The sequence below is a fragment of the Penaeicola halotolerans genome (assembly GCF_016464625.1).
Classification (GTDB): Bacteria; Bacteroidota; Bacteroidia; order Cytophagales; family Cyclobacteriaceae; genus Penaeicola; species Penaeicola halotolerans.
Window position 1 is genome coordinate 748,666 of record NZ_JAEAGO010000001.1, and the last position, 115,343, is coordinate 864,008.

The 115,343-nt window shown below is 39.4% G+C and carries 108 protein-coding genes, 2 tRNA genes and 1 riboswitch (2 of these 111 only partly in view); of the genes, 57 read left to right on the forward strand and 53 right to left on the reverse strand.

Features of this window, described 5'->3' with window-relative positions:
* Positions 1 to 475 carry the 3' portion of a peptide-methionine (S)-S-oxide reductase MsrA gene (msrA, locus tag I5349_RS03375; RefSeq protein ID WP_226389317.1) on the forward strand. The gene continues 116 nt to the left of window position 1, outside the view, so the window shows 475 of its 591 coding nt (coding positions 117-591); the start codon falls outside the window, past its left edge; the stop codon is at positions 473 to 475.
* 227 nt (positions 476 to 702) lie between these two features.
* Here msrA and I5349_RS03380 read toward each other — a convergent pair whose 3' ends face one another.
* On the reverse strand, positions 703 to 1,548 hold the full coding sequence (locus I5349_RS03380) for a DUF2911 domain-containing protein (protein ID WP_226389318.1): 846 nt from the start codon (positions 1,546 to 1,548) through the stop codon (positions 703 to 705).
* Positions 1,549 to 1,656: 108 nt separating this feature from the next.
* Between I5349_RS03380 and I5349_RS03385 the strand changes: the two genes are divergently transcribed.
* From I5349_RS03385 to I5349_RS03425, 9 genes are all read left to right on the forward strand, one after another.
* Positions 1,657 to 2,262, forward strand: a complete 606-nt coding sequence (locus tag I5349_RS03385) for a DNA-3-methyladenine glycosylase (protein WP_226389319.1) — start codon at positions 1,657 to 1,659, stop codon at positions 2,260 to 2,262.
* 1 nt (position 2,263) lies between these two features.
* Positions 2,264 to 3,184, forward strand: coding sequence for a 2-hydroxyacid dehydrogenase (locus I5349_RS03390; RefSeq protein WP_226389320.1), 921 nt, complete (start codon positions 2,264 to 2,266; stop codon positions 3,182 to 3,184).
* Between the two features lie 375 nt (positions 3,185 to 3,559).
* Positions 3,560 to 3,769, forward strand: a complete 210-nt coding sequence (locus I5349_RS03395; protein WP_226389321.1) for a hypothetical protein — start codon at positions 3,560 to 3,562, stop codon at positions 3,767 to 3,769.
* Between the two features lie 65 nt (positions 3,770 to 3,834).
* Complete coding sequence (locus tag I5349_RS03400) at positions 3,835 to 5,064, forward strand: DEAD/DEAH box helicase (protein ID WP_226389322.1); 1,230 nt, start codon at positions 3,835 to 3,837, stop codon at positions 5,062 to 5,064.
* The gene (locus tag I5349_RS03405; protein ID WP_226389323.1) at positions 5,061 to 5,636 is read left to right on the forward strand and encodes a HEAT repeat domain-containing protein; all 576 of its coding nucleotides are present in this window, start codon (positions 5,061 to 5,063) and stop codon (positions 5,634 to 5,636) included. The genes I5349_RS03400 and I5349_RS03405 overlap by 4 nt, the downstream gene beginning before the upstream one ends.
* Positions 5,633 to 6,118, forward strand: a complete 486-nt coding sequence (locus I5349_RS03410; RefSeq protein ID WP_226389324.1) for a hypothetical protein — start codon at positions 5,633 to 5,635, stop codon at positions 6,116 to 6,118. The genes I5349_RS03405 and I5349_RS03410 overlap by 4 nt, the downstream gene beginning before the upstream one ends.
* Positions 6,115 to 6,336 carry a VF530 family protein gene (locus tag I5349_RS03415; RefSeq protein ID WP_226389325.1) on the forward strand — a complete coding sequence of 74 codons (222 nt, stop codon included), beginning with the start codon at positions 6,115 to 6,117 and terminating at the stop codon, positions 6,334 to 6,336. Before I5349_RS03410 ends, I5349_RS03415 begins: the two co-directional genes overlap by 4 nt.
* Before the next feature lie 196 nt (positions 6,337 to 6,532).
* The gene (locus I5349_RS03420) at positions 6,533 to 7,072 is read left to right on the forward strand and encodes a fasciclin domain-containing protein (protein WP_226389326.1); all 540 of its coding nucleotides are present in this window, start codon (positions 6,533 to 6,535) and stop codon (positions 7,070 to 7,072) included.
* A 190-nt stretch (positions 7,073 to 7,262) separates the two neighbouring features.
* Positions 7,263 to 8,501 carry a serine hydrolase domain-containing protein gene (locus tag I5349_RS03425; RefSeq protein WP_226389327.1) on the forward strand — a complete coding sequence of 413 codons (1,239 nt, stop codon included), beginning with the start codon at positions 7,263 to 7,265 and terminating at the stop codon, positions 8,499 to 8,501.
* Between the two features lie 11 nt (positions 8,502 to 8,512).
* Here the strand turns inward: I5349_RS03425 and I5349_RS03430 are convergent, their stop codons facing one another.
* The gene (locus I5349_RS03430) at positions 8,513 to 8,857 is read right to left on the reverse strand and encodes a DoxX family protein (protein ID WP_226389328.1); all 345 of its coding nucleotides are present in this window, start codon (positions 8,855 to 8,857) and stop codon (positions 8,513 to 8,515) included.
* A 1-nt stretch (position 8,858) separates the two neighbouring features.
* Positions 8,859 to 10,535 carry a DUF6909 family protein gene (locus I5349_RS03435; protein ID WP_226389329.1) on the reverse strand — a complete coding sequence of 559 codons (1,677 nt, stop codon included), beginning with the start codon at positions 10,533 to 10,535 and terminating at the stop codon, positions 8,859 to 8,861.
* Between the two features lie 172 nt (positions 10,536 to 10,707).
* Between I5349_RS03435 and I5349_RS03440 the strand changes: the two genes are divergently transcribed.
* From I5349_RS03440 to I5349_RS03450, 3 genes are all read left to right on the forward strand, one after another.
* Entirely contained in the window at positions 10,708 to 11,895 is a 1,188-nt protein-coding gene (locus I5349_RS03440) for a DUF4221 family protein (RefSeq protein WP_226389330.1), read from the forward strand.
* A gap of 83 nt (positions 11,896 to 11,978) precedes the next feature.
* A complete protein-coding gene (locus I5349_RS03445) occupies positions 11,979 to 13,463 on the forward strand; it encodes a DUF5687 family protein (RefSeq protein WP_226389331.1) in 1,485 nt (494 codons plus the stop codon).
* A gap of 11 nt (positions 13,464 to 13,474) precedes the next feature.
* Positions 13,475 to 14,167, forward strand: coding sequence for an ABC transporter ATP-binding protein (locus I5349_RS03450; protein WP_226389332.1), 693 nt, complete (start codon positions 13,475 to 13,477; stop codon positions 14,165 to 14,167).
* Between the two features lie 48 nt (positions 14,168 to 14,215).
* Here the strand turns inward: I5349_RS03450 and I5349_RS03455 are convergent, their stop codons facing one another.
* The 8 genes from I5349_RS03455 to I5349_RS03490 form a co-directional block, all read right to left on the reverse strand.
* Positions 14,216 to 15,934, reverse strand: coding sequence for a sodium:solute symporter family protein (locus I5349_RS03455; protein WP_226389333.1), 1,719 nt, complete (start codon positions 15,932 to 15,934; stop codon positions 14,216 to 14,218).
* 108 nt (positions 15,935 to 16,042) lie between these two features.
* The gene (locus tag I5349_RS03460) at positions 16,043 to 18,553 is read right to left on the reverse strand and encodes a PIG-L deacetylase family protein (protein ID WP_226389334.1); all 2,511 of its coding nucleotides are present in this window, start codon (positions 18,551 to 18,553) and stop codon (positions 16,043 to 16,045) included.
* 29 nt (positions 18,554 to 18,582) lie between these two features.
* On the reverse strand, positions 18,583 to 20,229 hold the full coding sequence (locus I5349_RS03465) for a DUF885 family protein (RefSeq protein WP_317194219.1): 1,647 nt from the start codon (positions 20,227 to 20,229) through the stop codon (positions 18,583 to 18,585).
* A 227-nt stretch (positions 20,230 to 20,456) separates the two neighbouring features.
* A complete protein-coding gene (locus I5349_RS03470) occupies positions 20,457 to 21,185 on the reverse strand; it encodes a toxin-antitoxin system YwqK family antitoxin (protein WP_226389336.1) in 729 nt (242 codons plus the stop codon).
* A gap of 391 nt (positions 21,186 to 21,576) precedes the next feature.
* Positions 21,577 to 21,652: transfer RNA gene (locus I5349_RS03475), tRNA-Thr, on the reverse strand.
* A gap of 24 nt (positions 21,653 to 21,676) precedes the next feature.
* A tRNA-Thr gene (locus I5349_RS03480) sits at positions 21,677 to 21,749 on the reverse strand.
* 130 nt (positions 21,750 to 21,879) lie between these two features.
* Positions 21,880 to 23,715, reverse strand: a complete 1,836-nt coding sequence (locus tag I5349_RS03485; protein WP_226389337.1) for a DUF349 domain-containing protein — start codon at positions 23,713 to 23,715, stop codon at positions 21,880 to 21,882.
* A 51-nt stretch (positions 23,716 to 23,766) separates the two neighbouring features.
* Entirely contained in the window at positions 23,767 to 24,324 is a 558-nt protein-coding gene (locus I5349_RS03490) for a YqgE/AlgH family protein (protein ID WP_226389338.1), read from the reverse strand.
* A gap of 98 nt (positions 24,325 to 24,422) precedes the next feature.
* On the opposite strand from I5349_RS03490, the gene pdxH reads away from it, so the two are divergent.
* Positions 24,423 to 25,064, forward strand: coding sequence for a pyridoxamine 5'-phosphate oxidase (pdxH, locus tag I5349_RS03495; protein ID WP_226389339.1), 642 nt, complete (start codon positions 24,423 to 24,425; stop codon positions 25,062 to 25,064).
* A gap of 48 nt (positions 25,065 to 25,112) precedes the next feature.
* On the opposite strand, the gene I5349_RS03500 is transcribed toward pdxH, so the two are convergent.
* The 9 genes from I5349_RS03500 to I5349_RS03540 all read right to left on the reverse strand — a co-directional run bounded on the left by I5349_RS03500 (position 25,113) and on the right by I5349_RS03540 (position 35,639).
* Positions 25,113 to 26,312, reverse strand: coding sequence for a tetratricopeptide repeat protein (locus I5349_RS03500; RefSeq protein WP_226389340.1), 1,200 nt, complete (start codon positions 26,310 to 26,312; stop codon positions 25,113 to 25,115).
* Between the two features lie 29 nt (positions 26,313 to 26,341).
* On the reverse strand, positions 26,342 to 28,867 hold the full coding sequence (gene gyrA, locus I5349_RS03505; protein WP_226389341.1) for a DNA gyrase subunit A: 2,526 nt from the start codon (positions 28,865 to 28,867) through the stop codon (positions 26,342 to 26,344).
* 97 nt (positions 28,868 to 28,964) lie between these two features.
* On the reverse strand, positions 28,965 to 30,020 hold the full coding sequence (locus tag I5349_RS03510; protein WP_226389342.1) for a hypothetical protein: 1,056 nt from the start codon (positions 30,018 to 30,020) through the stop codon (positions 28,965 to 28,967).
* A gap of 117 nt (positions 30,021 to 30,137) precedes the next feature.
* Entirely contained in the window at positions 30,138 to 30,659 is a 522-nt protein-coding gene (locus I5349_RS03515; protein WP_226389343.1) for a hypothetical protein, read from the reverse strand.
* Positions 30,660 to 30,791: 132 nt separating this feature from the next.
* A complete protein-coding gene (locus I5349_RS03520) occupies positions 30,792 to 32,210 on the reverse strand; it encodes a COG3014 family protein (protein WP_226389344.1) in 1,419 nt (472 codons plus the stop codon).
* 16 nt (positions 32,211 to 32,226) lie between these two features.
* Positions 32,227 to 32,814: a penicillin-binding protein activator LpoB gene (locus I5349_RS03525; protein WP_226389345.1), complete on the reverse strand. Its 588-nt coding sequence runs from the start codon at positions 32,812 to 32,814 to the stop codon at positions 32,227 to 32,229.
* 58 nt (positions 32,815 to 32,872) lie between these two features.
* Complete coding sequence (gene rpe, locus I5349_RS03530; RefSeq protein WP_226389346.1) at positions 32,873 to 33,529, reverse strand: ribulose-phosphate 3-epimerase; 657 nt, start codon at positions 33,527 to 33,529, stop codon at positions 32,873 to 32,875.
* 63 nt (positions 33,530 to 33,592) lie between these two features.
* The gene (locus I5349_RS03535) at positions 33,593 to 34,858 is read right to left on the reverse strand and encodes a S8 family serine peptidase (protein ID WP_226389347.1); all 1,266 of its coding nucleotides are present in this window, start codon (positions 34,856 to 34,858) and stop codon (positions 33,593 to 33,595) included.
* Positions 34,859 to 34,922: 64 nt separating this feature from the next.
* On the reverse strand, positions 34,923 to 35,639 hold the full coding sequence (locus tag I5349_RS03540; protein ID WP_226389348.1) for a hypothetical protein: 717 nt from the start codon (positions 35,637 to 35,639) through the stop codon (positions 34,923 to 34,925).
* Positions 35,640 to 35,832: 193 nt separating this feature from the next.
* Between I5349_RS03540 and trpF the strand changes: the two genes are divergently transcribed.
* Both trpF and I5349_RS03550 read left to right on the forward strand, forming a co-directional pair.
* Entirely contained in the window at positions 35,833 to 36,459 is a 627-nt protein-coding gene (gene trpF, locus I5349_RS03545) for a phosphoribosylanthranilate isomerase (protein ID WP_226389349.1), read from the forward strand.
* Positions 36,460 to 36,557: 98 nt separating this feature from the next.
* Positions 36,558 to 37,292 carry an energy transducer TonB gene (locus I5349_RS03550; RefSeq protein ID WP_226389350.1) on the forward strand — a complete coding sequence of 245 codons (735 nt, stop codon included), beginning with the start codon at positions 36,558 to 36,560 and terminating at the stop codon, positions 37,290 to 37,292.
* Between the two features lie 7 nt (positions 37,293 to 37,299).
* Here I5349_RS03550 and I5349_RS03555 read toward each other — a convergent pair whose 3' ends face one another.
* Together I5349_RS03555 and I5349_RS03560 are read right to left on the reverse strand one after the other, a co-directional pair.
* Positions 37,300 to 38,157, reverse strand: a complete 858-nt coding sequence (locus tag I5349_RS03555) for a lysylphosphatidylglycerol synthase transmembrane domain-containing protein (RefSeq protein WP_226389351.1) — start codon at positions 38,155 to 38,157, stop codon at positions 37,300 to 37,302.
* Entirely contained in the window at positions 38,150 to 39,082 is a 933-nt protein-coding gene (locus I5349_RS03560) for a glycosyltransferase family 2 protein (RefSeq protein WP_226389352.1), read from the reverse strand. The genes I5349_RS03555 and I5349_RS03560 overlap by 8 nt, the downstream gene beginning before the upstream one ends.
* Before the next feature lie 135 nt (positions 39,083 to 39,217).
* Between I5349_RS03560 and I5349_RS03565 the strand changes: the two genes are divergently transcribed.
* Positions 39,218 to 40,786, forward strand: a complete 1,569-nt coding sequence (locus tag I5349_RS03565) for an ArnT family glycosyltransferase (RefSeq protein ID WP_226389353.1) — start codon at positions 39,218 to 39,220, stop codon at positions 40,784 to 40,786.
* 11 nt (positions 40,787 to 40,797) lie between these two features.
* Here the strand turns inward: I5349_RS03565 and I5349_RS03570 are convergent, their stop codons facing one another.
* From I5349_RS03570 to gyrB, 5 genes are all read right to left on the reverse strand, one after another.
* The gene (locus I5349_RS03570) at positions 40,798 to 41,445 is read right to left on the reverse strand and encodes a phosphatase PAP2 family protein (protein WP_226389354.1); all 648 of its coding nucleotides are present in this window, start codon (positions 41,443 to 41,445) and stop codon (positions 40,798 to 40,800) included.
* Entirely contained in the window at positions 41,445 to 42,104 is a 660-nt protein-coding gene (gene trmB, locus I5349_RS03575; protein WP_226389355.1) for a tRNA (guanosine(46)-N7)-methyltransferase TrmB, read from the reverse strand. The genes I5349_RS03570 and trmB overlap by 1 nt, the downstream gene beginning before the upstream one ends.
* A gap of 2 nt (positions 42,105 to 42,106) precedes the next feature.
* A complete protein-coding gene (locus I5349_RS03580) occupies positions 42,107 to 43,402 on the reverse strand; it encodes a bifunctional folylpolyglutamate synthase/dihydrofolate synthase (RefSeq protein ID WP_226389356.1) in 1,296 nt (431 codons plus the stop codon).
* 34 nt (positions 43,403 to 43,436) lie between these two features.
* Positions 43,437 to 45,557, reverse strand: a complete 2,121-nt coding sequence (gene ppk1 / locus I5349_RS03585) for a polyphosphate kinase 1 (RefSeq protein ID WP_226389357.1) — start codon at positions 45,555 to 45,557, stop codon at positions 43,437 to 43,439.
* Between the two features lie 255 nt (positions 45,558 to 45,812).
* A complete protein-coding gene (gene gyrB, locus I5349_RS03590; protein ID WP_226389358.1) occupies positions 45,813 to 47,771 on the reverse strand; it encodes a DNA topoisomerase (ATP-hydrolyzing) subunit B in 1,959 nt (652 codons plus the stop codon).
* Between the two features lie 379 nt (positions 47,772 to 48,150).
* Here gyrB and I5349_RS03595 point away from each other — a divergent pair, with 379 nt between their 5' ends.
* From I5349_RS03595 to I5349_RS03605, 3 genes are all read left to right on the forward strand, one after another.
* On the forward strand, positions 48,151 to 48,891 hold the full coding sequence (locus I5349_RS03595; protein ID WP_226389359.1) for a bacteriorhodopsin: 741 nt from the start codon (positions 48,151 to 48,153) through the stop codon (positions 48,889 to 48,891).
* 79 nt (positions 48,892 to 48,970) lie between these two features.
* A complete protein-coding gene (locus tag I5349_RS03600) occupies positions 48,971 to 50,116 on the forward strand; it encodes a lycopene cyclase family protein (RefSeq protein ID WP_226389360.1) in 1,146 nt (381 codons plus the stop codon).
* Positions 50,103 to 50,969 carry a Brp/Blh family beta-carotene 15,15'-dioxygenase gene (locus I5349_RS03605; protein WP_226389361.1) on the forward strand — a complete coding sequence of 289 codons (867 nt, stop codon included), beginning with the start codon at positions 50,103 to 50,105 and terminating at the stop codon, positions 50,967 to 50,969. Before I5349_RS03600 ends, I5349_RS03605 begins: the two co-directional genes overlap by 14 nt.
* Here I5349_RS03605 and I5349_RS03610 read toward each other — a convergent pair.
* The 3 genes from I5349_RS03610 to I5349_RS03620 are packed head-to-tail and all read right to left on the reverse strand — an operon-like array spanning position 50,966 to position 53,933.
* Positions 50,966 to 51,328, reverse strand: a complete 363-nt coding sequence (locus I5349_RS03610) for a CoA-binding protein (RefSeq protein ID WP_226389362.1) — start codon at positions 51,326 to 51,328, stop codon at positions 50,966 to 50,968. The genes I5349_RS03605 and I5349_RS03610 overlap by 4 nt on opposite strands.
* Before the next feature lie 38 nt (positions 51,329 to 51,366).
* Positions 51,367 to 52,941: an NAD(P)/FAD-dependent oxidoreductase gene (locus I5349_RS03615; RefSeq protein WP_226389363.1), complete on the reverse strand. Its 1,575-nt coding sequence runs from the start codon at positions 52,939 to 52,941 to the stop codon at positions 51,367 to 51,369.
* 35 nt (positions 52,942 to 52,976) lie between these two features.
* Positions 52,977 to 53,933 (reverse strand): tryptophan 2,3-dioxygenase family protein, encoded by a 957-nt coding sequence (locus I5349_RS03620; RefSeq protein ID WP_226389507.1) that lies wholly within the window; start codon positions 53,931 to 53,933, stop codon positions 52,977 to 52,979.
* A 63-nt stretch (positions 53,934 to 53,996) separates the two neighbouring features.
* Between I5349_RS03620 and I5349_RS03625 the strand changes: the two genes are divergently transcribed.
* A complete protein-coding gene (locus tag I5349_RS03625) occupies positions 53,997 to 55,208 on the forward strand; it encodes an acyl-CoA dehydrogenase family protein (RefSeq protein ID WP_226389364.1) in 1,212 nt (403 codons plus the stop codon).
* A 55-nt stretch (positions 55,209 to 55,263) separates the two neighbouring features.
* Here the strand turns inward: I5349_RS03625 and I5349_RS03630 are convergent, their stop codons facing one another.
* From I5349_RS03630 to I5349_RS03660, 7 genes are all read right to left on the reverse strand, one after another.
* Entirely contained in the window at positions 55,264 to 56,430 is a 1,167-nt protein-coding gene (locus I5349_RS03630) for a DUF4221 family protein (RefSeq protein ID WP_226389365.1), read from the reverse strand.
* 218 nt (positions 56,431 to 56,648) lie between these two features.
* Entirely contained in the window at positions 56,649 to 57,821 is a 1,173-nt protein-coding gene (locus tag I5349_RS03635; protein ID WP_226389366.1) for a DUF4221 family protein, read from the reverse strand.
* A gap of 76 nt (positions 57,822 to 57,897) precedes the next feature.
* Positions 57,898 to 58,974, reverse strand: a complete 1,077-nt coding sequence (locus I5349_RS03640) for a DUF1573 domain-containing protein (RefSeq protein WP_226389367.1) — start codon at positions 58,972 to 58,974, stop codon at positions 57,898 to 57,900.
* 106 nt (positions 58,975 to 59,080) lie between these two features.
* Positions 59,081 to 60,250, reverse strand: coding sequence for a DUF4221 family protein (locus I5349_RS03645; protein ID WP_226389368.1), 1,170 nt, complete (start codon positions 60,248 to 60,250; stop codon positions 59,081 to 59,083).
* Between the two features lie 33 nt (positions 60,251 to 60,283).
* Complete coding sequence (locus I5349_RS03650; RefSeq protein WP_226389369.1) at positions 60,284 to 61,537, reverse strand: DUF819 family protein; 1,254 nt, start codon at positions 61,535 to 61,537, stop codon at positions 60,284 to 60,286.
* 56 nt (positions 61,538 to 61,593) lie between these two features.
* A complete protein-coding gene (locus I5349_RS03655; protein WP_226389370.1) occupies positions 61,594 to 62,223 on the reverse strand; it encodes an NUDIX hydrolase in 630 nt (209 codons plus the stop codon).
* A gap of 5 nt (positions 62,224 to 62,228) precedes the next feature.
* Complete coding sequence (locus tag I5349_RS03660; RefSeq protein ID WP_226389371.1) at positions 62,229 to 62,861, reverse strand: hypothetical protein; 633 nt, start codon at positions 62,859 to 62,861, stop codon at positions 62,229 to 62,231.
* Between the two features lie 245 nt (positions 62,862 to 63,106).
* Between I5349_RS03660 and aceK the strand changes: the two genes are divergently transcribed.
* The 3 genes from aceK (at position 63,107) to I5349_RS03675 (ending at position 66,851) form a co-directional block, all read left to right on the forward strand.
* On the forward strand, positions 63,107 to 64,822 hold the full coding sequence (aceK, locus tag I5349_RS03665) for a bifunctional isocitrate dehydrogenase kinase/phosphatase (RefSeq protein ID WP_226389372.1): 1,716 nt from the start codon (positions 63,107 to 63,109) through the stop codon (positions 64,820 to 64,822).
* Between the two features lie 107 nt (positions 64,823 to 64,929).
* Complete coding sequence (mnmA, locus tag I5349_RS03670) at positions 64,930 to 66,138, forward strand: tRNA 2-thiouridine(34) synthase MnmA (protein ID WP_226389373.1); 1,209 nt, start codon at positions 64,930 to 64,932, stop codon at positions 66,136 to 66,138.
* Entirely contained in the window at positions 66,138 to 66,851 is a 714-nt protein-coding gene (locus I5349_RS03675; RefSeq protein WP_226389374.1) for a pseudouridine synthase, read from the forward strand. The genes mnmA and I5349_RS03675 overlap by 1 nt, the downstream gene beginning before the upstream one ends.
* An 11-nt stretch (positions 66,852 to 66,862) precedes the next feature.
* Here the strand turns inward: I5349_RS03675 and I5349_RS03680 are convergent, their stop codons facing one another.
* Positions 66,863 to 67,945, reverse strand: a complete 1,083-nt coding sequence (locus tag I5349_RS03680; RefSeq protein WP_226389375.1) for an o-succinylbenzoate synthase — start codon at positions 67,943 to 67,945, stop codon at positions 66,863 to 66,865.
* Positions 67,946 to 68,094: 149 nt separating this feature from the next.
* On the opposite strand from I5349_RS03680, the gene I5349_RS03685 reads away from it, so the two are divergent.
* The 13 genes from I5349_RS03685 to I5349_RS03745 all read left to right on the forward strand — a co-directional run bounded on the left by I5349_RS03685 (position 68,095) and on the right by I5349_RS03745 (position 82,279).
* Positions 68,095 to 68,616 carry an inorganic diphosphatase gene (locus I5349_RS03685; RefSeq protein WP_226389376.1) on the forward strand — a complete coding sequence of 174 codons (522 nt, stop codon included), beginning with the start codon at positions 68,095 to 68,097 and terminating at the stop codon, positions 68,614 to 68,616.
* A 71-nt stretch (positions 68,617 to 68,687) separates the two neighbouring features.
* Positions 68,688 to 69,932, forward strand: coding sequence for an S-adenosylmethionine:tRNA ribosyltransferase-isomerase (locus I5349_RS03690; RefSeq protein WP_226389377.1), 1,245 nt, complete (start codon positions 68,688 to 68,690; stop codon positions 69,930 to 69,932).
* A gap of 35 nt (positions 69,933 to 69,967) precedes the next feature.
* Positions 69,968 to 71,308 (forward strand): Trk system potassium transporter TrkA, encoded by a 1,341-nt coding sequence (gene trkA / locus I5349_RS03695; protein WP_226389378.1) that lies wholly within the window; start codon positions 69,968 to 69,970, stop codon positions 71,306 to 71,308.
* A gap of 9 nt (positions 71,309 to 71,317) precedes the next feature.
* Positions 71,318 to 72,775, forward strand: a complete 1,458-nt coding sequence (locus tag I5349_RS03700; RefSeq protein WP_226389379.1) for a TrkH family potassium uptake protein — start codon at positions 71,318 to 71,320, stop codon at positions 72,773 to 72,775.
* Between the two features lie 387 nt (positions 72,776 to 73,162).
* Positions 73,163 to 73,321: a YqaE/Pmp3 family membrane protein gene (locus I5349_RS03705; protein ID WP_226389380.1), complete on the forward strand. Its 159-nt coding sequence runs from the start codon at positions 73,163 to 73,165 to the stop codon at positions 73,319 to 73,321.
* A gap of 4 nt (positions 73,322 to 73,325) precedes the next feature.
* A complete protein-coding gene (locus I5349_RS03710; RefSeq protein WP_226389381.1) occupies positions 73,326 to 74,390 on the forward strand; it encodes an endonuclease/exonuclease/phosphatase family protein in 1,065 nt (354 codons plus the stop codon).
* A gap of 170 nt (positions 74,391 to 74,560) precedes the next feature.
* A riboswitch (SAM riboswitch) is annotated at positions 74,561 to 74,674 on the forward strand.
* Positions 74,675 to 74,947: 273 nt separating this feature from the next.
* On the forward strand, positions 74,948 to 76,285 hold the full coding sequence (locus I5349_RS03715) for an O-acetylhomoserine aminocarboxypropyltransferase/cysteine synthase family protein (protein WP_226389382.1): 1,338 nt from the start codon (positions 74,948 to 74,950) through the stop codon (positions 76,283 to 76,285).
* On the forward strand, positions 76,282 to 77,295 hold the full coding sequence (locus tag I5349_RS03720; RefSeq protein ID WP_226389383.1) for a homoserine O-acetyltransferase family protein: 1,014 nt from the start codon (positions 76,282 to 76,284) through the stop codon (positions 77,293 to 77,295). Before I5349_RS03715 ends, I5349_RS03720 begins: the two co-directional genes overlap by 4 nt.
* A gap of 1 nt (position 77,296) precedes the next feature.
* Positions 77,297 to 78,520, forward strand: coding sequence for a homoserine dehydrogenase (locus tag I5349_RS03725; RefSeq protein ID WP_226389384.1), 1,224 nt, complete (start codon positions 77,297 to 77,299; stop codon positions 78,518 to 78,520).
* Between the two features lie 89 nt (positions 78,521 to 78,609).
* Positions 78,610 to 79,125 (forward strand): hypothetical protein, encoded by a 516-nt coding sequence (locus I5349_RS03730; RefSeq protein ID WP_226389385.1) that lies wholly within the window; start codon positions 78,610 to 78,612, stop codon positions 79,123 to 79,125.
* A gap of 37 nt (positions 79,126 to 79,162) precedes the next feature.
* Complete coding sequence (locus tag I5349_RS03735; RefSeq protein ID WP_226389386.1) at positions 79,163 to 80,209, forward strand: DUF6340 family protein; 1,047 nt, start codon at positions 79,163 to 79,165, stop codon at positions 80,207 to 80,209.
* Positions 80,210 to 80,382: 173 nt separating this feature from the next.
* A complete protein-coding gene (locus I5349_RS03740; RefSeq protein ID WP_226389387.1) occupies positions 80,383 to 81,150 on the forward strand; it encodes a hypothetical protein in 768 nt (255 codons plus the stop codon).
* A gap of 133 nt (positions 81,151 to 81,283) precedes the next feature.
* Positions 81,284 to 82,279 (forward strand): beta-ketoacyl-ACP synthase III, encoded by a 996-nt coding sequence (locus I5349_RS03745; RefSeq protein ID WP_226389388.1) that lies wholly within the window; start codon positions 81,284 to 81,286, stop codon positions 82,277 to 82,279.
* 54 nt (positions 82,280 to 82,333) lie between these two features.
* On the opposite strand, the gene I5349_RS03750 is transcribed toward I5349_RS03745, so the two are convergent.
* Positions 82,334 to 83,665: a M24 family metallopeptidase gene (locus tag I5349_RS03750; RefSeq protein WP_226389389.1), complete on the reverse strand. Its 1,332-nt coding sequence runs from the start codon at positions 83,663 to 83,665 to the stop codon at positions 82,334 to 82,336.
* 37 nt (positions 83,666 to 83,702) lie between these two features.
* Between I5349_RS03750 and I5349_RS03755 the strand changes: the two genes are divergently transcribed.
* Both I5349_RS03755 and I5349_RS03760 read left to right on the forward strand, forming a co-directional pair.
* Entirely contained in the window at positions 83,703 to 84,503 is an 801-nt protein-coding gene (locus I5349_RS03755) for a dienelactone hydrolase family protein (protein WP_226389390.1), read from the forward strand.
* 44 nt (positions 84,504 to 84,547) lie between these two features.
* Positions 84,548 to 85,300, forward strand: coding sequence for an NYN domain-containing protein (locus tag I5349_RS03760; RefSeq protein ID WP_226389391.1), 753 nt, complete (start codon positions 84,548 to 84,550; stop codon positions 85,298 to 85,300).
* On the opposite strand, the gene I5349_RS03765 is transcribed toward I5349_RS03760, so the two are convergent.
* Complete coding sequence (locus I5349_RS03765; protein ID WP_226389392.1) at positions 85,297 to 86,178, reverse strand: ATP-binding protein; 882 nt, start codon at positions 86,176 to 86,178, stop codon at positions 85,297 to 85,299. The genes I5349_RS03760 and I5349_RS03765 overlap by 4 nt on opposite strands.
* 352 nt (positions 86,179 to 86,530) lie before the next feature.
* On the opposite strand from I5349_RS03765, the gene I5349_RS03770 reads away from it, so the two are divergent.
* The 3 genes from I5349_RS03770 to I5349_RS03780 all read left to right on the forward strand — a co-directional run bounded on the left by I5349_RS03770 (position 86,531) and on the right by I5349_RS03780 (position 87,905).
* Positions 86,531 to 87,082, forward strand: coding sequence for an EamA family transporter (locus I5349_RS03770; RefSeq protein WP_226389393.1), 552 nt, complete (start codon positions 86,531 to 86,533; stop codon positions 87,080 to 87,082).
* A complete protein-coding gene (locus tag I5349_RS03775; protein ID WP_262895349.1) occupies positions 87,036 to 87,422 on the forward strand; it encodes an EamA family transporter in 387 nt (128 codons plus the stop codon). The genes I5349_RS03770 and I5349_RS03775 overlap by 47 nt, the downstream gene beginning before the upstream one ends.
* Positions 87,423 to 87,551: 129 nt before the next feature.
* Positions 87,552 to 87,905: a hypothetical protein gene (locus tag I5349_RS03780; protein ID WP_226389395.1), complete on the forward strand. Its 354-nt coding sequence runs from the start codon at positions 87,552 to 87,554 to the stop codon at positions 87,903 to 87,905.
* Between the two features lie 52 nt (positions 87,906 to 87,957).
* Here I5349_RS03780 and I5349_RS03785 read toward each other — a convergent pair whose 3' ends face one another.
* The 4 genes from I5349_RS03785 to I5349_RS03800 are packed head-to-tail and all read right to left on the reverse strand — an operon-like array spanning position 87,958 to position 90,746.
* Positions 87,958 to 88,518, reverse strand: a complete 561-nt coding sequence (locus I5349_RS03785; protein WP_226389508.1) for a lysophospholipid acyltransferase family protein — start codon at positions 88,516 to 88,518, stop codon at positions 87,958 to 87,960.
* 4 nt (positions 88,519 to 88,522) lie between these two features.
* A complete protein-coding gene (locus I5349_RS03790; protein WP_226389396.1) occupies positions 88,523 to 89,308 on the reverse strand; it encodes a patatin-like phospholipase family protein in 786 nt (261 codons plus the stop codon).
* Between the two features lies 1 nt (position 89,309).
* Positions 89,310 to 90,155: an MBL fold metallo-hydrolase gene (locus I5349_RS03795; RefSeq protein ID WP_226389397.1), complete on the reverse strand. Its 846-nt coding sequence runs from the start codon at positions 90,153 to 90,155 to the stop codon at positions 89,310 to 89,312.
* Between the two features lie 21 nt (positions 90,156 to 90,176).
* Positions 90,177 to 90,746 (reverse strand): LOG family protein, encoded by a 570-nt coding sequence (locus tag I5349_RS03800; protein ID WP_226389398.1) that lies wholly within the window; start codon positions 90,744 to 90,746, stop codon positions 90,177 to 90,179.
* A gap of 268 nt (positions 90,747 to 91,014) precedes the next feature.
* Here I5349_RS03800 and I5349_RS03805 point away from each other — a divergent pair, with 268 nt between their 5' ends.
* The 8 genes from I5349_RS03805 (at position 91,015) to I5349_RS03840 (ending at position 97,656) form a co-directional block, all read left to right on the forward strand.
* The gene (locus I5349_RS03805) at positions 91,015 to 91,593 is read left to right on the forward strand and encodes an AraC family transcriptional regulator (RefSeq protein WP_226389399.1); all 579 of its coding nucleotides are present in this window, start codon (positions 91,015 to 91,017) and stop codon (positions 91,591 to 91,593) included.
* An 83-nt stretch (positions 91,594 to 91,676) separates the two neighbouring features.
* Positions 91,677 to 93,884 (forward strand): heavy metal translocating P-type ATPase, encoded by a 2,208-nt coding sequence (locus I5349_RS03810; protein WP_226389400.1) that lies wholly within the window; start codon positions 91,677 to 91,679, stop codon positions 93,882 to 93,884.
* Between the two features lie 4 nt (positions 93,885 to 93,888).
* A complete protein-coding gene (locus tag I5349_RS03815; protein ID WP_226389401.1) occupies positions 93,889 to 94,095 on the forward strand; it encodes a heavy-metal-associated domain-containing protein in 207 nt (68 codons plus the stop codon).
* Between the two features lie 88 nt (positions 94,096 to 94,183).
* On the forward strand, positions 94,184 to 94,507 hold the full coding sequence (locus tag I5349_RS03820; protein WP_226389402.1) for an Mpo1-like protein: 324 nt from the start codon (positions 94,184 to 94,186) through the stop codon (positions 94,505 to 94,507).
* Positions 94,504 to 96,210: a mechanosensitive ion channel family protein gene (locus tag I5349_RS03825; RefSeq protein ID WP_226389403.1), complete on the forward strand. Its 1,707-nt coding sequence runs from the start codon at positions 94,504 to 94,506 to the stop codon at positions 96,208 to 96,210. Before I5349_RS03820 ends, I5349_RS03825 begins: the two co-directional genes overlap by 4 nt.
* A gap of 393 nt (positions 96,211 to 96,603) precedes the next feature.
* Complete coding sequence (locus I5349_RS03830) at positions 96,604 to 97,092, forward strand: hypothetical protein (protein ID WP_226389404.1); 489 nt, start codon at positions 96,604 to 96,606, stop codon at positions 97,090 to 97,092.
* A 93-nt stretch (positions 97,093 to 97,185) separates the two neighbouring features.
* A complete protein-coding gene (locus I5349_RS03835) occupies positions 97,186 to 97,377 on the forward strand; it encodes a hypothetical protein (RefSeq protein ID WP_226389405.1) in 192 nt (63 codons plus the stop codon).
* A 138-nt stretch (positions 97,378 to 97,515) separates the two neighbouring features.
* A complete protein-coding gene (locus tag I5349_RS03840; RefSeq protein ID WP_226389406.1) occupies positions 97,516 to 97,656 on the forward strand; it encodes a hypothetical protein in 141 nt (46 codons plus the stop codon).
* A gap of 121 nt (positions 97,657 to 97,777) precedes the next feature.
* Here I5349_RS03840 and I5349_RS03845 read toward each other — a convergent pair whose 3' ends face one another.
* Complete coding sequence (locus tag I5349_RS03845; protein WP_226389407.1) at positions 97,778 to 99,346, reverse strand: peptide MFS transporter; 1,569 nt, start codon at positions 99,344 to 99,346, stop codon at positions 97,778 to 97,780.
* A 237-nt stretch (positions 99,347 to 99,583) separates the two neighbouring features.
* On the opposite strand from I5349_RS03845, the gene pckA reads away from it, so the two are divergent.
* Positions 99,584 to 101,185 carry a phosphoenolpyruvate carboxykinase (ATP) gene (gene pckA / locus I5349_RS03850; protein ID WP_226389408.1) on the forward strand — a complete coding sequence of 534 codons (1,602 nt, stop codon included), beginning with the start codon at positions 99,584 to 99,586 and terminating at the stop codon, positions 101,183 to 101,185.
* Positions 101,186 to 101,250: 65 nt separating this feature from the next.
* Here pckA and I5349_RS03855 read toward each other — a convergent pair whose 3' ends face one another.
* From I5349_RS03855 to I5349_RS03870, 4 genes are all read right to left on the reverse strand, one after another.
* Complete coding sequence (locus tag I5349_RS03855; RefSeq protein WP_226389409.1) at positions 101,251 to 101,409, reverse strand: hypothetical protein; 159 nt, start codon at positions 101,407 to 101,409, stop codon at positions 101,251 to 101,253.
* A gap of 271 nt (positions 101,410 to 101,680) precedes the next feature.
* Complete coding sequence (locus I5349_RS03860; protein WP_226389410.1) at positions 101,681 to 102,928, reverse strand: sulfate adenylyltransferase subunit 1; 1,248 nt, start codon at positions 102,926 to 102,928, stop codon at positions 101,681 to 101,683.
* Between the two features lie 50 nt (positions 102,929 to 102,978).
* Entirely contained in the window at positions 102,979 to 103,920 is a 942-nt protein-coding gene (gene cysD, locus I5349_RS03865; protein ID WP_226389411.1) for a sulfate adenylyltransferase subunit CysD, read from the reverse strand.
* Between the two features lie 174 nt (positions 103,921 to 104,094).
* Positions 104,095 to 105,384, reverse strand: coding sequence for a NupC/NupG family nucleoside CNT transporter (locus tag I5349_RS03870; protein ID WP_226389412.1), 1,290 nt, complete (start codon positions 105,382 to 105,384; stop codon positions 104,095 to 104,097).
* A gap of 111 nt (positions 105,385 to 105,495) precedes the next feature.
* Between I5349_RS03870 and I5349_RS03875 the strand changes: the two genes are divergently transcribed.
* Positions 105,496 to 106,029: a DsrE family protein gene (locus tag I5349_RS03875; protein WP_226389413.1), complete on the forward strand. Its 534-nt coding sequence runs from the start codon at positions 105,496 to 105,498 to the stop codon at positions 106,027 to 106,029.
* 5 nt (positions 106,030 to 106,034) lie between these two features.
* On the opposite strand, the gene I5349_RS03880 is transcribed toward I5349_RS03875, so the two are convergent.
* The gene (locus tag I5349_RS03880; protein WP_226389414.1) at positions 106,035 to 106,475 is read right to left on the reverse strand and encodes a response regulator; all 441 of its coding nucleotides are present in this window, start codon (positions 106,473 to 106,475) and stop codon (positions 106,035 to 106,037) included.
* Positions 106,476 to 106,714: 239 nt separating this feature from the next.
* Here I5349_RS03880 and I5349_RS03885 point away from each other — a divergent pair, with 239 nt between their 5' ends.
* The 3 genes from I5349_RS03885 to I5349_RS03895 are packed head-to-tail and all read left to right on the forward strand — an operon-like array spanning position 106,715 to position 109,194.
* Positions 106,715 to 107,419 (forward strand): 16S rRNA (uracil(1498)-N(3))-methyltransferase, encoded by a 705-nt coding sequence (locus I5349_RS03885; RefSeq protein WP_226389415.1) that lies wholly within the window; start codon positions 106,715 to 106,717, stop codon positions 107,417 to 107,419.
* 2 nt (positions 107,420 to 107,421) lie between these two features.
* The gene (locus I5349_RS03890) at positions 107,422 to 108,654 is read left to right on the forward strand and encodes a nucleoside recognition domain-containing protein (RefSeq protein ID WP_226389416.1); all 1,233 of its coding nucleotides are present in this window, start codon (positions 107,422 to 107,424) and stop codon (positions 108,652 to 108,654) included.
* Between the two features lie 33 nt (positions 108,655 to 108,687).
* The gene (locus I5349_RS03895; protein ID WP_226389417.1) at positions 108,688 to 109,194 is read left to right on the forward strand and encodes a hypothetical protein; all 507 of its coding nucleotides are present in this window, start codon (positions 108,688 to 108,690) and stop codon (positions 109,192 to 109,194) included.
* A gap of 46 nt (positions 109,195 to 109,240) precedes the next feature.
* On the opposite strand, the gene kdsB is transcribed toward I5349_RS03895, so the two are convergent.
* Complete coding sequence (gene kdsB / locus I5349_RS03900) at positions 109,241 to 109,975, reverse strand: 3-deoxy-manno-octulosonate cytidylyltransferase (RefSeq protein WP_226389418.1); 735 nt, start codon at positions 109,973 to 109,975, stop codon at positions 109,241 to 109,243.
* Between the two features lie 115 nt (positions 109,976 to 110,090).
* A complete protein-coding gene (locus tag I5349_RS03905) occupies positions 110,091 to 112,916 on the reverse strand; it encodes a M16 family metallopeptidase (RefSeq protein ID WP_226389419.1) in 2,826 nt (941 codons plus the stop codon).
* 162 nt (positions 112,917 to 113,078) lie between these two features.
* Here I5349_RS03905 and I5349_RS03910 point away from each other — a divergent pair, with 162 nt between their 5' ends.
* Positions 113,079 to 113,969 carry a class I SAM-dependent methyltransferase gene (locus I5349_RS03910; RefSeq protein ID WP_226389420.1) on the forward strand — a complete coding sequence of 297 codons (891 nt, stop codon included), beginning with the start codon at positions 113,079 to 113,081 and terminating at the stop codon, positions 113,967 to 113,969.
* A gap of 6 nt (positions 113,970 to 113,975) precedes the next feature.
* Positions 113,976 to 115,160, forward strand: coding sequence for an aspartate aminotransferase family protein (locus I5349_RS03915; RefSeq protein WP_226389421.1), 1,185 nt, complete (start codon positions 113,976 to 113,978; stop codon positions 115,158 to 115,160).
* 7 nt (positions 115,161 to 115,167) lie between these two features.
* On the opposite strand, the gene I5349_RS03920 is transcribed toward I5349_RS03915, so the two are convergent.
* Positions 115,168 to 115,343: the final stretch of a hypothetical protein gene (locus I5349_RS03920; RefSeq protein ID WP_226389422.1), read on the reverse strand. 346 nt of this gene lie beyond the right edge of the window; 176 of the gene's 522 nt are visible here — the last part of the coding sequence; its start codon lies beyond the right edge, outside the window — the gene reads right to left on this strand; it ends in the stop codon at positions 115,168 to 115,170.

The following is a 115,343-nucleotide window of genomic DNA, read 5'->3' on the forward strand; positions in this document are numbered from 1 at the left end:
AGCGGGTGTAGACTCCGTGCTTTCAGGCTACTCTGGCGGACATATCAAAAATCCACCTTATAGAGAAGTGACTCAAGGCAGAACTGGACACGCTGAAGCTGTGCAAATCTTTTTTGATCCTAAAGTGATCACTTATGAGGAGCTATTGGAGATATTTTGGGTGACGCATGATCCTACTACACTCAATAGACAAGGAGCAGATGTGGGTCCTCAGTATAGATCAGCTGTCTTTTATCACAATGATCAACAGAAAAATCTAGCCGAACAATACAAAAAAGCACTAGATCAAGAAGGCGCTTTTGATAAACCTATTGTCACTGAAATCACGCCATTTAGCAATTTTTATGTAGCAGAGGATTATCATCAAAACTACTTCAAATTAAATGGCAATCAACCATACTGTCAAATAGTGATTCAACCTAAAGTAGACAAAGTGAAGAAAGTTTTTGGTGACAAATTAAAAAAGAATTTATAAGCCTTATTTTTGGCTTATAATTTGAATGTCACATTTACGTTAGATAATTTGTAACGTTTAGATTCGGCCCTCATGAGCCGAGTTGGTTTGGTTAACACTACGGGAAGTATGGTACTCTATGAGGATTATTCTTTTGTAATTTATCGAAGATGAGGTCATCTTCAATTCATAAAATGAAAAAGGGAGCTACATAAGCTCCCTTTTTTCATTGACTTAATCATTAACGATTAGTTGATGCTATTTATTAATTTATCGTTCAAAGCAACGTAGTCGGGATTTTTGGCTTCTTGTGCCAATGCTTTAGACTTCATAGCAGCTTCTTTTGCACCATTTTTATCACCAAGCTCTAGTTTAATTTTAGCCTCTAGATGAATCATCCAGTACTGAGGAGATTTAGCAGTAGCTTTTGTGATCCATTCCAAAGCTTGGTTCATGTCTTTCTTATTGTTGTAGTAATAAGTAGCTCCTTGGAAATATAAGTTAGCATCTTGAGGATCGTTGTCGATCAACTTCTCCTTGATTTGAGCCATCACTACAGGATCTACATCTGTGGTAATTTTTACTTTAGCAGAAGTATTTTCCCACTTGATCGCGAGCATAGAGCTATTATCAGTCACATCAGATAGCGTGATTTCAAATGTCTCATAAGCACGGCTAGTCTTTGTAGGTTTTACAGTGACTCTGAGCGCATCATCTGACTCATTGTATCCCATAGAACCCCAAAGCTTAGTGTTTTTGCTAAAGATAATCGTCCAAGACTCTTTATTAGGAATCGTGTAAAGTGCATAATTACCCGCTGGAAGTGTTTTGCCCTCTACCATGACATCTGTACTGAAGTTAATCTTCGTGCTAGCGTTAGCACCAGTTCTCCAGACTTCTGCATAAGGTACTAAGTCACCAAATACTTTTCTACCTCTAGCACTTGGGCGGCTATACTCTAAACTGACATCTGTGAGTCCTATCTGTGTGCTATATTTGACAGTAGGAGAGGCTTGAGGCATATTGATCTGAGCAAAAGAAACTTCCGCACAAAGCATGATAATTGCCGCTAAGCATAATGATATTTTTTTCATCGTTTTATGTAGTTGGTTTGTTTTAATAACTGAATGGAGATACAATTTAGTCAGAAGATTGTTTCAAACAATAGGGAATTTCTTTTGAAGAAAAATTTATAATGTGCTATGTCAAACAATCGCTTACAAAGGTCTTTTTTTACTAGATCAGATGTTACGCTGATTGCTAGAGAACTATTAGGTAAAGAACTCTGTCTCTCTGTAGGTGATGATATAATCTCTGGGATTATTGTAGAGACTGAAGCCTACAAAGGCAGCACCGACAAAGCTTGCCACGCTTATCAGTACAGACGAACGACAAGAACAGAGACGATGTTTCTTGATGGTGGACATCTCTATGTCTACCTTTGCTATGGCATACACCATCTGCTCAATGTCGTAACCAATGTAAATGGTGAACCTGATGCAGTATTGATCAGAGCCCTAGAATGGATACATGGAGAGGAATTCATCAGAAAAAATAAGTCAACACAGAAAAATCCACTTAAGTGGACTTCTGGACCTGGCAATGTTTGTCAAGCATTTGGTATAGATAAGACATTTGATCAGGTAGATCTCTGCGAGAGCGATACTATTTGGATCAATGATGCGCCTATTTACGATACAGAACAAGTCATCTCAACGACTAGAATAGGTGTAGACTATGCTGGTGAAGATGCCCTTCTCCCTTGGAGATTTTATATCAAAGACAACCCATATATAAGTAAAAAGTAATATGTCAATATTTATCATTTCACCCAATAGAGATCCAAAAGACTGGATAGAAAGCTTCAAAACACAAGCTCCTGATATAGCAGTACATACAGACCTCGATGCGGTGAATCCAAAAGATATTCAGCTCGCGTTGGTATGGAATCATCAGCATGGCGCCCTTCAAGCTTTTCCTAATCTCAAACTGATCAGCTCTATGGGTGCTGGTGTCGATCATATATTTGCTGATGATAAAAGACCTCAAGTACCTGTAGCTAGAGTCATGGGAGAGGCGCTAACGGTCTCCATGAGTCAGTATATTTTGGCTGCAGTACTTCAATACCAGAGAAAATTCAAAGAATATGCTCTGGATCAAGCTGCACAAATGTGGAATCAAGAGAGGGGAGAGCATAGCCAAATCAAAGTAGGCATACTTGGAATGGGAAGCCTAGGACTTGATGCTGCTATGAAGTTAGATCAAATCGGGATAGAGGTCATTGGCTATGGAAGAAGTGCCAAATCAAAAACTGTAGTGCCCTATTATCATGGAGATCAGTTAGAAGAGTTTTTGGGACAAATCAATGTTCTAGTATGTCTGCTACCTTTAACTGAAGAAACAAAGGATATCCTCAATATCAACTTATTTAGAAAATGCCAGCCAGGCACATATCTAATCAATGTGGCAAGAGGACTTCATTTGGTGGAAGATGATTTGATTAAAGCCTTAAACGAAGGACTATTGTCAGGAGCATTTTTAGATGTATTTAGAAAAGAGCCCTTGGAACCTAATCATCCATTTTGGAAGCATCCACAAATCAACATTACGCCACATATTGCCAGTGTAACCAAGCCTGCTTTAGCAGTCAGAGATGTCATTATAAACTATAGAAATCTACAATCAGGTGAAAAACTGATCAACTTAGCAGATCCTGCTGCGGGATATTGATAAAAGAAAACCTCGAACATGGTATATGTCCGAGGCTTTGCTAACAAGGGAAATAAGGGATATTTAAAAAAATGTTGTTTGGTTAACTGATTACTAATAGACAATATCTCAACCAAAAATATGAGAATAGCTCAAAACGCACTCTTACAGTGATTTACGACTCATGCCAAAAAACACGTTAGAATTTTACTGAGGATACTTGTAGAAAAATTCCACACTTTGCGGTGAAATGATCCACAATCAAGTGGGGGAAATCTGTACGCTTTTGAATGATCAAGTGTGCGCGTCTGAACTCCTTGATTTTAAGCGAAATATTTAAAATGCTCATTATCATTTATTTATGAAATTGCGAATGATTTTTGGAAAAGCTTAAATATGAAAACACTGATCGCTATCCTGCTCTGGTTTATACTCTTGGTACTTTGCTGGCCAGTAGCCCTAATCTTGATTATTTTACTACCTTTCATTTGGCTCATCCTTTTACCATTCAGATTGATTGGTTTTACCCTAGATGTAATATTTACTTTAGTCTCTAGCATCCTTCTTTTTCCTTTTAGACTTTTTAGAGGCCTCACCACAAGGTAATAACTGAAAAACTGCTGAATATCAAGTTTGAATTTGTAACTTTAGGCTATCTAAAATTATACGAATTGGAATTTTCAGCATTTGATTTTCATGTCTCCTTACAAGAAGGACTGGACATGATGGGCTTCAAGCAAGCCACCCCCATACAACAACAAGCGATCCCTAAAATACTATCAGGCAAAGACCTCATCGCATGTGCTCAGACAGGAACTGGTAAGACTGGCGCTTTTGTTTTACCCGTTTTGCACAAAATTGCAGTTTCTACACCGCAGAAGCATGTCAATACACTCATCATAGCACCTACTAGAGAGCTAGCTCAGCAAATCGATCAACAGATAGAAGGACTGGCCTACTTCACCCATGCTACCTCTATCGCTATCTATGGCGGAGGTGATGGACAGATCTGGGAGCAGCAGCGAAAAGCCATCATAGAAGGAGTGGACATCCTAGTAGCTACACCTGGACGACTGATCGCTCTGATGAATTCTGATATAACGAGCTTGAGCCAAGTGAAGCACTTGATCTTAGATGAAGCTGACAGAATGCTCGACATGGGCTTCTCTGATGATATCAATCGCATAGTGAGCATGTTGCCCAAAGAGCGACAGACGCTGTTATTTTCGGCAACAATGCCTCCTAAGATTCGCAAGCTGGCGGCAGCTATCTTAAAAGATCCTGAAGAAGTGACGCTTTCTGTATCTAAGCCAGCAGAGAAAATCTCACAAAAGGCATTTCTCACTTATGATACACAAAAGACTCCTTTATTGAAGTTTTTCTTGGACTCAGGCATATATGAAAGTGTGATCGTATTCGCTTCTACCAAAGAAAAAGTGAAGATGCTCGACAAAGAAATGAATAAAAGTGGCATGACTATCAAGGCCTTTCATTCGGACCTTGAACAAGCTGAGCGAGAGGACATCATGCGCGCTTTCAAAGCTAAAAAGGTGCAAGTACTTATAGGAACTGACATACTATCCAGAGGGATAGACGTTGAAAATATCAACTTGGTCATCAACTATGATGTGCCACCAGATCCAGAAGACTACGTTCATAGAATCGGAAGAACGGCCAGAGCCAATACCACTGGAGAAGCGATCACTTTTATCAATGAGAAGGATCAGCAGAAGTTTGCCCGAATCGAGGCACTGATCGAAAGGGAAATCGTCAAAACATCCAGTTTGCCGGCTAGGCTAGGTGATGGTCCCGTCTATGATCCAAAAACAAAAAAATCAGGATTCAAAAAGGGGAGGTCTGGTAAAAAGAAAACTGGGTTTAAAAACAAGAATAAGTCATGAGTAAAGCCCCAATTACAGCTGAAAAAATTGAGAGCCTCTTCGCTAAAATGATGGATAAAGAGGAACAAGAAGCTTTTATCTATGCAGACGAACTATCTGCCATTGGTACGCCAGAGATTCTTGAACGTTTAAAAGCCATACTTATCAGCGATGATTATGAAAACGCTTACCTAGCAGCACGTGCCATAAGCAATATCAAGGATAATCAAAGTGCTTTGCCCATATTGCTAGATCTCATCCATGACCCTAAAAATAAACTTAAGAATGGGGGATTTGTAGCAGCCCTGGAGGGATTTGACTTAAGTGCGCACTTTGTCGATATATTTAGAATTTACCTTTTTGGCAATTTCAAATCTTCTGCTTTAGCCAAAGAATACCTAGACTATGTAGAGTTTGACATTACGCCTAGAACTATCCGAAAAGCACAAAAGCATTGGAAGCATTTTACCAATAACAGCAATCAAGATTTGGATTTTGAAGAAAAGAAGGCTGAGGTTGAGGCTATTTTTGCCGATTTACAGGGACTTTTTGATGCCAATGAACTCAATAATGAAGCTGCAGGGGAAGAATGAAAATAGCGTCATTAGCTGAAATCAAAAAAGAACTTAAATTCCTCTCTGAACAAGAGTTATTCGACTTGATACTTGAGCTGAGTAAGTATAGCACGGATAATAAACACCTGATTTTCTTTCAACTTTTTGGAAGGCACGACCCGAACCTTTATGTAGATATGGTAAAGGAGGAGTTGGCTTCACTATTTGAAGCTACCCATAAAGAACATGCCTATTATGCAAAGAAATCCCTACAGGGTATTCGTAGAAAGTTCAACAAACTGCTCAAATACAATAGAGATAAACTCATCCAGATTGATTTGCTTTTGCACTTTTGTGAGCAAATAGAAAGTTTTGGATATCTTGATCATCAGCATATTGTCATAGAAAACTTGTATTTAGCGCAAATTAGAAAAGCAGAAAATATCTTAAAGAAAATGCACGAAGATATCCAAGCTGACTATGCGTATCGTCTAGAAAACTTAAAGAATCACATCTCATGAGTGAACAAATCAATAATCCACTACATGGAGTCAAACTAGCAGACATCATGGAATATTTGGTAGAAAGATATGGATGGGAATCTCTAGCAGATAGAATTCCTGTACGCTGCTTTATGTATGATCCATCGATTAAAAGTAGCCTGACATTTCTAAGAAAAACTCCTTGGGCTAGAGAGAAGGTAGAAAGACTATATCTGAGAGCTAAGGGATTAGCTTAAAGATTAGAGGCAAAGTTTAAGTATTCATAATTTGTTGTATAATTTATATTATGTTAAGTAAAGATTTTAGATACCCTTCATAGCTTACTTAATCATTTCATTTCCTCTCCTAATTTTCTAGCCATATAAAATTTTTAAACATTCATCTTAGCCCATAGTTATAAATCGTATAACCAATAACTTAAAAAACTATAACATGAAAAGATTAGCATTTTTATTCCTTTCAGTTGCTCTTTTCTCTTGCGGTGGCAATTCAGAACAAGCAGCTGAGACGACAGAAGAAACAATGGTAATGGAAGAGCCAGTAGTTGAAGAAGCTCCTTCTATCGTAGACATTGCTATGTCAAGCGAAAACCACAAAACATTAGTAGCGGCATTACAGGCTGCTGAATTGGTGGATGTCCTCAATGGTGATGGTCCATTCACTGTATTTGCCCCTACTGATGAGGCATTTGCAGCTTTAGATCCTAAGACATTAGAAGATCTATTGAAGCCAGAAAATAAAGAAAAACTAGCAGCTATTTTGACTTATCACGTACTTCCAGCTAAAGCAATGGCAGCTGATGTAACTGATGGTTTAGTAGTAGCTACAGTAAATGGTGCTGAAGTAACACTTAAAGTATCTGCAGGTGCAGTATCTGTAAACGGTGCCAACGTAGTAGCAGCTGACTTAGAAGCTAGCAATGGAGTGATTCACGTAATTGATAAAGTGATCCTTCCTCCTTCTGCTTATTGATTATTAAATCAACCACTAATTAAAGACAGGCAAAAATGCCTGTCTTTTTTTTGTCTAAATTTTAATTACACTTTTTCACTCCGTTCTTATTGGTCAAACTAGTCTTTATCAAAAAAGAATGTACAAGCCATCGAATATCTTTATATTTAGAATCTTATTTTAGCAATAACACCTGTAATTATCACTCAAGATGAAGCATATCAAATACTTTATAATCAGTAGTTTATATCTGATTACATTAATAGCAAATTACGCACAAGCTCAGCTAATCGAAAAGGTTTACTTCCCTCCTAAAAATGAGTGGTTAATCAAGTTTCCAGAAGAAACTGGTATGGATAGGATCTTACTAGATCAAGCGGTAAAATATGCCGAACAAAATGAAAATAAGACTCCGCGAGACTTGAAAATGGCGCATTATCAGAGTTTCGGAAGAGAGCCTTTTGGAGATGCCATTGGCCCATTCAAAGATCGTGGAGAAGCCACTGGCTTGATCATACATAAGGGCTACATCGTAGCTTCTTGGGGTGACCCAAGTCGTGTAGATCAGACATTTAGTGTGGCTAAAAGCTTCCTTTCTACGACAGCTGGATTGGCTTATGATCAAGGTCTGATCAAAAGTGTACATGATAAAGTTTATCCTCAAATGGCACCTGTGATGCCTTATGAACCATGGAAACTTAGCATGAACCGAGCGGATGCATTTAATCAGTCGGATGTCATAGAGCTTTTTGATACGCCACATAATAGAAAAATCACTTGGGATCATTTACTCAGACAGACTAGCGATTGGGAAGGTACGCTCTGGGGCAAACCTGACTGGGCAGATAGACCTGATAGAGATGTCAATAAATGGTACAATAGACCTCGTGTGGAACCAGGAACAGTCTATGAGTATAATGACACACGTGTTAATTTATTAGCCTTAGCCTTATTAAATATTTGGAGAAAACCTCTTCCACAAGTACTTAAAGAACAAGTAATGGATCCTATCGGAGCTTCCGCTACTTGGAGATGGACTGGCTATGATAACTCATGGGTGGTGTTGGATGGAGTGCCTGTACAGTCTGTTAGTGGTGGATCTCACTGGGGAGGTGGACTCTATATCAATGCCTATGATCAAGCGAGATTTGGCTATTTGACCTTACGAAATGGCAACTGGAAGGGCCAGCAAATCATCTCTGAAACCTGGCTGAAAATGGCTAAGACCCCTACTCCTGCTCAACCTACCTATGGTTTCATGAATTTCTTTTTAAATGATGAAAAGAAATCATTGCCATCAGCTCCTGAGACGGCATTTTACCACTTAGGTGCAGGAAACAACTTTATCTACGTAGATCCTGAAAATGATCTGGTAATCGTAGCGCGATGGATTAGAAATGACGCCATGGATCCACTCGTGGGGAAAGTCCTCAAGGCTATCAAAAAATAGATCTGACAGTATCAAACATATTGGTAAGCCCAATAAATCAGAACAAATTGTAAAGGGAGCCTCAGCAGTAAAATCCATTTTGGTATGCCGAAGCTCCCTTTTTGATACATATAAATATTAGCAGGAAATACCGCTATCAATAGTAGCATAATTCCCCAAGCGGCTATAGACTGCGTGTCTATATACAATAGTCCTACACCTAAAGTCATTTCGGCCAATCCAGCAAGCTTATTGAGCAATTTTGGATTGGGAAAGTATGGAGGAATGATTCGTTCGAAACCTTTAGGAAATAGAAAGTGGCAAGCCCCTGCTACGATCAAAAGCAGGGACAAAATGTACATGTCTAATTGCTCCATCTTAGAAATTGGTAAATATTTTTTCCAAAATCTTATAAGAAATCAAATAAGTAGGTCTGATACCTTCTAGTCCTAGTGCGCCAGAAGCCAATGTACTACCAGTTTCGAGTGGATTATCTGAGGCGTAGTATGCATAAGAGACTTTTACATTTCTATTGATGTTATTTCTAATCTTACTAGCAGACTGGATAGCCTTGTGATAGTGGGCGCCTTCCATCTCTAGTCCGATTGCATTCCAGCTAGATTCCATAAAGTAGCGAAGTACATCCTTATTTTGAAGTGAAGTTCCGAGTACACTGATCATTGTACCTTCAAATACCTTGAGTCCATAGCCTTCAAAAGCGCTCTTTCTTAGTTCGTTTTTGATTGGATAATTGTCCGCAGTGCCCTCAAAAACGTGTGCTGTAGGAATCATGATATCTCCTTTTCCTCCTTGTAATATCCCTGCTTTGCCCATGATACTAACAGAGACTACATTGATTGGTAAGCTTTTCTTTCCTGGTATATCCAATGGCTTGAACAACTCATCCAAACATTCAAAGGCTTGCTCACCAAATGCATAGTCCATCACGAGCAATACCGGCATCTTTTTCTCATCTGTTTTGGTAAGTTTGACACCCGGCAAAACGGTGCTGAAATCCATTTTGGCTGTATCGATCAATTGTACACCGATATTTGTTCCACTTAAATCAGGCAGCTCGATCAAGCCATGTCTTGAGGCATAATTGAAAATATCCTTTTGGGCATTTTTCTTAGTATTTTGGACGATATCCATGGCCACCTTTTCGATATCTTCATAGGTATTTTTTCCCAGTGCTTGATGCGCATAGATGACATTGACTATACTGTGCAAATTGGCAGAAATGATGTGAATAGGTCTTTGGATGAGATTTTCTGCCTTGAGAACTTCTTTGACTCTGGTAGCCCAGAGATCTCCATACACGTGATGACCTACGCGCTCCCTCAGAGTGGCTGAAAAAGAGATTTCGCGATCTTTTTCCAGTGTATTTTCTTCTATAGAAAGTTGTCCCAAGTAGTAGATAATGGCAAAGAGACTATTGGAATAACTCTTGTCAAACTTAGATACTGCTTCTCGTGTCTCATCGAAAGTACGACCTGTGATGTGACTTAGATATGAACAAGCCGCTTCCTTGTCAAACTCCTCTCCTGCTATTTCCTTATTGACTATTTCACGAAGCATCTGCCAGTCAGGCGTCTCTCTACCCTTATGATCTGTACTGTTTCTGCGTATCTTTTCGGCTTCAATATTCAAAAAAGTTAAGTGAGTCAAAATATCATAAATATCGCTTCGACCCCTTGTCATCTCTACATACATCTGAGATTCATCTACTCTGTAGCAGTTACGCTTACGCTTGGGTGGTACGATCGCCTCAAAATCAGAGTGCTCATAACCTTCTCTGGAAATAAGTCTAATATATCGACATTGCTCTATACCCTTTGGTAATCGCTCCATGACATACAGTAGTCCGTCAAGCTCTATTTTTTCTGGATCTGTGATGAGACCATATATCTCTGGCTTTAAAACCATCAAAGACTCTACAAGTGACTCACCAGATACGCCCATTGGTTTGTAAGAACCCCTCATAAAAAGGTGTCTCATAGTGATATATAGTTTTTCAATGGCGGCTCTGGACTCTTGTGCTCTTGTTCTTTTCATATATGTTATGATGAATTGCTATTATTTATTGATCTAAATTCTTCAAAAATAACATTTATAAGCCTGATTAGGAAGTTATCCTTTCATTAATCCCATGTAGATAAAAAACTAAGAGTTTAGGTTTTGAGATTTAAAACTGTTAGATTAGTTCTCAAACCAACCTAACAATCAAATGAGCAAAATATTTAAAGTAGCTTTTCTACTCGCATTAAGTATGTCTTGCTGGTCTTGCGGCTCCAATAGCAATTCTTCAGATTTGAGTAAAGACGCCAAGCTAGCATTAGTGGAAGATGTATTGACACTTCCATTAGACTCTCTGACTACTGCAGAAACTTTCATCCAAGCTTATGTAAAATCTCCTTCAGGTAAAGACTTGCTCGCTTTTCTCAATGATCCTGATAACTCTCTATACTACCAAGACCTAGAGACGGGCAAAATAGTCCATAAAGTAGCCTTTCAAAAGGATGGACCAAATCGCGTAGATGCTTCAAGAATGGGTGTTTATATCCATAGCTACGACACATTGGTCACAGCGATGGGACAAAGCATTCTTTATGTAAATAGCCAAGGAGAAATCTTTCATAAAATAGACTTGAGTCAATATGATCAGTCAGCACTCAATGGAGAGATTTTCTTACTTTTTGGCTCAAATGGAAACTATAAGCCACTTTTCATTGATGGCAAGATATATCTACCATCTACCCCACCCATCTTTCAATGGACGAGTCTCCCACTAGAAGATATTCAAAATAGTGCAGCTGTCGTGGAGATAGATACTGTAGCAAAGACAATAAAAAATAAACTAAACTTTCCTGCTGCATACGTCACAGATGCCCGTAAGATTTACTTCTCTGCGATAGAAAAAAGTGTCGATGGAGACATCGTACTCAATCTCAGCAGATCTCATGATCTATATAAGTGGAATGGAGAAGAGCTGACAGTAAAATCAGCCAAAGCGAGCATTTTACCCCAAGATGATCTGCCTCCTTCTAAAGCAGATTTCTTTCAAGATATGGAAGAGTTCGGTCGATATTTCAATGAAGCAGATAGCTATGGCTCATTAATTTTTGATCCCTACAAAAAAGTGTATTATAGATTGGCTTACAGCGATAAAACTGAAGAAGTCAAATCTTTTAATGAGGGCTTTGAGACTCCTAACTATCAAGGAACTAAGCAAAGTGTATTGCTACTAGACGCTAATCTGAATCTGATTGATGAGCTCATACTTCCCACACAAAAATTTGTAGTCGAGCGATATTTCGTCACACCTAAAGGATTATACTTATCTGCCACGCATCCCCGATATGATCGCCTCAGTGAAGATGAAGTGACTTATTCTCTCATTGAAATAAAAAATTAACATTGATATTTTTATAAAACTTGGTTTATAAAGCACCGATTTCAGTAAATTGGTGCTTTATCATTTCATTTAATTTTTAGTATATGTTTTCCACCTATCTCAAACATGGATGGCTGAAACTCGCAAGATCTAGAGGATTTGGAAGAGAAATAGGCACCATGATCGCCATTGGATTTCTAAGCCTCATGATCCTTGGTTACTTATTAGCCTTAGGGTTTTACCTAAACACACTTTTAAGTGAAGTTTTTGGAGTTAGTGATACCATCACTTACCTAAATGGCTTATTGATCTACTACATCGTGTATGATTTCCTATTGAGGTACTTTCTTCAAAATGTACCTGTCATGGATATCGTACCCTATCTGCATCTGCCACTCAAAAAGTCCGGCATGATACACTTTATTTTATTGAAGTCGATCTTCAAGCCTATCAACCTGATTTCTTTGGTAGTCTTTGGTCCATTTGCATTTACCGTCATCAGTGAGTCCTATGGAAATGTGACAGCTTGGAGTTGGATCTCTAGCCTGCTAGCGATATCTATCATGCTGCATTATCTAATGATTATTTTCAAGAAAAAACTGGACGGCAGTCCTACAGGTATATTGGTCATTTTCTTATTATCAATACTCACTATAGGTGCTGATTATCTAGGTTGGTTTTCTTTAAGACCAGTTTCTTCTCAGTTATTTAACTTGACTTTAGAGACACCCTGGTTGCTCACTCTGGTATTTATTGCTGGTACCTTTCTATCATATACGATTGATTTCAAATATTTTAAGCGAAATCTATACATAGAAGAATTAGAAGTCAAAACTCAAAGTGAGGCAAGAATTACCCCTGGACTCTCCTACCTTAGTTCATTAGGCAGAGTTGGTGAGTTGATCAGCTTAGAGATCCGGCTGATCGTCCGACACAAAAAATCAAAGATGATGCTTGTACTCAGTGGAGCACTACTCCTATATGGTTTAATTTTCTATAGAGATCCTGCTATGATGGAAGAGCTACCTGGCTTTTCTATTTTCGTGGGAGTTTTTATCACGGGTATTTTTATGCTCAATTATGGTCAGATGCTCTTTAGCTGGCAGGGCAAACACTTCGACTTCATCATCACACAGGATATCACATTAAAAGACTATATCAAATCAAAGTATTATTTGCTTGCTGGTGTGAGTGTGGTGTGTTTTATTTTGAGCATTCCCTATGTTTATTTTGGCTGGTGGGTGCTACTCTGTTACATAGCCGTGATTTTGTTCAATCTGGGTGTCAATATCTTCGTCTTGATGAACTTCGCTATGTGGAATCCAAAGCCTATGGATCTCAATAAAAGTAGCATGTTTAATTATGAAGGTATCGGTGCAGCTCAGTGGCTTATGGGTATACCTATTCTCGTAGGCCCATATGTGATCTATGGTCCTTTGACATTTACTTTAGGGCAGTATTGGGCACTCGCAGGTATAGCGATAGTTGGTCTTATTGGTGTGATTTTTCATCAAAAACTCATCGATTATACTGCTAAGCGCTTTTTAGCAAAAAAATATGCCATCGCTTCAGGTTTTAGACAAGAATAAAAAACGAAATCATGATACAGATATCTCAACTAAATAAGCAATACAAGACAGAAGTCGTACTAAATATAGACCAACTAGAAATCCCCGCTGGAGAATCTTTCGGCCTTGTAGGGAATAATGGTGCTGGTAAAACGACTCTTTTTAGAATTATACTAGATCTCATCAGACCAAGTGCAGGAGAAGTTTTGATCAATGGTCAAACTAATGTTAGCGATGATTGGAAGAAGTTTACTGGGTCATTTTTAGACGAACGTTTTCTAGTCGATTATTTGACTCCAGACGAGTACTTCCAATTTGTGGCAGGACTTCATGGTTATACTGCGGCTGATTTAGATCAATACTTGAGCACTTTCGATGAGCTCTTCAACGATGAGATCAGAAATAAAAAGAAATATATCAGAGATCTCTCTAAAGGAAATCTCAAAAAAGTAGGCATAGCAGCTGCTATGATGGGAAATCCTGAACTAGTGCTACTTGATGAGCCCTTTGAAAACCTAGACCCTAGCTCACAGATCAGACTCAAGAAAAGAATCAATCAAGAGCGCGAATCTCGTAAAGTCACTTTCTTGATATCTAGTCATGACCTGAATCATGTCACTGAGATTTGTACGCGATTTGTGATATTGGAAAAAGGTAAAATCGTTCAAGATATCAAAGGTCAAGAAAATGCTCTGAGTCAATTAGAAGCCTATTTCAACGCTTAATTTTATTCAGCAAATGTATAATCCCTTAGAGAAATCTAAGGGATTTTTTTATTGTTTCAGTATATGTGCTTTAGAGACACTTTGGATCAAAGCAGCTATGAGCATCACTAAAATACAGCCGATGGCATTGTACCATAGAAAGCCTATGTTGTATGAATACTTTCCTAAATCTTCTCCATTAAACCAGTGGAGCATTAATATCAAGGCCTCAGAAATCAAAGCTGCTATAAAGACAGCTCTGCCACCAATCCACTTCATATAAAACGCTACTAAAAAGATCCCCAAAATGGCACCATAAAATAAAGAGCCTAGTAGATTGACTGCTTGAATGAGATTTTCAAAAAGAGATGCATATGTCGCAAATAAGATGGCAAACGATCCCCAAAGAAAAGTAAACCACTTAGAGGACTTGACATAATGTCCGTCTGAAGCTGTTTTTTTGATACTCCTTCTATACAAGTCTACTGTGGTGGTAGATCCTAGCGCATTAAGCTCAGATGCAGAAGAAGACATGGCCGCAGAAAAAATCACTGCGAACAGTAATCCTATCAGTCCTTTAGGTAAATGATCCATCACAAATCTCATGAATACGTAATCAGTATCCCTTGTCTCGGCATTAGGGTCATTTTGGAGTACGAGTTCTTTTACCTCATCTCTGATTTGCTCTTGTGAAGCCTGATAGCTTTGGAGTTTTTCTTTGATTTGATTTACTTTCACTTCATCTTCAGCTTTGATAGCCGCTATCATTACTTGGATATCGGCTTTTTTAGCTTCAAATACTTCCCCATAAGCAGACTCAAGTCGAGTATATTCAGGCGCTAAATCACTTTCTATGAGCTTTTCAGTTTGTACCTTATTGAAGAAAACTGGAGGCTGATAGTATTGATAAAACACAAAAACCATAGCGCCTATAAAGAGAATGATAAACTGCATCGGTATTTTAAGTAAACCATTCATCAACAGACCTAATCTACTTTCTGTCAGAGACTTACCTCCTAGATATCGCTGCACCTGTGACTGATCCGTACCAAAATATGAAAGAAATAAAAACAGTGCACCAGTAATTCCAGACCAAAAGTTATATCGATCACTGATATTAAAATTAAAATCTATGGTATCCAGCTTACCCATTTTACCAGCTACATGAAGGGCCTCACCAAATCCAATCGGCAAATACTGAATGACTAAGAAACCAGCCAAGATCATCCCACCCATCATAACAGCCATCTGTTGCTTCTGCGTGACGCTGACAGCTTTAGTCCCTCCGGATACAGTATAGATGATTACCAAAAGACCAATTAGAACATTGGTAAACGTCAAATTCCAACCCAAGATCGTAGACAGAATAATCGATGGAGCATAAATGGTAATACCAGCCGCTAGGCCACGCTGTATCAAAAACAATAGGGCTGTCAGTGTTCTAGTCTTTAAATCAAAGCGGTTTTCTAAGAACTCATAAGCGGTATAAACTTTCAACCTATAAAAAATGGGAATGAATGTCACCGACAAAATAATCATGGCAATAGGCAGTCCTAGATAAAACTGTAGGAATTGCATTCCGTCTTCATAAGCCTGACCTGGTGTAGAGAGAAAAGTAATAGCACTCGCCTGAGTAGCCATGATAGATAGTCCTATCGTCCACCAATTCATTGTCTTTCCACCAGTCAGGTAGCCTTCCATATCTTGCTTCCCTCGAGTCTTATAGACCCCATAGGCTACTATAGAAAGTAAGGTACCAAAAAGTATAATCCAGTCAATATAACTCATGAGTAAGAGACTTTAAACCAATATAATAGGACAATGGAAAGTATGAAACCTATCAACACCAAGAGGTACATTTGTTTCCAAGTCTTTACGAATGGCGGCTTTAAATCCTTATCTTCTATTTCCATTGATCGTTTGATTTTTTCCAGTCTCTATCATGTTGACAAAAATCCTAATCGCCCCAGGAACTCCGGCAGGAAGCTGCCTAAACCATGAATAACCTGTATAAATGTAATGCCCTTTTCCGTAAGGTGCGATCAAAAGCGCTCCTGACTTATCAGTCTCTCCTGGGTCATGTCCACTGAAAAATGCTTGAAAAGCACTGTCCCATTGATTGGGAAAGTAAAGTCCCCTCTCCTGCACCCAACCTTCAAAGTCGGCTTGAGTTAGTTGATTAGGCGCTTCCATAAATGGATGGTTTGGTAGTAAAAAATTTACCCTCGACTCTTCTACTGTGATCCTATCTCTAGACAATTGCAATGGAAAAGGAGCTAAATTATTCGTCACCAATCGACTATTAGTGTTGTATTGTACTATAAAGTTGCCGCCATTTCGAACATACTCAAATAGTACATCCTGCTTTTGATTTAAATACTCTACCGTATTGTAAGCTCTTATACCAGCTATGATCGCATCATACTGACTTAAGTTAGTCAAAGTCAGGTCCTCTTCTGATAGTAAATTAACTTGATACCCGAGTTGTCTCAATACTTCTGGAACTTCATCTCCTGCACCCACTATGTAGCCTATTTTTTTTGATAAAGTGTTTACATTTACCTTAGCTACTCGAAGGGCCGAGTTAGGAAAAAACACTTGTCTTGGAATATGCGGATAATCTATTACTTCTCGTCCTCTGCTGTATTTAATACCATTGACTTCAAAGACTATTTGCATATCAGTAGTAGTTTGAACATTGTTAGCTTTTATTTTAAAAGTCTTAGTGACTGACTGGCCCTTGTCAAGTGTCACCTCATAAGAAGCTGGACTAATGTTCCAGCCAGCTGGTAATCCAATGAGATAAACTTTTCCAGTAGTAGCCTCATAGTTATTTGACACGACTACATCCACTAATTTTTCTTCTTGATCGGTAATGACTAAGAGCTTTTCTTTAAACTGAGTGGTAATCGCAGGCTCGATGCTGATCGGAAAATAAACTTCTCCATCAACTGGATCTGTGCGTTTGTATACTAGAGGTAAATCGATCACCATAGATTGATCAGCGATTACTAATTCAACCTTAGCAGAAATAGCTGGCTTATTCTCTGCTAAGCCAAGATTTTCATATCCTTCAATCTCAAAAAAACCATTATTGGGCGTTTCCTCCAACCAATATGGCTGGCTAATATCATAATCAGATGGTAGTATCAATGAAAGTGCTTGTTGACTAGTCACACCCTTTTTCAAAGCCAGATTACTCTCCATCTCTTTATTTAAGATAGATACTCTTTTTACCATAACCGAAGCATCATTTCTCAAAACCGCAGATAATGTCACTTGAAAAGCCGCTCCAGGAAATAGTGAAGACTCATTAGCCCTAAGCTCTATAAAGAGTCCCAATATATCTTGAATAAGCTTTTCTATCTCTTGGAGTTTCATGTCCCTAAGATATGAGCTTGGCAATTTTAAAATATTCGTTCTCACCTGAAGCAAGCCATCCAGACTTTTTTCAGGATGTAAGAAATCGTAACAAGCAATTAACTGATCTAACTGCTGACCAACAGATGACCCATTAGTTATTCGTCTCCATGAGGTATCTACCCCATCGAGATAGGACGAGTTAAAAGGCTCGCCCTTTACAAATTTTAAATTATCCCTAGTATAGTCTCTGGTCGGTGATGAGCCAAACCCTTGGCTTTTATGCATGGTGCGGCTTTTTGCGGCTATTTCAGTATATGACTGGCCTATGAGCGGATTATAGCTGCCTACATTGAAAGAATAGTACTGTTTATTATTCAAATCTGCTGGTTCTTCTTCCCAATTATAGGTATTCCAAAAAAGTCTCTTTGGCTGCCACGGCTTTACATATTTTAATTGTTCAGGATAAGCCTTAGGATCTCCAGCCAGATCAAAAGCTTCTTCTGCAAGGATAGCAGAGGCTGTATGATGGCCGTGATTACCTCCTGGAGTAGTATTAAACCTAGTGATGATGACATCAGGCTGAAGCTTTCTGATCATCCAGACGACATCTCCCAAAAGTTGTTGCTTATCCCAAACTCCAAAAGTCTCATCTGGATTTTTACTAAAACCAAAATCTAAAGCACGAGTAAAATACTGTTCACCACCATCAATCCTTCTAGCCTGTAGCAGTTCTTGGGTTCTGATCATCCCGAGTCGCTCTCCTATTTGAGTACCGATCAGATTTTGTCCACCATCCCCTCTTGTGAGGGCAAGATAGTTGACATTCATCTTTTCTCCTTTAGACAAATAGGCAATCAAACGTGTATTTTCATCATCAGGATGTGCAGCTACATACAGCACAGACCCTAATGTATTCAGTTTTTTGAGTTGCTCATAGATCTCTACGGCATTAGCATTTTGTGGAGAAACTTGTGCGCTTACAGAACTTGAGTAAGCTAATAAGTAAATCAGGATTAGGCTAAGAAAGCCATTCTTGTAGTCCATAGTTAGATACATTAATCTCTATCAGGCAATTAATACTTAAATCGCCAATTAGTCTTAAAGTCAGGTGTTAATTTTTGTTCAGTCAATATCGCTCTTACAAGCTCTACAGGAATTGAATTGTTTCGTAAGATGATGTCATGAAATGCTTTCTCTGTCATTTTACCACTTGCTACAACTTCTTTTTTGAGTGCATAGAACTGCATCCCTCCGATCATATAGGCAATCTGATAAAGGGGTCCATAGTTACCCATAAAAGATCTTCTCACTTCAGCTTCTGCATTAGCTCTTTCATGGCCTACTTTGTCTACAAGCATATCTATCGATTGTTGGGGAGTCATCTGACCTAAGTGATATGACAATGAAAATATGATTCTAGCACACCTATGCATACGCCAGAAAAGCATACCCACTTCGTCTTCTGTACTTTTGGCAAATCCCTTATCCCAAAGGTTCAATTCCCAATAAAGTGCCCAACCTTCTGTCCAAAATGGCGTACTAAAAGCTCTTCTGTAAGGCTTATAGCGCTGATTCATGAATTGTTGTAAATGATGACCAGGAATCAACTCATGATGTACTACTGCTCTAGTAAAGTGTGGATTATTTCCTCTTAGGCTCATCACTTTGGCATCATGAGGCATATCATCAGTTGGGTAAGCTATCAATACTCTTTCACCTCCTAGAAAAAATGGTGCAAATAACTGTTGCTGTGGACTCATCATGTCCATTCTCCATGTTTCCTTAGCCATTTCATCGAGGGTGAGTAAATCATGATCCTCTACATATTTAATAGCTTCTTCTGCTAGTTCGTTGACCAAAAATGGTTGCTGACCTACAGGAACATGCTTATCTTTGACATATTCCAAAGCAGCTTTCCAGTCATTACCAAAGCCTAGCTTAGCAGAGGCTTTTAGCATTTGCTCCTCACACCAAGCAAACTCCTTATTGGCTATTTCAATCAATTCTTCTGGAGTATATGGAATAAATTCCCTAGCCAATTGCAATTCAAGTGCTTTTCTACCTATAGGCTTTCCTATGATACCGCTTCCATCGTCTTTGAGATCCTTGTTTGAATAAAAATCCTTCAAAAATGCCTCATATGCTTTGAGTTCTTTTTCCAATACTTGCCATGGCTGATCTACCCACCAAGTGAATTCAGGATGGTAATTCATATAAAAATCAACTGCTGATTTAAGGTTTACTCTCAAATTTGCAGTCAGATCCGCTGCATGAGATGCGACAATCCATGAACCAAAGGCTTCTCCTTTCTTTAAGCTAGCTTGTAAGTCTTTGATCTGACCTACCGCTTTATGGATTTCCTCTGCGATTTGTCTTGAATTGATAGGTGCTGCCCTTCTTCTATCTTGAATGAAGTGAATCAGATTTTCAGAAAACTCGATGACATGCCTGACCTCTAAATACTCATTTCGCTTAATTGTATTTTCATCTATACTTTTATCTAGTAGATTTCTAAAAAGTACATAGTCTATTTTTTCAGTTTGTGACAAAGCATCGAAATTCATTTTATTTAAAACAGCATACCAGTCGTTATAGAGCTTATCCATCCGTGTAAAATACTCTTCATTCAGTAAGGTATACTTGCGCTCCAATGCGCCTTTATCTGCTTGGTACTGGCTAATCAACTCATAAAGTTTAGAGTTAGCTGAGCTGGCACTCAATTGAAAATTGGATGAAAGGCAAAAGAGAATAACAATTATCTTAAAGCAAGTCTTCATAATCACCAAGATTTAGAGAAATAAAAATAAGGATAACCCAGTTCAAAAAGTTAAAATATCTATGAACGGTAAAATGAATGGCTAAAGCCCTTATTGCTTGATAAGCATAAAAGTCAGCACAAAAAAAAGAGGACCTAAGTCCTCTAATTTAATCTAAAACAATCTAATCTTTAATTCTTAGCCATCAACTCCCAGCCCATTGTGTAGCATACAGTCTTTCTTATAGGCTGATCTTCCAAAGTAGCAGGATTCCATTTTGGCATCATTGACATGATCTTAACCAATCTCTTTTCTACTTCCTTGTTTGAGTTGTCGTATATGGTAGGGTATGTCACTGTTCCGTCAGGATTTACATCAAACGAAAAGTTTAATACAAACTTATTTTCCTTTTTTACAGGTGCTAAAAGGTAGTTTTCAAATTTAGCGATGTAGGCATCCAGAGCTTGCTCTCCTCCTGGAAATTCAGGAAGTTGTGCAAATGAATCACAAGCTATTTTATTTCCTCTAGCATCGAAACACTTACCTTCTTTTAAATCACCCAACTCATAATACTCAGCTCTCATGATTTGACCATTCTCATGGTAAGATTCGACTAAACCATTGAGGTGTCCGAACTTAGACTCAGTCTTAAGTTTAAGATTACCATTTTCGTAGAAATAACTTATAACCTCAATAGGCTCTTCGTTTTCATTGATGTAAGAGAAGGTCTCTTGAACTTTGTTGCCATCTAAGTCATATATGACAGCAAATTCACCATTTGCTTTTTCTTCTACTTCTTTGATGTAAGAAGCGCGCTTCTTGTTAGGAACATCATAACCGTTTCTGTCAAGAAAAATATTTTGCTGTGCAGATACAGTTAAAGTAATGAGTACGAGTCCGATAGAGAGTAAGCTTTTCATACGATCTGAAAACTTTTATTTTTTTTCAATTCTTAATGATCCAAAGTTAATACCAATTACGTAGATAATAATGCATTTCATATACAAATTTTTACAGGACAAATATGTCCATTTTGTACTTTTCCGCTGCTAATCATCTTAAATGATTCCTTAAGGATCATTTATATATAATTTTTCTAAGAATTAGTCTTTGAAATTAATTTTCAGTTAAACCACTTAAACTGAGTTCAATAGATTTTTTTAGGGTATGAAAGTCAGATATTCGTATTTAAAGCGTATAAAAAATTGATAAATATCAAGAATAGCAATACGTAACAGGCTTAAATTAAAAGCTTTAGAGAAGATAAAACGCATAAAAAAAAAGGATAGTCGAAAACTATCCTTTTGATGATGGAGCCCCCTGCCGGGATCGAACCAGCGACCTACTGATTACAAGTCAGTTGCTCTACCAGCTGAGCTAAGGAGGCGATACTATAAGAAGATTTAAAAAGAGCCCCCTGCCGGGATCGAACCAGCGACCTACTGATTACAAGTCAGTTGCTCTACCAGCTGAGCTAAGGAGGCGTTAATAAATCTTTTTTTGATTTGACCTTTGTGTCAAATGCGAGTGCAAATATAGATTTTGAGCTTAAGATATCAAATAATACTGCTCAAAAAATCAGCATTATTTGATATCAGTATCATTTTCAAGGGATTAAAATTGCTGGATAATCTTCAGCTTTTCTTTTAACTTCTCGATCTCTTCGTTTGCCTTCTCTATTTTTTGGTCAAACTCAGCTTTAAGCTTGTCTGCTGTCTTAGATTGAGAAAAGAATTCTAGATTATTTTTCCAAAGTACGATGTTATTTTCGAGTTCAGATATTTGCTTGCGCATACCTATCTCTTTTTTATTAAGGATTTTGGTAGAACTCGTTTCATTCTTGATTTTATTCAAGCTAATTCTAAATACAAGGTTATCTTTCTCCTCTTTTGGCAAATCTAATCCTGCTATATACTGATCTAGCGCCTCGTTAAAAGCCTTAGTTATAGATTTGATATTATTTCTAGGGACAAAACCTATCTCATTCCATCTATTGATGAAGTCTTGAACTTTGTCTTCACTTTTGACTTTATCTTCCTTACTTGCGTTCAAAATCTCTTGGCATAGTGCTTCTTTAGCATTGAGATTAGTGATATACTCTTGATTCTGTTCTTTGGTACCACTTCTTTTTTGATCAAAAAAGAAATCACAAGCTGCCTTAAATCGATTGTATATCGCATCTCTTACTTTTTCAGGAACTGGGCCTATCGCTCTCCACTCATTCTGGAGATTTTTTAGTGCTGTTGCAGTTTTGTCCCACTCTTTACTGTCTTTAAGCGCCTCAGCCTTTTCGACTAAGGCTTCTTTTAACTTTAAGTTTTCTTGACGCTGCTCGTCTAAAGTTTTGAAAAATGCATTTTTATTATTGAAAAACTCCTTAAATGCAGACCAGAAACGCTTATTGATATCTTTAGCTGCTTCTCTAGCGATCATCCCTATGGATTCCCACTCCTTCTGAAGCGCAAGGATTTCTTTCGTTTTGGTGTTCCAAAGCTTTATCTTGTCTGACTTAAAGCTCGTGAATGCTTCTAGCTTAGTAATTAGTGCTTCTTTCTTTTCTAAATTCTCTTTGAAGACTTCTTTTTGAGAATCAAGGTAATCTTTACGCTTTGCGTAGATTTTATCAGACGCTGTCTTAAATCTCAGCCAGAGGCTTTCTTGATCCTCTTTTGGGACAGGGCCTAGGTGTTTAAATTCCTCATGAAGCTCGTTCAAACTGATGATTGCTTCTTTTATATTTTCTTGGCTATCCAGCTTTTCAGCTTTTTCACAAAGCTCCAACTTGGCTTCAAGATTTTTCTTTCTGTCTAATTCCTTGAGCTCAAAGTAGATGCTTCTATGATCATAGAAGCGATCCATTAGGGCATTATAATTTGCCCAAAGTGTTTTATTCTGTTGATAAGGAACCTGACCAATAGCCTTCCATTGGCTTTGAATCTCTTTTATGGCAGCGATACTAGCATTCGTTTCGTCACTATCTAACAACTCTCTAAGCTTTTCTAGCAAAGCAGTTTTTGCCTCTAAATTCTTCTCCTTCTGCTTCTCTTGCTCCTTGATCAGTTGATGTCTTTTATCTTTAAGCAGGGTAAATTGTGCATAAAAACTATGACTGATGTCATCTAGCTTAAAGGCAAAATCTTCTTCTAGACCACCATCTTGGATGAATTTTTCGAGTGCTGTAGCTTTTTCCTTATCTACATGTTCATCAAAAAGTGTTTTCAGCTCATTGAGCTGTTTATCTATTTTTAAAACATTGCCCTTTTCTGCCAAGGTATTAATGGCCTGAAGCAATTGTTCTTTTGAAAAATCACTATAATCTTCCTGATGCTCTTCTTCCTCTTCATGATGTTCTAGCTCATGCGAAGTATCATCTTGTTGTGCTGTAACCTGATCATTCAGTACCTCCGGATTTACTTTATTTTCTTCCGTTTCTTCTCTCTTGGCTTCCATATTTTACTGTCTTTTACCAACCATCTATTGTCCAAAGCTAACAAATTCCTTTTAATTTAATCTTGGGTCTATTGGATAATTTGCCAAGGCTTTATATTTCCCTCCCATATCTTTAAGGCACTGTTTCCAAAGCTCTTCTGACTGTGTTTCCCAGATCATAGAAAGATCCGCTTGTTCAAAAAGCACCCAAGTATCCTCCTCTATCTCCTTCTCTAACTGCCCTGCCTCCCATCCAGAATAGCCCATGAAAAATCTAAAACTATCCACCAGAGCTGTATCTTCTTTCAATCTATCTAAGAGCTCATCAAAGTCTCCCCCCCAGTAGATATCTCCTGCTACGTGTACACTTCCACTGATTGGCTTGATTCCTTTATAGATATAGTGAAGTGTATTTTGTTCCACTGGCCCACCTACATACACCTCATCAGATGTATCAGTGATACTGACTTGATCTATCAAGTCACTCAAGTGAACTATAGAAAGCTTATTCAATACCAAACCAAATGACCCATTGCTATTTGACTCACAAACTAAAATCACAGACCTAAAAAAGCTGTCATCTTTTAGATAAGGTTCTGATATCAATAAGTCTCCTGCTTTGACGGTCATTTTTTAATCAATTTTGGTGATCCTTTGTTAATCATTAGTGCATTCTGTTACTTAGAATTTTAATTGACTAGCAAGGACTTGTAATTAAACAAATCAATATGAATAAACCAATAGCTGATATAAGAAAAGAATATACCCTAGCTACTTTAGAACTAGATCAAGTAGCCAAAGATCCCATATCACAATTTAAAGCTTGGTTTGAAGCAGCTATTAAAAGTGATGTAAATGAACCAAATGCCATGTGTCTATCTACGATCAATTCGGCCAATAGACCCAGTGCTCGCATTGTCCTGCTTAAAGGCGTAGAAGATCAGAAATTTATCTTCTATACAAATTATGACAGTCAAAAAGGAAAAGATTTGATCAATCAGCCTTTTGCAGCCTTGACTTTCTTTTGGCCGGAGCTGGAGAGACAAGTTAGAATCGAAGGAAGTGTACAAAAAGTAAGTTCATTACTTTCCGATGAGTATTTTAATTCTAGGCCTAAGGGTAGCCAATTGGGAGCCTGGGCATCTCCTCAGAGTCAGAAAATAAATAGTAGGTCTGTCTTAGAATCTAATCTAAAAGACCTTGAAAAAGAATATCAAGATAGACAAGTTCCTAGGCCACCTCACTGGGGAGGATTTGAATTGACACCTGATCGCATTGAGTTTTGGCAAGGCCGCGCTAGTAGACTTCATGACAGAGTAGTCTATGAAAAAAAGGCTGACACATGGCACATTAATAGATTAGCACCATAAAAAAAGCCTGTGATGATGATCACAGGCTTTAACTTTATACGAGAAGGATTAATTACCGCCCCCTTTTAATTCTTGAATTCTCTTATCTATTGCTTCTGCTTTTTCAGGCTGCTTGAGTCTATTGTAGATTCCATACATAGGCTCCAATGCTCTCAAGTCATCAGGATTGATTTCGATAGCCTTTTCGAAATATTTAAGTGATTCTCTGTAGATATCATCTGCTTCTTTTAGCTTGCTATCACTATACTTTTCCCAGTCAGCATCGTTCATGTTATTCACTTCATTGACGATCTTACCAGCCATATCTACTAGTAGTGCTCCTGCATAGAAGTTACCATCAAAGAAATCATCCTTTACCTCAGCGGACTTTTTGTAATATTCAAGAGCCTTATCTAGGTCACCTTGCTGCTCCCATAGATATCCATATCTCAAAAGGTTATTAGGATCTCTTGGATCTTTTTCAAGAGACTCTTCTATGCTAGTTTTAGCTTCATCAAGTCTATCCAGCTTGATCAAAATAGAAATCTCATACTCAGAGAAGATTTTCTCATTTGGATAGTCCTTTTGAGCATCTCTTAAAATGGTTAATGCCTCTTCGTTATTTTGCTCTTGCTCAAGTACAATACCTAAAAGTCCAAAGTAAGCCGCAGGATTAACATATTCATCGTTGTCGATTAGTATTTTATAATACTCCTTCGCTGTAGCAAAGTCTTCATTAAAAGCAGCAGTATAAGCGGTATTGTAAACAGCTGTAGTATCTGTAGGGTCGATGTCAGCTGTAAGTTTGAAAAACTTATATGCCATCATCATATCCTCTTGCTCATATGCATCAAGCGCTTTGGCATAAGATAGATACTTCAACCATGGAATACCTTCACCTCTAAGTCCTGGAGGTAGCATCAAGCCATCAGCTAGGACATCCTTATCGATTTCCTTAGTGATTTTACCACCATTGTCCATTTCTTTTGCTTTCTTGAAAACTTCAAAAGCGTCTATGCCATACTTTAGGGTAGATTCTGTATTTGAGCTATCTACCTCATAAGCCTTAGTCAAGATCTTTCCTTTTACAAAAAAGGTATTAGGATCTCCGCTAGTTTCCGAATTTTGTATAGCTTCATTTATTTCAGTTAGCGCCTCTTCATAGTTTCCCTTTTTCAGGTTATTCTCTGCAGACCTAACGACTTTTTTCTGACCGAAAGCAGTTCCGAATACTGCTAATAAGGCCAAAGAAACGATGATCTTCTTCATTTCAGTGTTATTTTAGATTTAAGTTTAGTTTAGTTGTTTTCTTCTTCTGTTGTATCTGTATCAGGAGTAGGCGCTTCATTATCCACATTTACTTCATCTTCTTCTCCCTCAATTTTAGCGATTTTTTCGACTGAGGAAATGATATCAGATTCGTTTAATTTGATAAGCTTCACCCCTTGTGTAGCACGTCCCATTACTCTGAGTCCTTCTACTGAAATCCTGATTAAAACTCCTGAGCGATTAATGATGAGTAGATCATCTGTATCTACCACTTCTTTGATCGCTACTAGTTCACCAGTTTTCTCAGTGATATTCATGGCTTTTACTCCCTTACCACCTCTTTTAGTGATTCTATATTCTTCTACTTTTGAGCGTTTACCATATCCCTTTTCAGAAACGACCAAAAGATTAGACTCTTCTTCAGAAACAGAAACCATGCCAACGACCTTGTCATCTGCTGAGCTCAAGTTGATACCTCTTACTCCAGTAGCTGTTCTACCCATAGGTCTTACATCTGATTCGTGGAAGTGAACAGCTCTACCAGATTTAGAAGCTATCACGATGTGATTATTACCATTTGTGAGTTTCACCTCAAGTAATCTATCGCCTTCATTGATATTGATAGCATTGATACCGTTTGATCTAGGTCTAGCATATGCCTGCAAAGTAGTTTTCTTGATGACACCCTTTTCAGTACACATCACCAAGAAGTTATTACTTACGTAGTCTTCATCTGTGAGACTAGCTGTTTGGATTACCGCTCTTACACTGTCATCTTTTTCGATATTGATCAAATTTTGGATTGGTCTTCCCTTTGAAGTCTTACTTCCCTCAGGTATCTCATAAGCTTTGATCCAATATAATCTACCAAAATCTGTGAAAATCAACAGATAATTATGCGTACTCGCCACAAATATATGCTCTGTATAATCGTCAGTCTTAGTAGCCACACCTCTAGAACCTACTCCACCTCTACCCTGAGTTTTGTACTCAGCTAGTGGTGTTCTCTTGATATAGCCTTGATTCGAAATAGTGACCACCATTTCTTCATTAGGAATCATATCTTCCATGCTGAAGTCTTCGGCATCATACTCTATATTAGTTCTACGCTCATCTCCATATCTGTCTTTAAGCTCAGATACTTCATCTTTGATGATTTGCATACGGAGAGTTTCATTAGATAAGATCTCATTCAATTTATCAATCAAAGCTTTTACTTCATTGTATTCATTGATGATCTTTTCGCGCTCCATGCCAGTGAGTCTCTGCAATCTCATCTCTAGAATCGCCTTAGCTTGAATTTCAGAAAGCTCAAACTTTTCCATCAAACCTGTCCTAGCGACTTCTGGATCCCTAGCACTTCTGATCAAGCTGATCACTTCATCTAGATTGTCTAAAGCTATGAGATAGCCTTCTAAGATATGTGCTCTTTTCTCTGCTTCATTTAACTCATACTGCGTTCTTCTGACCACCACTTCGTGTCTATGCTCGACATAGTGACGAATCATATCCTTCAGATTGAGTGTCATAGGTCTACCTTTGACAAGCGCCACATTATTGACACCAAAGGATGATTGAAGTTGAGAGTATTTATAGAGATTGTTTAGAACTATATTAGGAATGGCATCCATTTTCAAGTCAAAAACAATTCTAAGACCTTGTCTATCAGACTCATCTCTGATCGCTGAGATACCTTCTAATTTCTTTTCATTGACCAACTGAGCGATTTTCTCGATCATATTAGCCTTGTTCACCATGTAAGGAATTTCCGTAATGATGATCTGATCTCTACCTGTTTTAGTTTGTTCGAAGTTGGCTTTAGCTCTTAATACTACTCTGCCACGGCCAGTTTCAAAGGCGTTTTTCACCCCTGTATAACCATAAATGGTAGCTCCTGTAGGAAAGTCAGGCGCAGTGATATACTGCATCAACTCAGGTATTGTGATATCTCTATTGTCAATATAGGCATTGATGCCATCTGCTACTTCAGAAAGGTTGTGAGGAGGCATATTGGTAGCCATACCTACTGCTATACCCGAAGCGCCATTAAGCAATAAGTTTGGCAACTTACCAGGCATGACAACTGGCTCTTTAAGGGAGTCATCAAAGTTGAACTGGAAATCAACGGTTTCTTTATTGATATCAACGAGTAATTCCTCAGCGATTCTTTTTAGTCTTGCCTCAGTATATCGCATCGCTGCTGGTGAGTCACCATCTATTGACCCGAAGTTACCCTGACCATCTACGAGTGGATATCTCAATGACCAAGGCTGCGCCATACGAACCATCGTATCATATACAGATGAGTCACCGTGTGGGTGATACTTACCTAGTACTTCTCCTACGATTCTGGCTGATTTTTTATATGGTTTATTATAGTTGACTCCGAGCTCCAACATACCGAATAAAACCCTTCGGTGTACTGGCTTGAGTCCATCTCTCACATCTGGTAGTGCTCTCGAAATAATCACCGACATCGAATAATCGATGTACGCCCCCCTCATTTCATCTTCAATATTGATAGGGATGATATTCTGATTCGATCCTTCAGTCATACAGTTAAGTTAAATTTCAATTAAAACGCCAATTTAGTGAAAATAATTGAGGTTTTGAACTCCTATGCAAAGGTAGATTTTAGATTTTTACCAACGGTCAATAGTCCTTTCTCCACTGTCCAACTTTCCTGTTTTGATTCTGCCAAAATGGACTTCCTCTAAACTCCACACCATTGTGTCTATGCTTCATGACTACGTGACAGTTAGGGATTGGGCAGCGCTTGATACTAGGGATACTGATGTTGACTCCAAAGCTTACACCACCTAATAATTTCTGTTGATCGAAAGCTAAAGGAATGGTCTCTTGAGATAAAAAAGACATCTGCCTCACTTCTACCTGAGGCTTGACAAATACTGCCATATACTCCGAAATATTATGCTCTACACTTAGCCCTAGATTGATATAATTTCCCGAACTGACGTTTCCTCCTGCCACGGCTACTCCACCTTGAAGCTCTAGCAGGATGTTCATATTTCTGATAGAGTTGATCTTAGTTGCTCTATCAGCTGGTTTGATCTTTCCTTCTGAATATCGCTTATCGATGCTATTTCTGACTTTGGTAGGTTCATAGAGGACTATACCCACATGACCAAATACCTTGCTCACAAAGTATTTATCATCGGGTGCTTGATAAGTAAAAGTCTGCTCTCCTATCTCTGTTCGCAGTTCACTCACCCTATTATCTTCTAGCACAACGCCCCCACCTATTCTGACGACATCTTTGATTTTATATGCCATTAAGATTTGAAAAGGAATGGCCCTATTAGTAGCGCGTGCATCTTGACGTGGGATAGAATCAAAACCAACTCCAGTCACACTCCCATCTCCAGTGGGAGAAGTCAACCAAGAACTATGATAGCTGTAAGTATTTGTTTGAGTTCGAGTGTTGTCTTTGTACAAGTAAAATTGTTGTGTGTTGGGATCAATCAAAAACTGCCCATCATTAAAAGATAAATTATTGTTACCGTAGAGATATCCCAAAGAAACCCCAAACTGAAAATTTCCAAAGAATTTATTAAGGTTAAAGGCATCAACTCGCTCACCACGAGCATCTACTCCATTGACTACAGGACCTTGTTGAGCCTTCAAATAGCTACTATTACTAAGTAGTAATATAAGTCCTACTAACTTGACTAAAGACCTTGTTTTCATATTCATCCGTTTGGCAACTTACCATAATTATCAAATATTAACAACGCAGTAAGTGTCAAATGGGCATAAAAAAACCCGAGTTTATTATCTCGGGTTTTATACAATTCTCATTAGAGACTATTCTTCTGTATCCTCAGCAGCTCCTTCTCTTTCTTCTTTTTTCTCAGCCATCATTTCTTTGAACTTTGCATTAAGTTCTTGATCAGCTCTTACAGCCGCATTTACCTTATTAAAGGTAGCAATGCCACAAAATTCATCATCTTTGATCAAGCTAATTTTCAGTTCCTTTACTTCTTCTTGAAGTTTAGCATATTCGTCTAAGATGTACTGATAGGCTGCTATTTCTTCCTCAGTCGCTTCAATTTTAGCAAGTTTCTCTTCATTTCCCCAAGCACCTTTTAGAGCTACATATCTTCTACCACCATCCATCAATTCATGATCTTTGATCATCTGTGAATATTCTTGACTTCTCACAGCCGCATAAGCTGCAGTTGAATCTTCAACGGCTACATATTTTGCGAGCTCCTCTTCCGTGACTTCTTCATCTTGTGCAAAAGCACCACCTGCTAAAACAGCTACAAAAAGCATAGATAAAGCACTTGCTCTTTTTACAGCGTTTAAAAACGACTTCGTAATCATACTATTTATTAGTTAAGTTGAACATTTACAATCTTTAAATAAAAAGTATAATGACCAATAGTCCAAGGATAAAATGATTTAATTCATACTTTTTGTGGTAAAAGGAGGAAAAATAACACAAAACAACTAGAATCAGTAGTTAGCCGGTGGCAAATGCTCTAATGTAGAGAAAGTAAAAAATGATGTAGCTCCTGCTGAGATAGGCATTTTCAAATCCTGCTTCACCGACTTAAAACCTCCAACTGATGGCTTAGCATGAAATGTCACCTTCTGCTCACCAGGAGGCAGATTTAATCTCGCATAGTGTATTTCATGAGGGATTGTCTGCCAGTTTCTCGTATCAGCCATTTCTGTAGCAGCATTGATAAATCCCACGATCGCACCAAGATCTTTGTCTTCCTTTCTTACTTGAGCTTCTAGGCCTTTTTTTACAGCAAGTCTTAATAGAGATTTACTCATTTCTGCAAGCATCCGTTGATTGAGCGATTGAAAGGCTATGGCATTGACATCTTCAGCTTTTTGTAATTGAAAAGTCTGATCATTCCACTCTAAACTAGCAGAAGTGAAAACTTCTTTTCTCTCCACATATTTGGGAAGTGCCAAGCGAAATACTCTAAGATCTTGAAGTCCTTTTCTCTCCTCATCATTAAGGTTGACGTTATTAAAAGGAATATTAATTCCTGCTGCCTCATTAGTGAAGTTTAGCACACCACCACTACCTTCAACTATGGCAAAATTGATACTAGTTTCAGCTTTGACTGGTCCAAGCCCATTGTTTAGAAAAAAAACTAATTGGCCATGACCAATAGGAATAGGTTGATATTTAATTCCAAACTTACTTTCGAACCTTTGAGCTTCATCATCAAACCCGGTCAAATAAGCTGCTCTGACCACATCCTGCTTTAGTTGATCCGGCACATCCAGATTGAAAAGGGATTTGTAGTCCTCCTCATAGATCTCCACAGCATTGCGATAGGCTATAAAGGCATTATTATAATCTTGATCAGCTTCATAGATGATTCCCATCAAGTTAGCGATAAAGGCATCTCTTTTAAACTTGTTCTCTCCTTTATACTTCCCATTGATTTGATTAAGCTTATTATTGAGCCTTCTACACTCGACTAGTGCGGATTCATATTCGGCTAGTTTGAGGAAATTGATTGCTTTGTAGTAATGGATCAAAAGCAACTCATGATCTTCAGGCTTATACTGTACAAATTTTGGGTTGGTCAGAAAGGAAACCGCTTCATTCAGATAGTTTCTGCTGTAATCCTCTCCTATTTTATAAGCCTCTTCAAGGTGCTTATTACTCTCTTCATAGTTGCCCATCACGGCAGCCGTAGAACCTAGGTTGAGATAATATAGCATTCGATCTTTCCCTTGGCTCATTTTGGTATTTCCCTCAAGCAGCTGATAAGCTGCCTGAAGGTTACCGTTTTCAAAGGATTGATTGAATTGATAATTCAGTTGATAATAGGTAGCACAACTAGTGGCACCTATCGTCAACATCATCATAAAAAAATGCAGTCTATAAGACTTTTTAAAAATCATAGAAAATCGCTTAAGCTTAATTCACTATGTATTTTTTGATTTTCTTATCTCCTATCCACACGATTTCATTGGTCTGAATGTCCGTAAGCTCTAGATTGATTTGATAGAAAATCACTTTTTTACGGCCTTCCATATCAGTGATCGAGTTGATCGTACCAAACATCATATAATCAGCTCCCAACTCGAGTCCCCACTTCTTCTGTGTATCTAGGGATGAAAAATTTTGCTGATCAGCTCGCTCTTCTCTGATTTTTTCTCTCAAAACAGCATTCTGAACGATTCTGATCTGTGAAGACTTGATGAATTCACGCTCGATATCTTTGATAAAAGTCTCTGCCTCGATATGTTCACTGCTTCTATTGGTAATAACACCTACGATCATTACGGGGGCCTTATTTTTGGCTTGATAGAATCTATTGAGCCATGCACTTCCTAAAGCATCCATGGTCATTTCTTCAGCGACAAGTCTAGAGTCAGTATCATTCCATCTACCGCTTAGATCGATGGTTTGGTCTGGACTAACTCTGGTGACAGATTTTGTGCATGACGTCATCGTAAGAAGCGTCAAGGCAAGTGATAAAATGGAAAGACTAATTCGTTTCATATATTTTAATTTAAAAATGACAAACTAACATTTTTCAAATCTCATGCCTAAAAAAAGATTAGGAAAGATTTTTTAGATCAGCAATGGTATTAATCGGGTCAGTAGCATTGAAAACAAAGCTACCTGCCACTAAAACATCTGCTCCAGCTTCAACAAGTAGAGGCGCATTTTGAAGATTGACCCCTCCATCTATTTCTATTAGGGCATTTGACTTACTTGTTATAATCAAACCTTTCAGTTGCTTTACTTTATCATAAGTATGCTGGATAAATTTTTGACCTCCAAAACCTGGATTGACTGACATGATACACACCAAATCCAAATCAGCGATGATATCAGTTAGTAAATGAACTGGGGTATGTGGGTTAAGTGCTACACCAGCTTGACAACCCAGACTTTTGATATAATCTATCGTCCTATGGAGGTGTGTGCAGGCTTCATAATGTACTGTCAATGTAGCCGCTCCAGCTTCTTTGAAAGCTTGTAAATATCGATCAGGCTGCTCTATCATCAAATGTACGTCAAGCGGTTTTTTTGCATGTTTATTGATCGCAGCAGTCACTGGTAGGCCAAATGAAATGTTGGGCACAAACATACCATCCATGATATCGATATGAATCCAATCTGTGACTGATTGATTCAACATTTCTACTTCTGATTGGAGATTGGCAAAATCCGCAGCTAATACTGATGGAGCGATGAGTGGCTTTTTCATAGTTTGTCTGAGTTCAGATAATGGCTACAAAAAAAGCTAAAAAATCCCAATAGAAAAAGGTACTTACTCATGTATATCAAAGTCTAAACCGAGCTTTTGAAAATCAGGTATGCCATATCCTCTATTCTGATCTGGCTGGGAATATTGATCAGCGGATTTGTAAATCAGTTCAATCACCTGCTTAGCTGATAGATGCGGATAAAGCTGCCAGACCCCAGCTGCTAGTCCTGTCACTAATGGTGCGGCATAAGAAGTACCATTTTTGAGTTTAATGTGCTTTTTTGAAATGACTGGTATACCCACACCAGGTGCAAGAATTTCAGGTTTGAAGATTTGCTCCAACATCCCCACAGATGAAAATGCAGCACGCTCCCCCCATTTATTGGCTGCACCTACTGAGACTACTCCCCTTGCGTCCGCTGGAGCGGTAATAGTTTTCCATTTAGTTTGTCCTTCATTGCCAGCACTTACGACTACGATCATCCCTTTTTGAGCAGCCATATTTGCGGCTTTGGAAATAATCGATTTTCCTTGAAGCAAATCTGAAACTTGATAGTCAAATTGTTCATTTTCAAACTGATTGTACCCCAGAGAACTATTGATGATATCAACTCCTAGACTATCTGCATACTCAGCTGCTAATGTCCAATAATATTCCTCTATCGGGTACTCGCTATAAATGTCTTCTGTGACACATAAAACATAGGAGGCATCTGGGACAATCGCTTGAAACTTATTATTGGATGAAGCAAGAATGGACAAAACTTCTGTACCATGAGTGTTTCTTTGATAGACATTTTGCGAGGCATCTACAAAGTTTCTTGATTGCCATACAGCTATTTTTCCAAAAGGCTTTTTCCTATCCACATGCTTAAATCCTCCATCAAAAATAGCTACTGTCAAACCCTCCCCTTTAAGTCCTTGGGCATGCATTTCCTCCATTCCCATAGGTAAGCTTGGCTTCACCTTAGGCTTGATTTTAAATTGTAAAAAGTCAAAAAATACAGTTTGAAGATTATTTAAGGTCCTATTTTTAGGAGTGTTAGCAGGTTTTATCCACTGTATATGAGACACGAATGAAAACTCTTCAATCGCAGTTCGCTCATTTGATTGAATGCTGACTAAAGCAGCATTAAGCCATTTACTGGTAGAAATGACTAAGAAGCCATTTTCATTTAATGAATTTATGAAGTTGATATCCACTGGAGCATCAGAAGCTTCCAAATCAATTTGTTGCTTATCTCTTCTCAAGATAGACTTAGCAGATAAATAGGAAGACGCTTGACTAAGCGACTGCTCTGCATTTGGCTTATCTTTAAAGTAAACCAAATAGTAACCTGACTGACAGTATGAGGGAAAGCTTGTAAAAATACAAATGAAAAATAGTAACAGCTTAACTTTCCCTTCCATAACTTACTACCCTCATAGTGAGCGACTTACCTGACTCTATGATTTGTCTATTGAGGCACTCGCTTCTGGTACAATATCTAAGCACTTCGTATGATCCAAATACCATTCCTACATCAGGTGCATAGACCTCTGTTCTGACATCTCGAGAGGTGACTTGATCATCTTCATCGCTCTGGCTAATGGTGATCGTATTTTCAAGTATCACTTCTCCACTGACTTCATAAGTGCCCCCAACTTCTGTTACCGTGTAGTCATCAGCTGGATTACTATTCAGTGCATTGCCATCCCAGACTCTCCCTGCAGCTATTGGAAATTGTAGCTTAACAAAAGGAATATTATTTTCTACGGACACCACACGAACATCATCCTTTCTAGCACTCCATACGGAATCGAGCTCAAATGTACCCGTAGCAGATGTACCTTTCGATCTATGAATGACATATGAAGGCTGACCAGCTAGATTGAAAAAGAGATCCCTCACACTAACTTTCAAAAAGTAATTCTCTGTCTCTTGGTCATTGATACCAAAATAAGTAGTCTCAGTGACTTGATACATTACAAACTGCCCTGTTCTCAATGGATAATAATCTCTTTGATCAGTCACTGGTGGATCAGGAACTACCCCTTCAGGCAATTCACATGAACTCACAGCAGTCAGTACTACCATCAAAATGATTAAATATTGACTTATCTTTTTCATAATAAACTTCAAGAACACAAATTAAACATTGTCCAGAGATATATGGTAAGCTTTTACAGAATTTTCATTGATAAACTATCGATCTGGAAAAGTCTAAGACTCATTGTCTGATTATATTCCGCTTTAAACATTAAAAAACTTACCTTTGCGATAGTTAAGCAACTAGATTTATCATTTCAACATTCCTAAACTGATGGCTTTAAAAACATTTGTCAAGATAAGTACAGTCAATAACCTAAGTGATGCCCGCTACTGTGCTGGTATGCAAGTCAATCTCATGGGTTTTAACTTAGAAAAAGATCAAAGTAGCTATATCGACCCTGCCAAATACAAAGAAATCACTGAATGGATATCAGGTGTGGCCTTTGTGGCGGAATTTGAGCATACGCATCCAGATAGCATCTTGGAGATTATCAAAGACTATCCATCTATCGAATTCATTCAAATCAATGAAAAGCACCAACTCCAGATGTTGCTTAACACGAGCTACAAGCTTATTTTAAAACAGCATATTGATCATTTAGATAAATTGGAAGACCTCCTGACTTTAGCTCCATCGCTAGAGGAACAGGAAGTAGTTTTACTTTTAGAAGCAGACCGAGATGAAATAGCAGCAGATGAGATCAATATCTTAAAAAAGCTTACTCAATCAGCTACAGTGATCCTTGGTTATGGTATCAATCCTAGTGATGTAGAAGATATTATCCAAGATACGGGTATTTCAGGCATAGCACTCAAGGGCGGTGAAGAAATCAAACCTGGTCTTAAAGACTTTGACGATCTCGCAGAAATATTAGAAAAACTAGAAGTCGAAGAATAATCTGAGCGCCAAATGGCGCTTTTTTTTACACCTTAATTTCTTTTTTTATTATCATATCTTAATATTGTATAGTTTACATATTATATAAATATTATGTTATGAAATATCTACTTCTTATCACATTGTGTATCGGTCGAATAACTGCTTTTGCACAAAATGACAAAGAGTTTATCGATCAATATGGCAGAGAAACCAGTGAGGATAAAGCTAGCGCCTACTTGGTCAAAACCTATAACCCAACAGATTCCAATCAAGTAGAAATACATCAATACCAGTTAAATGGAGCACTGCTAGAGAAAAGTACCTATCAAAATTTTGGTAGAAAAACCAAAATTGGCGCATGGCAAAAGTGGTCGGGTGATGGACAGTTGATTTTGGATGCTTATTTCAATGAGAAAGGAAATCTTGAAGGCACCGCACGCAGCTATTTTGAAGATGGTAGATTAAGGCGTGAAGACCACTTTGATGATGGAAAATTAGTAACTGGAAAAGTTTGGGATGATAATGGAGATGAGATAGCACACTATCCTTTATTAGAAGAAGTTTCTTTTGGATCTGAATATATGGACTGGTTTAGATACCTCGGTAAAAACGTCAAGTACCCCACTCAAGCACGAAGAATGGGGATTCAAGGAACAGTAATGGTGGAGTTTCTCATCCAGAAGGATGGCAGTGTATCAAACATCGAAGTGATCAACTCTCCTCATGAGTCTCTATCGGAAGAAACTGAAAGAGTAATGCGTCTTTCACCCAAGTGGAATCCTCAGAAAATAGAGGGAGAAGCTCAAGTAACTTTAATGACAATACCTATAAATTTTAGACTAGCACAATAAATTGTGTTTAGTCAATCCTCACTTTGGTCACAGCGCCTAGAATAGAGACTAGCGCTGTGACCAAAAAAAACAACAAGCTAAAAGCCACTGCAGTATTCTGCTCAATACCAAACCATTGATGTCCTAAAACAAATACAAGCTCTCTAGCTCCCACTCCTCCAATGGTAAAAGGGAGTACAGCAACTACAGAAGAAATCAGAAATAAAGCCATATAGGCTATCAGATTTTCAGACACACCTAAACTATTCAGTAAAAAATAAGCGCAGACTAATTGCAAAACTTGAACGGTCAATGCCCATAAATTGGTAGGGACAAAAACCTCTCTAAACTTCTTGAAAAGACCTAAATGAAGCAGGTAGAAAATAGGGAATGCTACAATGAGTCCGATCCAAAAAATCCAACGATAAGGGACTATCAACTCATTTATAGGAAGTAATAAAATCAATCCACAAGCTAAAAAACCAAGTGAAACGACTCCATTAATCCTATCTAATAAACTGGCTTTAATTAGATTTTTGGTTCCAATTTGAAACTGTTTTTGAAGGATGTAAACCTTATAACCATCGCCACCAATACCACCTGGCAGGAAGAGGTTGTAAAACATACCTATCCAGTACAATTTGAGATTGTAATAATGTGATAGCTGAAGACCAATGGCTTTGAAATAGTGCCATAGTCTTAATGCAGCCGCTATTTTAGATAAGGTGAAAAATATAATTGCCAAAAACAGGTAAAACCAATCTACTGCAAATAATAAGTTCTTGGTCTCGCGCGTGTCGATCTTACTGAAAACAAGCCACAAAGCCAAAACTGTGAGCGTCAGCTTTACGATCGTTTTCAGAATGGTCTTTAGACGCTTATCCAAGTGTATAGATTTCTTTTATTTGATAGGTTTTCTTGTCCTGAGACTCATAATATGTCCTGACGATGATCTCTGCCACAAGGCCAGACGTGATCAATTGCACGCCTCCTAATGTAAGCAAAACTCCTAAGATCAATAAAGGCCTACCCCAAATATCTTCTCCTAGGATTTTGAGGATGATCATGTAGAAGTTGATGAGCATTCCTACGAGAAAAGTGATCAATCCCGCAGTACCAAATAAATGGATAGGTCGCTGAAAGTACTTTTGAAAGAAAAGCATCAAAAGTAAATCGCTCATCACTTTAAACGTTCGTCCGATTCCATACTTTGACTCACCATGAATACGTGGATGATGACGCACATCCATTTCGTCCATATTAGCACCCTGAAGCTTAGCCAAAACAGGAATGAAACGATGCAACTCTCCATACAAACCTAGATTCTTGGCGATTTCAGCTTTATAAATTCTCAGCGAACAACCATAATCACTCAAGTGTACATTGGTGCTATTTCTTATGATCCAATTGGCTATTTTAGAAGGGAATTTTCTAAAAACAAAACCATCTTTACGGTTAGCACGCTTTCCAGCTACGACATCTAAGCCCTTATTTTCTAGTTTTTCTAGCATGAGTGGTATATCTAATGGATCATTTTGTAAATCACCATCCATCGTCACGATATATTCACCGATGGCATGATCTATCCCAGCTGACATGGCGGTTGTTTGACCATAGTTTTTATTGAAAACGATGAGTTTACACTTATCATTAGCAAATAGCTTGATGTTCTTTACAGTGGCATCTTTAGAGCCATCATCCACTAAGATCAACTCATATTCAAATGACTTCATAGCTTCATCCACTTTGGCTATCAGAGGTGCTATATTATCCGCTTCGTTATATACTGTGACTACAATTGATATTTTCATGGAATAATGCTTAAAAGTGGCAAGTTAAAGTTTTGAGTCTATAATCTCATCAGTTTGTTAACTCAAAATTGACATAAGAGCGTCAATACCTTGCGATATATTGTGTTACTTTTGTGTGAAATCATGATTTAAGGTATGTCAAAAAAGCAGATCAATTTTTTCACGCTCCTTATTTTGAGCTTGATCATCATGTTTATCAATATCGGTGGATTGAGCATTTATGCACTTGATGAAGCTAAAAATGCGGTAGCAGCGCGTGAAATGTGGGAATCTGGAAATTGGATAGTGCCTACTTTCAACTATGAACTGAGATTTGATAAGCCTCCCCTGCATTATTTTTTTATGATGCTAGCCTATGAGCTTTTTGGTTATGGGGAGTTTGCTGCTAGATTTTTTGCATCGCTGGCTGGTGTATCCACGATCATAATGACTTATCTATTTGCTAGAAAGTACTTTGATGAATCTGTAGCCTATTATACTGGATTTGTCCTTGTATGCTCTCTACATTTAGCACTACAGTTTCACATGGCAGTACCTGATCCCTTCTTGATCTTCTTTCTGACAGCTGCTTCTTTGAGTTTTTATACCGGGATCACTGATAAGAAAAGACGGTGGATCATTATCTGCTACCTAGCACTCGGTCTAGCAGTCTTGAGTAAAGGTCCCGTAGGCATAGCACTCCCTGGACTGAGCTTTCTACTTTATTTATTATGGACCAAACAGTTCACTTGGTCTAATATTAAGTGGCTTCAACCGTGGACCGGGCTATTGATCGTGCTTTTAGTAGCAGGGCCTTGGTATATAGCAGTTTATCAAGCTACTGACGGACTTTGGATAGAAGAGTTTTTCTTCAAACACAACGTGAGCAGATTTTCTGCACCTATGGAGGGTCACGGTGGGCTTTTCTTGATCACTTGGGCATTTGTACTAGGCGGAATGTTACCGTATGGCGTCTTTATACCACAAGCTTTCATAATCGCGTGGAAGGGAAGAAATAATCATGCGCTCCTATTTTCCCTTATCTCAGCCGCTGTGATTATTCTTTTCTTTTCAATCTCCAGTACCAAACTACCCAATTATACAGTGCCGAGTTATCCATTTTTAGCGATTTTATTGGGGTATTTTATCAATAAGATAACAGCCTTTAATTGGGTAAAAAGAACATCCTACCTCATCAGTTTATCAGTATTTTTACTCATCTGCTTAGCTTTTCCTATTGGAATATACTTAGCATTTACTGAAGATGATAGTTTGAGAGACCTAGCATATGTAGGTTGGTATATGATACCTGTGAGTATTTTGGGACTTGTTACTTTCTATTTGGGTTTCAAAAAACGATATGAAGCTGCCATTCGCTATCAGGGAGCAACTTTTTTTGTAGCGAGTATTATTTTCTTTCAGTTAGCATTTGCTACTGTAGACCCTAAAAATCCAGTAACAGAAAGTCTTCAAACACTAGATGTGTCTAGGGGATTTGGCTATTACAGAAGCTATAATTCAGCTTACTCTTTTTATTTATCCAAACCTATACAAGTTCTTAATAAAGAGGAAGTTGCATCTTTCTTTTTAGAAAATCCAGATGGCTACTTATTGACTAGAAATAAGTACTTCAAAGACTTAGCAGAAATTCCAGGGTTAAAGATCATATATGCTGGAAAGGACCTTTTTGAGTCTAACATCTCCATTGTAGTCATTAAAGAATAAACCTTGGGTATTCAATGCCTATTTAGTAAAGACTTTTGCAAGCCTGGAACGCTTTCTATTGGTTTCAATAGGCTATGCACCAAAAATGCAGAGCCTACACCAATCATACTACCAAAATAGGTATCAATAAAGAAGTGCTGGGCTAAATAAATCCTTGAGATAGCCACCAAAATAGCTCCTAAAAAGAGTAAAGAGGCAAATCTACGTCTACGTGCAGGGTAAAGCAAAACGATGATAGAAGCTAAGGCAAAAGCTGCCGCGGTATGACCTGAAGGAAAAGAATGTAAGTAGTGAGCCTTTACTCCTTCTACTAAATGAAGGTCAACACCTAACTCACTAAAAAACTTATAAGGTCGTGGTGCATCTGGCCAGATCAGTCGTTTACCAACTTGGACTAAAATAGTCTGAATCACCGCTACTATAGTTAGAAAAAGGGCATTATAATACCTCACAAACAAGAAAAATACGCCAACAGCAGCCATGAATAGACCATCTCCTAAATAAGTGAGAAATCTAAAAATGACATCAGTGACTGGATTGTGCCACTTATTGAAAAGTAAAACGATAGAGCCTTGGGGATAGACAAAATATAGCATCGCTCCAACTATCAAAGATAGGATGTATAGCTTGATAAAAATATTTGTCTTGGTCTGTCTCATTAGGTTGCAAATTTAAACCTTAAATATTTGATTGACTCACCTTTGTCATAGAAGATTTGTTCATACTTGGTTTTGATACCATGATGATCATTATTGTAGGGTGATTGATACAAATCTTTCGTGTAGATCAGGTCTAAGATATCTTCTCGCTGTTCAAGTACCTCTAATGTATAATCAAATAAACTTGTGCTGTCCGTCTTAAGATGAAATATGCCATCCTTGCTGAGCATGTCTTTATACATGTCTAGAAATCTAGGATGCGTCAAACGTCTCTTCTCATCACCATCTCTCGGTCTAGGATCTGGAAATGTCAACCAGAGTTCTGATACTTCTCCTGTAGCAAAAAAGCGATCGATCATTTGAATCTGTGTCCTGAGAAAAGCCACATTTTGCAATCCCTCATTCATTGCTTGCTTACTCCCTACCCAGATACGAGCACCTTTGATGTCTACTCCTATAAAGTTTTTGTGCGGATATACCCTAGCCAGTCCTACTGTATACTCACCACGACCACAGGCTAACTCTACTACTAAAGGCTTTGAATTATTAAAATGATCTTTTTGCCAATTGCCTTTGATTGTCTCAAAAACAGGTTTCCCTTCTTGAATGACATTAGGGTTTACTTCATTATCTTGAAATCTGGATAGCTTCTTTCTCACACTTACAAATCTGGTATTTCTGCTACTACGAAGGTACTTCCTCCTATGAATATTAAGTCGTCTGCTTGCGCTTCTGATTTAGCGGCATTGATTGCTGTCTCGACATCTTGGTATGCTTTTCCCACTAGCTCATATTCAGCAGCAAGTACTTTTAAGTTTTCTGCTGGCATAGCCCTAGGGATTTTCGCTTGGCAAAAGTAGTAATTTGCTGCTTTTGGAAGTAGCATCAATACACTTTTTACATCCTTATCTTGTACCATGCCGATTACAAGGTGTACCTTGTGGTATTGATAAGTATCCAATTGAGCAAGTACTTCTTTGATACCAGCTTCGTTATGCCCCGTATCGCAGATCATGATAGGTTGGTTTTGGAGTACTTGCCACCTACCTTTAAGACCAGTGAGATGAACTACCTCTGCTAAGCCATGCTGAATAGACTCAAGTGAAATATTGTAGCCAAGCTTTTGCAGTAAATAGCAGGCTGTTAATATCCCTGGCAAGTTCATACGTTGATAGTTGCCATTTAAACCAAACACCAACTCTTTAAGTTGCAATACATTTTGTTTATCAAAAACTTGATATTTGCTGAAGCCGTTTTCCTGACCTGTTTTTTGCACCTCAAAAAAGTCAATCGCATGATAAATATCCGATTGCATCATTGACGCCTTTTGATCAAAAACCTCCCTCACCTCAGGCTGATCTAAACTAATGACTACAGGTCTTTGATATTTGATGATACCTGCTTTTTCTCCAGCTATGGCAGGAAGTGTATCTCCTAAAAATGCCATATGATCATAACCAATACTTGTGATGACCGATAGGATTGGGTCGATCACATTAGTCGAATCTAATCTACCACCCATACCTACTTCAATGACTGCAATATCCACAGCTTCTTGCGCAAAGGCTTCGAACGCCATTCCTACTGTCAGTTCAAAAAAAGAAGGTTTTAACTGCTCTATAAACACTTGATGATTTCCTACAAAATTCACCACAAAGTCCTCAGAAACTTCCTGACCATTGATTCTAATTCGCTCTGTGAATTCCTTTAAATGTGGCGAAGTATAAAGCCCAACTTTATATCCAGCAGCTTGCAATACGGCTGCCAAGCTATGGGAAGTACTGCCTTTACCATTGGTACCTGCCACATGAATGGATCTGAACTTTCTTTCAGGATTGCCCAAATACTTACAAAGTGCCAGTGTATTTGTCAGATCTTTTTTGAAAGCACTCTGTCCTACACGCTGAAACATCGGTAGCGACTGATACAGGTAGTCTAAAGTCTCTTGATAATTCATCAAAAATGGAAGTAATCTATTAGTGATATATGGCTTAAAAGAGCTTTGCCTTCATGATAATACTCATCGTGACATGGAAAAATTCCTTGTGTACATTGAAAGGCTTTTCATCAGGCCCCACTGTTTTGGCCACATAGCTACCATCTTCTTGCATGACGTAAGAGTTGACATTATCTCGCAGATTATACCTCAGCAAGTTGATCAACTGCTGTTTGAGCACTGTATCCAAAAGCTCAAAGATAGACTCTAACCTCCTGTCAAAACTTCTCACCATCATGTCAGCACTTCCTGCAAAGAGTCTTGGTTCACCTTGGTTATGAAAATAAAATACTCGTGAATGCTCTAAGAAATCACCTACAAGAGATAGGACTTCAATATTTTCAGACAAGCCCGCTCTTCCAGGTCTGAGACAGCAAATTCCTCTAACGATGAGTTTGATCGGTACGCCTGCTTGCGAAGCTTCATAAAAAGCATGTATGATCTCACTGTCTTCAAGCGAATTGATTTTGATGACAATGCCACTTGGTTTACCCTCTTTGGCATTTTGCGCCTCATTTTTGATCAAAGCGATCAATTGATTTCGCATATCTCGAGGAGCAGTGATGAGATTTTTGTAAACAGACGGAATGGAATGACCCGTAATTACATTAAAGAATTCTGAAACATCATTGGCATAGATCTCATTGGTAGAAAGAAGTCCTAAATCGGTGTAAAAACGAGACGTCTCCTCATTGTAATTACCGCTACTCATATGCACATAGCGTGTCACACGATCTTCTTCCTTGCGGACGATCAAAAGCAGTTTGGTATGTGTTTTTAAATTACTCACTCCAAAAATCACAAAACAGCCAGCTTTTTGTAGTTTTTTAGCTTCTCTGATATTATTCTCCTCATCAAATCTAGCCTTGACCTCAAAGAGTACCGATACGTGTTTTCCATTTTCCACTGCTTTGAGCAGAGCAGAAGTGATCCGTGAATCCTTCGCCAAACGATAGATCGTCATCTTGATCGCCATGACATAGGGATCCTCAGCAGCTTTTTCTAATAGCTGAAAAACAGGCTCAATATTATTATAGGGATGATGTAACAAAACATCTTGTCGCTTCAATACTTGGAAAATATTGTCAGCGCCCTCTGTAGGATATGATACAGGTGTCACAGGATCAGGAATCGCTGGGATTTTATCCTTGAAACGCCTGTTATTGATCACTTGCCAGAGACCTGTGAAATCCATCAGACTACTACGCTCAACTTTAAAAATCGAGTCATCCTGAAGTTCCCAACGACCTTTCAGCAAATTCATCATCCATTTGCTATAGCCCTCTTCCACCTCTATTCGAACTACGCGACCAGTTTTACGAGTATTAAGCTTGCGTTTGATTTCTTCAAGAAAATTAGCATCTACATCTTCACTTTCCTCCAAAGTAAAGTCTCCATTTCTGGTGATTCTAAATAGATTGATGGACTCTATTTCCACATTTCTGAAGAGAGAGACTATATGCTCTCTGATGACCTCTTCAATAGGAATATAGACTACCATATCCTCTCTCTCTACCTCGAAAAAACGTGGAATGTTAGACGGAATCTGTACAAAAGATAGCTTTCTGTTTTCCTTTTTGTCTCCGTGGTTTCTAGTCACTACCCCAAAGATCAATAGCCTATTCATCAAAATAGGAAAGGTATGATATCCATCAAATACCATCGGAGTGAGCATCGGATGGATCGCTTTGTAGTAGTAGTCTTTGATTTTTTCTTGCTCTTCCTCTGCTAGATTTTTAGCATTTGAAAGCAAAAATCCATTTTCTCGGGTAGCGGGCAATAGCACATTGACGAAGTAGTCATGCTGTTCTTTGTGAAACTGCTGACTCTCCACCATCAACTTGATCTTGAAAGGCTCCTCTCGTAAGCCAGAATAATCTACACGCTCTTTATCATAATCTAAGTAGTTGTATAACGAACCTACTCTGATCATGAAAAACTCGTCTAAATTAGACGCAGTAATCGCTAAAAATTTCAAGCGCTCAAAAATGCTTCTGTTTGATTTTTTACACTGATCTAGGACTCTCCAGTTGAACTGAAGCCAACTGAGGTCACGACTAATCAAGTCACTTTGATAGATGACATTGCTAAAGCGATCATTAACCAATGCTTTCATTTTGATATATCTTTAAGTCAAATACTAGATAGTAGCATCATTAAAAAATAGCTTACTGAGACTATCTGTTATTTGTTTCAATTGAACACATATTATGATAAATCGGCTCAAAAAGTGAGTCGTTGTATTGTGATGGTAAATTAATCAAAACCAAGCGAAAGCTACCCAAAGTCTAGATATTTTATAATCTACAAAATAAAAAAAGGGACATTTGAAAAATGCCCCTCTTAGTATTTGGATTAGCCAATAATGACATTAGACGTCCACTTTAGCATACTTGGCATTTTTCTCAATAAAATCTCTTCTAGGAGCAACTTCGTCACCCATCAACATCGAGAATAGGTGATCAGCTTCAGCCGCAGACTCGATCGTCACTTGTTTTAAGCTTCGTGTAGATGGATCCATCGTAGTAGTCCAAAGTTGCTCAGGGTTCATTTCACCAAGACCTTTGTAACGTTGAATACCTACACTGTCTTCTTTGCCATCTTTAGCCATCTCTTTGATCAAAGCGGCACGCTCAGACTCAGACCAGCAGTAGCGCTCATCTCTGCCTTTCTTGAGGAGATAAAGTGGCGGTAGTGCGATGTATAAATAGCCCTTTTCGATCAAATCCCTCATATATCTAAAGAAGAAAGTCAAAATCAACGTTCTGATGTGAGATCCGTCAATATCCGCATCAGTCATGATGATCACTTTGTGATACCTGAGTTTTGTCATGTTGAGACCTTTTTCATCATCCTCTGTACCAAAGCTGACACCAAGAGCTGTGATCATATTCTTGATTTCCTCATTATCATAGATCTTATGCTCTTGTGCTTTTTCTACATTGAGGATCTTACCTCTCAATGGAAGAATCGCTTGGAAGTTTCTATCTCTTCCTTGCTTTGCAGATCCACCCGCTGAGTCACCCTCTACAAGATATAGTTCACAAAGTGACGGATCACTTTCAGCACAGTCAGCCAGTTTACCAGGAAGACCCGTACCTGTGAGTACATTTTTACGCTGTACCATCTCACGGGCTTTACGAGCTGCATGTCTCGCTTGCGCTGCTAGAATGACCTTATCTACGATGACTTTCGCCTCTTTAGGATGTTCCTCTAGCCAGTACTGAAGTGTCTCCCCTACAGAAGTATCCACAGCACCCATGACATCTGAGTTACCTAACTTAGTCTTTGTCTGACCTTCAAACTGCGGCTCAGCTACTTTGACTGAAATGATCGCTGTGAGACCTTCTCTGAAGTCATCACCATTGATCTCAAGTTTCACTTTGCTAAGCAAGCCTGACTTTTCAGCATAAGATTTAAGGGTACGAGTAAGTGCTCTTCTAAAGCCCGCTACGTGTGTACCTCCTTCTATAGTATTGATATTATTGACGTAAGAAACGACATTTTCAGAATAGGATGTATTGTAGTTTAGCGCTACTTGTACTGGGACGCCATTTTTCTCACTTTCGATATAAATAGGTGATGAGATCAACTTCTCTCTAGTAGAATCTAGATAAAGCACAAACTCAGTCAAACCACCTTCTGAGAAGAAGTAATCATACTTTGGATTACCATCATCATCTAACTCTCTTTCGTCTCTTAGGTGAATTTTGATTCCGGCATTGAGGAAAGAAAGCTCTCTCAAACGAGTGGCTATCGTCTCGTACTTATACTCCAAAGTAGTGAAAATCTCTCCATCAGGCTTAAAGTGTACAATAGTACCCCTCTTATCAGTAGTACCAATCTCTCTAACGGAGTATTGAGGTATACCTTTGCTATACTCTTGCTCATAGACTTTTCCGTCTCTATGAACAGTTACGCCCAAGTGAATAGAAAGTGCATTGACACACGACACCCCTACTCCGTGAAGACCTCCAGATACTTTGTAAGTATCTTTGTCAAACTTACCACCTGCGTGCAAGACCGTCATCACGACCTCTAGTGCAGACTTCTTCTCTTTAGGGTGAATATCAACTGGAATCCCTCGACCATTATCTTCTACTAATATGGAATTATCAGGCTTGACAGTAACGGAGATTTCATCACAATGACCTCCCATAGCTTCATCTATGGAGTTATCTACAACCTCCCAAATCATGTGATGAAGACCTTTGACACCTATATCACCGATATACATGGCTGGTCTTTTCCTTACTGCTTCCAGTCCTTCTAGGACCTGAATATTACCTGCTGAATAATCCTTGTTCTTTACTTCTTTATCCTCGCTCATAATTCTTTGTAAAAACTCAAAAATAAGAAAAATGAGGCTTTTTTACCTCATTTGAACTGTAATAATACGGAAAAAATACGGATTAAAATACATCTGTTTTGATAAACTCTAACCTATTCTGTGAATACCGTAGGCAAGGCTTACAATCAATATTTAAGATTAAAAAAACAAAGTCTCTAGCATAATCTCTGTTTAAGGTAAGTCATAGATGATAAAAAAAAATTAAAAAATTAATTACTTGATAATCAATTAATTAAATGATAGTGTTTAAAATATTTAGGTATAAGTTAAACAAAAGCTGATTCAAAAGATTTAGGATTGTGGTTTAAGTATTTAACAAAATAATATTTTAACAACAAACAATAAACCTTAACTTATTATGGAAACACTATTAACAGCAGATCTAGTTGGACTAGACAAAATCATTAACGGTGACCCAATAGCCATTACCTTCTTTATAGGTTACATGGCTATGTTTGCATCAGCTGTATTCTTCTTCATGGAAAGAGGATCTGTAGATGGTAAGTGGAAAATGTCATTGCTTGTATCAGGTCTGATCACTGGTATCGCAGCAGTTCACTACTATTACATGAGAGACTTTTATCTAGAGACAGGACAGAGCCCAACTGCATTTAGATATGTGGACTGGACATTGACAGTTCCATTGATGTGCGTAGAGTTTTATTTATTGACAAAGCCATTTGGCGCCAAGGGAGGTACACTTTTCAAATTGATAGTTGCCTCTCTTTTCATGTTGGTGACTGGATTCATCGGTGAAACTTCAGGAATCGATTCTAACATCATGTGGGGTGTGCTATCTACATTAGGTTATCTATACATTGTATATGAGGTATTCTTCGGTGACGTAGCTAAACTAGCAGCCGCTTCTAATAGCCCTGCACTTGGTAGAGCGATGTTCCTATTGAAGATTTTCATCACACTAGGATGGTCTATCTACCCTATCGGATACATGGTGCTTCCTGGCAACTTGCTATCAGGTGCATTTGAAGTAAGCAGCATTGACTTGTTCTACAACTTAGCTGATGCCATCAACAAGATCGGCTTCGGTCTAGTGATCTACTCTGTAGCTATCGCTGAGAGCAACAAAGCAAAAGCTTAAACCATAATTTGCATGCATGAAAGGCTACTTGATCAGAAGTAGCCTTTCTTTTATACCCTAAGCCCAAAATCTACAAAAGATGAACTACGACTATATTCTCACAGGTGCAGGATGTGCAGGATTAAGTTTTATCCACTATCTACTCAGAAGTAGTCTTAAGGATAAAAATGTACTCATCATTGATGATTCTCCTAAAAATGCCAATGATAAAACTTGGTGCTACTGGTCAGATGAAATCCTTAGTATCCATCCCAATCAAGATCAAATAGTCTCTTGGAACCAAGTGACAGTTTCAGATCAAATCCAAGAGGTTCAAAAACCACTTGCTCACTACACCTATTATCACGTCAAGGCAATTGATCTATATGATCAAGTGATGACCGAAATCAATCAATCTGACAATATTACTTACCTAACAGACCGAGTAGTCAAAACTGCCTTTATAGATAAAGGCTACATCGTGACTACAGAAAATTCAGGCGTTTACACTGGAGCATACATCATCAACTCGATTCCACAATTCAGTCCGCATGCTAGTGCTACAAAGGCTATCAAGCAGGTATTTGTAGGCTGGAGGATCAAAACTGACCAAGCTTTGGTCAATCAAAATTCGGCTACACTCATGAAGTTTGACCATTTGACACAAGATCAAGTTAACTTCTTTTACATACTTCCATTTTCACCGAATGAATTATTAGTAGAGTACACGCTTTTCACTAAAGAATCGCTCAATGAATCTATGATGAGAGATAAGCTAAAAACCTATCTGAGTGAGCATATGGGGATTGACCAATTTGAGATCATTCATGAAGAAAAAGGGTCTATTCCTATGACTACTCGTGCCTCCTATCAAGCTCAAAAGCAAAACTGGGTGGATATTGGTACAGCTGGAGGTTGCACGAAGCCTTCTACAGGCTACACTTTTTATAATATTCAGAAACAAGTACAGAGGCTTATCAATGAATTGGAAAGCAATAAAACTCTCACGACCAATTGGAAACGGAAATCACGCTTTATCTTCTATGACAATATTCTTCTAAATATCATAGATAAATGGCCTAAACAAATGGCTGCCATTTTCAGATCGATGTTTCAAAATAATCATCCAGATCAAGTATTTAAGTTTTTACAAGAGGAAACTTCTTTTTGGGAGGAGTTGAAGATTTTAAGTAAGTTGCCTTTCAAGTACTTTTTAAAATCACTTGTACAATATGAAAAGCATTGAATGGAGAGGAAAACTACTCGCAGTCAGCCTTGGACTTGGTTATCTCTTAGTATTTGATACTCGGTATACTTGGGCAATCTTCATTCTAGTCATGATGACAGTCGGTATTCCTCATGGATCTATTGATCATTTGTTAGCAGGCAAGCAGACTAACCGCAAAGAACTTTTTCTTTTCTTTACTAAGTACATTGGCATCATTTTACTTTATGCGGTGCTTTGGTATTTATTACCCATTGTTTCATTGATAGTTTTTTTGATCATCTCTGCTTATCATTTTGGGCAAGGACACTTTATATCTCATGAGATTAAACAGCTTAAATGGCTCACCTACATCATCTTTGGAGCGCATTGGCTCATTGTGATTTTAGCTAGTGATCCAGTCCTAACAATAGAAATTTTACAACCAATCATTAATGTTTACTGGTGGGAAAATATTGCTCTAATAGTATTATTAGTAAGTAGTATAGCGTGCTTGACACTCACTTTTATCCATAAACTACATGTACACAGTAAGTTTCTGACAGAATTGATAGGGTTGACTGTATTGCTTTACACATTGCCACTATTGCTGAGTTTCGCACTATATTTTGGCTTTTGGCATGCGCTCCCTACAATGATACAAGAGTATAAGGCATTAAAAAATAAGCAAGCTGACTTCAATCTAATGAGTTTCGTCAAACAATTGATCCCACTGACGCTTATCAGCCTGATAGGCATTACTTTTTTACTTTGGGCAAGTCAGCGATGGTTAGAAGAAGAGGCACTTATTTTACTTTTCTTCATTCTCATTTCTGTGATCACTGCTCCTCATGTCATTGTGATGGATCGCTTCTTAGAGAAAAGAACTCCTTAATATTGACCTGTACTCAGAAGTACCAAAGTACAAGCTTCCTCAGCGATGACCCCTTGATCTGTCAATTTTTTCTGAAAAGATGGATTCTCCGTACCAGGATTGAAGACTACTCTTCTTGGCTTCAAACTCAGTATGTAAGATTCCCATTCTGGTTGATTTTGAGGTCCAAGATAGAGCGTTACCGTGTCCACCTCGGAGATAGCTGGCTTTGTTCTCAAATCTACAATCTCCTCTCCTGCTACCTCCCCACTTTTGATACCTACTGGTACAAAATGCTGCTTGTGCTGCTTCAGCATGTGTGCAGCCTTGTAGGCATATCTATCTGGATTAGTACTTGCTCCTATGATGACTGTTTTCATATCATTTATGACTTTAAGTCAGTACAATTGACTTTAGTTTAATTTTTATATAACTGGGCTAGAAACTCTGCGCATCGTTCTCCGTCCATTGCGGCTGAGACGATCCCACCTGCATAGCCAGCACCTTCACCACATGGAAACAATCTTTTCACCGTCAAATGTTCAAATGTCTCCTTTGTTCTAGGAATTCTCACTGGAGAGCTTGTTCTACTTTCTACTCCTATCAGTTGAGATTCATTGGTATAGTAGCCTTTCATCTTTTGACCAAAAGCTTTGAATCCTTGCCTTAGTCTCTCTGCAATCATAGGAGGCAATACAGCATCCATGTCAGTACTTTCTAATCCTGGTTGATAACTGGTATCGAGTAGCGACTTTGATACCTTTTTTTGTACAAAATCTACCATTCGTTGTGCAGGAGCTACTTGTCCACCACCTGTTATTTGACTAGCCTTTCGCTCTATATCTGCCTGAAACTTCAAAGCAGCCAAAGGGCCAAACTGCTGATATTCTTTTAAGTCTTCTAATTCCACGGCAGCTACTATTCCACTATTGGCATACTTACTATCTCTTCTAGAAGGACTCATGCCATTCACTACGAGTTCTCCAGGAGCAGTAGCCGCAGGCACGATAAATCCTCCAGGACACATACAAAAAGAAAATACTCCTCGCTGAACGCCTTCAAAATATGTCTGATGTACCAAAGAATAATATGATGCTGGCAGATAAGGTCCCCTGTCACCATCACAGTGATACTGTATCCCATCGATGAGTGACTGCTGATGCTCTATGCGCACCCCTAGCGCAAATGGTTTAGCTTCGATCAATATGTTCTTCTGATGAAGCAACTCAAAAATATCTCTCGCTGAGTGACCTGTTGCTAATATGACTCCGAGTCCTTTGATCTGCTCTCCTTGATGCGTGACCACGCCTTTCATTTCTCCCTTTTCAAGAATAAAGTCAGTCACCTTGGTATCAAAGAGCACCTCACCGCCAGCTGCTAAAATACCTTCTCTCAAAGCTTCTATGATCTTAGGGAGCTTATTGGTACCGATATGCGGATGACTATCCACTAGTATATCTTCCGTAGCTCCATAGGCTACCAATATCTCTAGAATGCGTTTTATATCTCCTCTTTTTTTGGATCTAGTGTATAGTTTACCATCAGAGTAAGTCCCTGCACCCCCTTCACCAAAGCAGTAATTTGACTCTGGGTTAACCACCTGATCTTTATTGATAGCCGCTAGATCTCTTCGTCTAGCACGTACATCCTTCCCTCTTTCGATGATGATGGGCTTGATACCAAGTTCGCATAAGCGCAATGCCGCAAATAATCCCGCAGGACCTGCTCCAACTATGATCGCTTGAGGAGCGTCTTTTAAACTTGGATATGATTTGTCATAGGAGATCCTATTTTGAGGCACTTCGGAAATATAGACCTCTGTAGCTAAATTTACCTTAACTTGTCGGCCTCTCGCATCTATGGAGCGTTTTAGTTGGCGAATGACAATAGGTTCATCAGCAGGCATTTGTAGCTCGCTAGCTACTCTTTCTTTTAGCGCAATAGGATCATAAGCCTCTTTTGGGCTTAAGGTCAAATTGAGTAATTTTTTCATGTAAGGGTTCTATCCTTAAAGATGATTAATGTGATTTATGATTCTAGACCAAGTTGTTTGAGCACCCAGCCCTTGCCCCATTCTTCCTTCTCTTGTGCTGTCCAAAGGTCAGGGAAGTAGATGATCTTTTGGAATCTTGGGGGAAGAAACTTCTGCCAGTTAGTCCCTCCTGTTGCAGCGATATCTTCAGGGCTACGCTGCAGATACCTCACCGCAGACTTGTAGTGAGACAGTGGCCAATATAAGTTAGCCGTAGCATCATATTTTTTGAAAAGCTCTTTCAATCCTTCATCTTGAGGATGCGCTTTTAGCAACTGATTGAGATTCGTATCCTTGAAGCGCTTTGCCCTTCTCAGGAGTTCCTCACTATATTTTTCCTCAAAATGCTTCAGCGTCAAAGTCTTTTTGCCTGTAGCTAGTTCTGTGGCTCCATATTTCCAATAGATTGCTTCATAGAGCTCCTCTGCTGAGCTTTCGCTATCAAAATCAGCTCTTTTATCATGAGCTACTAAATGTAAAAGATCAGTTGAACAAACCTCAATCATCCGATACTGTCCTGACTGAAAGCCAGAAGATGGCAAAAGCGACATTCTAAACTTAAGAAACTGCTCTTTTTCCATACCATCCACCATCACATCAAATGAATGTACCAGATTTTCAAAATAATTGATCACACGCTGCATGCGCGCTTTCAAAAACTCTACATCCGATTTGCCCTTTTCTGCTATCTGATCCATTTCCCAAAGGATCAACTTGAAATAAAGCTCGGTAATCTGATGATAGATGATAAAGATCATTTCATCCTTAAATTCCGTTTTGGGATGCTGTAAACTGAGCAAATTGTCTAAGTGTGTATAATCCCAATACTTCAGATAATCTGCATAAAGTAAGCCTTCCAAATAAGAGGACAAATCCTGCCCCATTGCTTGGTACTTTTCTTCTAACTTTAAAATCTTTTCAAGTATATTCGGGTTAATATTATCTGGGGTCATCATCGTTTGTTTTGGCTCCTCAAAAATCTCGATTTTAAGTTAATAAACAAAATATCACCCACTATGTCTGAAGTCCTATCTAAAAATGTCAAATCCATGAAGAAGGATCTTTTTGAAAGTCCCGATTTTTATCAAATAGATGATCTACTTACTGAAGAACACAAACTAGTTAGAAGCTCGATTAGGGATTTTGTCAAAAAAGAGATCAGCCCATATATAGAAGATTGGTGTCAAAAGGCGCATTTTCCCTACGAAATCGTGAAGAAATTCGGTGAAGTGGGTGCATTCGGTCCTCAACTCCCTACGGAATATGGTGGAGGCGGTATGGACTACATCGCTTACGGACTGGCCATGCAAGAAATCGAGCGCGGTGACTCTGGTATGCGCTCTACAGCCTCAGTTCAAGGTTCTCTCGTGATGTATCCGATCTATAAGTTTGGCTCTGAAGAACAAAGAAAAAAATACCTTCCTAAGCTCGGTTCAGGTGAAATGCTTGGCTGTTTCGGTTTGACAGAACCAGATCATGGGTCTAATCCTAGCGGCATGACGACCAACTTCGTAGACAAAGGAGATCACTACCTGCTCAATGGTGCTAAGATGTGGATTTCTAACTCTCCAAAGGCTGATATCGCAGTCGTATGGGCCAAAAATGAAGCAGGAAGAATCCATGGCTTGATCGTAGAGCGTGGCATGGAGGGATTCAGCACACCTGAGACACATGGTAAATGGTCACTAAGAGCTAGTACTACAGGTGAACTCGTTTTTGATAATGTCAAAGTGCCTAAAGAAAATCTCTTACCAGGCAAAAGTGGACTTGGCGCACCGATGATGTGTCTAGACTCTGCTCGATATGGTATCTCGTGGGGAGCTTTGGGTGCAGCGATGGACTGCTATGACTCAGCACGCAGGTATGCGATAGAGCGTATCCAATTTGACAAGCCAATAGCATCTTTTCAGTTGATCCAAAAGAAACTTGCTGAAATGCTCACAGAAATCACCAAAGCACAACTCGTAACCTGGAGGCTTGGTAAGCTGATGAATGAAGGTAAAGCGACTACAGCACAGATATCCTTAGCCAAAAGAAACAATGTCGCCATGGCACTTGAAATCGCTAGAGAAGCGAGACAAATACACGGTGGAATGGGCATCACAGGCGAATATCCAATCATGCGCCACATGATGAATCTAGAGTCTGTCGTCACCTATGAGGGCACACATGACATTCATTTACTCATATTAGGCAATGAGATTACTGGAATCCCAGCTTTCAAATAAAAAGAAAACCCTAGCTGATTTGGCTAGGGTTTCTGCTTTAATGTAAAAATCACAACTATTTCTGAATGGAGATAGTCAGAAATGCTACTTCATCATCTAAGTTTTGAGAGAAGTACACTTTTCCATCTTTGATAAAATAGTTCGAAATATTATCTTCTGTAAACTCAGGAATGACAGCCTCTTGTATCATATTTAAGTCTTGATCAAAGACCGTGATGATATTACGCTTGACCTTCTTATCTACAGTAGTCCTACTTAAATCTGTATCTGTAGAAAACCTGATAAATACTTTATGATCAGCATCATACACTAACTTATTGAAGTCGATCTGATCTTGGGACGTTTTAATATATTCATTATAGTAGCTATTATTATTATTCTTTTTTTGAATTGGCGGATCTTTTTGATTAGCAGATAGCTTACTTTCATAGCTTTTGATTTCGACTGAGTCCGCTTCTCTATGATAAATGATGAGCTCATTGAAACATGCGTTAGAGATCAAAACTCTGTCATCATCCGACCACAAATAAACTTGAGGTGTGTAGCCCATAGTAAACTGTCCATCAAAATAATATATCTCATAATCTAAAAGTTTTTTCAACTCTGGGATAAACACCTTCTTTAGAGATTTATTGACCAAATCGATCTCTGCAATACCAATGGACTGTTCAGAAATCGTATTTTCAGAGAATCCAAAAAAGTATCCATAATAAAACCTGCCTGAAGGATCAATAGTTGATGCACCCATGTCAATACCTTCTGACGCTGAAAGCGTATCTCCACTGAGCGATCTACTGGATAAGGAGCCACGTGTATAAATTTGATCTAATCTGATACCGTCCAAATTTAATTTCGAGGAAGCAATAGATCCATGTAGCATCAATTCTGACCCATCTCCGATGACACTCATCGAAAATGGATAATCAAAGCTATTGGGACCATCAGTTTCAAACTGTACTTGCCTCTCTAGCTTCATTTCATCCAGATTAATGATGCTGAGCTCATTCTTATTTTGACTATAATGCATCAGCTGCCGTTTATCAGCAGTGACATCGGACATATCAAGACCATTACTCAGATCTATGAAGCCATCACCAGTATCAACCATCAAGGTATCTCCCCAGACGAAATTAAAATTAGATGATTGATTTTCTGAGCTCTCCTCTGAGCAGGCAGAGAACATCACAGATGCAGTGAGTAAAAAGTAAAAATATTTTTTCATACGCTGTTTTTATTTAAAAGTAAGCGAATGCATCTTGATAAAGAAAGAAAAAACTTCAAAAAATACTAATATCTGTTTTGAATAGTGATCTAAAATGGCGCGATCAAAGTTAGTATCTATCGATTTTAAAAATGAGATCACTAGAATTTAAACCCTCAAATAAAAAGAAAACCCTAGCTGATTTGGCTAGGGTTTCTGCTTTAAAACAAAAAATAAAACTATTTCTGAATTGATATTGTGAGGAACGCAACTTCATCATCAAGGTTTTGAAAAAAGTGAATTTTTCCATCTTTTATGAAATAATTCGAAATACTAGCTTCTGTAAACTCAGGAATGATGGCTTCTTGCATCATATTTAGGTCTTGATCAAAGACCGTGATGATATTACGCTTCACCTTCTTATCATCTGTAGATTTACTTAAATCCGTATCTGCTGAAAATCTTATAAAGATCTTATTATCAGGATCATATACAAATTCATTGAAGCTGATTTGTTCGTCTTTTGTTTTCAGGTATTGCTCGATATACTTTCCATTGTCACTTTGACTTTTGTCTGGCGGATCTTGTAAGTTAGCAGATAGCTTACTTTCATAGCTTTTGATTTCAACTGAATCCGCTTCTCTGTGATAGATGATGACCTCATTGGCAAAGGAATTAGAGATCAAAAGCTTCTCATCATCTGACCACATATAAACTGCAGACGTATAGATCATCGCAGACTGTCCCTGGATGATGAACATTTCATAGTTTGAGAGCTTTTTCAACTCAGGGATCAATACCTTTTTCAGGGATTTATTGACTAAATCAATTACCGCTATGCCGTTGGCTTGCCCCATGCCCATTGCACCCTGATCATCATAAGCACCCAAAAGCTGCCCATAGTAGTATCTACCCGAAGGATCGATCGTCCCTCTCGCACTGATGGTTTCTATCTCAGCAAGCGTATCTCCGCTAAGAGAATTGTTGGCCATGGAGCCACGTGTATCTATTTTATCCAGCTTGATACCGTCCAAATTGAATTTGCTAAAAGCATTCCAGCTATATAGCATCAATTCTGGACCATTTCCGATCACGGTCATGGCATAGGCGTTTTCTGTGCTATTGGGTCCATCGGTATCAAATTGAACCTGCCTTTCTAGTTTCATTTCATCTAGATTGATGATGCTTAGCTCATTCTTTTTCTGACTGAAATGCATCATCTGACGCTTATCAGCAGTGATATCAGCCATATTGAGACCGTAACTCAGATCTATGAAGCTATCTCCAGTATCTACCATGAGGGTATCTCCCCAAACGAAACTAAAATTTGATGATTGATTTTCTGGGCTCTCCCCTGAACAGGCAGAAAACATCACAGAAGCAGTGAGTAAAAAGTAAAAGTATTTTTTCATGCGCTTTTTTTATTTAAAAGTAAGCGAATGAATCCTGCTAAAGAAATAAAAAACCTTAAAAAATGTTAATTCTAATTTATTGAATAGTGGACTTTAAAGTCACTGTCAGTGTCGGCATCTGTGGATCATTGGTGAAAAAAGTGATAAACTTATGGTCTATACCAAAGCGATCTTTAGGATCAAAACTGATACTAATCACGATTTCTTCCCCAGGCTGCAAAACGTCTAAAGTGGGTGAAACGGTCACACAGACACAGTTGGTCTCTACTTTTCTGAAAAGCAGATTCTGCTTCCCATCATTTTTCAGTGTAAGTGATTTAGTGACTACCTGATCAGCCGAGATGTTGCCTAGTTCGATTTCTAGAGCACTCACTTTGAGTTTGGGAGCTATAGCCAGTTCTTTTTTAGAAAGAGGGGAAAAATACTCATTGATATACGCTACAAGTGGCCATTGATAATATTCTCCTGCATCAGGCGAAGTCTTAAAACTAATCAGGTCTTGCTGAAAGCCAAGCTCTCCCTTTTTAGCCCCATCATAAGCCACCGTCATAAATCCCCTACTCTTTGGTGCTAGCTTCGTAGGCGTAAAAGACACGGCCACATGAGACGGGAAATTAACACTTGTATAGTCGATAGCCAAAGAATCCTCAGAAGCATTGTACACTTCGATATTTTTAGTAGTTCGGCTATTGTTTATAACTTGACCTAGCTCTATCGTTTTCTGCCTTACTCTCAAAAAGCCAATTTGTATAGGATAATAGCGCTCAACATTGACTGGCATGGCTAAGACTTGCCCTGTGATAAATAAGGTGTCTGCTTGAGCGCTAGTGCTATTTTTTACTAGGATCATTTTAGAGAATTCACCTGGGCGATTGTGCGGATCAAAAGTCACTTGTACTTTGCCTTGAGCATCGATAGACACAGAGTCTTGGGTAAACTCGCCTGTAGTACAACCGCAATCAGCGATGATCTCTGTTATTTTTAGTTTCTCACTGCCCTTATTAGTAAAGGTAAAATCAACAGCTACTAAACCATTTTCCTCCAAGATCATTCCCAAATCAGCTGTTTGCTTATCCCATTGAAGGATGCTTTGAGCTGATGTAGTGAAGTAAAGAAGAGAACTAATGACTGCGAGTAGGATAATACGAAACATAGTAGCAAACGAGTTTGAAACAAAGTTAAAGAATTAATCCCGTGCCGCTATGTCTTTGAGATAAATCATTGTTTGAGAAAATATACAATATTGAAGATTAGCAAGCTTACAGATTGAAACGGACAAAAGTAATGTCATCTTCTACTGGCTGTGACTTCAACTGGAAGAGCAAACCCTCTGGAACGACTATCGGCTGTAGATAGTAAGCCTCTGGGATTCTATAAATACCCTGAAGGTTCAACTCTTCATCTAAAACAAGCAGTGTGCCCTCTGGCGACTTCAGTGTCGAAGGCTCCAGTGGATTGCCATCACTCAGTCCAGAAGACTGATTGACCAAATAAAACTGCTTTCTGTAGGGATCATGGAGCAAAGGCAAAAAGCGTGGAGCAAGTTTTTCATAATTTCTTATACCTCTCGCACGAAGTACTTCAATACCATCTAAAGAAAGTGCAGCAGGTTGATCAAAGCTTATCTGATCAGAAAAAGCATACTTACGCTGCAAGGTTCCCTTTTGGTCATAGACATAGACCGTATCGGTAAAAGGATAATTGACATAAATCTCTGAACCCACCGTAAGCAATGAAGGTGATACCAAATACGGATAACGCGTCCCAAAATCACCCTGAGCAGCAGATGGAAATCTTACAGGCAAAGTATCTGCCTTTTGTTGGGTTACATCATACTGCAAAAGATGAGGATAATCCAAAAAACCTGCCGTAGTCTCATACATTTCTGGAAATATATTGATTAGAGCAGTTTTTGAATCAGTGAAAACTATTTCACTTTCAGGAAATAAACCTGAGTCCTCTCCGGGAGCATAAAAACCAAAGGTTTGCTCAGGAGATATAGCATAGCTTGAGAGTAAAAATCGATGATTTATTTTTAAGCTAAAGTCATCCGACATTTCCCCTTGATACAAAGCAAAAACGGTATTGACATAGATATCATCTCCATTTAGTCCAAAGCCTACAATCATACTTTGAAGAGCAAAACTACCTTCAATCTCTGGATAAAGCGTGAAACTCTCATAATCTCCTGTAGCTATAAAGTCAAGTACATTTCTTCTATTGTCAAGCTCTACTAAATAGCTCTTCTCACGAAATACATGATGTGTCAAACCTGAACCATAGTAATTGAGGTTAACAGCATCATAAGTTACAGTATCTCTATTTTGAAAAGCCTTCAATAAATCCTCAGATGCAATAGTGCTATTATTTTCTTGACAACTGATTTGAAAAACTGCAATGAGAGTAAAAAAGAAACTGAGTGATTTCATTGATAAAATGTCTAGTTCCTTAAAACTAACATATTAATTTGAAACGTACTGCATCAATAAACCACAAATATATGCTCCATAAGTACCAACCGCATAGCCTAAAACTGCCAGTAAGACACCCACTGGAGCCAAAGAAGGATTGAAAGCAGAGGCTACAATCGGTGCAGAGGCCGCTCCGCCTACATTGGCTTGAGAGCCTACTGCCACATAGAAGAAAGGTGCTTTGATCAACCAAGCGACCAATAGCATAATGCTCACATGCACTAGCATCCATGTCAATCCAATCAAGAAAAACTGCGGCTGCTCAAAGATTGCTGTCACGTCCATCATCGTACCGATAGTAGCTACCAAGACGTAAAGCATCGCTGAACCCAACCTAGACGCGCCAGCTCCTTCAAGTTGCTTGTATTTAGTGAATGAAAGCAATAGTCCACCAGTAGTCGCGATCACTACGATCCAAAAGAAGCCACTAGTCAAAGAGTATTTTTCTAATGCAGGATAATTTTCCCCTATCCACGGAGCGATATAGTCGGCCAAGAAATGTGACAAACCAGTGATCCCAAAGCCTATTCCTAGAATTTTCATCGTATCAGCCATATTGGGGATACGCATGATGCCAGCTCTGTATTGCTCTACTTTATCTTGAAGCTCATCGATCGCAGAAGCATCAGCTTTGAAAGCTTTATCTACTTTAGCTGCTCGACCTGTGAAAAAGAGTAAAACTGCCATCCAGATATTAGCTACTATGACATCTACAGCGATCATTGTACTAAAAAGCGATGGACTCGCACCAAATACCTCCAACATAGCTGCTTGATTAGCGCCACCACCTATCCAGCTTCCTGCTATCGTAGCCATTCCTCTCCAGACTTCGTCAGGCCCTGCACCATTGAATATCTCAGGCATGACACCTGAGAGCAGTAGAATTGCTATCGGCCCACCCAACATGATCCCAACAGTCCCACTTATGAACATGATCAAGGCTTTTGGACCTAACTTAAGGATCGCCTTGATATCTATACTCAGCGTGAGCAATACCAAACTCGCTGGCAAAAGATAGCGAGAAGCCATGCTATATAGCTGACTTTGCTCACCTGAAATGATCCCTAGAGAATTGAATATCGAAGGGATAAAATAACAAAGCAAAACAGAAGGCACTATACCATAAAACTTTTTCCAAAAGCCATGTTGCTTACTCGATGTATGAAAAACAAAAGCTAGTATGAGCATCAGCAATCCTAAAACGACTGCATCATTGGTGATAAAAGGAGTTTGATCTTCTGTCATGATGATAGGCTTGTTTCTTGCATAAATAGTGATTTTGTCTTTAAAACTGAGAAAAATCACTCAAATTCTTCCCAAGCAGTCACTAGCTCACTCAAAATCATCGCTGTAGCTCCCCAGACGACTTCTTCCTCGATGTCATAAAATGGGGAGTCTATCTGGTACTGATGGCTAATCGTCATACGTTTTTCTTTGCGATAGTTTGGATCTAGTAGTCGCTCGAAAGGAGTCAAAAGTATACGTGCTACTTCATAGCTGTCAGGCTTGAAATTGGGCTTCTCTGACATGATCCCCACCACTGGAAGCACCACAAAATCACTCGCAGGAATGTACAATTGACTCATTTGACCCAGCACTTCTACCTGACTTCTATCTATACCAATCTCCTCCTCAGCCTCTCTCAAAGCCGTATCTATCAGATTTTCATCACCTTCTTCCAGTTTACCTCCAGGCAGGCTCACTTGTCCTCCATGAGCACCCTCATAACTTGGCCTCTTGATCAGTGGTAAGTAAAATTCACCTTGATCAGGATAGAATAGTATCAAGACTGCCCCTTCACGAGCATTAGGCCTTTGTTTGAATTGAAATCTACTTTCATTGACAGGCCGTGGAGACATCTTTATCTGACCTCTACTCCCGGGAAGTGGCTGTTGTAGAAGTGCTCTTATTTTCCTTTCAAAATCTGACATCTAGCTTATCTGATGGGAAAATCTTTAAGTTTCTGAGTTAAAAAAGTTTGCTCAGGCTTTTCAAAAGCACTTGCATACTCATAGTACTGCATCTCTTGCTTCTGTAAGTCTATGTGATAGATGATAGGTGTAAAACCCTCTTCATGCTCGAAGTATCCTCCTACTAAAAAAGTATCATTGCTCAGCCAAGTTACTGTCTCAAAAGCACCTGAAGGCCCCATAAAAAGCAATCTTTGGCGCATATTGGAAGCTAAATCAACCAAGGCTACTTCAGCATCTGGCTGGGTAGTGAGGAAAGCTGGCTGACCATTTTCTACTTCTTGCGCATAGCGATAGCTAAGAAAATCAATGTATCGACTACTATCAGGACTGTAAACAAATGTACTGGCAAGCATTTCTTCTTTAGCGGGGTAATGAGGCCATTCAAGGATGTCTAGTGAGTCCGTACGGATCAACTCAAATTGGTCTATAGAAAACTCCCCTAATTGCTGATTCCAAAATCCCTCCCACTCTGGCATGACGCGCAAATTGATAGCTGAGTTTGTTGATAAGTCTTCAACAGTTTCTTCTGGAGTCTTTGCCTCACAAGCTGATAGAATGATGATCGCTGTGAGCAGTTTATAAAAATGACATTTCATGTAAAGATCTTTTATCGAAGATAAGGAAAAATAACAAAAAAAGGCTTGAACACTGTCCAAGCCTTTTCCACCAAATTTCAAACCTATTAAACCTATTTTGTGGCTATTCAATCGATTGAATAACTACATGCGAAAGTAAAACATAAATTCCAATAAATCCAAAAATTACCTTTGAATAAGATTTATTTTGTTGTCTTTCAATTTGGAGACTTGCAGGCTAGCTTACAAAACTTGATATTGGCTCTATGCATCATCAAATCTGTCAAGATATCTTAGGAGGTTTTGAATCCTATATAGAGCAATTTCAAATGTACACCAGATTAGCTCCTATTCATTTTAAAAATAGAGACTGGAATGGTATGCAATATATCGCTAGGTCTAGGATGAGATTGTACAAGGATATTGTAAAGAAAACGGCAGAAATCATTATATCCGAAAGCGAATCTTTGCGCCATGACCATGGTACTTGGATATCAGTCAAAGAGGCATTTCGTCATTGCATCAGTGATCGTAAAGACAAAGAGATTGTAGAAACATTTTACAATTCGGTCTGTAGAAAAGTCCTCCCTAACATAGCAGTAAGCGAATCCATCATGTTTGTACAAGAAGGATTTGACTCCTGTCCTATCTATGATGCTTCTCACCTATTTCATCACTATCCTGCGAGTATGTCTTTGGAGCAGATCATCCGCCAGATGATGGATGACTTCGCTTTTGACATTCCATTTATAGACAAAGAAGCGGACATTCAGCATCTGATAGAGACGGTGAAAAAAGTGATTCTATCAAGGTATCTACCCAATGAAGCCACACAGACACAGCTATTCAAATCTGTTTTCTATAGAAACAAAGCCGCTTATTTGATTGGCCGCACCTTTCTGGGAGGCAAGTGGTTTCCTTTTATTATTCCAATTTTGCATAATGAGAAAGGGCTTTTTGTAGACACGCTTATATTTGACCCTAAGATCATGGGAACGATTTTTAGCTACACGCGCTCTTATTTCTTGGTCGAAGTGGAGATTCCCTCTCAGTTTATTGCTTTCTTGAAGGCTGTCCTTCCCTACAAAGACATCCATGAACTCTACAATGCCATTGGCTACAACAAGCATGGCAAAACAGAACTATACAGAGATTTCCTCAATCATCTGAGACAGTCAACTGATCAATTTGAAGTAGCAGCAGGTATCAAAGGCATGGTAATGACTGTTTTCACGCTGCCATCATATAATATGGTATTCAAGCTAATCAAGGATAACTTCGATCCACCTAAAACGGTCACAAGAGCGGAAGTAAAGAAAAGTTACAAGCTCGTTTCGCTACACGACAGAGTAGGTCGCATGGCAGACACGCATGAGTTTGAGTATTTCAAACTACCAAGAGAACGCTTTACGGATGAGCTCATCGCTGAACTCAGGACAACAACTCCTAGTACGGTAGAAATCACAGATAGAGAAGTGATCTTTCAGCATCTATACACGGAGCGAAGGATGATTCCACTCAATATATTTTTAGAAGAAGCAGATACAGAGGAAGCGCTCGCAGCAGTAGAAGAATATGGACTTTCCATCAAGCAGCTGGCTGCAGCTAATATTTTTCCTGGAGACATGCTGACCAAAAACTTTGGAGTGACTAGACAGCGAAGGGTTGTTTTCTATGATTATGATGAGATCGTCTTTTTGACCGATTGTAATTTCCGTTTTAAGCCAAAAGCGGAGACTTTTGAGCAGATCTATGCGCCAAGTCCATGGTATGAAATCGCGCCAAACGATGTGTTTCCAGAGGATTTTGAGCGATTTATGATTGGCAGAGAAGATTTGAAGTCTCACTTTAAGCAAGCTCATGGAGATCTCTTTGATCCAGCCTACTGGCAAGGAATACAAAAGAGAATCTTAGAGGGTGAACTCGTACATGCTTATCCTTATCCTGAGAGCATTCGTTTTTATCCTGATAGAAAAGTATAGTTTTGGTCTCACTTGTGTACCTTTGCTGAACTTATGTTTGGCTCAGGATTGTTGCTAGACAAATATTGAAACCTCACAGACCTTGACCCTGTGAAAATTTTCAAACCATGACAAAGAAAAGAGTAGTAGTCGGCCTCTCTGGAGGTGTAGACAGCAGTGTAACAGCCTATTTGCTCCAGCAGCAAGGATACGAAGTCATAGGCATGTTTATGAAAAACTGGCATGATGAGTCAGTGACCATCTCCAACGAATGTCCTTGGATAGAGGATAGTACAGATGCCATGTTAGTAGCCGAAAAACTCGGCATCCCCTTTCAAGCTATAGATCTCAGTGAAGAATACCGCGAACGAATAGTTGACTACATGTTCGCTGAGTATGAAGCTGGACGTACACCAAATCCTGATATCCTTTGCAACAGAGAGATCAAGTTTGACATTTTTCTCAAGGCAGCCATGCGCCTCAAAGCTGACTTTGTCGCTACAGGACACTATTGCAGAAAAGAGCAAATAGAAAAGGACGGTCAAACCATCTATCAGTTGATGGCAGGAAAAGACAACAATAAAGACCAAAGCTACTTTCTCTGTCAGCTCAATCAAGAACAATTAGCTAAAGCGCTTTTTCCCATAGGACATCTTCAAAAAGCTGAAGTGAGAGCCATCGCTAAGGAAGCAGATCTCATCACTGCGGATAAAAAAGACAGCCAAGGACTGTGCTTTATAGGAAAAGTACGTCTTCCCGACTTCCTACAGCAACAGTTAAAACCTAAAAAAGGACAGATCATTCAAATACCAGAAACACTGGATAAATTCAAAGCTTATCAAGTACCTGCAGGTGTGGAGATAGAAAATCTGGAGGAAACTGAGCTTTCAGCCATTTGCACACCACTAAGCTATGACCCTACTGAAGGTAAGGTATTAGGCGAGCATAATGGCGCACATTATTTCACGGTAGGTCAAAGAAAAGGGCTTCATGTAGGCGGAACGGGCAAACCTCTCTTTGTCATAGGCACTGATACTAAACTAAATGTTATCTACACAGGCTTGGGAGAAGATCACCCAGGACTCAATCGTTTTGGTTTATTTGTCCCTGAAAAAGACATACACTGGGTCAGAGAGGATCTAGCCCTAAAAAATGGTGAATTCGTCACCTATCAAGCACGAATCAGGTATAGACAACCGCTAAGTACTGCTACGCTAATTAAGCGAGATAAAGGGCTTTATGTCATATTTTCTACCCCACAGAAAGGCATCGCCTCAGGTCAGTTTGTGGCATGGTACGCAGGTGAGGAATTAATAGGTTCAGGAACGATATACTAATGCTAGAAATCCTCTATCAAGATGAATACCTCGTGGCTATCAATAAACCAGCGGGTCTGCTTGTACATAAAAGTCGTATCGCAGCAGAAGAAAAGCTAAATGCCATGCACCAATTGAGAGATCAACTGGGTCAATGGGTCTATCCTATCCATAGACTGGATAGACCGACTTCTGGTGTTTTACTTTTTGCCTTAGACAAAGAAACTGCTACCGAGGTCCAAGAGCAGTTTAGCCGGCATACTATCAAAAAACATTACTTAGCTGTTGTCAGAGGAGTCACTCCTATAGAAGCCATCATCGATGTACCTTTGGAGAAAGAACTCGATCAAGATACCATGCAGGAGGCAGAAACTTATTATAAAAGATTGGCCACCGTAGAACTAGACATAGCAGTGAGTCGCTACCCTACTTCACGCTACTCACTGATAGAGGTAGTGCCTAAGACTGGTCGCATGCATCAGATCAGAAGGCATATGGCCAAAAGCAGGCACTATATCATCGGAGACACAAAACATGGTGATAATAAGCACAATAAGATGTTTAGAGAAAACTTTGAAATAGACAATCTCCTTCTCCATGCTTATTTTATAGAAATGACACATCCTAAATCAGGTGAGCCTTTGGCTATTTCAGCACCACTCCCAGAATATTTTGATGATTTAGTGGCAGAGTTTGGCTGGACTGAAGCCATTTATGGTTCGGACGAAGCTTGACTACTCTTTTATTATAAAATCCTAGAGAGATCCCAATTTCCTTTTTGATACAAGTGACCCTTATCTATGCTCAATGGAGCAGGAATATTGTTGTGATAGAGTTGGCCAGTACCTAGTCCATGCGGTTTGTCTATGGGATATTGAGCAGTAAATTGCGCTACAGCATTTAGTCCAATATTACTTTCTAATGCTGATGTGATCCACCAGTCGATTTGCTGCTCTTCTGCTAGAGCTATCCATTCCTCACAAGCTGCTAAACCACCTACTAATGTTGGCTTAAGGATGATATATTGTGGTTTGATCTGACGGAGTAGATTCTCTCTCTCTAAGATGCTATGTACTCCTATCAACTCTTCGTCTAAAGCGATAGGTACAGGTGTCACAGCACAAAGTGCCGCCATTTGCTCTATTTGACCCTGCTTGATAGGTTGCTCTATGCTGTGTAGATCATAAGTAGCCAATCTCTTTAGCTTTTGAAGGGCTTCATCCGGAGCAAAAGCTCCGTTAGCATCTACTCTTAATACGATATCCTTAGCTGAAAATCGCTCACGAATCATACCAAGCAATTTACATTCTGTATCAAAGTCTATAGCGCCAATCTTCATTTTGATACAGCTGTAGCCATCTTTTAGCTTCTGCTCGATCTGCTGAAGCATAAAGTCTTCTTTGCCCATCCAGATCAAGCCATTGATAGGTATTGGCGTTTTGCCTTGACTAAAAGCATTATCGAAAACTATTCGTTTACCGCCATTGATCAAGTCAAGAAGAGCCGTCTCTACTGCAAATCGTAAAGCTGGATATTGCTCACTTACAACCTCTTTAGCTAAGGAATATACCTCCTCCTTATCTCTCGGAAGCTTCTTATCATTGAGTTTTTGACATGTAGCTGCTATGACTTTTGACAAGTTTGGTAGATCATCTATACTAAGTTTGTCCAAAGGACCACACTCCCCTAGTCCTATCATATTTGGCTGATCTACATGATGCAACCTCAAAAAGAATGTTCGCTTTTTGGTTAGCACACCTCTAGATGTCCCTGCTTCAAACTTGAAATCCAAAGTATATTCTACAAAATCAGCTTTCACTTTTATCATATCATTAAATCAACAATCGATTTTTATCAAATAAGGCAATAAGTAATCCTAATTTATTTAAAATATATAATGAATTAGCCTTAAATTTGTTGCCGCATTTATCCTAACTGTTAGGATTTCATTGAATTAGAAACTAATAATAGCAAATTATGAGTCAGAACGACAATTTTACATTTGATGTAGTAGTAGAAATACCAAAAGGCAGTCGCAATAAGTATGAATATGACTACGAAAAGAAAATGATTCGTTACGATAGAATGATTTTTTCATCGATGCACTACCCAAGTGATTATGGTTTTGTACCTGAGACACTTGCTCTAGATGGAGACGCTCTCGATGCTCTTGTTTTAGTATCAGAGCCTACGTTTCCAGGTTGCTTGATAGAGGTCAAGCCAGTAGGTCTTTTTAGAATGTATGATGAAAAAGGCCCAGATGCCAAATTACTTTGTGTACCAGTCAGTGATCCTATTTGGAATAAAATCAATAGTCTTGAGGAGGTAAATCCACACTTGATCATGGAGATCGAGCATTTCTTCCAGGTATATAAAGACCTTGAAAAAAAGAAGGTAGGTATAGAAGGATGGGAAAATAGAGAGGCTGCACTGCAGATCATCAAGGAATCTCAAGAAAGATACATCAGCGAAAAGAAAACCAAAGAATTAGCCCAATAATGGGCTTTTCTTTTTAAGAAGCACTATATATTATAAACAAGCTTTATATTTGCATCCCTTGTCAAAAACACATGGATACCAATAGATTAAGCATACCAACAATTGATTTGTCAGACTATGAATACATACTCCCTGACGAATACGTAGCCAAATTCCCTCTAGCGGATCGCTCAGCATCCAAGCTACTTCATTACAAAGAAGGAAAAATTACCCACCGACAGTTTACAGACATTACTAATCTTGTTCCTAAGGACAGCTTATTGTTTTTTAATAATACAAAAGTCATCCCAGCGAGACTCAGCTTTCAGCGAAGTACTGGAGCGCATATTGAGATTTTCCTGCTTCAGCCCATTAGCCCTAGCACCGTAATCACTACTGCCATGCTAGCTACAAAAGAGAGTAGCTGGAAGTGTATGATAGGAAATAGCAAAAAATGGAAAGATCAAGAGATTTTGCAGGGTGAGGTACTTGTATCAGGTCAGGTCGTTAAGATTTCTGCAGAATTGATCGATAGAACGAATGGCCAAGTAAAACTGACTTGGAGTCCTGAGGAAACCAAATTTGTAGACCTCATAGAAGCTGCTGGTGAAGTGCCGCTTCCGCCCTACCTCAAACGTAAAGCTACAGCTGATGACAAGCCAAGATACCAGACGGTCTATTCAAAACACGAAGGAGCTGTAGCTGCTCCTACGGCAGGACTACACTTTACTCCCGAGATCCTGACAAAGCTCGCAGATCAAGGTTGTCAACTAGACTATCTGACGCTCCATGTCAGCGCAGGTACTTTCCAACCGATCAAGTCTGAGACAGTTGTAGAACATCCAATGCATGCTGAGCAAATCCTGATCAATCGAGCTAATATAGTCAACATCATCCAGCATGAAGGTCCGATCATTCCAGTAGGAACAACTTCAATGCGTACCTTAGAAAGTAGCTATTGGTATGGCGTGAAACTACTTAAAGATAAGGTAGATAAAAATTTTAAAATCAGCAAGTTATACCCATACGAAAACAGAAATGAAAGGCTCCCAAGTCGTAGTGAGGCGTTTCAAGCTATTCTAGATCATATGGATAGTCTCAATCAAGACCAGCTACTGGGAGAGACGGAAATATTCATCTTCCCTGGTTATCAATTCCAAGTATGTGATGCCATCGTGACTAACTTTCATCAGCCTGGATCAACTTTAATTTTGCTCATTGCAGCATTTGTAGGAAAAGACTGGCAAGAAATCTATCAATCGGCACTAAGCGAAAAGTATAGATTTTTGAGCTATGGTGATTCCTCACTCCTTTGGAGGAAGCAATCAAACAAATAATATCTAAATTAGACCTTTAATCAGGTTTCAAATCTATGAAAATCATAATAGCAGGTGTTGGAGATGTAGGGTTTCACTTAGCGAAACTATTGTCTATCGAAAACCATGACATCAACATCATCGACAAAAATCCTGATCGACTAAAAAATGCCTCAAAACAGCTAGATGTCGGCACAATCAAGGGAAGTTCTACCTCCTATGCTACCCTACAAGATGCAGGTGTCTCAGAGGCAGATCTTTTCATAGCAGTTACATCCTCAGAGGAGACCAACTTGGCCACTGCAATCATCGCAAAACATTTAGGTGCGAAAAAGACCATTGCTAGAGTTTCCAACACCGAATTTATTTCAAAAAGAGAGGAAATCAGACTCAATGAGCTAGGTATCGATGAAGTTATCTGCCCTGAATCACTTGCTTCTAAAGAGATCAAACGCTTGTTAAGAGCTTCTGCTTTGACAGATACTTTTGACTTTGATAACGGTAAACTTTCGCTCATTGGTGTACTGATTCGCGAAGAGTCTAGGTTTTTAGGTAAGAGCATGAAACAGATCGGTCAAATGAGTGGTCAGTCAAACTTCGTCACTGTAGCTATCCTGCGAAATAATGAGACCATCATTCCTCATGGAGATACCATTTTTGAGCTAAATGATCATGCATACTTTATCGTGCAGCCTGATGGCATAGAAAACGTACTGACACTATCTGGTAATAAGAAAACAGGCATGCGTAACATCATGATCCTAGGCGGTAGTCGTGTAGGAATCAATGCTGCCAAAGCACTTAGCAAAAACTATCATGTCAAGCTCATCGAAAAAGATGAGGAAAAGTGCAATGAACTAGCAGAGCTTTTAACAGACACGATGATCATCAATGCTGACGGTCGTGAGCTTGATGTTATGCTGGAAGAAAACATCGATAAAATGGACGTTTTCATAGCAGTTACAGGCAACACTGAGACGAATATCATCTCTTGCCTAATGGCCAAAAACAACGGAGTAAAAAAGACCATTTCACTCGTAGAGAATATCGATTATATCCACCTCTCTCAAAATATCGGTGTAGATACGATGATCAATAAAAAGCTCATAGCGGCTAATTTTACATTTAGATACATCCGCCAGGGTCAGATCGTCTCACTCACGAGTATACATGGTGTAGATGCAGAGATATTGGAGTTTGAAGTGAATGAAAACTCACGCATATCAGAAGCTACACTCAAGGAATTAGACTTCCCTACTTCTGCTTTGATTGGTGGTGTAGTCCGCAAAAATGTAGGCTATACGACCTTAGGAGACTTTGTATTCAAGCCACAAGATAGAGTAGTTGTCCTAGCGAGACCTGAGTGTATCAAGAAGGTCGAAAGCTTTTTCAAATAACTTGTCGAGATGAAATTTAACTATCGCGTCATATTATTCATTATCGGTCTTCTATTGATTTTCAATGGACTTTTCATGCTTTTGGCCGCGGCTGTTTCGATTTATTATTGGGAAGTTGAGTGGGTCAATATGTTATTGGCAGCTGGAATTAATATCGGTGTAGGTGGTTTGCTTTGGCTAACTAATAGAAATAATGAAAATAAAGAGCTCAAACGTAGAGAAGGATATCTGATCGTATCTGGGGGCTGGATCATCATGTCACTTTTTGGCGCCTTGCCTTTTGTCCTCAGTGGGGCTATCCCTAATATGACCGATGCGGTATTTGAAACTATCTCAGGATATTCCACTACTGGAGCTTCTATCTTAATCGATATCGAAGCTCAATCAAAAGGCATTCTCTTTTGGAGAAGCATGACACAGTGGATCGGTGGTATGGGAATCATCGTTTTAGCGGTAGCTATTTTACCGATCTTAGGTATTGGAGGCATGCAACTATTTGTAGCTGAGGCTCCGGGGATTAGCCCAGATAAACTAAAGCCTAGAATTAAGGAAACTGCTAAGAGACTTTGGTATGTCTATATCGGTTTGACACTGATCGAAACTGTGCTATTGATGCTTGGTGATATGAGCTTTTTTGATGCCATCAACCATTCTTTGACGACTATGGCTACTGGGGGATTCTCTACCAAAAATGCCAGTATTGCAGCCTACAATTCGAGCTATATAGAGTATGTGATTATCATCTTCATGTTTTTAGCTGGAATGAGTTTTACTTTAAGTTATTTTGGCTTCAAGGCTAAATTTGCCAAAATCTGGGAGAATGAAGAGTTTAGGATTTATCTCTATATCACGCTATTTAGTGCTTCGGTAGTTACTCTGGGACTTCTCTTAACGGAGGACATTGGAGTTGCTAAAAGTGTAAGAGATGCCTTATTCCAAGTTGTCTCTATCATCACTACTACAGGCTTTGCTACTGCTGATTACACTATTTGGACACCATTTCTTACCCTGTTTTTCTTCATGCTGCTTTTTGTTGGCGGTATGGCAGGGTCAACGGCTGGAGGTGTCAAAATAGTCAGACACACTATCCTCTTCAAAAACTCGATCCTTGAGATCAAAAGGCAACTACACCCTTCTGCTATCATCCCCGTAAGACTGAACAAAAAAGCTGTTCCTAGAGACATCACTTATAATATCCTAGCATTTCTCATGATCTACCTAACTATATTTGCTATAGGAACTATGCTGCTAACGATGACTGGGATGGATTTTGATACTTCTCTCGGTGCAGCTGCTACGAGTCTAGGAAATGTAGGGCCTGGAATAGGTGATGTGGGTCCTGCGAATAATTTCTCTGCACTACCAGATACCGCTAAGTGGATATTAGGTTTTCTGATGTTGCTTGGAAGATTAGAATTGTTTACTGTATTGATTCTGCTTAGCCCTTATTACTGGAGAGCCTATTGATCAAAAAAGGATTTGGTAAATAGCGAAAGAGATACTTGCGTAAACAACCAAACCTAGAATAGTCATCACGATTAAACGATTACCTGAAAATAAGCGAGAACTAGTAGATCTCTTGGATCTTCTAGGTGGCTTTATAATTAATATCGGATCAAAATTTTCTGAGCTCCCCATGATCAGATTATTTTTTTTGTTGTTGTAATGCGTTTATCTCGAGATAAAAGTAATTAGCCATTTTCATAAAACCAAAAAAATTTAGGCTAAAATACTCGTTATCAAATTTATATATTGCGACACCAAAACGTCTGTCAAAAGAAATTTGGTTGAAGTGTGAAAAGCTAGGATTTAAAAAGCACATCTTTTAAATTCATAGTCTTAAAACTCTAAACTATGGATCTGATTAAAATAATTTTTGCTATCATACTTCCTCCCGTGGGTGTATTTCTACATGTTGGATTGAAATCTGCCTTTTGGATCAATGTCCTCCTAACCATTCTTTTCTACATTCCAGGACTTGTTCATGCAGTCTATACCATAGCCAAGAAATAGCTTTATGAAGATTCTGCTCATCATTTGCTCTTCTTTATTTTGCTTGATGAGTATTATACCTTTGATTAGAATAGACCATTGGAGCGTTAGAGTTTTTGACTTTCCTAGAACTCAGTTGATCATTTTGATGATCCTCTGTCTTATTGGTTGGTTGATCTATGGCAATACCTACCAATACCTCACGATAGGCTTCATATTAGCACTTGGCATCACGACTGTATATCAATTTATTCACATCTATCCATACACTCGTCTAGCGCCTAAGGAAGTTATTAAAAGACAGTCTATGACACCTCATAGAAGCATTTCACTACTGATGGCTAATGTGCTTCAGACAAATACAAAAGCTGATAAGTTGCTGCTATTAGTCAAAGAGTATGATCCAGATATCGTGCTAACGCTAGAAAGTAATGCTTGGTGGGAAAATGCCCTATCTGATCTAGATAAATCTTATCCTCACAGTGTAAAAGTACCCTTAGAAAACCTGTATGGCATGCATCTATTCTCCAAACTGGCATTTCAAAGTGCTGAAGTAAAGTACCTCATCGATAAAGAAATTCCTTCTATACATGCTCTCGTTGAACTCAGAAGTGGGGACATCATCAACTTTTATGGACTACACCCTATGCCTCCTAGTCCTACAGAGAGCGAAACATCAACAGACCGAGATGCAGAGCTTCTGATGGTCGGCAGAAAAATCAAAGAAAACGATGAAACTGCGATAGTCGCAGGTGACATGAATGATGTCGCTTGGTCTTATACCAACAGTTTATTTCAGCGGATCAGTGAACTACTTGATCCAAGAAAAGGGAGAGGATTTTTCAGTACGTTTCATGCTAAGATTCCCTTCCTGAGGTGGGCATTAGATCATGTGTTTGTAAGTGCAGATTTTACCTTGATATCCATCAAAAGATTACCAGGTATTGGCTCTGATCACTTCCCTATTTTTGCCCATTTTCAGTACCATCCCAAGGCTGAAAAGATGCATAAAGCTCCACAAGCTGATGCTGAAGATCGACTTTTAGCAAAGGAAAAAATAGCCAAAGTCGTGGGCATAGATAAAATTTAACAAACTATAATTTACTTTAATATCGACTAATTAAGTATATTGATTTAATGATAGTTATGAATCATTGATAGAAAATATCTATCATCTTTTTTTAGATTTTTTGACCTCCAAATTTGGAATTGAGAAACGAATCAATCTACATTTGAGCATCCTTTCGCATTAGTGTTGGGATTTTATAAAGAAGAGGTGAGAGAACAGGCTCGATGACCCTCTGGCAACCTAGAACTCCTCGTTCAAAGGTGCCAACACCTGATCTTCGGAAGTACCGAAGATGCTTATAAAATAACAGCCGTATGAACACACAAGCCTTATTATCGAATCAAGATTTCAGGCTATTAAGCTTAGAAAAATCTTTTGCTCAAATCCAGAGCTCAATTTTACAATTTACCCCTTCTGAGAATTATTGTATGTGCTGTTGTTGCATGTGCTAATAGTCAATCCTATTCATCTTTTCTGAATTAATCGGATTGGTATAGCCAAGCTGTATGCGCGCACAGGGAAGCCTATACCCTTCTGTTTCTTTTATACAATTATTCAACAATTAAATCTTTACGATCATGTCACAGAAATTTCATTTTGATACATTACAGTTACACGCAGGACAATCTCCAGACGCTAGCACCAATGCGAGAGCAGTACCCATTTATCAAACCTCTTCTTTTGTGTTCAATAATGCCGAACATGGAGCCAATCTATTTGCGCTAAAAGAATTTGGAAACATCTACTCGAGAATCATGAACCCTACCAATGAGGTTTTTGAAAACAGAATAGCTGCTCTAGAAGGTGGTGTTGCAGCACTTGCTGTAGGTTCTGGTCAAGCCGCTCAGTTTATTGCACTCAATAACATCCTTTCAAGTGGGGATAATTTCGTCTCCACGTCCTTTCTCTATGGCGGTTCATACAATCAATTCAAAGTCGCCTTCAAAAGACTAGGGATTGAAACGAGATTTGCCAAGGGAGACAGTCCAGAAGCATTTGAAGCCTTGATAGATTCTAAAACCAAAGCGATCTATCTAGAAACTATCGGCAATCCTGAGTTTAATATTCCTGACTTTGAAGCCATAGCAGTACTAGCCAAAAGACATGATATCCCACTAGTGGTAGATAATACCTTTGGTGCAGCAGGTTATCTTTTCAGACCTCTATATCATGGCGCCAATGTAGTCACAGCTTCGGCCACTAAGTGGATCGGAGGTCATGGAACTACTATCGGAGGGGTGATCGTGGATGGTGGAAACTTCAACTGGGGTAATGGCAAGTTTCCTCAATTTTCTGAACCATCAGAAGGCTACCATGGCTTAAATTTCTGGGAGACATTTGGCGAAAATAACCCGCTAGGACTTCCTAATGTAGCATTTTCTATCCGAGCTAGAGTGGAGGGTTTGAGAGATTTTGGGCCTGCACTGGCACCATTTAATAGCTTTTTGCTCTTACAGGGCATCGAAACGCTCTCTCTCAGAGTACAGCGCACAGTAGACAATGCCCTAGCTATAGCCCAATGGCTTGAAGAACATCCTCTAGTAGAGAAAGTCAACTACCCTGGCTTGAAAAGTAGCCCTTATCATAATCTAGCTAATAAATACCTTACAAATGGCTATGGAGGTGTTCTGAGTTTCATCATCAAAGGTGGTAAAGAAGTCGCTACCCAATTTATCGATAGTTTAAAGCTCATTAGCCACTTAGCCAATGTGGGAGATGCTAAAACACTGATTATTCAGCCTGCTGCAACTACACATCAGCAACTCAGTGATGCAGAGCAGCTAGCAGCGGGTGTTGCTCCTGCCCTGTTAAGACTTTCACTTGGGATCGAACATATTGAGGATATCAAGTCGGATTTGAGTCAGGCTTTTGCTAAAATAGAAGAAAATATACAAGAACTAGCTACACAGTCATGAACATCAAAACCTATCATCACCAGCAAGCCTTTACTCTTGACTCAGGAGATATTCTCCCCGAGCTTCACATCAGCTATCAAGTATTTGGAGAAGCTAACGCTGACAAGTCAAACATTATATGGATTTGTCATGCTTTGACTGGCAACACCAATCCGCTAGAATGGTGGAGTGGACTAGTCGGTGAAGATAGGTTTTATGATCCCAATGAGTATCAAATCATCTGTGCCAATGTAATAGGCTCATGCTATGGCTCTACTTACGCGCTAAGTACCAATCCCAAGACAGGTAATGCCTACTATCATGATTTCCCTTTGGTCACAACAAATGATATGGCGAGAGCTATAGATATCCTTAGAAAGTCACTGGGCATACATCAGATTAAATCTCTCGTGGGTGGTTCTCTTGGAGCTCAAGTGGCTCTACATTGGGCTATTGAAAATCCTGATCTATTTGAGCATGTAGTATTATTCGCTGGCAATGCTCAAATGTCTCCTTGGGGAATTGGCTTCAATGAAACGCAAAGACAAGCTATTTTGCTAGATCCTACTTGGCCTGATAAAAACCCTAAGGCGGGATTGACTGGGATGAAAATAGCGCGTCAAGTCGGGATGCTCAGCTATCGTCACTATGATAGTTATGAGGTCAAGCAAAAGGATGAGGATGCTCGATTAGATGATTTCAAAGCCAACTCCTATCAGCGATACCAAGGTGAAAAGCTTGCTAGTCGATTTGATGCATTTGCCTATTGGACACTCAGTAAGGCTATGGATAGTCATCATGTGGGTAGAAATAGAGGCGGTCTCATCTCCGCACTACAAAAAGTCAAAGCAAAAACACTTTCTGTAGGCATCGATACGGACTTGCTTTTTCCTAAAACAGAAGCACAGCTCATCAGTCGATTAGTCAAAAATGGTCACTATAAAGAGATCAAGTCTCCTTATGGTCACGATGCATTTTTGATAGAGTACGAGCAGCTCAATTACATTTTAAAATCATTTTATCTGAACTAACATGTCAAAAAATATAGGACTATTTGGATTGGGAGTCGTGGGTAGTGGATACTATCAGATCACTCAAAAAATCCAACAATTCATTCCCAAAAAGGTGGTTGTCAAAGACCCTCACAAACCAAGGGCACTGCAAGTAGCACAATTAGCCTATGAGGCTGATTACATACTCGAAGACGAGACAATAGATTTGATCCTAGAGTTGATTAGTGATGCGGATGAAGCCCATCATATCGTTTCAAATGCTTTGGAAAAAGGAATTAATGTAATCTCTGCCAACAAAAAACTCATAGCTGAAAATCTTAAAGAGCTCTTAGAGTTACAACAAAAGCACGGAAGCAAACTACTTTATGAGGCTTCTGTGGCTGCAGGAATTCCGATCATCGAGGTATTGGAGACACATTATGCTCTTGAACCTATCTCTAAAATATCAGGGATATTAAATGGCTCTAGTAATTTTATCCTTACCAAAATCTTTGAGGAAGGAATCTCTTATCAAGAAGCTTTGACGGAAGCACAAAAACTTGGCTATGTAGAAGCAAATCCTTATTTGGATGTTTCAGGAAGTGATGCAGCTAGTAAACTGAGTATCCTATCACTTCATGCCTTTGGCGCGATCATTCACCCAGACAATATTTTAAAACTGGGTATAGAAGATATCAGCCATGAGGCTGTAGACTTGGCCAAATCACATGATGCAGTCATCAAACTCATCGCTACTGCCACAGTTCAAGAGCAGGCTATACATGCATTTGTATTACCTACTTTTTTACCTAAAACACATGAATTGGCACAAGTAGCCTATGAATATAATGGCATAGAAATCACCTCTGACTATCAAGGAGAGCAGTTTTATAAAGGAAAAGGAGCTGGAAGCTACGCCACTGGAGCCTCTGTCCTATCAGATGTGAAGAAGCTAGCGCTTGGCAAAGGATATGCATACAACAAATATCTACAAGCAAAAAATTTACATCATGAAACATCCTCTCATATAGACATCTACCTATCAAGTTCCAATGAAACCATCATCAGCAAACTTGGCATCCAAACAAGAGAATTTATTAGAAACGAAGAAGGTATTCAACTTATCGGAAAGGTCAGTTTACAAAGTCTACTAGAAAATCAAAAGGCGATTGAAAACAATGCGATTTTCATTGCCAACATTAGTCAAGAATTAGCACATCTCTCTATTGATAGACTTGGCGAAAAGGTGCTGGTACAGCGATAAAGAAATATGTATGTTGGTTTATTTGTTGGGAAAGGGAGTCAATTTTTGGCTCCTTTTTTTATACCTTATGCTATCTAAAATTCAAGCTTATGAAATTAAAAGGAATCATATACAGCATCATAGCTAGCGCTTTGACTGCTTGCGCTACGGGAGGACAGTATGTTTATTTAAACAATTTTGAAGAGCAAGCAGTAGATGTTCGCATCTCCTTTGACTTAGATCCTTATTCAGAAGAATCTGGAGATATAAGTAATATTGACAACGGAAAAGCTTATATAGCTGACAGTCTGGTGTTAAAGAAATTTGAAAAATACTTTTATCAAGTAGATAAAAACGATCTTTCCAAGCTATCAATTGAGCTGTTAGATGATCAAAATTTAAAGATTACTATTCCTGCTCGTACAAGTGCTGCCATCTTACCGCTAGCACCTTATTGGAAAGTCAATACCTTCACGATCAATGAAAAAGCCATACTTGAAGTGATAGATGACCCCTATGCATATAGAGGCTTGTATCGGTATAAACCTCGGATCACCGGCAATAGCTACCATTTGCTAAATATCAAACTGGAGGAAATCAAAGTCATGCTAGATGATGAGAAATAGTCGTAAATTTGACTCATCCAAACAAACACTAACCACCATGAAAAAACACGTCTCACTCCTATTGCTTACCCTGATCCTCATGAGCTGTGGTAAAAGCAATTATGTCAATATCAGCGCGCTTGAACCAGCTCCTGTAAGTATGCCAAACTATATCAAAAAGGCAGGTCTCATCAACAGAAGTAATCCTAATGAGCAAGACAAAATACTCGATGTTGTAGATAAAGTCCTCTCTGCTGAAGGTAGAAATATGGATGAAAAGGCTGCGATCCAAGGCATGATGGGTCTCAGAGATGAGCTGATGAAAAATGACAAACTTCAATCTATCATACTTATAGATGATATCAGGCTTCAAAATACGGTTTTTGGCAATCTTCCAAATCCAGTATCATGGGCTAGAATCAGTGAGATCTGCCAAGAATATGATCTAGACGCCTTATTTGTCCTAGAGTATTTTGATACAGAGTCTAAAGTAACTTACAGCAATCGAGAGATCACAACCAAAAATGCCCTCGGCTTAGAAATTCCTATCATAGAACACATTGCGACCAATCAAACACTTATCAAAACAGGTTGGAGAATATATGACCCTGCAAGTAGCACCATCATCGATGAATTTAGAGTCAATACACCTGTCACTACTGTAGGCCGTGGGATCAACCCTGTGGAAGCAGCAGCTGCGATCATCGGAAGAACAGAAGCCGTCAATCGAGAGAGCTACATCCTAGGTCAGCGATATGCTGCACGCATTGTTCCCTACTGGACGACTATTCGTAGAGAGTACTATGTCAAAGGAAGTGATACTTTCAAAGTAGCTAAAAGAAGAGCACAAACAGGCAACTGGGATGGTGCAGGTCAACTTTGGTTCATGGAAACCAAAAACTCAAAGGCTAAAATAGCTGGTCGAGCATGGCATAATCTAGCCATCATCAGCGAGATAGATGGCAACTTAGATGAAGCGATTAATCGCGCCAGTATTGCTTATGAAGACTTTGGGATCAAGCATTCTCTCAGATATGTAAATCTCTTGAAAAACAGACAATATAGGATAGAAAGGCTGAGAGCACAACAGAGCGAAATCAACTAATCATATTTCATACATTTAAGAGCCTCAGCATGATATGTTGAGGCTCTTTTTATGACTAAGGGTCAAAAGCAAGATGAGATCCATTTATAATTTGCTTTCCGTAAGTAAAAGTATACACATTTCTAAAAAGGAATGAATCTTGATCATTATAGAATATCACCAAAAATTAAAATATGAAGAAGTTTACATACTTATGGTTGACGTGCTTAGTGATTTTATCTTTTGCATGTGAAAAAGATACCGAAGAAATCAATAATACTCAGCCAGATATTCCAGCTGCCAACAGATCAGTAGGTGCTTCAGCTAACGATTTCTTATCAACAGATAAATTTACTACACTGACGATAGAGGTTGATTACATGCAAGGCTATCAGCCCACCACTCAAACAATCACCAATCTGAGAAACTTCCTCTCAACCCTACTCAACAAATCAAGTATTACAATTAAACTTCAAGAAATACCTGCACAAGGAAGCGAGACATACAGTATCTCACAAATCAGAGCAATAGAAGAAGAAAACAGGGACTTTTACAATGTAGGAGAAGAACTTACAGCCTATATTTTATTTTTAGATGGATATGCTGAAAGTGATGAAGGAAATCAAGTCACCCTAGGGGTAGCACATAGAAACACATCAGCTGCACTTTATCAAAGAAGGATCAGAGAAAACTCAGGTGGACTTGGTCAAGTCAGTAGAACAACTCTAGAATCTTCTGTGCTCAATCATGAACTTGGACACTTATTAGGCTTAGTGAACATAGGTACAGCTATGGAAACACCACATGAAGATGGTGAAAACAATGGTCACTGTGACGATGACAGTTGTCTCATGTACTGGGCCATAGAGTCAGGAGGTATCATTCCAGGGATGATGGACTCAAGAGTTCCTAGCTTAGATACCAACTGTAGAAATGATTTGAGAGCTAATGGAGGTAAATGATATCGTGATTTTTTTTCTAACAGAAGTATTCATTGCAAATTATTCAATGAACAGCTCTTTTATTAGCAATTCGTTTTATTAATTTGTACCTTGATTGAGTATTTATCAAGAAATACCAAATAAAATTTAATAAATGAAAGCTAATATCACCCAAGCTGCCATCACTGCTGTAGCAGGTTATGTACCAGAATACATACTAACCAATGCAGAACTAGAGAAGATGGTAGAAACCACTGATGAGTGGATCACTACTAGAACAGGTATCAAAGAACGTAGAATACTAAAAGGAGAAGGAAAGGGATCCTCTCACCTAGGAGCTGAAGCTGTGAAAAGTCTCCTAGCTAAAAAAGGGATCAATCCAGAAGAAATAGATGCTGTCATTTGTGCGACCATATCGCCAGATATGTTTTTTCCCTCTACAGCTAATTTAATTTGTGACAAAGCAGGCATCAAAAATGCCCTTAGTTTTGATATAGCAGCTGCATGTAGTGGATTTCTTTATGCATTGGTTACAGGAGGACACTACATCAGCTCTGGTATGTATAAAAAAGTCATCGTAGTAGGTGCTGATAAAATGTCAAGCATTACTGACTATAGTGACCGAAACAACTGTATCATCTTTGGTGATGGTGCTGCTGCAGTGCTCTTAGAGCCAAGTACTGATGCGCTAGGTATTCAGGATTCAATACTCAGAACAGACACTGTGGGCAAAGACCTCATATTCATGAAAGCAGGAGGATCTGCCTACCCCGCTTCAGCCGAAACAGTAGCTAAAAAAGAACATTATTTCTATCAAGATGGTAAGAGTGTTTTCAAATTTGCCGTGACAAAAATGGCTGATGTAGCAGAAGAGATCATGAAGAAAAATGACCTAGTGGGCGAAGATATAGCTTATCTAGTACCTCATCAAGCTAACAAGCGCATCATAGAAGCTACTGCTGATCGTATGGGGGTGAGCATGGATAAAGTTTGCTTGAATATCCAAAAGTACGGCAACACGACTGCCGCTACTATCCCACTATGCCTTTGGGAGTGGGAAAAGGATTTCAAAAAGGGAGATAACTTGATCTTAGCAGCCTTTGGAGGTGGGTTTACTTATGGAAGTGTTTATTTGAAATGGGCCTATTAAAGTATAAAAGCTCGGAATCACTTCCGAGCTTTTACTTTTATGGAATATAGAAAACTACTTTTTGGATTTGACCAAAATCAACTCTTCTTGAGGAGCAATCAGATATCTGGCTCCGTCAGCGGTAATCACTGCCATCTCTTCTACAGACATGGTCTTTGTGCTACCATCGGCCAACTCCCAAGCATGAAAACCATCAAAGGCGAAAACTTGTCCTTCCTTAAGCACTTTCAGTGAGGCTGGTCGCGGGTTACCCTGTACTTGAGCACCTCCAAGACTAGGCCCAATATCATGTGCTACATAGCCTACAGGATGTCCCGTACTCCACATGACATAGGAAGATCCATTTTTCTCCATCAGTGCTCTTTGAGCTTTGTCCACATCATATCCAGTCACGCCTGGCTTCATCGTGGCTAAAGCTATCCTAGAACCACTCTTAGATCCTTCCCAATAACGCAAGACAGAATCAGGAGCATTTTCCTCTCCTTCTCTAAGCACATAGGCAAATCGCTGAATATCTGTGACCCACATATCAAACACCTTGATACCAAAGTCCGTTTGGATGACATCTCCCGGCATGATGACTTTATCTGTAGCATGAGAGTGCCCTCTGTCTGCACCAGAGTTTACGTTCGGATTTTGATCAGGAGACCAACCGTCTGTAACACCATACGCTGCCATTTTTTGCTTTAGGAATTTGGCCACCTCGGCATCTGTAGTGATACCAGGGATGATCTGCTCATATGCTTCTATCTGCCAAGCAGCGGTAAGCTCTGCAGCCTTAGTCATGATCTCTACCTCCTCAGGAAGCTTGATCGAAAGCCACTCATAGATCACTTCATCTGCTGATACTAGTTGATATTTTGGTCCTAGTGCCGACATGAGACGCTCTTTTTGAGTCGCACTGATACCATCACCCATATTCATGGAAGTACTAGAGTTGATCGCTATATTTTTGATCTTAGTATCCCTTAGATAATCAGCTAATTGGGTCAATGCATTTTTATCTCTAGCAACATTGATTACTTCATCATGTATTTTCAAATCACGAAGTGCAGTTGCCTCACCTACTGGTGAGAAAACTACTGACTTAACGGAATCACCGTCTAAGAAGAATAAAAAAGCAGCTTCTCCACCGGCATTTTCACCACCTATATGATGCGCTAGTGGATCATTGTTATTTTCTCTACAGATGATTAGCCATGCATCTACACCCGCTGCTTTTAGCGCTTGAGGAAGCAGTTGAGCAATGCGCTTTTTTCTGATCTCAGGCCAAGGAGAATCACCTTTGAATATAGCGGTATCTTCCGCTGGTTTTTGCTCAGGAGCATCAGGGGAACAGGCCACTCCCAGCAAACCAAAAATTAGTAAAAACAATAACTTTTGCATAGATTAAGGGTTGGTGAATTAGCTAAAACTAAACAAAATGAAAAAATATTCCATCATCCTACTCTTATTAATTAGCATATCTACGCTACAAGCACAAGATTTTGCTTTAGAGCGCTTAGAAAACTCTCCAAGACACCATGAATGGGTCAAATTGAAAAACCAAGACCGTACAGTATACAACTTTGTAGTTTATCCAGAAGTGGCTGAAAAAGTGCCTGTAGTGATCGTCATCCATGAAAACAGAGGACTTAATGACTGGGCTAGATCATTTGCTGATCAGGTAGCAGAAGCTGGCTACATAGCTATTGCACCTGACCTTCTTTCTGAAACAGTACCAGGAGTAGCCAAAACGAGTGATTTTGCTAATGATGATGCTGCTCGAAATGCGCTATACGAATTAAAACCTGAGCAAGTGAAATCAGATCTTGATAAGGCTTTTGAATATGCCAAAAGTCTACCTGCTAGCAATGGTAAGGTGATAGTAGTCGGATTTTGCTGGGGAGGTTCACAGTCTTTCAATTATGCAACACACAATCCAAATCTAGAAGCTGCTTTGGTATTTTATGGGACAGGCCCTCAAGATGATGCAGCCTATGCTACGATTAAATCTCCAGTTTATGGGTTTTATGGAGGAAATGATGCCCGTGTCAACGCCACGATAGAAAAATCTGCCGCAGCTATGAAAGCTAAAAATCAGAGATTTGTCTATGAGATATTTGATGGAGCTGGTCATGCCTACATGAGAAGTGGTGACGATCCTAATGGCTCTGAAGCTAACAAAGCTGCTAGAGATCAGTCTTGGCAGCGACTAGCTCGTATTTTAAATTCACTCAAGTAATCCATCAATCCCCGACAATATCGGGGATTTTAAATTTTTAGCTCATGAATCAAGATAATGACCTCAGATTGGCCGTACTTATCGATGCTGATAATATCCCCTCTAGTAATATTGAAGGCATGCTAGAAGAAGTCACGAAGTATGGCACTCCTACTTTTAAAAGAATATATGGCGACTGGACCAAGCCTAATCTCAATGGCTGGAAAAGTGTACTGCTAGAAAATGCCATCACACCTATCCAACAGTACGGCTACACAACGGGTAAAAATGCTACGGACTCTGCCATGATCATCGATGCGATGGATATACTCTATAGCGGTCGAGTGGATGGATTCTGCTTAGTATCTAGTGACAGTGACTTTACGCGACTAGCGACAAGACTTCGTGAGGCAGGCATGAAAGTCTATGGTATCGGTGAAAAGAAAACGCCCATTGCATTCATCTCCGCCTGCAATAAATTCATCTATCTGGAGATATTAGAAAAGCAACAAAGTACTGACGATGAGCTTGATAAAAAGAATCAAAAATCAACAAGTAAAACTACAGTCAGTAAAATTGACTCTAGGTTAATAAAATTTATCACCGAAAGTATAGAAGACCTAGCCGATGATGATGGTTGGGCATTTGTAGGAGCGCTAGGCAGTCACTTGCTAAAGAAGCAGCCTAACTTTGACCCGAGAAATTATGGTCATAGCAAACTAGTACCACTGCTAAAGGAAATCAAAAAGTTTAGCATTGACGAGCGCTCCTCCGGAAAAGAGCACATCAAAAATGTATATGTCAAACTTAAAAGCTAAGTCAGCGGAATCTTTACTTTAAAACTAGCTCCTTTGCCTTGTCCTTCGCTTTGAGCAGAAATCTGCCCTCCTATCTTTCTGAGTAGCTTTCGACACAGGTATAAGCCAAGTCCAGTGCTAGGCTCTCCTGAAGTACCTTCTTGCGAAGCAGACGTGAATTTTTCAAAGATTTGCTCTACCTCATTTGGATCAAAGCCGATGCCTTCGTCTTTGACAGTGATCGTGATATTCTGAGAAGTCGTCAAGGTCTCTATGAAGATTTTTTGTCCTAAATGTGAAAACTTGATCGCGTTATGGACTAAATTATATAGAACTTCCTCCAGTAAATCTTTATTGAAAGGAATGTTAGCCTCTGAATCTATTTTGATAACTAGTTCAAGAGATTTCCTTTGTAGCATACCTTCTAGTCTAGCTGATATGCTTTCGATGACTTCTTTGATAGACTGTTCAGATGATTTATTTCTAACATGAGAAATCAAGCTGACCACATCTTCTCTTTCTTCAACTAAGTCTTTTAGCTCTTTGATCAAATACATCATATCCGTTATCAAAAGACCAACCTCATCTTTTGAATGTATGACTGGAGGAGTTAAAACAGTCTGATTTTGTCTGAAACTAGCAATGTATCTATGAGCTATCTTGATAGGAAATAGCAGTTGCTGTTGGAAATATAAAGTCAGAATGGTCGCTACCAAAGTGAAGATCAAAAGAATGATCACTGTCAAGGTGACACTTACCTCTCCCCAGCCATTGAGTAGTAAAAAAACAAAAGTACCGATCAACGGCACGTGTATACCCAAAAACGATATGACAAAAAGCTTTAGTGCAAAGCTATTTTTCAGCCACGAAATAGTGGAAAGATATTCATATAATCGCATTTCACGAATCTTTTAATATAACGAATCAGGTTCGAAATTAAGAAAAAGCTAATCATGTCAAATTGAATGATTACAGTTTTTTTCGCCTAAAATGTGTATTACAAAATATCTATATCAAAAATCAAAATACTGAATATGAATGCATTATAGCAAATAATCAGAAATGATTACCAATTCGTCTGTTCCCACCTAACCGCGATTACTAACGCTCAAAACCTAAAACTTATTTCTTAGTCTGTAATCTGATAGCGTCTAGTCTTACTTTATTGACTAATTTGCGACACAATTAATCAAAAGCATCATTCTTGATTGATTCATCTTGTTTACATTGATTTAATGACCAAATCTATACATGTTAAGAGGTATTTTGCTTGTCTTTTTAGGAGCCAGTAGCTTTGGTGTACTCTCTACCTTTGTCAAACTCGCTTATAAAGAGGGTTACTCTCTAGGAGATGTCACAGGAATTCAAGCTTTTTGGGGCATGATGACTCTCTGGATATTATATTTCACTACGAAAGGTCGATTATTCAAAGATGGCTATTTAGATAGAAAGCAGATGTGGCAAGTATTCCTGATGGGCGCATCTACTGGTCTGGTGAGTTTGTTTTATTATCAATGTGTCAAACTCATTCCCGCCTCAATTGCCATTCTATTGTTGATGCAGTTTACTTGGATTAGTATGTTACTCGAGTATCTATTTTTTAAGAAAAAACCCGCATTGGTACAATTCATCGCGGTGATCGTCATCTTGTTTGGAACCTTGCTTGCGGGTAATTTTTTTCGCTTCAGGAAGATTAGAAATAGATATCATGGGTGTTTTCTATGGTATGTTAGCGGCTTTTTGTTACGCTATCTTCTTGCTAGTAAGTGGACGAATAGGCAATGCACTCAATCCGCTGCATAAGAGTGCTTTGATGCTAACTGGTGCTTGTATCCTTATTTTTGTAATCTTTCCTCCTACTTTCATTTGGAATGGAGCCATCACAGCTGGACTTTGGAAATGGGGAATCCCACTAGCGCTTTTCGGTACGGTGATCCCTCCTATATTCTTTGCGATAGGTATCCCAAAGACAGGCGTAGGTCTCAGCTCTATCATCAGCTCGGCAGAGCTACCTGTAGCTGTGCTGATGTCAAGTATCATACTTGGCGAATCTGTATCTGCAATACAATGGCTTGGAGTGGCCATCATACTATCAGCCATCATCCTGTCCAATGCCAAAAAAATCAAGCTATCAAGAAAATAAAAACCTCAAACTGAGGAATATTTCTACAAATTTCACTTAAAGTAAATTATTATAAGATGTTGTTTATCAATACTTTAAACAATTTGGAATAAACTCTGCTCTGTATAGACTATACCAAAACAAACAGTCATGAAAACAGAGAATTTAAAAATAACAGCTACTCAGACTGCACTGCTCACTTTGGCATTTTCAGGAAGTGCTTCACTCCTTTTGATCCTCTTTCCAAATTTCAGAGTAAGTGAAATTTATTGGATTGCTTTCACAATAATTTATCCAGTAATCTCATCAGCTTTTATCAAAGTTTGGAATGACAAAAGAAAGTTACCTCTTTACCGACTCTTCATTACACAAAGTCTAATCGCCTACACTTTGGCTTCATTCATCTGTTTTGGATTTGTCTCTATTTTCCTTTTTGCACCGATCATACTAGTCAGCCTACTGTACTATGATCATTTAAAAACAGAACACATTACCTATTCATAAACTAAACTATGGTTAAAACCGATAATGACTCATTATCGGTTTTTTTAAATTACTATCTGACACCTTTCTCAGGATATTTAGCGGTCACACCTCTATAAAAAGCCTGAATCTCCTCAAGGTCTTTTTCATAATCACCTGTTGGATGAAAAACAGGTCCAATACCTGCATGCTTTTTCTTATAATCGAGATATCCCAAAATGATCGGAACACCAGCTTCCAGTGCAATATGATAAAAACCGGATTTCCAGCGCTTCGCATAGCTACGTGTACCCTCAGGGGTGATCATGATGACTAGCTCGTCTCGCTCTTTGAGCATTTGCACCATATTTTCTACATAAGTCATTTGTTTGCCACTGACTTTGCGCTTACGATCGATTGCGATAGCACCTAGTTTCTTTAAAAACCAGCCAAGTGGGCCTACCATCACTTCCTTTTTGATCGTGTATCTCACAGGAACACCCATGATGAAAAAAGCTGCTCTTGCATAGAGTAAATCCCAATTACTCGTATGTGGTGCGGCTATCATCACTGATTTTGGCGTATTTGCTGGATATCCTCCGACTACTTTCCAGCCGGCTATTTTTAGTATAAGTTGGGCTAATGCCTTCATGATGATGCTATTTGGAAGAAATGGACTGTAAACTTGGATGATTTTCTATGTACTCTTGAGCGAAATAGTAACCTTCCTTGAAAATAATGTCAGCTTTACGGATGTCAAAAACACCATATTTGGCTAGATAAGGAGTTTCTATGAAGAAATCGGCTTTTGACTGCCTATAGTAAGCATTATTATTCATGCTCATGATGACGGATCGCTCGATCATCTCCTTCATATTACGAAGATTGAGTTTTTCTGGCAGATGATTGCAGTGTACTGCGATGATTTTCTCACTGATTCCTTCTAGTGGTTCTATGGGAAGATTGTTGAGTACACCTCCATCTACATAACTGATACCCTCTATAGTGATAGGATCAAAAACTCCTGGGATGCATGATGAAGCCATAATAGACTCTATCAGCGAGCCTTCAGAAAAGTACTTGATCTTACCCTTACAGATATCTACAGCTACGGCCGTAAAGGGTATCTTAGTAGCACTATAATCATCCGTTTTGATATAGTTTTGATAGAGTTCTTTGGTACTTTCCATTTTGAAAATACCCTTAAGACTTATGGCAGGCTTGATGAATTTAAAGAAATTAGTCTGCTTGATCATCTCTAATATCTCATCAGGAGCATAACCATAGGCATAAAGCCCTCCTGCTATAGCACCTGCACTTGTACCAGCTATTCGGTCTGGATAGATGCCTGATTCGTTTAAGGCTTTCAATACTCCCAAATGGGAAATTCCTCTCACACCGCCTCCAGAGAGTGCAATGCCTATTTTTGATTTACTCTTTGCCATCTTACAGTTCACTCAAAGAAAAAGTACGGTCTAGTCTGATGCCTTTCTCAGTACGCGTCACAGTACAACATTCATTTTCTCCGTCATGTTCTAAGAAGAGCACATATCGCTGATCGGCTGCTTCTTCCAAAAAGCGTTGCTTCTCCTCCAGTGTCAACAGTGGTCGCGTATCATAACCCATCACATAAGGGAGTGGGATATGGCCTACTGACGGCAATAAATCTGCTGCATAAACTATCGTATGTCCTTTATACTGAAACTTCGGCAACATCTGCTTATCTGTATGCCCATCCACTGTGATGACACTGATATGCTCGGTAAACTGCTTGTTCTGTAGATCAACCATAGCCAAATTACCACTTTCTTGCATTGGGAGGATATTTTCCTTCAAGAAAGAGGCTTTCTCTCTAGCGTTTGGTTGTGTAGCCCACTGCCAATGTGCTTCATTAGACCAATATTTTGCATTCTTAAAAGTCATTTCGACATGAGCTGGATCTCCATTTCGATAGCGAACACCCCCACCACAGTGGTCAAAGTGCAAGTGCGTGAGAAAATTATCTGTGATGTCATCCAGTGAGAAACCTGCTCTATTGAGTGATTTTTCTAGTGTGTCCTCACCATGTAGGTAATAGTGAGAGAAAAATTTAGCGTCCTGTTTATCTCCTATACCGTTATCAATCAGAATAAGTCGGTCTCCATCTTCTATGAGCAGACATCTCATTGCCCAAGTGCAGAGGTTATTTTCATCCGCTGGATTGGTTCTTTGCCAAAGCGTCTTAGGCACTACTCCAAACATCGCCCCACCGTCTAATTTAAAAAATCCTGTATTGATTACATGTAAGTTCATTTTAGTCTCTTTTAAGGTTTGTCACTTGATCCATTTGTCCATCTTGATCGGCTTGTAAGCTACCATTTTGCGAAGTAATTCTTCAGGTTCTTCTGCTACTAGGAGCATTTCATACTGCTGTGGTTTGAAAAACTTCATCTCTACAGCATGCGATATAAACTCTAGTAACTTGTCATAATATCCTGCTACATTGAGCAGTCCAATAGGCTTAGTCATATAGCCTAGCTGATTGAGCGTGAATACTTCAAATAGCTCCTCCCAAGTACCGATACCGCCAGGCAAAGTAATAAAACCATCTGCCAGTTCGGCCATTCGTGCTTTACGCACTCGCATATCTGGTACGACCTCTAGCCTACTGATGTCATGATGTGCCACTTCGATATCCACTAGTCGCTGCGGGATCACCCCGATCACTTCACCTCCGCCATCCATCATAGCATCTGCGATCTCTCCCATCAGGCCGACATTACCACCTCCATAAACTAGCCCAATCTCATGTTGAAGAAATACTTGAGCCATGGCTTTAGCTTGCTCGACAAATAGCGGATTCGAACCTTTACTAGAACCGCAAAAAACGGTGATATACTGCATATTTGATTTGATTATTATATAAACTGGTCAGCGATCATTTAAAAGGCTTATGAAAATCACAAGCAATAGAGGCGACCTCCCTAATAGCACAAAGATAAAAATCTAAGCGTATACTAAAGCGAGAAAAAGAATATAGGATAAAATGCGATACCAAACGGTCATGTAACTAGCTGAGTAGTTTAGATAAAGAACTTATTCACGTAGTTTTATATTTATAGTAACAGCAATCACCTTTCCTTTTGAGGAAATGTCAGAAATGAAATAAGAAATGGATAATTTACAGATAGGCGTAAAAAATATGGTTTGCCAGAGATGTGTCAAAGCAGTTGAAGAGGCACTTGATCAGCTTGACATACCTTATCAGCAGGTGAGCTTAGGTGAGATTACGCTCAAACATCACTTAGAGGTCAGCAAAGAAAATCAACTTAAAAATAAGCTCAGTGAATTGGGATTTGAGTGGCTTGATGATAAAAAATCAAAACTCATAGAGCGAATCAAAAATTTGCTCATATCCAAAGCCAGAGAAAAAGAGCAAGAGCAACATACTAACTTGTCAGATCTTCTCCAAGAACATCTAGGACAGGATTATGCTTATCTGAGCAGCATTTTTTCTAGTAAAGAAAACATCACCATTGAGAAATACTACATCCTACAGCGCATAGAAATGGTCAAAGAACTGCTTGTTTATGATGAATTAAGTCTCAAAGAAATCGCTTATCAAATGGGCTTTAGCAGCAGTGCGCATCTTTCCACACAATTCAAAAAGATAACTGGTCTCACACCTAGCCATTTCAAACAGATCAAAGCAAATAAAAGACTACCCTTGGATGAAGTAGGCTCAAAATGATATAAGTCTTTTCAAAAATTATGTAAGACTCTTCACTTGTGGTCAGCTTACCTTTGTAGTGTTCATTTTAGAAAAGAGAAGCTATGACCAAAAAGACAATACCTATATTAGGAATGACCTGTGCGGGATGCGCAGTTAGTGTATCTTCCACATTAGAAGCACAGGCTGGTGTAAAGAAAGCGGAAGTCAACTATGCTAATCAACAGGCTCTTGTGGAATTTGACTCTAATTCAGTAAAACTGACTGATCTTCAAAAATCATTGCAATCTATAGGTTATGACATGTTGATCACAGAGGATGAAAATGAGGCAATTGAACAGCAAGAAGCTGCACAGCAAATTGCCTATAAAAAACTAAAAACACGTACCATCTGGGCAGGGATACTTTCTATCCCAGTAGTGATCTTAGGGATGTTTTTCATGGATAAGCCCTATGTCAATGAGATCAGTTTTGTCCTAAGCGCACCTGTAATCTTTTGGATAGGAAGACAGTTTTTTATCCAAGCCTTTAAGCAAGCTAGACATTTGAAGGCCAATATGGATGCTTTGGTGGCACTTAGTACAGGGATTGCATTTGTCTTTAGTGCCTTCAACACCTTCTTCGGAGACTTTTGGCATAGCAGAGGGCTACATCCACATGTTTACTATGAAGCAGCCACAGTTATCGTTTTCTTTATTTTGCTAGGAAAACTCTTAGAAGAAAGAGCCAAATCTCAAACTTCTACTGCTTTGAAGAAGCTGATGGGTTTGCAACCAAAGACAGTGACTATTTTAGAAGACGATACCGAGAAAATAATTCCGATAGACACTGTTCAAAAAGGACAAATCATCTTAGTCAAGCCTGGTGATCAGATACCTGTAGATGGTAAGGTAGTATCAGGACAATCCTATGTAGATGAAAGCATGCTCAGTGGAGAACCTGTTGCTATATTAAAGACGGCTGGAGAACAAGTGTATGCTGGGACTATCAATCAAAAAGGAAGCTTCCAGTTTGAAGCAGAAAAAGTCGGTGCTGATACCTTCCTATCTAGCATCATACAGATGGTCAAGCAAGCTCAGGGTAGTAAAGCACCTGTACAAAAACTGGTTGATCGTATAGCAGGGATATTTGTGCCTATCGTGATCGGTATATCCATCATCACTTTTATCCTTTGGATTATTCTAGGTGGAGAAAATGGCTTTACACAAGGCTTAATGGCCATGGTAACGGTCTTAGTGATCGCTTGTCCATGTGCATTAGGTTTAGCAACTCCTACAGCCATCATGGTAGGTGTGGGCAAAGGTGCTTCTAATGGCATACTGATCAAAGATGCTGAAAGCCTAGAAAATGCTGTCAAAGTAGATACTGTTCTATTGGATAAAACAGGCACTATCACTGAAGGAAAGCCCACTGTCAATCAAATGATCAATATTGCAGCTCAGCCTGAAGATTTAGCCGTTTTGCTCGCAATGGAAAAAAAATCTGAGCATCCTTTGGCCCATGCTGTTACCAGTTATTTGGTAGAACAGGATATCAAACCCACTGCATTAGACGAGTTTGAAAGTCATACAGGAATGGGCGTATCTGCCAGTCTCAAAGGTCAAACCTATTTTCTAGGAAATGAGAAATTACTACTTGAAAATCAAGTTAGCATAGCGGCCGATATCCAAAATCAAGTCAGTAAACTGGCAGCAAGCGGTCAGACAGTGATCTGTTTTGCTAAGCAGGACAGTATCCTTGCACTCATAGCGATCAGCGATCAAATAAAGTCCAATACAAAAGCAGCGATCCAAGAGCTTCAGTCAATGGACATCTCAGTGTATATGCTCACAGGAGACAATAACCAAACAGCTCAAGCCGTAGCCAATGAAGTAGGAATCGATGAAGTGTATGCATCACTCCTACCTCAAGATAAAAGTGATATCGTGGCTGACTTACAAGCCAAAGGCAAGGTAGTAGCCATGGTCGGTGATGGGATCAATGACTCTCAGGCTTTGGCACTAGCAGATGTCAGTATCGCCATGGGAAAAGGCTCTGATATCGCCATAGACGTAGCTAAGATGACCATCACCTCATCAGATCTCAAACTGATCTCTAAAGCCATCAAACTGTCCAAACAAACCGTTCGTACGATAAGACAGAATCTCTTTTGGGCATTTATCTACAACTTGATCGGTATTCCTATAGCCGCAGGTCTGCTCTACCCTATCAATGGATTTCTTCTCAATCCGATGATCGCTGGAGCAGCTATGGCCTTAAGTTCAGTTTCAGTAGTTACTAATAGTCTTAGATTAAAAAACAGTAAATTATAAACACATGGAAAAATTAACATTCAAAACAAATATCAAATGCGGAGGCTGTATCGCCACTGTAAAGCCTCATTTAGAAGCTGTTCCAGAGATCACTCACTGGGAAGTAGACACCAATAATCCAGACAAAATCATGACAGTAGAAACCTCACTCAAAGCAGAGGAAGTCATAGAGGTCGTCAAGAAAGCCGGATATGAAGCACTGAAAGCTTAAAGTATCAATTAGCCGGTCAAAATTTGATCGGCTTTTTCATTTATAGGGATTTATTTGTTTAATTTATGATCAGTCAAAACGCTGAACCATGACCGAGAAACGTATCCCCAATCTTAAGGAGTTTTACCCCTATTACCTATCGGAGCATCAAAATGCTACTTGCCGAAAACTTCATTTTGTAGGTACTTCATTAGTAATCCTCCTTTTAGCCTACATACTGATCACACAGACATGGTGGGCATTCATTGGTATTCCACTTATCGGTTACGGCTTTGCTTGGGTCGGGCATTATTTTTATGAGCAAAACAAACCTGCTACTTTCCAATATCCTCTCTACAGTCTGGCTTCAGACTTCATCCTGTTTTGGGATTTATTGACTGGAAAGCAACCCTTTAACCCAAAAAGCAAATGATTAGAATCCTACACCTACTTATTATATGTAGCATTTGCTTCATCTATACGCCTATTCAGGCTCAGTCTAATGACACGCTAATAAAGCAAGGCGTGACCGATCAAAATCTTTTTAGCAAAAGCGAAATAGCCTTAGACTCCTTGAAAAAAGTCACTGTAGGCTATCCAGTAGCGCCATTTCAAGATACGCTTTTTTATATCTACACCACCTTTGGTCCATTCAAAGCGGAAGCAAGGGCTAAAGCTATCAATGAAAAGATCCAAACCCTCTATGAATCAGGATTCGAACCATCGGACTCTTTGACTGTACTCAATGCAGGCTACAGCTGGGATGTGATCAAAGATGACCTCACACTCCTAAGCATCACCGCAGAGGATGCAAGATGGATGGATCAAAGCCAAGAATCATTAGCCAAGCTATATGCTAATAAAATTCAAAACAGCTTAGTCAATGAGAAAGCAGAAAACAGCCTTAAATCTTATTTGATCAAAGGTGCCTTAGCATTATTTATTTTATTCGTTGCTTACCTCATCATCAGACTGATCAATAAGCTTTTTAGATGGACTACGCTGAAAATCCATCAGGCAAAAGGCACATGGCTCAAAGGATATAGCATCAAAAACTATGAGATCATTACCGTAGAACGGGAAGTAGCGATTCTTTTGATAGCTAATCGAATCTTAAAGGTGCTTACGATCATCTTGATCATCTACCTATCGCTCCCCCTTCTTTTTAGTTTATTTCCCTTTACTGAAGGTTTTGCCGAGCAACTCTTTAGCTATATACTCAATCCACTCTCCAATGCCTTCAGAGCTTTTGTCAACTACATACCCAACCTGATCAGCATCATCGTCATTTTGTTTATCGTCAAGTATGCGCTCAAATTGATCAAATTTTTGGCAGATGAGATTGAACATAAAAAGCTAGAAATACCAGGTTTTTACCCAGATTGGGCACAGCCCACTTACAGCATTCTGAAGATTTTCATTTATGCTTTCACCTTAGTATTGATATTCCCTTTGCTTCCGATGAATGACTCGGATATTTTCAAAGGCGTATCTGTTTTCTTAGGTATCCTTTTCTCTCTAGGCTCTAGCTCTGCGATAGCAAATATGGTAGCAGGCCTAGTCATTACTTATATGAGGCCGTTCAAACTTGGTGATCGGGTCAAAATCGGAGACATCACTGGAGATGTACAAGAAAAAAATCTACTCGTCACGCGAATCAAAACGATCAAAAACGAGGTCATCACCATTCCCAACTCCGCCATCCTCAGCGGGCATACGATCAACTACAGCAGGTCAGCAGAAGAACATGGACTCATCCTGCATACCACAGTTACCATTGGCTACGATGTCCCTTGGAAGCAAGTACACGAACTTTTACTCAATGCTGCTAAGGCTACTAAACATATCTCTAAGGACAAGGCACCATTTGTCTTGCAAACTAGCCTAGATGACTTCTATGTCAGCTATCAGCTTAATGCCTATACCACTAAAGCACAAGGCATGGTACATATCTACTCAGAACTTCATGCGCATATTCAAGATAATTTCAATGAGGCCAATGTAGAGATCATGTCTCCACACTACAGCACCTTGAGAGACGGTAGTATGACAACTATACCAGAAAATTATCTCCCTAAAGATTATGTAGTTCCTCCTTTTAGAGTTAAAAATGTCGATAAAGACAGCAAGGACTAAAAGAAAAAAGGAGCTTACTAGCTCCTTTTTTACAGTTCAACCTAAACCAAAATTAAAACACTTTGAAAAAGTTTTGCTTTACTGTCGTTCTTAAAAAATGATCATCGACATATTCGATAAGACCACTTTTATACCAAAACTGTAAAGCATTTATTTTCAGATATTTACAAATATTCATTTCAAGATAGCAGTACAGAATCGAACAGTTTTTGTATCAAAAAGAGACATTTCCTGTTTTTTCACTACCAAGCCAAATAATCCAATAAGCTGATTTTTAAGAACTTTTAACGTTAGACAATAGATTTACCTTAAGGTTTAATAAAAGAAATTGATGAAAACCCAAACACTGCTATTTCACATTAGTTTTTATAAAAGAACAATAATAGAATTACCATGGCTCAAGCTAATCCAACGCTAATCAACGCACTTAGAAAAACAGCAGATAAACTTAAGAAAGGTGCTCCTTATCAGTGGGGTCATATGGGATCTTGCAATTGCGGCAATTTGGCACAAGAAATCACCCACCTCAGCAAAGCAGAAATTCATGCTTATGCCATGCATCGCATGGGTGACTGGACAGAACAAACACTTGAATATTGTGGTACGAGCGGCTACCCTATGGACTTGATGATGACCAAAATGCTCGAGGCAGGTCTTAGTCTTGAGGACTTAAGACATTTAGAAAAACTGTCTGACCAAAGTATTTTGAGACAAATCCCTATTGAGCATAGATATCTAAAGCACAATAAAAGAGATGATGTGGTTCTCTACCTTCTCACATGGGCAGATCTTCTAGAAGAAGAATGGCTGAAAACCAACCCAGTAGATCTCACTGAACTCTATCAAGCAAAGACTCAAAAAGCAAGTCTCGTAAAAATTTAATTTTGGGCTAAAATATTTTTGGTCTCTTGTTTTGTATATGTGCCTACTTCCTATATTTGTACTATACAATCAGCCATTAAACACCCAAATACTATGTTTGACGAAGATTTTGATGACGACTTCGAAGATTCATTAGATGACTTCGATGAGGATGCAGAAGATATCGAAACTGATTTCGATTTTGATGCGGACGATGACGATTTGATCGATGAAGATCTAGTTGACTTTGAAGACGACATCGATATGGATGAAGACTTCGAAGAGGACGACTTTGACGATAATTAATCCGACATCTTTTAAGTCATCAGTCATTTGACAGATGACTTTTTTATTGTCTTTGTTCAATTTATCCGTTGAGGTCTTTCTATTAAAAGCTTTGTCCACTATCTTGCATAAAATTTAAGCAGCTTAAATACTAAAAATATGTTACTAGATATCTTCAGTTCACCGATTGCCTTTGGCGCACAGTTATTTTGGTTCATTGTAGTAGCCTTGATAGGTCTAGGTGCGGGAATCTCTGCTATCGATAGCAAAAAAGAATTCGAAAAGAATAAGAAAGACTAATTCAAACTTTCTTCAAAAACATTAGAGTAGGATGGTATTTTAGATGCCGTCCTTTTTTTATACCCAAAAGAAATGGCTGATTCGAAAGAGTCAGCCATTTATCATTTTTTCCAACTGAAGATTAGTGAACCTCACCCATCAACTTTCTAATAGGTTTCGCTAGGAGTAACAATAGTAATCCACCACCTACTACTGACAAAACGATAGTCATATATAAGTCAGGCATTTGAGCCAATTCTTCTTCAGTTCCACCACTAGCTTCACCTGCTATGAGACCTGCCATTAGATTGCCTAGAGAGATTGATAAAAACCAAATACCCATCATCTGACCTTGGTACTTGGCTGGTGATAATTTGGTCACTAAACTAAGTCCTACTGGACTCAAACTCAACTCTCCAAAAGTATGGAGCATATAAGTCAAGATCAACCAATATGGCGCAGCCAAATCTCCTGAAGCAGCGATTTTAGCCGCGAAGTACATCACAAAGAAACCAATACCTAAAAGTAAAAGACCAAAGGCAAATTTCAGTGGAGAACTTGGCTCCATTTGGCTTCTTCCAAGCCAAACCCACATCGCTCCAAAAATAGGCGCAAAGATGATGATAAACATGGAGTTGATCGACTGGAAATATCCCGCAGGTATTTCCCAACCACCTATCGTACGATCTGTGAAACGCTCAGCAAATAGATTCAAAGTAGAACCAGCTTGTTCAAATCCTGACCAAAAAAGAACAGAAAAGAAAAACAAGATAGCAATTACGCCTACTTTCTTTTGCTCATCTTTAGTCAACCCTCCGAATAAAATCAAATACCCTAAATAAAGAGAAGCAACAATTGCAATGAGATATTTAGATGAGTCTGCTATTTCTACAACATCAAAAGGGATGAGGTTAGAAAAAGTCAAAACGATCACTAGCAATATAACTGAACAAATCCCCCATACCAACTTGATCAAGTTTCCGCGATCTTTAAGTTCTTGAGGGGTTTTGGCGGCTTCAAACTCACCAAATCCATCTAAGTGTCTTCCAGTGACCTTGTACTGCACTAGGCCTATCACCATCCCTAGACCAGCTAGACCAAAACCCAAATGCCAATCATACGCAGCTAAAGTGCTACAAGCAATCGGGGCAATCAGAGCACCTAGATTGATCCCCATATAGAAGATAGAAAATCCTGCATCACGCTTTGAACTGCCAGCTGGATATAGTTGGCCCACGATGGAGCTGATATTAGGCTTAAGCAAACCAGTACCTAAGACGATCAAAATCAAACCAAGGAAAAAAGAATTAGTATCAAAAGCTGTTAAGCTTTCTTTAGGCACGTCAGACTCATTTAAGAAATTAAAAAGTCCAGGTAAAGCCATAGTAAAGTGACCTATCGCAATGATGATACCACCATACCAAACGGATTTTTTTAGTCCCAGAAGTCTATCGGCAAACCAGCCTCCTGGAAGTGCTAAGATATATACGCCCATCGTGTACAATCCATAGATGGCTCCTGATGTCTTGTCATCAAAACCCAAGCCACCATCGATCACAGCAGTAGTCATAAATAGGATGAGCAGGGCACGCATACCATAATAGCTAAAGCGCTCCCACATCTCAGTGAAAAACAAAGTCATCAGACCCTTTGGATGGCCAAAAATCTCATTGGATCCTGTCAGCCGTTCCATGTTAAAATTATCTTTCATCGGTGTTTGTAAAGGTGAAAATCTGTCTTAAATAGCTCGTTTGGACAACGAACAAACACAATGATAGCACAAATTTCAAAAGAATACCAACCAAAAAGTGACATTAGAAGCGCAATCGATTGAAAAGCGAAAAAAAGCAGATTTTTGAATGAAAAGCTTTATAAATAAAGCCGATTATCACTTATCTTTACGACTTGATTTTCTGAAATCAACTTATCCATAACCCAAATTAATATCATGCAAGAATTAGGTCTAAAGCCTTCTTCAACTGATCTAAGTTACTTAGGTATAGAGCAGTACAAAGAAGCACACTGGAATCTAAGCCCCGCAGAACTTGTGGAGCATGCCTTAGCCAATCAAGAAGGTGTATTAACAGATAATGGAGCCCTCATGGCAGATACTGGTAAGTTTACCGGTAGATCGCCTAAGGACAGATTTGTCGTGAAGGATGAAAAAACAGCGGACAGTGTCTGGTGGGGAGATGTCAATATCGCCTTTGACCCAGAGAAATTTGACCGCCTGCAAGAAAAAATGATCGCTTTCCTCGCTGATAGAAAACTCTACGTCAGAGATGCCTATGCAGGAGCAGATCCAAGATACAGACTCAAACTTAGAGTAATCAATACTTACGCTTGGCAAAACCTATTTTGCTACAACATGTTCCTCCGTCCTACTGCACAGGAACTAGAAAACTTTGACCCTAACTTCACGATCATCTGTGCGCCAGGCTTTCATGCCGATCCAGCAATAGACGGTACACGTCAGAGCAATTTCGCTATTCTCAACATGAGCAAGCGTACGATCCTCATAGGTGGTACTGCTTATGCAGGAGAGATGAAAAAGGGTATCTTCTCTGTACTCAACTATCTCCTACCTCATGAGCACCAAGTGCTCTCTATGCACTGCTCTGCTAATATCGGCAAGCAAGGTGATACTGCTGTATTCTTTGGACTTTCTGGTACCGGTAAAACTACACTTTCAGCAGATCCAAACAGAGGGCTCATTGGAGATGATGAGCATGGATGGACAGATAAAGGCATCTTCAACTTCGAAGGTGGATGCTATGCGAAAGTCATTGACTTGACTAGAGAGAAAGAACCAGAAATCTGGGATGCTATCAAGTTTGGCGCAATAGTAGAAAACACAAGATTCCATGAAGGCACACGTACAGTGGACTATGAAAATACTACTGTCACAGAAAATACCCGTACTGCCTACCCTATTCACCACATCTCAAATGCGGTAGAACCAAGCTTAGGCGGAATCCCTAAAAATATCTTCTTCTTGACAGCGGATGCTTTTGGAGTGATCCCTCCTATCTCTAAGCTCAACGAAAGCCAAGCGATGTACCACTTCATATCAGGCTACACAGCCAAAGTAGCGGGTACAGAGATGGGCGTGACAGAGCCTCAAACAACCTTCTCTGCTTGTTTTGGTGCAGCATTCTTGCCACTACATCCTACCAAGTATGCGACATTGTTTGGTGAGAAGATGAAGCAACATAATGTCAATGTATGGCTCATCAACACTGGATGGACTGGTGGTCCTTATGGCATCGGTAGCCGTATGAAGTTGAAATATACTAGAGCGATGATCACTGCAGCACTTGAAGGTCAGCTAGATGGCGTGACATTCAAGCAACACCCAGTATTTGGCGTATCTGTTCCTCAGACATGTCCTAATGTACCAGATGAATTGCTCAATCCTAGAGATACTTGGGCAGACAAAGCGGCTTATGATGCAAAGGCTAATGAACTAGCGAATGCTTTTGTGAAAAACTTCCAGAAGTATGCTGACTTTGCTAGTGAAGCTATCTTAGCAGGTGCTCCAAAAGTTTAAATAAATTACCCATTAACAATCAACCCAAACCACTAAAGCCCCTTTTCAGGGGCTTTTTTTATAGATTATATAGAGCAAATTTCAATTCTTAAAGCAACCTTAGATTTTGATAAAATTTCTTCTTTGCTATTCTCCGTAAATCCAATAGCTCCAGCTTTCTCTAATTTGGTACGAATGCTATCTATATAGACTTGAGTTTTACTTAATGCCTTGTTTTTTTGCATTACGAATAGTCAAAGCCATGGAAAGAATTAAACAAGCCATAGAAAACATACCCAAATACCTTGCGTTATTCACCGACCAGCTCATATCACTAAAGTCAATAAAGAAGCAATTGATTATGAGAAGTAAAGACGCAAATACAATCAGCGCATAACAAAATTTAATCATTTCACTTTTTTATGTAAATTATTAATTAAAAATAACAAGAATTTTAATAAATTAAAATTTCGTTAAGTATTAAAATATTTTGATACTATGAAATACCCATCACTCCTAAAGAATCATCCCAGCAGCTAGGGTCTCATTGGTTTGTTCATCGATGAGGATCACACTGCCTGTTTGTCTATTGGTCTTATAGGCATCAAAGAAGACTGGCTGCGAACTCCTAATAGAGACTCTTCCGATGTCATTCATCCCTAGACTTCCCGCATCTGAGATCTTGTGCAGGGTATTGATGTCTACCTTGTATTGTATGTCCTTCACCATCGCCACACACTCTTTGGTCGTATGTTTGAGGATCACTTTCGTACGAGGGCTCAATGCTCGCTGCTGCATCCAGCAGAGCATCACTTCGAGGTCTTGACTTTGCTCAGGCTGGTTGTTCGTCCTTGCGATCATGTCTCCTCTACTGATATCGATGTCATCTGTCAGCGTCATCGTCACCGACATCGGAGCAAAGGCTTCTTCAATAGGTTGCCCATCCAGTTCGATGCTTTTGATCGTGGAGACAAAGCCTGATGGCAAGACCTTCACTTCATCTCCCGCCTTGAATACACCTCCGTCTATACGGCCTGCATAGCCTCTGTAGTCTTGGTGCTCATGGGTATGGGGTCTGATGACCAGTTGCACAGGGAAGCGACAATCGATGTGGTTGTAGTCACTAGCAATGTGTACATTTTCCAAGTGGTATAGTAGCGTACTTCCTTCGTACCAAGGCATATTTTCTGATCTACTCACCACATTATCTCCTTTGAGCGCAGAGATCGGTACAAACTGTACATCCTTTACCTCTAGTTTGGAAGCAAAGGCTTGATAGTCGGCTACGATCTGATGGTACACTTCCTCACTGTAGTCTACCAAGTCCATCTTGTTGATACACACCACCACATGGGGGATCTGTAGCAAGGAGGCAATGAAAGAGTGTCTATGTGTCTGCTCCACCAAGCCTTTACGTGCATCTATCAGGATGATGGCCAAATTGGCTGTAGAGGCGCCCGTCACCATGTTGCGGGTGTACTGGATGTGTCCAGGAGTGTCTGCGATGATGAACTTACGCTTTGGGGTCGCAAAGTAGCGGTAGGCTACATCAATGGTGATCCCCTGCTCTCGCTCCGACTTCAGGCCATCTGTCAGCAAGGACAGATCCACATAGTCAAAACCTTTCTTTTTGCTCGAAGCTTCGACTGCCTCTAACTGGTCTTGAAAGATGGCTTTACTGTCATACAAGAGTCTTCCGATCAAAGTGCTCTTCCCATCGTCTACACTACCTGCTGTCGTAAATCTTAATATCTGATTGCTCATGAATATGCTTTGCTCAAAATGATCAATAATTGAATGGCTTAAAAAATGGTCTAGAAGTATCCCGCTTTCTTGCGATCTTCCATGGCTGTCTCCCCTCGCTTGTCATCTGCTCTAGTGCCTCTCTCGGTCGTACGTGTAGTCGCGATCTCTATGATGATCTTGTCCAGAGTATCTGCCTCTGAGATGACAGCTCCCGTGATCGGCATGTCTCCGCAGGTACGGTAGCGCACTTGCATCATTTGTGGTTGTTCGTCTGCTCTGAGTTTGATGAATGCTGAGTTGGCTAAGATCACTCCATCACGGAGGATACACTCCCGCTCATGACTAAAGTACAAGCTTGGCAGGGCAATATTTTCTTCTTTGATGTATTGCCATACGTCCATCTCTGTCCAGTTGGAGATCGGAAATACCCTAAAGTGCTCTCCTTGTTGTTTGCGGCCATTGAAGAGGTTCCATAACTCCGGCCTTTGGTTTTTAGGATCCCACTGTCCGAACTCATCTCTGTGAGAAAAGAAGCGTTCTTTGGCTCTGGCCTTTTCTTCATCTCTTCGAGCACCACCCATTGCTGCGTCTATTTTATGCGCTTCTAGGGTATCTAGTAGGGTGATGGTTTGTAGGGCATTTCTGCTGGCATTAGCTCCCGTTTCTTCTTTGGCCCTGCCTAAATCTATACTCTCCTGAACAGAACCTACGATTAGTTGTACGCCTAACTGAGCTACCAATTGATCTCTAAAGCTGATGGTCTCAGGGAAGTTGTGTCCCGTATCGATATGAATCAAAGGAAAGGGTATCCTAGCGGGATAAAAGGCTTTCTTGGCCAAATGTGCCAAGACAATGGAGTCCTTTCCTCCCGAAAATAAAAGGGCGGGCTTCTCAAACTGTGCCACCACTTCGCGGATCACAAATATCGCCTCCGCTTCTAATTCTCTCAGGTGGTCAAGGTAGTATTTTGGCAAACTTTGGTCGATCACCATATCTTTTGATTCAATCATAAGTTCAGATTTGAATGATTAAAAAAACGTCCAATACTTAATAGCTACAAAATTAGTAAAATCTATAGATTTAGTAGAGTAATAAATTAAAACAAAGTCATTTGGTTTTAAAAAGCCTCATAAAGTCGAATTAAAGGGGATAAAAGCTAATATAAATTGATTTGGCTTTGCAGATTAACCTACAAATAAAGCCCCAGCAATAGTAGCCGTCATCATACAAGCGATAGTCGCTGCTAGTAAGGCACGCATGCCCAACTTAGACAAGTTGCCTTGCTGATTAGGCGCGATACTACCGATCCCTCCTACTTGGATAGCAATCGAACTAAAGTTAGAGAAACCACAAAGTGCATAAGTAGCAATCACAATTGACTTGGCACTAAGCAATCCAGCAGTTTTCATTTCTGCCAAACCTAGATAAGCAACAAACTCATTGATCACGGTCTTTTGTCCCAAAAGTGAGCCTATAGCTAGCGTATCAGTCCACTCTACTCCCATGACCCAAGCAAATACTCTAAAAATTTGTCCGAGAATATACTCTAATGAAAAGCCTGCAAACTGTCCATTGGTAGTAGCGACTACAAACTCATTGAGTCCAGTCACATCTCCGATGAAATCTGTCAATACATAGTTAAGCGCAGCAATCACGGCAATGAAAGCCAAAAGCATCCCACCTACATTGAGTGCCAGCTTTAATCCATCACTAGCACCTATAGACATGGCATCGATGAGATTGACGCCCATATTTTCCTCATTGACCTCTAACTTGTCGTTGATAGCTTCCTTGTTTTCTTCAGGGATGATGATCTTAGAAATCACAATAGCCGCAGGAGCATTCATGATACTTGCACCCAATAAATATGCTGCAAATCTACTTTGCTCCTCCAAACTATCTCCACCTAAAAAAGCTACGTAACCTGCCAAAACACCTCCAGCAATGGTAGCCATACCGCCTGTCATCAAACACATCAATTCTGAGCGTGTCATATTCGGAATAAATGGACGTACCAAAAGAGGTGCTTCAGTTTGTCCCAGAAATATATTACCAGCAGCAGAAAGCGACTCTGCACCAGACAGTTTCATCGTACGAGACATCACCCAAGCGATGCCATAAACGATTTTTTGAAGAATACCAAGGTAATAAAGGCCTGCGGAAACAGTACTGAAGAAAATGATCGTAGGTAGGACCTGAAAAGCAAAAATAAAACCTAGTGAATCTCCCGCTAGATCTCCAAATAGAAACTTAGCACCATCACTAGAAAAGCTCAAAAAGATGACGAATTTCTCACTGACCCAGCCAAAAATACTTGCTACAAAAGATACCTTGGTAATCAAAAACCCAAAGACTGCTTGTAATACTAAGCCTATTCCTACTAGTCGCCAGTCTATTGCTTTCCTATTGCTTGAAAATAAATAAGCAAACCCAATCAGTACGGCTATCCCTAAAAGTCCTCTTAAATAATCCATTCGTTTGATTTAATATCCGCCAAAAATACAGTTTGCAAATGCTTTATCAAACATATTTTAATGCTAACTTATCACTTCAAAAAATCTTTATTGCCAAAAAGCTTTAATACTATGAAATACCTATCGACTACATGTCTCTTGATCTTTCTTGCTTTCACAAGTATCGCGCAGACAGCACAGTTTCCCATCATCCCTAATTTTGGAGGTATATATGCCATCGAAGATGCGATAGAGCGCCCAAATCCAGATGCCTATTATAAAATATTGGTAGAACTCAAAAGCCTAGAAGTGCCTTCAGGAGAACTCAATCCTGCCCTAATCAATATCGCTCGTATGATCAATCTGCACGGTATAGAAGGTGTCAAAATGGAGCAAATGGATGTCATCGTTGTAGTGCATGGACCCGCTTCTGTGACGTTATTGAAGGATATGCTTTATGAAAAACGCACAGGAAAGAAAAATCCTAATATAGCTGTCTATCAAGCACTTGAAAAAGCAGGTGTGAAAATACTCGTCTGCGGACAATCACTTATCGCCAGAGATCTTCCAAGGGAAAACTTGATCAAAGAAGTGGGGATTGCTACTTCATTTTTAACCACTTTCACTACCTATGAACCTAAGGGATATACAACTTTTACGTTCTGATACTGCTAAGATTTGGCAGAAGGAATCTTAATCACTGATATCCAAAAGTCCTCAATAGAGCGGATGACTTCCATGAATTTAGTAAAGTCTAAAGGCTTTGAAATAAAATAATTAGCTGCTTGATCGTAAGCCTTTTGGATGTCCTCTTCAGCATTTGAGGTGGTCAGCATCACTACGGGGATTTTCATGATATGAGGGAGTTGTTTCATATCTCTCAAAAGTTCAAAGCCATTTTTTCTAGGCAAATTGATATCCAAAAGAATCAAATCTGGTAGAATGACAACCTCTTGACTAGCAGACCTTTTCAAAAAGTCTAAAGCTTCTACTCCATCTTTGAGGACGGTGACTTTATTTTTAATCTTGATCTCACTCAGCGCTTCAAGTGTAAGAAGTACATCCCCTTCATTGTCTTCCACCAGCAGTATATGTATTTCCCTTCCGACCATATCTAAAAATTAAAGCTGTCAAGATGAATAGGATCTGTAATGACCCCTACAAAAATACCAAACCTTTGGGCTTCATCTATCACTTATTTAAAAAAAATTATATGATTTCTTAGAAATTTCTGACATAAATCATTTGCAGCTCGATTGAATCTCAAAATCAACAATCGAATCAGACAAATCTGAAAACAAAAGGGAAAATTTTGCGGGCTTTTCCTAAATTTGATCAAAGAGAAAAATACATGCAGCTTTTTTACCATCCTGAAGTTTCTAGCAAAGAATTTTATCTATCTGAGGAAGACGCTCGTCATGCTGTCAAAGTACTCCGATACACTGTTGGGAGCACTATCATGATCACAGATGGTAAAGGATCGATCTATGAATGCCAAGTGAAAGAAGCACATCCAAAAAAATGCATGGTTCAGGTCATCAAGCAGGATTTCCAAGAAAGACCTGATCACTACATTCATATAGCTATAGCACCAACTAAAAATATTGACCGTATCGAGTGGTTTGTAGAAAAGGCCATAGAGTTTGGAGTAGACCATATCACTTTTCTGATTACAGCTAATTCAGAGCGAAGCGTCATCAAGCAAGAACGTATAGAGAAAAAAGCCATCAGTGCCATGAAGCAGTGTCTACGTCCATGGATGCCTGAGATTACACCTTCTGTTGCACTGAAAGATTGGCTTCAAAACTATGACATGGATGGCTATCAGCGATTTATTGCACACGTAGATGAAACGATCCCAACTCACCTAAAGGATGCAGCTAAAAAACAGGAGTCTTATTTGGTACTCATCGGCCCTGAGGGGGATTTTGCACCAAAAGAGATAGACAAGGCTATCGCTAGTGGATTCAAACCTGTCTCTCTGGGCAAAAGCCGTTTGCGAACAGAAACTGCTGGCATTGCTGCAGTGCATATTTTAAACCTTATCAACGAGTAAGCATGGTCTTAAACTATATCTGGATTGGTTTTTTCCTCATAGCCTTTGTCATAGCGCTGATCAAACTGATCTTCTTAGGGGATGTTGAGATTTTCCCAGCCTTGGTCAACTCTACCTTTGATATGTCTAAGACTGGTTTTGAGATCGCACTTTTTCTAACAGGCGTGATCTCTCTATGGCTTGGACTCATGCGCATAGCAGAAGATGCTGGGGTAGTCAAGCTTATCAGCAGAGCAGTACAACCTTTATTTTTGAAGCTTTTCCCTGAAATCCCTAAAAATGACCCCGTAATAGGCCCCATGCTGATGAACTTTAGCATGAATTTTCTCGGACTGGACAATGCCGCCACTCCACTGGGCCTCAAGTCTATGGAAGGAATGCAGCGTCTCAATAAAACCCCAGATACTGCCAGTAATGCGCAGATCATGTTTCTAGTGCTCAATACTTCAGGGCTTACCGCTATCCCGATCAGCATCATGGTCTATAGAGCACAAATGGGCGCTGCAGATCCGTCAGATGTATTTATTCCAATTCTTTTGGCTACTTTTTTCTCTTCACTGACTGGACTGATTGTAGTTTCATTGTATCAAAAGATTAATCTACTCAATAAAGTTGTGTTGGCTTATCTAGGTACATTAACGCTTTTGATCACTGGAGTGATTTGGTACTTTTCTACGCTTACACAAGCAGAGATCACCAGCATCTCCTCCGTGGCAAGTAATTTGATTTTATTCAGCATCATCTCCTTTTTTATCTTCATGGGCTGGATCAAGCGAATCAATATCTATGAATCCTTTATCGATGGAGCAAAAGAAGGTTTCAAAATGGCCATTTCCATTGTGCCTTACCTGATAGCCATGTTGGTCGCTATCGGGGTATTTAGGGCTTCTGGTGCGCTAGACTATATCGTAGACGGAATGAGATGGATCGTTACTTTGATCGGAGTCAATGCTGACTTTGTAGAAGCCATGCCTACTGCACTGATGAAGCCGCTGAGCGGTAGTGGTGCTAGAGGGATGATGCTAGAAACAATGGATACTTATGGCGCAGATTCCTTTGTAGGAAGAGTTTCCAGTGTTTTACAGGGAAGTACCGAAACAACTCTATATGTTATTGCAGTTTACTTTGGGGCAGTGAATATTCGCAAGACACGGTATGCCATCACTGCTGGCTTGATAGCAGATCTAGCGGGAATCACTGCAGCCATTATTATCAGTTATTTATTCTTTCATTAAAAACCTTATTTACAACGCTTTAATACCTTTACTATGAAAAAATCACATATCGCAGTTCTTAGTACGATGCTTTTTGCTGTTATCATCTACGCTTGCCAACCAGAATCAAAAGATGCTGGGGAAGGTGGATGGCTCAAAGGCTCTCCAGATGAGAAGTTTAATACCCTAGCCAATCAACATGGTGGATTCTCCCATACCATGTGGGAAGTAGGTTATAGATACAATGAACTTTATTTTGCTGGACAAGATCAAAACTGGGGATTTGCAGCGCACCAAGTCGAGCATATCGAAGAAGCGATAGAAGCTGGCTTGATCAGAAGACCTGAACATGCTGAATCAGCGGCATCTTTTCTAGAATATACTTTACCAGCTATTGATGCTGCTATTGAGAAAAAAGATACCGTTGAGTTTGCCAAGACTTTCTCTATGCTCACTACAGCCTGCAACTCTTGCCATATCAAGCAAGATCATCAGTATGTCAATATCGTGACACCAACAAGTAGAATGTCTCCTGTAGGCCCAATGCAAATAACAGAATAAATCGAAAGCCTCTGAAATCAACTCTCAGAGGCTTTTTTGATGCTTTTTACGATGATTGAAATCGTTTTATCGCCAATGCTAAATCTTCTGGAGTATCGATCCCTATGCTCAAGTGATTAGTTTTGACCATCCTAATCTTAATACCGTTTTCTAATAAGCGTAATTGCTCTAATTTTTCAGTAGCTTCTAATACAGTCATAGGCATTTGGGTAAAAGCTAAAAGAGTTTCTTTACGATAGCCATAGACCCCTATGTGTCTAAAATACTGATGACCTGCTTGCGTATCTCTCACATAAGGAATCGGTGAGCGACTAAAATAAAGCGCATCACCTTTCAGATCAGTAATAACTTTGACATAGTTAGGATTTTGGATATCCTCTACAGCTGTTAAAGGCATCATCAAACTAGCAACAGATACTCCCTCCTCTTGAAAAGCCTCTAATAAACTCGCTAAAGTATCCTTGTCTACAAAGGGTTCGTCTCCTTGAACATTGACTACCACATCTACTACTAGCTGACTGGCTGCTTCAGCGATGCGATCAGAACCGCTTTGGTGTGAAGGATCACTCATCATGACTTTCGCTCCAGCTTGTTCCATCACCTCAAATATCTCTTGATCATCTGTGACGACTACTACTTGATCAAACAAACCAGTAGCTACTGTAGCTTCATAAGTTCTTTGGATCACAGGCTTGCCGCAAAGGTCAGCGAGCATTTTTCTAGGAAAGCGAGAGGCTGCCATCCTTGCAGGTATCAAAGCCACAGTCTTCAAGTCTTGCATATAGAGTTTATTTTTTCAGAGCTTAAATATAGACAAAGCCAACGCATCTTGCCATGCATTCAAAAAATAAAGGCTTCCCTGAGTAGAGAAGCCTTTATATGCTTACTTAATAAACTTACTTACTTGGATTGAGCAATACTGGCTTGCCATATCCTAGCGCTTCTAATCTATTGAGTTGTGTCTTAGCATCCCCTACAACTAAGTATATCATACGATCAGGATTAGCGTATTGCTTGGCTAACTCACTGATTCGTGCGACAGTCATATCGCGAACGATTTGCTCTCTTTGGATGACATAATCATTTGGCAAACCATAAGCACTCATATCAGTCAATAGACCGAGTTTAGCGCCTAGCGTCTCAAATGCTCTGGCATTACTCTTAAGTAAGAAGCCTTTAGTAGTTTCAAGATCCTGCTCTGTAAATGTGGTTGGATAGTCTGCAAGGATCTTTTTGATCAAAGCAAGCGATTCAAAAGTGACATTGGTACGAACGCCTGTAGAGATCGTAAATGGCCCTTTGATATCAGATCCTGAAAAACCAGAACCGATACCATAAGTGTAGCCTTGTCCTTCTCTGAGTTCTTGAGTCAATCTAGATGCAAAACCACCACCGCCAAGGATATAATTCATCACACTAGCTGGATAGAAATCTTCGTCTGTCTCTGCCAATGCCAAATAGCCGATTCTCAATTGAGACTGCTTAGCATCAGGTACATCATAGAAATATACTTGAGACTTCTCTGGTGCTGATGGTAAAGTAAGTGCAGGGAAAGTCACTGCTTTAGCTTCCCACTTTTCCGCTAGACTGGCTAGTGAAGTTTCTACTTTAGCTTGATCGATCGCACCTACGATGTGCATATTAGCTACAGAAGGACTGATATAACTTGTATAATAAGCTTTCAAATCATCTATCGTGATATCATTGATGGTATTGACATCTCCTAATGCATTTTTTGACAGGATATTATCCTTTCCGTACATCAATTCATTGGCTGCATTGGCAGCAATCGCGCCAGGATTTCCCTGCTGCTGCACCAGTGCAGAAGCGATTTGTTGCTTTGCTAGATCAAACTCTTTAGCATCCCATCTAGGCTGGAGAAGCATTTCTTCTACTAAGGCTAATACAGCATCATAGTTTCTAGCCAAGGCATTTCCAGAGATAGAAAAACTCTCTTTGCCTGCATTGATGCTGATACGTGCACCGAGGTTATCGATAGCTTCTTCGAGCTCTTCAGGTGTTTTATTTGCAGTACCCTTAGTCAGCATAGTAGCCAGCAAGTTAGACACACCTACTTTGGCAGGGTCTTCTAGTAGCAAACCACCTTTAAGACGGATATTAAACTGAACGAGCGGCAGTTCATCATTGGTGATACCAAACACTTTCATGCCATTAGCTGCTTCCGTCTGCCATACACTTGGGATGCTCAACTGTGGCGCTGGACCATATGGAGGCTCTACACTACGATCAAAGCTAGAAGGTGTTTTCTCATAGCTAGTCTCTTGACTCAAGTCAAAGCTTTGCTCCGCTCCCATCACGATTTGCTCTTCTACTACCTCTGCTTGCGTGGCACCTGTTAGTGCTAAGTCCTTCATCCCTTTAGGCACAAAACTCGTGGCTACATAGTTTTTACCCTTGATGTACTTTTCATAAACGCGCATGATATCAGCAGCTTCTACAGCCAAGACACGCTGAATGTCTTCATTGATATAGCCAGGATCATTAGCGAATATATTGTACTGTGCTAATTGGAAAGCTTTGCCCAATACACCAGAAAGGCTATTGTAAAAATTAGTTTCTTGACCTGCTTTGATACGATCAAGTGCTTGCTGATCTACGCCATCTGCTTCAAACTTAGCAAATGCTTCATCGATAGCAGCTTTAACATCATCTAGCTTCACATTTGGATAAGCACGTACGCTAAGAGACGTTTCTCCTGCGAGCTCCGCACCATAATTGTACATCCTAGCACCCGAAGTCACTTGCTTATCTTCTACTAGTACTTTATAAAATGGAGCTTTCTTACCACTTGTCAGTAGTTCTGTCAATAAATCTAATGCATAACTATCTGGGTGATATTGCTCTACAGTAGGCCAAGTCATGGTCAACTGTGGCACTCTAGCAAAGTTATCCTCATGGTACAACGACTTAGTCTCTGACAAAGTCACTGGCATTTTATCCACAGGCGTGATCTCCTCTCCTCTTGGAATCTCAGCAAAGTACTTTTCTACCCAAGCTTTAGCCTGTGCAGTATCAAAATCACCTGCAATGACCAAAGTAGCATTATTAGGTACATACCACTTTTTGTAAAATTCTTTCACATCTGCCAAAGTAGCGTTTTGAAGATCCTCAAGCGAACCAATCACTTGCCAATTATAAGGATGACCCTCAGGGTAAAGATTTTTACCCGTCACATAGCTAGCATGTCCATAAGGCTGATTATCTACACCCTGTCGCTTTTCGTTTTTGACGACCTCTTTTTCCTTCGCCAAGACCGATTCTGTTACCGTATTGATAAAGAAACCGAGTTTGTCAGCTTCAGCCCAGATCATTTTTTCTAAGGCATCATTAGGTACCGTTTGGTAATAATTGGTTCGATCCCTACTCGTAGAACCATTAGCACCTGAGCCTCCTACTTTTGCATTGAGCTTATCCAAGCCTCCTTTACCTAAGTTTTCAGACTCTAAAAAAAGTAAGTGCTCAAATAAGTGAGCAAAGCCAGTACGACCTTCTTTTTCCCGAGCAGAACCCACATGAAAAGTCAGGGCCACTGCTGTTACCGGATCAGACTTGTCAACATGAAAAATCACCTCTAGGCCATTGTCTAAAGTGAATTTCTCATAGTCTACTGAAAATTCTTGTTGCTGCTGATCACTGCCACAAGCTAAAAGTACTCCAGTGAATAGTGTCACCAAGAGTGTGTTTTTAAGTTTTTTCAACATGCTGTTTGTTTTGTTTGCATCTAAGGTAGTAAGTATCTCAGGAGACTGGGAGGATTTGCTGTAATTATGACGCCATTGATCAAATATTTGATGATTCACATTTAGCTTTTACTCGGATCGGCTAATCTCATGATATCCCCCATTTTTTTGTAATTTTGCGCCATGACAGCAAGCATCCTTTCCCTAAGTCCACAACACTGGACTGACTATGAACTCCTAGATACTGGTGAATTTGAAAAATTAGAGCGTTTTGGTCCTTATATCATGACGAGGCCTGAACCGCAAGCCATCTGGGACAGGTCGTTACCCGTAGAAGAATGGGAAAAAAGATCTCACGCCATCTTTAGAAAGGACCCTAAAAACCCAGAAAAAGGAAGCTGGAATGTCAAAGGAAAAATGCCTCACAACTGGCAAATAGGCTATCAGAAGGATGGCATGAACCTGAAACTTAACCTGGCCATGTCGTCTTTCAAACATGTAGGCTTATTCCCTGAGCAGGCTTGTAACTGGGATTATATCTATGAGCGCATCCAAGCCATGCCTGTACAAAAACCCAAGGTCCTTAATCTCTTTGCTTATACAGGTGCTGCTTCTATCGCTGCGCGAGCTGCTGGTGCGGAAGTCACACACTTAGATGCTGTCAAGCAAGTAGTGACTTGGTCTCGCCACAACATGGAGTCTAGTGGACTAGATGGTATCCGCTGGGTAGTAGAAGACGCCATGAAATTTGTCAAAAGAGAAGCCAAAAGAGGCAATAAATACCACGGCATCATCCTAGATCCTCCTGCATACGGTAGAGGCCCTGATGGAGAAAAATGGTTGCTCGACCAGCAGATCAATGAGATGCTGAAGCTTTGCGCAGAGATATTAGAACCTGAGCATCACTTTTTCTTGCTCAATATGTACTCGCTGAGTTTTTCAGCACTGATTGCCAAAAACTTAGTGGACTGCAGCTTCAAAAACATCAACAATGCAGCATACGGTGAGTTGTTCTTAGAGGACAGTTTTGACAAAAAGCTCCCACTTGGCATATTCTATAGATTCCACAGCTAATCCAGCATGAACAACCGACAATTATTCCTACAACACCTAGCGCAGACCACAGATTTTCCTTTGATGATCGAAATAGATCATGCAGAGGGGATCTACATGTATGGACCTGAAGGCAAATCCTACATGGATTTGATCTCTGGGATTGGTGTGAGTAATGTTGGTCACAGACATCCCAAAGTCGTCCAAGCTATCAAAGATCAAGCAGATAAATATTTGCACTTGATGGTGTACGGGGAGTACGTACAATCTCCTCAGGTACAGCTGGCTAAAGCGCTCGCAGAAACGCTACCAGCCCCACTCGATACTGCTTACTTAGTCAATAGCGGCAGCGAAGCAGTAGAAGGTGCACTCAAGTTAGCCAAGCGATACACAGGCCGTACTGAACTGATCAGTTGCTTCAATGCCTATCATGGCTCCTCTCATGGATCCTTATCTGTAGGCGGTAATGAGATCTTCAAGCAAGTCTATAGACCGCTCCTTCCAGATACCAATCGTATAGTATATGGTGGCTTTGCAGATTTAGCTAAAATCACTACCAGAACAGCCGCTGTGATCGTAGAAACGGTCCAAGGAGAAGCAGGAATCATGGTCTCTTGCGCTAACTACCTGCAAGCTTTGAGAAAACGCTGCGATGAGACAGGTACTCTACTTATCCTAGATGAAATCCAAACAGGATTTGGACGTACAGGTAAGTTTTGGGGATTTGAACACTATGGCATCATGCCAGACATCCTCGTCTGTGCCAAAGGCATGGGTGGTGGCATGCCGATAGGTGCTTTCATCAGTTCTCAAAAGATGATGGCGGTATTTAAAAACAATCCTATTCTTGGACACATTACTACTTTTGGTGGACACCCAGTGTCTGCCGCAGCTTCTCTCGCTACACTCAGAGTGATTCAAGAAGAAAAGCTCGTAGAACAGGTAGCGCAAAAAGCTGAGCTTTTCAAAGCTTTACTTGTTCACCCTAAAATCAAAGGAATCAGAAACAAAGGCCTCATGATGGCTGTAGCTTTCGAATCATTTGAAGTACTCAAACCTATTATAGATCGCGCCATCGAGCTGGGAGTGATCACAGATTGGTTCCTATTCTGTGACAATGCCATGCGCATTGCTCCTCCTCTGATTATCACCGAAGAAGAAATCAAAAAAGCCTGCAAGATCATCTTACAGGCTATTGAGGAACAAGCTTAAATCAGCTTTATTCTACAGGCTCTTCTTTTCTCACTGGCTGATAAGGGATTCCCCTCACCACGATCAAAGCAGGTATTTGTGGATCATTCATTTTAGCTAATGGACGATCATAAATTGCTAGATTGGCAAGTTCATTTTCCTTGATAGGCACCTCTTCACCCACATTGATCGTGAGGTAGCCCA

Bases quoted from the DNA above. Each gene is read 5' to 3' on its own strand.
- I5349_RS03890 (WP_226389416.1), top strand. From the start codon at position 107,422: ATGGTCTTAAACTATATCTGGATTGGTTTTTTCCTCATAGCCTTTGTC.
- I5349_RS03915 (WP_226389421.1), top strand. From the start codon at position 113,976: ATGAACAACCGACAATTATTCCTACAACACCTAGCGCAGACCACAGAT.
- I5349_RS03405 (WP_226389323.1), top strand. From the start codon at position 5,061: ATGAGTAAAGCCCCAATTACAGCTGAAAAAATTGAGAGCCTCTTCGCT.
- I5349_RS03630 (WP_226389365.1), bottom strand. From the start codon at position 56,430: ATGAAAAAATATTTTTACTTTTTACTCACTGCATCTGTGATGTTCTCT.
- I5349_RS03780 (WP_226389395.1), top strand. From the start codon at position 87,552: ATGAAAACAGAGAATTTAAAAATAACAGCTACTCAGACTGCACTGCTC.
- I5349_RS03565 (WP_226389353.1), top strand. From the start codon at position 39,218: ATGTCAAAAAAGCAGATCAATTTTTTCACGCTCCTTATTTTGAGCTTG.
- I5349_RS03550 (WP_226389350.1), top strand. From the start codon at position 36,558: ATGAAATATCTACTTCTTATCACATTGTGTATCGGTCGAATAACTGCT.
- ppk1 (WP_226389357.1), bottom strand. From the start codon at position 45,557: ATGAAAGCATTGGTTAATGATCGCTTTAGCAATGTCATCTATCAAAGT.
- I5349_RS03655 (WP_226389370.1), bottom strand. From the start codon at position 62,223: ATGTCAGATTTTGAAAGGAAAATAAGAGCACTTCTACAACAGCCACTT.
- I5349_RS03765 (WP_226389392.1), bottom strand. From the start codon at position 86,178: ATGCGATTATATGAATATCTTTCCACTATTTCGTGGCTGAAAAATAGC.
- I5349_RS03445 (WP_226389331.1), top strand. From the start codon at position 11,979: ATGTTTTCCACCTATCTCAAACATGGATGGCTGAAACTCGCAAGATCT.
- I5349_RS03870 (WP_226389412.1), bottom strand. From the start codon at position 105,384: ATGGATTATTTAAGAGGACTTTTAGGGATAGCCGTACTGATTGGGTTT.
- rpe (WP_226389346.1), bottom strand. From the start codon at position 33,529: ATGAAAAAGCCACTCATCGCTCCATCAGTATTAGCTGCGGATTTTGCC.
- I5349_RS03605 (WP_226389361.1), top strand. From the start codon at position 50,103: ATGAAAAGCATTGAATGGAGAGGAAAACTACTCGCAGTCAGCCTTGGA.
- aceK (WP_226389372.1), top strand. From the start codon at position 63,107: ATGCATCATCAAATCTGTCAAGATATCTTAGGAGGTTTTGAATCCTAT.
- I5349_RS03625 (WP_226389364.1), top strand. From the start codon at position 53,997: ATGTCTGAAGTCCTATCTAAAAATGTCAAATCCATGAAGAAGGATCTT.
- I5349_RS03595 (WP_226389359.1), top strand. From the start codon at position 48,151: ATGGAAACACTATTAACAGCAGATCTAGTTGGACTAGACAAAATCATT.
- I5349_RS03600 (WP_226389360.1), top strand. From the start codon at position 48,971: ATGAACTACGACTATATTCTCACAGGTGCAGGATGTGCAGGATTAAGT.
- I5349_RS03650 (WP_226389369.1), bottom strand. From the start codon at position 61,537: ATGACAGAAGATCAAACTCCTTTTATCACCAATGATGCAGTCGTTTTA.
- I5349_RS03395 (WP_226389321.1), top strand. From the start codon at position 3,560: ATGAAAACACTGATCGCTATCCTGCTCTGGTTTATACTCTTGGTACTT.
- I5349_RS03700 (WP_226389379.1), top strand. From the start codon at position 71,318: ATGAAATTTAACTATCGCGTCATATTATTCATTATCGGTCTTCTATTG.
- I5349_RS03470 (WP_226389336.1), bottom strand. From the start codon at position 21,185: ATGAAAAGCTTACTCTCTATCGGACTCGTACTCATTACTTTAACTGTA.
- I5349_RS03635 (WP_226389366.1), bottom strand. From the start codon at position 57,821: ATGAAAAAATACTTTTACTTTTTACTCACTGCTTCTGTGATGTTTTCT.
- pdxH (WP_226389339.1), top strand. From the start codon at position 24,423: ATGAATAAACCAATAGCTGATATAAGAAAAGAATATACCCTAGCTACT.
- I5349_RS03615 (WP_226389363.1), bottom strand. From the start codon at position 52,941: ATGAAAAAATTACTCAATTTGACCTTAAGCCCAAAAGAGGCTTATGAT.
- I5349_RS03510 (WP_226389342.1), bottom strand. From the start codon at position 30,020: ATGAAAACAAGGTCTTTAGTCAAGTTAGTAGGACTTATATTACTACTT.
- I5349_RS03685 (WP_226389376.1), top strand. From the start codon at position 68,095: ATGAGTCAGAACGACAATTTTACATTTGATGTAGTAGTAGAAATACCA.
- I5349_RS03740 (WP_226389387.1), top strand. From the start codon at position 80,383: ATGAAGAAGTTTACATACTTATGGTTGACGTGCTTAGTGATTTTATCT.
- I5349_RS03560 (WP_226389352.1), bottom strand. From the start codon at position 39,082: ATGAAAATATCAATTGTAGTCACAGTATATAACGAAGCGGATAATATA.
- I5349_RS03610 (WP_226389362.1), bottom strand. From the start codon at position 51,328: ATGAAAACAGTCATCATAGGAGCAAGTACTAATCCAGATAGATATGCC.
- trpF (WP_226389349.1), top strand. From the start codon at position 35,833: ATGGCTTTAAAAACATTTGTCAAGATAAGTACAGTCAATAACCTAAGT.
- I5349_RS03680 (WP_226389375.1), bottom strand. From the start codon at position 67,945: ATGATAAAAGTGAAAGCTGATTTTGTAGAATATACTTTGGATTTCAAG.
- kdsB (WP_226389418.1), bottom strand. From the start codon at position 109,975: ATGCAAGACTTGAAGACTGTGGCTTTGATACCTGCAAGGATGGCAGCC.
- I5349_RS03620 (WP_226389507.1), bottom strand. From the start codon at position 53,933: ATGACCCCAGATAATATTAACCCGAATATACTTGAAAAGATTTTAAAG.
- I5349_RS03380 (WP_226389318.1), bottom strand. From the start codon at position 1,548: ATGAAAAAAATATCATTATGCTTAGCGGCAATTATCATGCTTTGTGCG.
- I5349_RS03385 (WP_226389319.1), top strand. From the start codon at position 1,657: ATGTCAAACAATCGCTTACAAAGGTCTTTTTTTACTAGATCAGATGTT.
- I5349_RS03705 (WP_226389380.1), top strand. From the start codon at position 73,163: ATGGATCTGATTAAAATAATTTTTGCTATCATACTTCCTCCCGTGGGT.
- I5349_RS03675 (WP_226389374.1), top strand. From the start codon at position 66,138: ATGCTAGAAATCCTCTATCAAGATGAATACCTCGTGGCTATCAATAAA.
- I5349_RS03520 (WP_226389344.1), bottom strand. From the start codon at position 32,210: ATGATTTTTAAAAAGTCTTATAGACTGCATTTTTTTATGATGATGTTG.
- I5349_RS03580 (WP_226389356.1), bottom strand. From the start codon at position 43,402: ATGAATTATCAAGAGACTTTAGACTACCTGTATCAGTCGCTACCGATG.
- I5349_RS03810 (WP_226389400.1), top strand. From the start codon at position 91,677: ATGACCAAAAAGACAATACCTATATTAGGAATGACCTGTGCGGGATGC.
- I5349_RS03715 (WP_226389382.1), top strand. From the start codon at position 74,948: ATGTCACAGAAATTTCATTTTGATACATTACAGTTACACGCAGGACAA.
- I5349_RS03725 (WP_226389384.1), top strand. From the start codon at position 77,297: ATGTCAAAAAATATAGGACTATTTGGATTGGGAGTCGTGGGTAGTGGA.
- I5349_RS03450 (WP_226389332.1), top strand. From the start codon at position 13,475: ATGATACAGATATCTCAACTAAATAAGCAATACAAGACAGAAGTCGTA.
- I5349_RS03875 (WP_226389413.1), top strand. From the start codon at position 105,496: ATGAAATACCTATCGACTACATGTCTCTTGATCTTTCTTGCTTTCACA.
- cysD (WP_226389411.1), bottom strand. From the start codon at position 103,920: ATGATTGAATCAAAAGATATGGTGATCGACCAAAGTTTGCCAAAATAC.
- trkA (WP_226389378.1), top strand. From the start codon at position 69,968: ATGAAAATCATAATAGCAGGTGTTGGAGATGTAGGGTTTCACTTAGCG.
- I5349_RS03420 (WP_226389326.1), top strand. From the start codon at position 6,533: ATGAAAAGATTAGCATTTTTATTCCTTTCAGTTGCTCTTTTCTCTTGC.
- I5349_RS03820 (WP_226389402.1), top strand. From the start codon at position 94,184: ATGACCGAGAAACGTATCCCCAATCTTAAGGAGTTTTACCCCTATTAC.
- I5349_RS03415 (WP_226389325.1), top strand. From the start codon at position 6,115: ATGAGTGAACAAATCAATAATCCACTACATGGAGTCAAACTAGCAGAC.
- I5349_RS03770 (WP_226389393.1), top strand. From the start codon at position 86,531: ATGTTAAGAGGTATTTTGCTTGTCTTTTTAGGAGCCAGTAGCTTTGGT.
- I5349_RS03645 (WP_226389368.1), bottom strand. From the start codon at position 60,250: ATGAAATCACTCAGTTTCTTTTTTACTCTCATTGCAGTTTTTCAAATC.
- I5349_RS03845 (WP_226389407.1), bottom strand. From the start codon at position 99,346: ATGAAAGATAATTTTAACATGGAACGGCTGACAGGATCCAATGAGATT.
- I5349_RS03840 (WP_226389406.1), top strand. From the start codon at position 97,516: ATGTTACTAGATATCTTCAGTTCACCGATTGCCTTTGGCGCACAGTTA.
- I5349_RS03430 (WP_226389328.1), bottom strand. From the start codon at position 8,857: ATGGAGCAATTAGACATGTACATTTTGTCCCTGCTTTTGATCGTAGCA.
- I5349_RS03835 (WP_226389405.1), top strand. From the start codon at position 97,186: ATGTTTGACGAAGATTTTGATGACGACTTCGAAGATTCATTAGATGAC.
- I5349_RS03855 (WP_226389409.1), bottom strand. From the start codon at position 101,409: ATGCAAAAAAACAAGGCATTAAGTAAAACTCAAGTCTATATAGATAGC.
- I5349_RS03745 (WP_226389388.1), top strand. From the start codon at position 81,284: ATGAAAGCTAATATCACCCAAGCTGCCATCACTGCTGTAGCAGGTTAT.
- I5349_RS03790 (WP_226389396.1), bottom strand. From the start codon at position 89,308: ATGGCAAAGAGTAAATCAAAAATAGGCATTGCACTCTCTGGAGGCGGT.
- I5349_RS03390 (WP_226389320.1), top strand. From the start codon at position 2,264: ATGTCAATATTTATCATTTCACCCAATAGAGATCCAAAAGACTGGATA.
- I5349_RS03830 (WP_226389404.1), top strand. From the start codon at position 96,604: ATGGCTCAAGCTAATCCAACGCTAATCAACGCACTTAGAAAAACAGCA.
- I5349_RS03735 (WP_226389386.1), top strand. From the start codon at position 79,163: ATGAAAAAACACGTCTCACTCCTATTGCTTACCCTGATCCTCATGAGC.
- I5349_RS03710 (WP_226389381.1), top strand. From the start codon at position 73,326: ATGAAGATTCTGCTCATCATTTGCTCTTCTTTATTTTGCTTGATGAGT.
- I5349_RS03880 (WP_226389414.1), bottom strand. From the start codon at position 106,475: ATGGTCGGAAGGGAAATACATATACTGCTGGTGGAAGACAATGAAGGG.
- I5349_RS03895 (WP_226389417.1), top strand. From the start codon at position 108,688: ATGAAAAAATCACATATCGCAGTTCTTAGTACGATGCTTTTTGCTGTT.
- I5349_RS03435 (WP_226389329.1), bottom strand. From the start codon at position 10,535: ATGAAAAGAACAAGAGCACAAGAGTCCAGAGCCGCCATTGAAAAACTA.
- gyrA (WP_226389341.1), bottom strand. From the start codon at position 28,867: ATGACTGAAGGATCGAATCAGAATATCATCCCTATCAATATTGAAGAT.
- I5349_RS03815 (WP_226389401.1), top strand. From the start codon at position 93,889: ATGGAAAAATTAACATTCAAAACAAATATCAAATGCGGAGGCTGTATC.
- I5349_RS03490 (WP_226389338.1), bottom strand. From the start codon at position 24,324: ATGACCGTCAAAGCAGGAGACTTATTGATATCAGAACCTTATCTAAAA.
- I5349_RS03540 (WP_226389348.1), bottom strand. From the start codon at position 35,639: ATGAAAAAGATAAGTCAATATTTAATCATTTTGATGGTAGTACTGACT.
- I5349_RS03455 (WP_226389333.1), bottom strand. From the start codon at position 15,934: ATGAGTTATATTGACTGGATTATACTTTTTGGTACCTTACTTTCTATA.
- I5349_RS03515 (WP_226389343.1), bottom strand. From the start codon at position 30,659: ATGATTACGAAGTCGTTTTTAAACGCTGTAAAAAGAGCAAGTGCTTTA.
- I5349_RS03805 (WP_226389399.1), top strand. From the start codon at position 91,015: ATGGATAATTTACAGATAGGCGTAAAAAATATGGTTTGCCAGAGATGT.
- I5349_RS03730 (WP_226389385.1), top strand. From the start codon at position 78,610: ATGAAATTAAAAGGAATCATATACAGCATCATAGCTAGCGCTTTGACT.
- I5349_RS03500 (WP_226389340.1), bottom strand. From the start codon at position 26,312: ATGAAGAAGATCATCGTTTCTTTGGCCTTATTAGCAGTATTCGGAACT.
- gyrB (WP_226389358.1), bottom strand. From the start codon at position 47,771: ATGAGCGAGGATAAAGAAGTAAAGAACAAGGATTATTCAGCAGGTAAT.
- I5349_RS03910 (WP_226389420.1), top strand. From the start codon at position 113,079: ATGACAGCAAGCATCCTTTCCCTAAGTCCACAACACTGGACTGACTAT.
- I5349_RS03570 (WP_226389354.1), bottom strand. From the start codon at position 41,445: ATGAGACAGACCAAGACAAATATTTTTATCAAGCTATACATCCTATCT.
- I5349_RS03800 (WP_226389398.1), bottom strand. From the start codon at position 90,746: ATGCAGTATATCACCGTTTTTTGCGGTTCTAGTAAAGGTTCGAATCCG.
- I5349_RS03640 (WP_226389367.1), bottom strand. From the start codon at position 58,974: ATGTTTCGTATTATCCTACTCGCAGTCATTAGTTCTCTTCTTTACTTC.
- I5349_RS03860 (WP_226389410.1), bottom strand. From the start codon at position 102,928: ATGAGCAATCAGATATTAAGATTTACGACAGCAGGTAGTGTAGACGAT.
- I5349_RS03440 (WP_226389330.1), top strand. From the start codon at position 10,708: ATGAGCAAAATATTTAAAGTAGCTTTTCTACTCGCATTAAGTATGTCT.
- I5349_RS03760 (WP_226389391.1), top strand. From the start codon at position 84,548: ATGAATCAAGATAATGACCTCAGATTGGCCGTACTTATCGATGCTGAT.
- I5349_RS03425 (WP_226389327.1), top strand. From the start codon at position 7,263: ATGAAGCATATCAAATACTTTATAATCAGTAGTTTATATCTGATTACA.
- I5349_RS03750 (WP_226389389.1), bottom strand. From the start codon at position 83,665: ATGCAAAAGTTATTGTTTTTACTAATTTTTGGTTTGCTGGGAGTGGCC.
- I5349_RS03885 (WP_226389415.1), top strand. From the start codon at position 106,715: ATGCAGCTTTTTTACCATCCTGAAGTTTCTAGCAAAGAATTTTATCTA.
- I5349_RS03460 (WP_226389334.1), bottom strand. From the start codon at position 18,553: ATGGACTACAAGAATGGCTTTCTTAGCCTAATCCTGATTTACTTATTA.
- I5349_RS03795 (WP_226389397.1), bottom strand. From the start codon at position 90,155: ATGAACTTACATGTAATCAATACAGGATTTTTTAAATTAGACGGTGGG.
- I5349_RS03660 (WP_226389371.1), bottom strand. From the start codon at position 62,861: ATGAAATGTCATTTTTATAAACTGCTCACAGCGATCATCATTCTATCA.
- mnmA (WP_226389373.1), top strand. From the start codon at position 64,930: ATGACAAAGAAAAGAGTAGTAGTCGGCCTCTCTGGAGGTGTAGACAGC.
- I5349_RS03755 (WP_226389390.1), top strand. From the start codon at position 83,703: ATGAAAAAATATTCCATCATCCTACTCTTATTAATTAGCATATCTACG.
- I5349_RS03525 (WP_226389345.1), bottom strand. From the start codon at position 32,814: ATGAAACGAATTAGTCTTTCCATTTTATCACTTGCCTTGACGCTTCTT.
- I5349_RS03720 (WP_226389383.1), top strand. From the start codon at position 76,282: ATGAACATCAAAACCTATCATCACCAGCAAGCCTTTACTCTTGACTCA.
- I5349_RS03410 (WP_226389324.1), top strand. From the start codon at position 5,633: ATGAAAATAGCGTCATTAGCTGAAATCAAAAAAGAACTTAAATTCCTC.
- I5349_RS03825 (WP_226389403.1), top strand. From the start codon at position 94,504: ATGATTAGAATCCTACACCTACTTATTATATGTAGCATTTGCTTCATC.
- I5349_RS03485 (WP_226389337.1), bottom strand. From the start codon at position 23,715: ATGGAAGCCAAGAGAGAAGAAACGGAAGAAAATAAAGTAAATCCGGAG.
- pckA (WP_226389408.1), top strand. From the start codon at position 99,584: ATGCAAGAATTAGGTCTAAAGCCTTCTTCAACTGATCTAAGTTACTTA.
- I5349_RS03690 (WP_226389377.1), top strand. From the start codon at position 68,688: ATGGATACCAATAGATTAAGCATACCAACAATTGATTTGTCAGACTAT.
- I5349_RS03905 (WP_226389419.1), bottom strand. From the start codon at position 112,916: ATGTTGAAAAAACTTAAAAACACACTCTTGGTGACACTATTCACTGGA.